Below are 111,503 nucleotides of genomic sequence, written 5' to 3' on the forward strand. Positions count from 1 at the left end.
GAGCCTCGGCGGAACGGGACAACGCGAAGTGGGTACGAAACGAGGCGCCCGCCGCCGTGGTTGGCGGCGGGCGAGCATCGAGGGGCATGTCGCAAGTATGCGACGCGGGTAAATCGACGACGGGGTGAATCGCCGGCACAGGCCCCGAGCGCCGGGTGGCTTCCAGACAGCCGGACGGGCGGGCATGCCGCAGGCTGTCCGAAAACCGATTTAGCATATGCCAACCAACTGTAATAAATCTGACCCGCCCTGCAGGACCCGCCGATACATGTATATCTGTCTACACGTATCAAGACACCTGTCGAGAATCGATGGACTGCGTGGCAGAAGTCTCCGTGTCCGTCCCCAATTTGGCTCGCGTCGCTCCGCAGGCAACCCCACGATAGCGACGTGAACGCCGGCGTCACGAGCGTACAGTCCGGCGAGTCGTCGGTGCTGGCCGTGGTGCCGGACTAGTCACCGCTTCACCGACACCACGTCGAATCCCGCGCCGGTTCGCTCGACGTAGAGGAGCACGTCGTCGTCGGTCCCCACGTCGGCCAGTTCGGGCGCACAGCCCATCATCCCCACTTCGTTGAATCCACAGGTGCCACAGACGGCGTCGTCGAGCGACGGTCGGTACCCGGCGTCGCGTTCGGTCGCCGGGAGATAGCCGGCGTCGTCGACGCTCGCCCCGCAGACCGAACACGTGAGACTCGTCGGCATCGGATCGAGTCGCATACCGTCACTCCTCGGGCGCGCCCCGGAGCTGTCGCAGCACCTCGTCGACGACTTCGTGGTCGGCGGCGACGATGTATCGGCGGCCGGCGACGAGCGTCGTCGAGTGCTGGACCGCCACGTCGCCGCTGGTCTGGGAGATGACGAGCGAGCCCTCGGGAAGCACGTCCGCGACGACTTCCCCGGCCGCAGGGGCGTCGTAGTCGACGCGCACGTCGAAGAGTTCGAGGTCGCCGGTCACGCCTTCGAGCGTCCGGATGTCGCTCCCGGCGAGGGCGTTGACCGCCGCCTTGATACTCGCCCGCTCGGGGAAGTACACCCGGTCGACGAACTCGGTGTACTCGTCGCCGTCTTCGACTTGGATGCGCGCGACGGTTTCGATGTCGGGGTAGAGCTGTTTGGCCGCCATGCAGATGGCGAGGTTGGTCGACTGGTCGCCGGTCAGCGCGCCGATCACGTCCGTCTCGTCGGTGATGGCCCGTTCGAGCATCGACGGGCGCGTGGCGTCACCTTCCAGATACGTGACGCGGTCGTCCACGTCCGCGGCGTCGATACGGCTCCCGTCCCGCTCGATGATCGTCACGCCGGTACCGCGGTTGACGAAGTCCTCCGCGACCCGTCGTCCCACACGGCCACCGCCAGCGATCACGATGTGATCCCGTTCAGCCATACGTCACGCTACCACACAGCATACGTTAAGTCTGGGGACCGCGGGAAATGTGGCCAGTCGGTCGTACGGATCGTCGACATGGGAACAGCGATCCACTGGAATCGGCCGATAACGGCCCGTATCAGGCCGTCTGCCGCCCCACGACCGTCTCCATATCGAGTTCGTAGAGCGTGAACGCCACGTCTTCGACGGATTCGTCGAACAGGCGGAAGGGCGGGAACCACTCGTTGAGCGTCGCCTCGTCGACAGCCCCCGCCCACTCCGTGACGGGACCGCGGACGTGGATGCTCCACGACTCGTCGGCGGCGACGGCGAAACAGACGAACGTGGCCGTGTCGGTCGTGTCGAGGTAGTGCTGTTTCTCCGAGTCGTCAGCGTGGGTGCTCACGCGCAGGAGGAATCGGTCGCCGTCGTAGTGGTAACTCAGCGGCACCGCGTAGGCGTCGTCACCGTCCGCGAGGGCGAGGACGCCGTGGTTGCCGCGGCGCAAGTAGTCGTCGACCGTGTCGGCATCCATCCCCACCGTGGTGACGTACTCGACGTGTTCCATGGGGGCAGTACGCCGGGGGACGGGATATATCGTCGTGTCCCCGATCAGTCGGCGTCGATGCAGACGGAGTCGTCGAACGCGTCGGTCGACACCGGCGTCCGACCGCGGAGACGGCAGAGTCGGTCACGCACGTCCACCGACTCGCTGCCGATGACGGCGAAGCCGGCGAAGATGGTCACGAAGCCGCCGACGGCGAGGGTCGAGATGATCTCGCCGAGGAGCGCCCAGCCGCCGAGCGCAGCGACGACAGGCACGGCGTAGAACACCAGGTTCGCTCGGATGGCGCCCGCCTGATCGAGGAGGCCGAAATAGGCGATGTAGGCGACGGCGCCAGCGAGCAGGCCGACGTAGGCCAGCGCGGCGACGGCCTCGGGGTGCCAGACGATGGCGCCCGGCGACTCACCGGCCGCCACGCTGAGGGCGTGCGAGAGAAGTGCCGCGAAGGGGAGCCCCCACGCGGTGCGGGCGGTGCTCGACAGGGAGCCGCCGGCCCAACGGATGAGGACGCTCCCGAACGCGCCGACGACGGCGCCAGCGAGCAGGAGCGCCTTGCCGACGCCCAACTCGAACAGCATCGCGGGGTCGGGATTGACCACGAGCGCGACGCCGACGAAGCCCAGCATCATCCCCGCGACTCCGCGGCGCGAGAGGCGCTCGTCGGCCAGCACGAGCGCCGCGAAGATGGGCGTCAGGATCGGGTTGAGGCTGAAGACGATGGCGGCGACGGCGCTGGTGGTGTACTCCTGTCCCACGAACAGGAGCGCGTTCGTCGCGCCGATGGCGAGGACGCCGGTGGCGAGAATCCCGGCCGCGTCCCGCCACGTCCGGGGAAAGAGTTCGCCACGTGGCGTCGTCACCGCCGCGTAGGTGAGCAGGGCGACGGCTGCAACGTCGAATCGCAGCGCGACGAACAGGAGGGGTGGGAAGTACGCGAGGCCGGCTTTCGCCGCGACGAACGTGCCGCCGAAGAGGATGCCCGCAACCGCGAAGGCGATCAGCGAGCGGCGATCCGCCGCCGTCACTCGAACGCCTCGCCGACGATCCGTTCGCGTTCCGTTCCGAGAGCCGAAATTCGTAGATAGTGAGTCATCGAATAGGGGTAGGTTCCGGAGCCGTTTAGTTTAATTCGTAAAATTTTGCGCGCCAAGAAACGCGTGCGATCCGGGTCGTGGTGTTCGCGGCGTGCAACGATTTCACGGTGCGAAAGTGGTTTCCCGCGTCGGGGAGCAGAGGGCGTATGGAGTCCGCACTGGCGGAGATCGAATTCCTCGCGCTCTCTCCGAACCGGGTGGCGGTGCTTCGGTGTCTGGCCGAGGACCGACACACGCGCACCGACCTCGCGGTCGTGACCGGCGCCTCGCAGGCGACGCTCGGCCGTATCCTGCGCGACTTCGAGGAGCGGTCGTGGATCGAGCGGATCGACGGCGCGTACGTCGCCACGGCGACGGGCGAACTCGTCGCGGACGGTTTTCTCGACCTGCTGGATATCGTGGAGACGGAGGGAGACCTCCGCCCCATCGTCGAGTACCTCCCGACCGACGCCCTGGATTTCGACCTTCGGCGATTCGACGACGCGACCATCACCGTCCCGAGTGGCACGAAGCCGAACGCCCCCGTCGGACGCGTCCTCGACCTCCTCCGCGAGGCGTCGTCGGTCCGAGCGTTCTCGCACGCGTTCAACGAGGATAGCCTCGGCGTCGTCGAAGAGCGCGTGGCCGCCGGCGAACTGACGTTCGAGGGCGTGTTCTCCCGGCACGCCATCGACGCAGTAGCCGACGACGATCGGTTACGGCGACGGCTCGAATCCCTCCTCGACGCCCCCGCAGCGAGCATTCGGGTCCGCGAGGCGGAGATTCCGCTGGCGGTGACCGTCGCCGACGAGGCCGTCCACCTCCTGCTTCGCGACGCGAACGGAGTGTTGCAGGCCTCCGTCGACACCGACGATCCGGTGGTTCGCGACTGGGCCCACGACGAGTTCGAAGCGTACTGGGAGGCGGCCGAACCGCTCGATCACGACGATATCGGCGCGTGAGGAGAGACGGAAGGGCCGCGAACGCACACACCCTACGCCGATCAGGACCGGGAGCGTCGATAGTTTACCAGACGGCCGCCACAGGTCGGGCAGGTCATCCGAAACGGCCCCGCTTCGAGCTCCCGGTCACAGCCCGGGCAGACGTAGCGTGCCATAGCGTCTGCATCCACGTCGCGACCCTAATTAAATATTTTCGTGGCTTGGCTTTTCGAATGTGGTTTTTTGTCCCATATTATGCACTAAACAGATATTCTCGTTCGGCGCATCGGAGGGAAAATACTTAGCACGAGCCCATCGGAGTATCGGCCATGCCCCAGTTGCGGTCCTGTTACTTCTGTGGCGCCGTCGGTGACTCGCTCAGGGAGTACGAGGTCGTGCCGGAACGGCTGGTATCGCCCAGCGGGACACGCTCGGCGGTGCTATGTTCGACCTGCCACGAGAAACTCCGGCGTGTGCTCGAACCGCTCGTCGAGGCCGCCGAGTCCTCGTCGGGGAAGTCGGGACGTGGTATCTCCTCGATCGGTGAGGTGACGTTCGAGTCGGCCGAGACGGCGGACACCGACGGCGCGGCGGACGGGAAGGACGACGCCGACGAGACGACGCCGGATATCGAGGTGACGAACCGCGACACGGCGGCGGACGAGGAGTCGACCGGTGCGGACACCGACGGCGACGACGCGGACGGGGCGGACACCGACGAAGATGTGCCCGACGGCTACTACAAGGTCCTCCGACTGCTACAGAACCGCGAGTTCCCGATGGAGCGGACCGATCTGACCGCCCTCGTGACCGGAGCCTACGACGTCTCCGAACCCCAGTGCGAGCGTATTCTGGAGGTGGCCATCGACCGCGGCGTACTGGTCGAGGACGGCTCGACGCTCGATATTGGCCGCAACTGACCGGCCGGAGACACGAACAATTATGGATGATAATCGATAACGTTCGAGCCGGTGGTAGCGAATGAGCCTCATGGACAAGGTGAAGGAACTCCTATCTCCGGACGAGGAAGAGACGGTCCTGTACGACTACGAGTGCAAGGATTGTGAGAAAACCATCACGTCCAGCGACCCGCCAGAGGAGGCGACGTGCCGGAACTGTGGGTCGTCGAACCTGAAAGAGGTCGGGAAGATGTACGCGGGCGGCGGCGGCGGCGGCGGCGCAGGCTAATCGGAGCCGCGGCGGTCGACGCCCTCGCCCCGAACATCGTTTTTAGAGGAGTCGGCCAGTGCTGGCGACGTGTGCAGTGTAATATCCGACGAGGAACACAGCCGTCGCAAGCGACGTGATCGCCGCGGATTCGACGTGCATCCCGTAGATACCGACGGGCGGCCCGGTGATCATGAGTGCCACGCCGCACAGGAACGCGACCCGCGGCCGCCCCGCGGGTGGCATCGACAACTCCCGGCTCTCGCTCCCCGGATCGACGAATCGACCGGTGACGAGATAGTGGGCGACGAGGTAACACCCCCACGTCGGGAGTCCCGAGACGAACACGGTCCAGACGGAGGCGCCCTGCGCCGCCTGCAGGACGGCGTATCCGAACCCTAGCGACATACCGAGTGTCGCCAGCACCACTCCCGCGAACCGGATCACACCGAGTCGCGATATCGGGTTAGAGCCACGCATCGTTCAGTCCGACGTGCCCAATCACGTAGCCACCACTCATCGCGACACCCGCCACGGCCATCCGCCAGATGTCGAGCGTCCCGACCGTCTGTGCACCGATCACGCCACCGACGGTCGCAATTCCGATACCCAGATTCAGCAGCCCGTACTTCGTGATCGCGCCCGTCGCAGTCGTGCGGTCGAGGCGGTCGCGAACGGCGGAAACGCCACCCTCCCGGAGCCCGAGTTGGATCGAACGGTATCCCAATCCGAACAGCAGGAACCCGACGTACGCGCGGAGGAAGTCGCCGTCGAACGCCGACACCGCCGCGAGCGACCCGCCGTAGACGACGACCGAACTCCCACCGAGCAGCCACAGCCACTCCCGGAGCGCCGTGCGCAAGCGATTGGACGGAGACACGAGATCCGCCACGCCGATCACCGCAGCCCCCGATAGATGTCAGCTAGCCGTTCGAGCGTCGCGTCGATCGACAGCGTCTCGCGGTGGGCCAGACAGCCGGCTTCGAGGTCGCTCCGGTCGTCGAGTGCGTCGGCCAGCCGGTCGGCCATCGCGTCCGGATTCCCCGGTTCGAACAGGTAGCCTGTCGTCCCGTCGTCGATGGTCGACCGGAGGGCGCCGGCGTCCGCACCGACCACGGGCGTCCCGCAGGCGATTGCCTCCAGGCCGACGAGCCCCTCCGTCTCGACCGGGCTGGGGAAACCGAACACGTCGAGTGCGGTGTAAAACGCCGGGAGTTCCTCGCGGTCCAGAAACCCGACGAAGCGAACGTCGACGTCCCGCCGGCGCGCGAGCCGTCGAAGGTCGTCCGTCGCAGGACCGTCGCCGCCGAGGACGACGGTAACGTCCCTGTCGAGACGGTCGGCCGCCCGAACCAGATCCTCGATTCGCTTCTCGAAGCCGTGCCGGCCCGTGTATCCCACCAGCGTCCCGTCGAGCCCGTATCGGTCGCGAAACGCTGTGCCGTCTGCCGGCTGGAACTCTCGAAGATTGATCCCGTTGGAGAGCGTCCGGACGGGGACCTCGCCGTCGAGGCGCGTTTCGAGTTCGCGCGTCGTCTCGGCGGACGGTGCGAGTACGAGATCCGCCGCCTCGAGCACGCGACGTTCGTACGTCGAGAGGCCGGAGGCGAACAGCGACGCCCCCACGTCGGTCGGCACCACGTACTCGGCGTACTCCGCCATCGGCGTGTGATACGAGACGACGAACGGGAGGTCGTGCGTCCGGGCGAGCACCCAGCCGGCGGCTCCGACCGAAAACACGCTGTGGGCGTGGACGATGTCGGCGTCCCGAACTGCGGAGGGAATCCACGGCAGGGCGGCGCGATAGCCCGGATAGAAGGGGAACGGTGCGCTGGAGATCGGATACTCGTGGTCGCGTGGTCGGTGGTCGCTGTCGGGGTACACGACGTTCATCAGCCCGTACGACTGATTCCAGCGCTCGGCCCACTCCGCGATGGTGTACGTGACGCCGTTGACCGTCGGGAGATACGTATCGGTGAACGCGGCGACTTCGAGTCCGTCGGTCACACAGGGGTGGTGAATCGGTGGCTAAATATAACGACCGGTCGTACGCTCGTCCCGCGAAATGGACGCGACACGGGTCGGGTGGGTCGTCGTCGGGAGCGCGATCCTCTGTGCCGGGATGACGCTCGTCGGCGTGAACGCGTTCGCCGGGCGACTCTGGCTGGTGGTCGTCGGCTTCGCCCTGTTCGTCGGTGGCTACCGGACGATGCAGTACGGCGTCCACGGCTGGCCCTCGCTCGACGGCCTCGGCGCGACGAACGCCTCCACCGCCGGATCGCTGGCTCGTGGCACCGGACTCGCGCTCTCGGTCGTCCTCTGTGCGTACGGCTTCGTCCTCATGGGCGAGGCCGTTCGCGCATCGGCGTGGCAGCCGACGCTGTTCTCCGGCGCGTCCGTCGTGGTCGGATACGTGATCGGACACATTGCCGCCAACGGCGAGGTGTTGTGAGTGATCGGGCGTCGACGACTCCAGTTGTACGGCGGCTTGCTCGTTGCGATCATCACGCTCGCGCTCGCCGTCGACTCGGCGGTGCGTGACGGCTACCTCGAGGTGTTCGGCTGGGTCGTGGCGTCGTGGGGGAGCTATCTCGTCGCCCACCACGGCGCAACGGGGCGATTCGTCGACGAACCGGGAACGGGAGACGCACCGGCGGTTCCCCAGTCGTTGCCGCGTCGGGCGATCCTCGTCGCCGCGATTCTGGGGATGGTGGTCGCCTTCCCGCTCGGAATCTTCGCGCTCGCCAACGACTCGTTCGGCGTCCTCCTGACCGCCGCGACCCTCTTCGTCGGCGCGTACGTCGCGGGCCATCACCTGCTGACCGGACAGCCACTATAGATAGGTACGTGGACACTAGTGTTTTACACGAGTGGCTATCAGTGTAGCTGACGATGGGCACCGGATCGCCTGACGACGCACCCACTGTCGACTGGTATCCGACGGATCCAGACCCCGAGCAGCGTCCGTTCAACGCCTTCGTCCGCGGCAACGACCTCGCGACCCGCGCCGAACGGCCGTTTTCGTCCCTGAGCTTTCACCAGTTCTGCGCGGTGTCGCCACGAGAGACCTTCTACACGCAGGAGCGACAGGGGGGATCGGTTCGAATCATGCCGGCTATCGTCCGCCCGGCCCTTCGCTACTGGCCACTGACGATATTCGTCATGACGGTGCTCTATCTCCTCGCCCCCCTCGTCGAACCGGGTCTCGAACCGGTCTGGGCGTTCTTCCCACCTCTCACCGTCGACAACCTCGTGTGGGTCGCTGGCGTGATCGTCGTGTGGACGACGCTGTTCGCCATCATCAGTCAGGTCGGCATCGTAACCCGGTATTCGCAACTGGCCAAACCCGCGTTCGTCTACGGCCTCCTCGGCATCCTACTCGCCGGGACCGTGTTTTCGGTCTTTCTCGTCTGGAACAGCGACACGCCAGCGACTCTCCCTCGAAACGTCGTCTTCGGTTCGGGCTTTCTCTTCGCCGCCTACGTCTCGGGGATGATCGCGTACGACCTGTTGATCCGGACGGAGAACATGCTCGAAAACTTCGGGAAGAAGAACATCGTCGAGAACGAAAGGCAGTACGAGGACGTCTTTCTGTCGGACTTCACGAAGAAACTGGAGGCGTCGGTGTTCGACGTGCCGCTCGCACTCGTCTTCGGCGTCACATTCACCAGTCAGCTCGTGGGGTTCTGGCTGCTGCAAAACGGGCCACACCAGCTCGATTCGTCCATCGCGCTGGCCTGTAACGCCTTCTTCGACGCCATTCTGATGACGGCAATCTTTCAGTTCTTGATCTTCATTCGACAGCTGAACCTGCTGCTGGACGACAAGTACGAACGCGACGGGGAAGCGGTGGTGCTCCAGTTCCAGCCGTTCCACCCGGACGGCCGCGGCGGGTTCCGAGACATCGGCCGGGCGGCGATGCAGGTGAACGTCCTCGTCATCGTCGCCGGGCTGTACTACGTCTACCGGCTGTACGTGCAGGGGCTTCGCGCCCTCCCCGCGGGTGGATTCGACGCCCTCCAGAACATGCAGGCCGTCATCTGGCTGATCGACTTCGGCGGCCCCATCGTGCTGTACGCCGTCGTCTCGGCGGTCTGGCTCTACTACACCTTCTGGACGACACACCTCAAAATGGCCCGGGACAAGGAGCGGATGATCCTGCGACGACAGGCGTCGTACCGCAGCGACACTGACGACGAGACCGAACCCATCGGCAGCGTGAACGACAGGGCCGGCTACGAGGAACTGCTCACGTCGCCCGTGTGGCCGCTCGACAGCCGACAGCTCCAGACCGTCGTGCTGTCGAACATCATCCCACTGTTTCTCACGCTGTCGAGTATTCCCATCTGACCGCTCGCCGTCACGCCGACCAGTCCATCGCCCCGATCGAGAGGTGAGTCACGGGGAGTGCCGACGGGGTGTCGGGGGCCAGAACCCCCGACGCGAGCGCCGTCAGGAACGACCGATCCGGCGGCGAGTCCACGACGGCATCCAGCGAGGTGTCGAGCTGCCGGCGCACGCGTGACGGCGAGGAAGCATCCGACGCCAGCGCCGTTTCGAGGCGCCGACAGAGCGCGAGGCCCGTCGCCAGCAGCGTTCGCGCCCGGTCGACCGGCGCGTCGACGGCAGTCGTCGAGAGATACTGCGCGGCCGCCGTGTCCGCGACGGTGATGGTGTCGTCTAGCCACGCCTCGATCCGTGCCGTCGTCGGTTCGGCGCCGACGCTCGACTCGGCGTCGAGGCGTCGATAGAGGTCGACCTCCTCGTCGGCGATGTCGTGGAACACGTCGCCGACGACGACGGCGTCGGCACCCGCCGCTCGCACCGCGCGGGCGTGTTCGCGGGTTCGCAGCCCGCCGCCGTACCAGAGCCGTGCCCAGTTGAGTGCGGGCGCCACCGCCTCGATCACGTCGGTCGCCGCCTCGCCGCCGTACGTGCCCGAGTACTCGACGTAGATGATCTCGCTCCGCAGGTGGCAGTCGGCGGTGACGGCGCGCTGCCGGGCCGCCGTGGGCGAGAGCACGTCCGCGTCGGTCACGCCTGCTTCCCGCGCCGCCGCACTGTCGGGGTTCTGGATGATGTACGCCTCGAACAGGGCGCGGTTCAGGACCTGTGCGGACAGGACTGGCGTCACGTACGGTCGGATCACGTCGCTCAGCCACGACGGTAGGTGGTCGTCGAGTTGCGTCGCGATCAGGTCCTCACGAAGTCCCTCGATCGCCTCCCCGAGCGTGCCCACGAGCGCCTCGGAGGTTCCGTTCAGCACCTCGGGCACGGCGAGAAAGGCCGACTCGGACAGCGTCGTGTCGGTGACGTGCCTCGGCGCGCTCGGTTCGTGGATCGCGGGCACCGACGCGAACTCGAGGAGGTCGAACGTCTCCTCCGTGGTGGTCGCGGTGACGCCGGTCGACCCGCCGACCGAGACGGCGTCGGTGTGGGCGAGATACGCGGGATACAGGATCGGGAGCCGTTTCGCCGGTTCGGGGTCGAGTTTCGTGACGTGCGTCCACGAACGGGGAACTGGGTTCGCGTCGAACACGCCCGCCTGCTCCACGCTGCTCGTGACGCCCTCGGCAATCGAATGAATCCACTGCGACACCGACCGCTCGACCATGCTCGGGGCGAGGAGGGGACGGCGCTTCTATCCACCGATCCGGGTCGTCGGCCGGCCGGTCGGCCGTGACACGCGTGGGCGGCGAATCGACGCCCCCGCGGGCAGTCGTGACCAGCCCCAACCAGAAGGTTTGAATAGTTCTGTAGCGGGCATGTGTCTACATCGGCCGCGTCGACGACGGGCCGAACGACACACGGAGCCGACACGACCATGGCAGGGAGCACGACGAACGGCGTCTGGCGGCGCGTGGCGGAGAGCATCGCCCAACGGGATGCGCTCCCGACGCCGGTACGGGCCATTCTGGGGTATTACGCGGACAGCGGACAACTGTCGGTGAGCGCCTTGCGGCTCCAGCGCACCACCGACCGGTTCATGACACGGGCCGTCGAGGACCTGTTCGACCCGGTCGAGGCGGCCATCGCCCGGGACGTGGACGCGGCCCCCGACACCGTCGAGTTCGAGTACGATACGAAGCTCACCCTCCCGGCAGAACTCACGCTCGGCCAGGTGTACTACCGAGCGCGACGGGAGACGCCGGACGGGTTCGACCCCGTGAACCGCGAACTCACGTCGTTGCGCGCCCGCCTCGGCGGCGCGGACGAGGACCGACTGGCGCGACTGCTCGACGCACACGCCGACCGCCTCGACACCATCGAGCGGGCGGAGCGGATGACCGAACTGGTCACGGCCGCCCTCGTCGACGGGGATATGCGCGACGCCCTCAACGACGCGGAGTACGAGGACTTCCACGTCGACTTCCCCGTCGCCTCGGACAAACTGCACCGGGAGATTGCGTCGTGTGCACAGGAGGCGTTGCAGCGACTCGTCGACGAGCGATTCGAGGCGTTCCCGCCCGCGGTGCGCGACGCCTACGACGAGGCGGTGGATATCTCGGAGCGGCATCAGGCACGGGACGACCGCTTCCGGACGCTGGCGCGTCGGGCGCGGGACGGAGACGACGACGCCGTCGTGGCCATCGAATCGGAGTACAAGTTCGCCGACTTCGACACGCCGCCGCCGGTGTTCGACGACGACGACCTCGAACTGCCGTATCTCAAGACCCAGTATCGTCGCGTCGGCGTCATCTATCGAGGGATGATCGAGATGTACCGGGCGGCGGACATCGACATCGACAGGGCGTTCGAGAAGTCGATCATCTTCGCCATCATCGGCGCGCAGGTGTGGCTCGACGACGTGGACGACTACGAGGCCGACTACGCCGAAGATCAGCTCACGCCGGTCACGGCCGAGTACCTGCTGGCGTCGGACGACGAGACGGCGTATCGACGCGTCGTCGACATTTCGCGGACGTATCTCGACGCCGCGAAAGCGCACGCGGAGGCGTCGAACTCCCCGCTCGCGGGGATCGGAAGCGACTACATCTATCGCTCCGGCGATCCGTCGGTGTTGCCGCGGTAGCCACGGTCGCGCCGCTGGCGCGAGCGGCGTCACACGGCACGCCACCGATGAGTTAGCTTTTCGGTCGTGGACCGTTCAGACACCCCTATGCAGGTCCACACGGTCGGTGAGGGGACTCCCGAGGTTGCGGTCGTCGGTGCGGTCCACGGGGACGAACCCTGTGGCGCTCGCGCCATCGAGCGCTTTCTCGATTCCGACCCCGAGGTCGACCGCCCGGCGAAGCTGATCATCGCGAACGAACGCGCCCTCGATCAGGGCGTCCGGTACGTCGAGACGGATCTGAACCGCGCGCTCCCCGGCGACCCCGAGAGCGACCTGTACGAGGAACGTCTCGCGTACGACCTCATGCAGGAAGTGCGGGACTGCGTCTCCCTCGGCATCCACTCGACGGTGTCGTATCAGGACGCCTTCGCCAACGTGGCGTATCTGAACGAGCGGAAACGCGACATCGTCGCCCACCTCCCCGTCACCGGCGTCGTCGACTTCACCGTCGTCGCCGACGGGCGATCGGTCGAACTGCCGGGTTTCGTCGACATCGAGGCCGGGTATCAGGGTTCGGCCGAGGCCGTCGACAACGCCTACGACTGCCTCCGTGCCTTCCTCCAGACGACGGGCGTCCTGCCCGGCGACCCGCCGGCACCCGATCCGGGATTCTACGAGGTGACCGAACCCATCTACAAGGACCCCGGCAAGGAGTACGAGTTCCTCGGCGAGAACTTCGAACGCGTCGACGCCGGCGAGCAGTTCGCCACCGTCGACGGCGCTCCCTTGACCGCGGACGAGCCGTTCTGGCCCATCCTCATGTCCAGCGACGGTCACGACGTGTTGCTCGGCTACCGATCCAACTATCACGGGCCCCTCTCGTCGCTCTCGCTGTCGGCCGTCGACGCCGACGCGGACGCCGCCAACGCCGACGCCACCGACGACCCCGTCGCCGAAGACTAGTCCTCGATAATCGTCAGGTACGACGGCGGCACCCGGTCCACCGTGTACGTCTCGTTGCCGCGTTTCGTAATTCGATACTCCCCCAGCAGTGCCGCCGCATCGACTTCGAACACGACGGGGTCGGCCGCGTGTCGCCGCCCGACGGCGTGGGCATCTTCGACAGAGGCCGAGAGATGCACCTGCTGGCGGCTCATCGGCTTCAACCCTTCCGACCGGATGGCGTCGACGTTGTCCGGCGTGGTGCCGTGATACAACTCGTCCGGCACCGGCGCGTCCGTAGGTTCGAGGTCGACGGCGACGGAGTGGCCGTAGGCGGCGCGGACGCGGTCGGTGTCGGCGTCGCTATCACCGGCCTCCGGCCGGTTTCCGGAGGAACGTCGTTCCTCGCTATCACGCTCGAACCGCCCTTTCGGATCGGTAGCGACGACGCCCGCGACCGCCGCCTCGTCGGCCCACGGATACCGATCCGTCGCCACCGTGACGAGGTCGGCCCACGCCACCCAGCCCCGGTCGTCGAGCGAGAGGCCCACGTCGTCGGGGAAGTGCCGGAGCGCGCCGCTGAGAAATTTGGAGAGGCGGGTGCGACGGTCCGCCGAGAGTACCGTCTCGCCGGTGGCGCCACAGACCGGACACGTGCCATCCGTGTAGCCGTGGTCCGGACAGCGTCGAACGGGGTCGGTCACGGGCCAGCGTAGGCGGCCCGCCGGAAAAAGCCTAGAGGAAGCCTTCGATGTGGTCCGCGACTTCCTCGGGGGTGTCGCCGACGGGGACGCCCGCGTTGTTGAGCGCCTCGATCTTGCTTTCGGCCGTCCCGGTGCCGCTCCCGGAGACGATGGCGCCAGCGTGGCCCATGCGCTTGCCCGGCGGGGCCGTCCGCCCGGCGATGAACGCGGCGACCGGCGTGTCCATCTCGGTCGCGATGAACTCCGCGGCCTCCTCCTCGTCCTCGCCGCCGATTTCACCACACATGGCGACGGCTTCGGTCTCCTCGTCCGCCTCGAAGAGTTCGAGGGCGTCGATGAAGGAGGTGCCGATGATCGGGTCGCCGCCGATGCCGATGGCCGTCGTCTGCCCAATGCCCCGCTGGGTCAGGTTGTCGACCACCTGATACGTGAGGGTACCCGACCGGGAGACGAGGCCCACGTTGCCGTCCGCGAAGATGTTGCCCGGCAGGATGCCGAGTTTCGCCTCGCCGGGCGTGATGACGCCGGGGCAGTTCGGGCCGACGAGGTAGGTGTCCGTCTCCGAGAGCCGGCGGTTCACCTTCGCCATGTCCTGTGTCGGAATCCCTTCGGTGATGGCGACCACGAGGTCGAGCGACGTGTCGAGCGCCTCGAACAGGGCGTCCGCGGCGAAGGCGGGCGGCACGAAGACGACGGAGGCGTCCGCGTCCTCGCGGCGCACCGCCTCGTGGACCGTGTCGTAGACGGGGACACCGTGGACCTCCTGTCCTCCCTTGCCCGGCACCGCGCCGGCGACGACGTTCGTCCCGTACTCGATCATCTGCTCGGCGTGGAAGTTGCCCTCGCCGCCGGTGATGCCCTGCACGACGACGCGGGTGTCGTCGTCGACGAGGACACTCATCGGCCCACCTCCTCGGCGTTCTGCACCGCACGCTGCACGGCATCTTCGAGTGTCCGTTCGACCTGCACCAGTTCCGTGTTCAGGATCTCCATACCCTCCTCGGCGTTGGTGCCGGCGAGGCGGACGACCACGGGTTTCGGAATCTCGTCGAACTGCGAGAGGGCGTCGTTGATCCCCTGTGCCACCTCGTCGCCACGGGTGATGCCGCCGAAGATGTTGAACACGACGGAGTCGACGTTCGGGTCGGAGAAGACCATATCGAGAGCGTTGGCGACGCGTTCGGCCTTGGCGCCGCCGCCGATGTCGAGGAAGTTGGCTGGCTCGCCGCCGTAGTAGTCGACGAGGTCGAGCGTCGTCATCACGAGACCCGCGCCGTTGCCGATGATGCCGACGTTGCCCGAGAGGCGGACGTAGTCGAAGCCGTACTCGCCGGCTTTGCGCTCCAGTTCGTCCGTGTAGGACTCCTCCTCCATCTCCGCCAGATCGGGATGCCGGAAGAGCGCGTCGTCGTCGACGTTCATCACGGCGTCGGCGGCGACCACCTCGCCCCCATCGGTCACCATCAGGGGGTTGATCTCCGTCTCGCTGGCGTCGTTCGCCTCCCAGAGATCGTACAGCGTCTCCAGCACGCTCGAGACGGCCCGGGATACGTCGCGGGGGACGCCTGCCTCGTACACCGCCTTCCGCGCCTGGAAGGAGTGGAGGCCGAAGGCGGGGTCGACGTGTTCGCGCGCGATAGCCTCGGGGTTCGTCTCCGCGACTTCCTCGATGTCGACGCCGCCCTCGGAGGAGACCATCACGACGGGTTCGCCCTCGCCGCGGTCCAGCGTCACGCCGAGATAGAGTTCGTCGGTGAAGTCGACGGCCGACTCGACGAGGACGCGGTCGACGTGGTACCCCTTGAGATCCATACCCAGAATGCGCTCGGCGGCCTCGCGGAGTTCGGCCTCGTCGCTCGCGATCTCGATGCCACCGGCCTTGCCGCGCCCGCCGACGTGGACCTGCGCCTTGACCGCGACGGGGTAGCCCATGTCGGTGCCGGCGTCGACCGCTTCGTCGACGCTCGTCGCGAGCCGGGAGTCGGGAGTCGGAATCCCGGCCTCGGCGAAGACACCCTTCGCCTGATACTCGTGGAGTTTCATCGATGAATCGGGCAACAGTTGCGTCGAACGGGAGTTAGTAGTATCGGTCGGGGAGGCCCGCGCCGACCGGAAGATGCGGCAGGGATCAAAAATCCATCCCCGAACATTGGTCCCACTTTTTTGTAACTCGCGACCCCTTTACCGGGACTGTGGTACCAGTTCCCACTATGACCGGGTCACCACCACCAGCCGACCGACCGATCGTCGAGCCATGAGACGGAACACGGTCGTCATCGTCGCGCTCGTCGTCACGGTGTTGCTGCCGATGTGGTACGTCGCGCTCCACGGCGAACCACCGTCGGAGGAAGTCGCCATCGACGAGAGCGTCACGGAACTTCGGCCGCTTCAGGGCTTCGTCGACACGCCGAACAAACTCTCGCCGAGTCAAGTTGGCGTCATCGTCTGGGTCGCGTTGTTCGGTCTCGTCGGCGTCCTGACCGCAGTGCATCGATTCATGAACGAGGCCGTGCGACCACCGGACGACGCCTCGCCCGCCGTCTCCGCAGACGGCGGGACGAGCGCCGTCTCACTTCCGTGGCTACAGACGGACCGCCGCTGGATCGTCGAGTACCACGACGCCTCCGACGCCATCGAGGGGCTGGTCGCCATGGGTGGGTTGACCGTCCTCGCCATCGTCTTCGCCGCCCTGTTCACCGGCGAGTACCTGACGCTGGGGCGGACGCAGTACTTCGGCATCTACGCCACTGGGATGTTCGTCTCGCTGGCCCTCTCGACCGTCGCCTACTACGCGTGGTTCATGCCGCACATCGAAGTCGCGGAGCAGCGGGGGCACGAACCATGACGGGTGAGGACTGCGAGGACTGTCCCTGCGGGGGCGACGGCGGGCCGGTCCAGCCGAGCATCTACACCGACCGCCGGGCGCGCATGGAAGTTCAGCGCCGGGACATCGCGAAACTCCTCGCGACGGTCGGTGGCCTGACGGCCATCGCGAGCCTCACCGCCCCGCTCGCGGGGCTGACACAGGTATTCGAGCGAGGGTACAACGGGCCCGTCTACTCCGACGGCGTCCACCTCGTCGACGGCGAGGGCGAGCGTATCAGCGAGGACCGCCTCGCCGAGGGCGAGCAACTGACCGTCTTCCCCGAACCCCGGCCGGGCATCGAGGACGCGCCGACCCTGCTCGTGCGCTTCCCCGAGAGCGCGTACGGCGGGGGGACGAACATGGCCTACACCGTCAGCGGGTACGCCGCCTACTCGAAGGTGTGTACGCACGCGGGCTGTATGGTCTCGGACCGCGAGGGATCGACGCTCGTCTGCCCGTGTCACTTCGGGAAGTTCGACCCCACGGCGGGCGCGGCCGTCGTTGGCGGGCCGCCGGGGCGACCCTTGCCCCAGCTCCCGATCACCCTGACCAGCGACGGCTTCCTCGTCGCAACGGGTGACTTCGAGGCCGCCGTCGGGCCGGGAGGTGGCGAGTAGGATGAGCCGATCCCAGCGCCTCTACGACTGGTTCGACAGCCGCCTCGACGTGGAGCAGGCACAGGGCTTCCTCGGCAAGGCCTTCCCCGCCGAGGACTCCTTCCTCCTCGGAGAAGTCGCCCTGTTCTGTTTCCTCTTTCTCGTCCTCTCGGGCGTCTTCCTCGGGTTCTTCTACGAACCCTCCATCTCCGACGTGGAGTACGAGGGGAGCGTCGCGGAGTTCCAGGGCGAGGAGATGCCGGAGGCGTTCGTCTCCGTCCTCCACATCACCTACACCGTCCCCTTCGGGATGTTCATCCGCCGCCTCCACCACTGGGCGGCCCACCTCTTCGTCGCCTCCATCGGCTTGCACATGTTACGGGTGTTCTTCACGGGGGCGTACCGCAATCCCCGCGAGCCGAACTGGGTGGTCGGCACCGCGCTGGCCGTGTTGGCGATGGGTGCCGCGTACACCGGCTACGCGCTCCCGTTCGACGAGTTCGCGGCGACGGCGACGAGCATCGGCTACAACCTCACCGTCTCGGTGCCGCTCGTCGGCGACTTCTTCGGCGAAATCGTCTTCGGCGGGCAGTTCCCGACGAGCGCGACCATCCCCCGACTCTACTTCCTGCACGTCCTGATCATCCCCGCCGCTATCGCCGTCGGGCTGGCGGTTCACATGGCGATCCTGATCCGGCAGAAACACACCGAGGCGCCGCGGGACGACGACGTTGAGGTGGGCGGACGGACGGTCGACCGCGACGACGACAGCGTGATCGTCGGCCTCCCGGCCGTGCCGAACCAGACGGCCGTGAGCGCCGTGGTCTTCTTCCTGACCGCGGCGACGCTGTCGATGCTGGCCGGCTTCCTGCCCGTCCACAACGTCGCGGAGTACGGGCCGAACGACCCCGCATCGACGCCCAATCTCATCATGCCCGACTGGTTCCTGATGTGGGTGTACGGCTTCCTGAAGCTCCTGCCGAAGTGGTTCTCCTTCTCGGTGGGATCGATCCACGTCAGCACGGAGTTCATCGGCGGCATCGTCCTCCCCGGACTCGTCTTCGCCGCCGTCCTCGCGTGGCCCTTTATCGACCGGACGGAGGCGATTCACTTCACGGCCGATCCGCTCTCGCGCCCGCGGCAGACCGCCGTCGGCGTCGCCGCCGTCGCGTTCATCATGATCGCCTCCATCGCGGGGATGAACAACATCCTCGCGGCGCAGGTGCTGGGAACGACGACGGACGTGGTAAACCCCATCCTGACCGCAGCGTTGCTGGGCGTGCCGCCGCTGTTCGCCGCGATCACGTATTTCCTGTTACGTGACGGCGCGTCGGAGGGATCGGACGAGGGCGCGACGCCCGCGGCCGGTGGGGGAGGTGGGGCCGATGACTGACACGAACGGCTCCACGCTCACCGCTCGGCAGTACAGCCTGCTAGACACGACGAGCAAACTGGTCGGTCTCGGCCTCGTGGCCGCCGGCCTCGAGGCCGGCGGTGCGACGCCGGCCGGCTTCGCACTCGCCGTCGCCGGCGCTATCTGTGCGACCGCGACGGTGTTCATCTCCCATGAGTGATCACAACGAACTGACGGACGGCGGTATCGGCAGACGCGACTTCGTGAAGGGCCTCGGCGTCGCCTCCCTACTCGGCGCGACGGGGCTCTCCTTCGCGGACAACGGCATGACGGGTCTGCAACCCGTCGACGACCCCATCGGCAACTACCCCTACCGCGAGTGGGAGGACCTCTACCGCGACGAGTGGGACTGGGACTCCATCTCCCGCTCCACGCATAGCGTCAACTGCACCGGGTCGTGTTCGTGGAACGTCTTCGTCAAGGACGGGCAGGTCTGGCGCGAGGAACAGGCAGGGGACTACCCCACCTTCGACGACTCGCTGCCCGACCCCAATCCGCGCGGCTGTCAGAAGGGGGCCTGCTACACCGACTACGTCAACGCCGATCAGCGCGTGCTCCACCCCCTGCGGCGCACCGGCGAACGCGGGTCGGGCCAGTGGGAGCGCATCAGTTGGGACGAGGCGCTGACCGAAATCGCGGACCACGTCATCGACGAGGTGCAGGCGGGGCGCTACGACGCCATCTCCGGGTTCACCCCGATTCCCGCCATGAGCCCTGTCTCCTTCGCCTCGGGCAGTCGACTCGTCAACCTCCTCGGCGGCGTCTCCCACAGCTTCTACGACTGGTACTCCGACCTCCCGCCCGGGCAACCGATCACGTGGGGCAGCCAGACCGACAACGCCGAGTCCGCGGACTGGCACAACGCGGATTACATCATCGCGTGGGGGTCGAACATCAACGTCACGCGCATCCCCGACGCGAAATACTTCCTCGACGCGGGCTACGAGGGGGCGAAGCGCGTCGGCATCTTCACCGACTACTCCCAGACGGCCATTCACACCGACGAGTGGCTGGCACCCAACGGCGGCACGGACACCGCCCTCGCCCTCGGCATGGCCCAGACTATCGTCGACGAGGGCCTGTACGACGAGGCGCACCTCAAAGAGCAGACTGATATGCCGCTCCTCGTCCGCGAGGACACGGGCAAGTTCCTCCGCGCGAGCGAGGTTGGGCTGGCACCGGACGCCGACGAGCCCGAGAAGGTGTTCGTGATGGTCGACGCCGACGGGAACCTGCGCGCCGCCCCCGGCTCCCTCGGTGACCGCGACGGTCAGCACGACGCCTCCGCGAGCATCCAACTCGACTTCGATCCGCAGTTGGCGGTCGAGCGCTCCGTCGACGCCGAGGGCGGCACCGTCGAGGTGCGTTCCGTCTGGGCGAACCTGCAGGACGAACTGTCCCAGTACACGCCCGAGTTCGTCCACGAGGAGACGGGCGTCGGCGAGAACACCTACCAGCGCATCGCTCGCGAGTTCGCCGAGGCCGACGCCGCCAAGATCATCCACGGCAAGGGCGTCAACGACTGGTACCACAACGACCTGGGCAACCGCGCCATCCAACTGCTCGTGACGCTGACCGGGAACCTCGGTGACCCCGGCACCGGCGTCGACCACTACGTCGGTCAGGAGAAAATCTGGACGTTCCACGGCTGGCAGGTCCTCTCCTTCCCCACCGGGAGCGTCCGCGGCGTGCCGACGACGCTGTGGACGTACTTCCACGCCGGCATCCTGAACAACACCGACCCCGACACCGCGGCGAAGATTCGGGAGTCCATCGAGAAGGGCTGGATGCCCGTCTACCCCAGCGAACGCGAGGACGGCTTCCGACCCGACCCCTCGACCATGTTCGTCTGGCGTGGCAACTACTTCAATCAGGCCAAGGGCAACGTCGCCGTCGAGGAACAGCTCTGGCCGAAACTCGACCTCGTGGTCGACATCAACTTCCGGATGGACTCGACGGCGCTGTACTCCGACATCGTCCTCCCGGCGGCCAGCCACTACGAGAAGTACGACCTCTCGGAGACGGACATGCACACGTACGTCCACCCGTTCACGCCCGCGGTAGAGCCGCTGGGCGAGGCGAAGACGGACTGGGCCATCTTCCGCGACCTCGCCGAGAAGATTCAGGAGCGAGCGCGGGAACGTGGGGTCCAGCCGGTCCAAGACCGCAAGTTCGACCGCACCATCGATCTCACGACCATCTACGACGACTTCGTCCGCGACTGGGAGACTGGCGAGGAGGGGGCGCTGGCCGAGGACCGCGCCGCCGCCGAGTTCATCCTCGAACACTCCGAGGAGTCCAACCCGAGCGACAGCGACGAGCGGATCACGTTCGAGGACACGGTGGAGCAACCCCAGCGACTCCTCGAAGCGGGCGACCACTGGACCTCCGAGATAAAGGACGGCGAGGCGTACGTCCCGTGGCAGAACTACGTCCACGACAAGGAGCCGTGGCCCACCTTCACCGGCCGCCAGCAGTACTACATCGACCACGACTGGTTCCTCGAACTCGGAGAGGAACTGCCGACCCACAAGGAAGGCCCGGCGTCGACGGGTGGGTCCTACCCGCTCTCGTACAACACGCCGCACGGCCGGTGGTCGATCCACTCGACGTGGCGTGACGACCCGAAGATGCTCCGTCTCCAGCGGGGCGAACCCGTCGTCTACCTCAACCCGGCGGACGCGGAGGAACGCGGCATCGAGGACGGCGACACCGTCGAGGTGTACAACGACCTCGCGAGCATCGAGGTCCAGGCGAAAATTTACCCGTCGGGCGAACCGGGGACGCTCCGGCAGTTCTTCGCGTGGGAGAAGTTCCAGTACCCCGACCGCGACAACTTCAACTCGCTCGTGCCGATGTACATGAAGCCGACGCAGTTGGTGCAGTATCCCGAGGACACGGGCGAGCATCTCCACTTCTTCCCGAACTACTGGGGGCCGACCGGCGTGAACAGTGACGTGAACGTGGACGTGCGGCCCGCAGGAGGCGATTCCGAATGAGTACCAACGAGGATACGAACATCAACGTCGCGGACGGGATCGATCACCAGGTGGCGATGGTGATGGACCTCAACAAGTGCATCGGCTGTCAGACGTGTACCATCGCGTGCAAGAACCTCTGGACGGAGGGCGGCGGCACCGAGTACATGTACTGGAACAACGTCGAAACCAAGCCCGGCGAGGGCTACCCCCGTGGCTGGGAGGAGTCCGGTGGCGGGTGGCAAGGCGAACAGGGTGAGGCCCACACCGACCGCCAACCCGGCGACATCCCGTCGCAGGAGGACTACGGCCGTCCGTGGGAGTTCAACCACTCCGAAATCATGTACGAGGGGAGCGACGAACCTCTCCGGCCGCGCGAAGGGGCGGAGTGGGGTCCCAACTGGGACGAGGATCAGGGTGCTGGCGAGTACCCCAACAGCTACTACTTCTACCTCCCGCGCATCTGCAACCACTGCACGCACCCCTCCTGCGTCGAGGCGTGCCCCCGACAGGCGCTCTACAAGCGCGAGGAGGACGGCATCGTCCTCGTCGATCAGGAGCGGTGTCGCGGCTACCGCTACTGCGTCGAGGGGTGTCCGTACAAGAAGGTGTACTACAACACCGTCTCGAAGAAGTCGGAGAAGTGCATCTTCTGTTACCCGCGACTGGAGGGCGAGGGGCCGGACGGGCAGACGTACGCGCCCGCTTGCGCGGAGGAGTGTCCGCCCCAGTTGCGTCTGGTGGGCTTCCTCGACGACGAGGACGGCCCCATCTACAAACTGGTCGAGGAGTACGAGGTGGCCCTCCCCCTCCATCCCGAGTTCCGCACTCAACCCAACGTCTACTACATCCCGCCGTACGCACCGGGCCAGCACACGGAGGACGGCGAGTCGGTGGACGTGGATCGCATCCCGCGGGAGTACCTGCGGGAACTGTTCGGCGACGGCGTCGACGAGGCGCTCAACACTATCGAACGGGAGCGCCAGCGCGCACGGCAAGGGGCGGAGAGCGAACTGATGGAACTGCTCCAGCACAAGAACCCGGCGAAGCAGTACCGGCTGGGAGTGTTCAACGACGATGACTGACGACCGAAAGCGCGCGCTGGTGACGGCGCTCGTCGTCGGCGCACTGGTGGTCTGTTCGGCGGTGGCGCTCGCGTCGCCGCTGGTGGACGCTCGCCCGGCCCACGAGATTCCGGTCACGGAGCAACCGGAGGCGGATCTCTCCGACCCGACGGCCGACGGGTGGTCGTCGGTGCCCGCGGCGGACGTGGCGCTGTCGAGCGCGCCGAGTAGCGTGCCCGACGCCGCCGACACGTCGATCGAACAGGTCCACGTGCAGGCCGTCCGGAGCGACGGGCAGTTCTACGTCCGCCTGCAGTGGGAAGACGGGACGCAGAACGTGAGCGCCGAGTCACCACGGCAGTTCGTCGACGCCGCCGCCGTCCAGTTCCCGGCCGACACGAGTTCGCGCCCGCCCATCGCCATGGGCGGCCGGGACAACCAGGTGAACGTCTGGTACTGGAGCGGCAACGGCGGCACCCAGGAACTGCTCGCCGGCGGCGCGGGGTCGACGACGGCCTTCCCCAGTCCGTCGGTCGCCGCGAACGCGACCTACGAGGACGGAACGTGGACGGTGGTCTACACGCGCGATATCGCCTCGTCGGGTGCTAACCGGACCGACCTCGGCTCGGTCGACACGCTCGACGTTGCCTTCGCGGTGTGGAACGGCGGCAACGGCGAGCGTGCGGGCCGGAAGGCGGTCAGCGAGTGGCACTACTTCCTCACTGGCACCGGTCCGCAGGGACCGCCCTACCAGACGCTCCTGTGGACGATCGCTGGCGTCGCCATCGTGGCCGTCGTCGCCGTGACGGCGTTCGGTGTTCTCCGGGCGCGCGGTAGTGGCGGTAGCGAGGGAGGTGGGTCCTGATGGCGACGGCCGACGACGCCCTCGGTGACGATATCGACCTCGACGCCGCCGCCCGCGGGACGGTGTTCGCGACGCTCGCGGGGGCGTTCCGCCACCCGACCCGCGAGTTCCACGCTCTCACCGCGGACGGCGATCTGGCGGCGGATCTGGCGCAGTGTCTCGACCGCACGAGCCTCGACGTGTCGGTGCCCACGTTGCGGACCGACGACGACTACGAGACGCTGGCGGCCCGGTACAACGACCTGTTCGAACTCGGGTACAGCGAGTACGCCGACCGGACGGACGGGTCGCTGGAGGCGTCGGGACCGCCGGTCCCGCTGTACGAGTCGAAGTACCGCCCCGACCAGTCGTGGAACGACGTGAACCTCGATCTGGCGCGGGCGTACGACTACTACGGCCTCGAAATCGACGCCGACACCCGCGACAACCACGACGCCCTCCGGTACGAACTGGAGTTCGCGGGGTATCTGGCGCGTCGGGAGGCGGCCGTCGAAGGGACGGCCGCAGCCGCCCGCCTCGACTTCCACGACCGCCACCTCGGCCACGCGGCAGTTGGCGTCTCCGACCGCCTCGCCGACGAACCCGGCACCGACATCTACGGCGACCTCGGTACCCTGCTCGAAGCGTTCGTCCGCGCGGACCGCAACGACCTCGCGGCACGGCTGGAGGGGGACGGATGACGGCGACGCGCGTCGGACGGCGCTGGGCGGCGCCGCTCCCCGCGAACCGCCGGCACGCCGTCGTCGGCGTCGCGGCGGTGGCCGTCGTCGTTCGGACGCTGGCGACGACGGCCGTCAACGCGCCGGTCGGCCCCTCGGGCGTCAGTGCGGCGCTGTTCGGCCTCACGACGGCCGTCGCGGCGCTCGGTGCCGTGGGGCTGGCGCTCACGGCCGACGATCCCGTCGCGGGCGTTGGTCTCCTCTTCGTCGGTGTGTTCGGCCTGCTGTCGCTCGTGACCGGCGCCGTCGCCCTGCCCGCCGCCGTCGCCGTCGTCGGGGGAACGGCCGCCGTCGCCCTCGTCCATCGGGAGTCACTCCCGCCCGTCTCGGCCGCCGCCGTCGGCGTCCTCCTGGTCGCACTCGCGGTGGGACTGGCGAGTGGCGTCGGCGACGCGGTAGCGCTCCGTCCGACGGCGTCGACGCTGGCGCTCGTCGGCATCGCCGTCACACCCGTCTTCGCGGCGACGACGGGGCGAGCCGCCCTCGCGGGTGGCCTCGCGTTCGGCGCCGTCGTCGCCGTCGGCCTCGCGCGGCCGTTCGTCACCGGCGCGGTGACGCTCGTCGGCGGCGGCGTCGTCGGGACGTCGCTCCCCGTGGTCGCCCTCGCGGCGGCGGGGGTGGTGACGACCGCCAGCGCCGCCCGTCGGCGCGGCGAGTGGCTCCTCCTCGGGGGCGTGGCGCTCCTCGCGTTCGCGGGCGTGCCCGCCACGCTCGGTCGGGCCGTCCCCTTCGGCCTCGGGGCTGCGGCGCTGACCCTGTGGGAGGTGGAGCGATGACCTGCCACGACGACGACGAGGAGTTCCAGAAGCATCTGGAGGAGGAGCCAGACCCGCAACTCGACCCCGCCAAGAGTCCGGGCATCGGGAGCGACATCGAGGCGCTGGAGGACATCGAAGTGAGCCGTGAGGACGTGACCATCGGCGAGGCGACGCCGGCGGAACTCGCGGCGGCGGACACCGAACCCGTCGCCGGCGACGGCGCGACATCGCTGCTCGCGGACCTCGACGCGGACGACTCCGTGGACCGGCGACGAGCGGCGCTGGCGCTGAAAGACGAGGCGACGACCGACGCGGTCGTGACGGGTCTCGCGCAGGCGGCGACGCGGGACGACGACGCCGACGTGCGGCAGTTCGCCGTGGAGGCGTTGACGGCGCACGGGGGGGAGCGGGCGGCTGCCGTCGCCGTCGCACTCCTCGACGACCCGGACCCGTGGGTACGAGCGGAGGCGGTCGTCGCCCTCGACAACGTGGACCGCGCGGCCCACGAGGACGAGATCGCGGCCGCCGTCGACGACGACCACCACGCCGTGCGCCGGAATGCCGCCATCTCGCTGTTCAAGTTGCGGGGCGAAGCGATGGAGAACCGCCTGCTCTCCCTCTCGCGCGACGACAGCGAACGCGTCCGGGAGTGGGCGGCCCACATGCTCGGCGGCGTCGACTCCGACGCGGCCCGCGACCGCCTGCGCGACCTGACCGACGACCCCGCGACGGTAGTGCGACAGACCGCCGAGCGCGCACTGGAGGCGGAGCCCGACCGGTTCCGCCGGCAGTTCGGCGCGCTGGAGAACGACGCTCGCCTGCTTCCCGGCGAGGACCGACTCAACCGCATGCCCGATCTATGACGGACACCGACGACACGACCACGACGGCGGCACAGCCCGACGACGCGACGCTCGAAGACCGCGTGGAGGCGGCGCTCCGGTCGGTCCGCGATCCGGCAGCCGACCTCTCCGTCTTCGAGGCGGGGTTCGTCGAGAACGTCGAGGTGAGTGAGGGCGACGTACGCCTCGAAGTCGACCTGCACGCCCTCGACGACGACACGGGACAGGGTGTGATCGACGCCATGTTGCGCGCCGTCGACGACGTGGACGGCGTGGGCGGTGTCCACGTCGAACGCGCGTCACCGTCGGCCGAGGGGCGGTCGAGCGTCGCGGCGTTCGATCACGTCGTCGCCGTCGCCAGCGCGAAAGGCGGCGTCGGCAAGTCCACCGTGGCGGCCCACCTCGCCTGCGCGTTCGCCGCCGAGCGTGACGTGGCGCTGTTCGACGCGGACATCCACGGCCCGAACGTGCCGGCGCTCGTCGACGCGGCGGGACCGATCCACGCCACCGACGAGGGCGACCCGATGCCCGTCCGCCGCCGTGGGATGGACGTGATGAGCGTCGGTCTGATGGAGGACGGCGCGCCCCTCGCGTGGCGTGGGGCGATGGCCCACGACGCGCTCTCCGACCTCTTCGAGAACACCGCGTGGGAGAACGACGACGTACTGGTGATCGACCTGCCGCCCGGCACGGGTGACGTGGTGCTCACCACCTTGCAGGATGTCCACGTCGACGGCGTCGTCGTCGTCACGACGCCCTTCCACGCCGCCGTCAGCGACACCGGGCGCACCGTCGAACTGTTCCGCGACAACGACGTGCCGGTCCTCGGTGCCGTCGTCAACATGGCCGAGTACGTCTGTGACTGCTGTGGCGAGCCGAACGAGTTGTTCGACGAGTCGGTCGACGATCTGGACGCGCCGGTGCTCGCGGAACTGCCGTTCACGCGGGAGTTGCAGGGGACGCCCGAACCGGGCGACGTACCCGACGCGGTCGCGGATCTGGGGGAGCGAACGCTCGACGCCCTCGACACCGCGGACGAAGTGGACGTGCCGGACGACGCCGTCGATATTCGTGACCTGCCGCCCGAGGAGCGGAAGGGGCGGGTCCGCGAACGGTTCGAATCGCTCGATCCGGGGGAGCGGTTCGTCCTCGTCAGCGACCGCGATCCGACACCAGTCGGGGGGTTCCTGAGCCGTCTCGCGGGGGCGCCACGCGAGGCGTTCGACATCGAGGTGCGGCGGGCGACGCCGTCCGACTGGGTGCTGGAGACGGTCAAGGTGGCGTGACGGCGACGCTGACGCCGACGAGCGCGTGGATCGCGACTCGGCGCCCACGTCGGTCGTTTAAGAGGTTCCCGGCCCACCACGCAGCCGTGCAGTTCGACGACTTCGACCACGACGCGCATCTGCGGCGGGCGTTCGACCTCGCTCGCGAGGCCGCGGCCCGTGGCGACGAGCCGTTCGGCAGCGTACTCGTCCACGACGACGAGGTCGTGATGGCCGACTCGAATCGGATCGTCACGGCGGACGACATCCGGCACCATCCCGAACTCCATCTCGCGTACCGCGCGTGCCGGGAGTTCGACCCCGACGAACGGGCGGAGATGGTCATGTACACCAGCACCGAACCGTGCCCGATGTGCGCCGGCGGGATGGTCAGGGCCGGCTTCGACCGCGTCGTCTACAGCGTCGGAAGCGACGAGGTCGCCGCGTTCACCGGCGACGAACCGTCGGTCCGCTCGGCCGAGATTCTGACCGGCGTCACCGATGTCGTCGGTCCCGTCCTGAACGACGAGGGGCGGCGGGTCCACGAGGTATTCGACTGGTAGCCGGTTGTGGTGAATCGTTCGCTGACGACGGCAACTCTCGACGCCGTCCCTGTGGGACCACCCGCCACCGAGGCGAGACGGAGTGGCTTTATTCGGCCGCTCGTCGTACACCGGCCCATGCGCGCAGTTCGCTATCACGAACACGGTGGGAGTGCAGTACTGCAAGTCGACGATGTCGACCGGCCGGAGCCGGCCGACGACGAAGTGCTGGTCGAGGTGGCAGCCGCAGGCATCAACCCCGTGGACACCTACTTCCGCGAGGGAGCGTACCAGCCGTTCACGCTCCCGATGGTCCCCGGCGTCGACGCCGCGGGCGAGGCCGTCGAGGTCGGATCGGCCGTCGAGGGGATCGGCGAGGGCGACGCCGTGATCGCCACCGGCCTGAGCAAGGACCACTACGGCGCCTGCGCGGAGTACGTGGCCGTGCCGAGCGACCGCATCGCTCGCCTGCCTGCAGGCGTCGACCTCGTGGCCGCCGGTGGCGCGGGTGTCGCCGCGGTCACGTCGTGGCGGGCGCTGATCGACCACGCCGGGCTGGAACCCGCGGAGACGGCGCTGATCCACGGCGGAAGCGGCGGCGTGGGCCACGCGGCCGTCCAACTGGCGGCCGCGACCGGTGCGCGGGTCGTCACCACCGCCGCCAGCGAGTACCACGACCGCCTCGACGACCTCGGCGCCGACGCCGTCCTCGACTACGGCCGCGACGACCTCCGGGACGCGGTGGTCGAGGCGAGTTCGGGTGGCCCGGACGTGATCCTCGATCACCGCCTCGACGACTACCTGCAGTTCGACGCCGACGTGGCCGCCCACGACGGCCGGATCGTCGGCATCGGCGAGAACGACCCCGCCATCGGCTTCACGAACGACGGCGTCGCGCGGGGGAAGGATCTCACCTACCAGTTCATGAGTATGTTCAACACGCCGGAGCTGAGCGAGCCGCTGGGGCGGGTCGCGCACCTCATGGGGACGGGTGACCTCGACATCGAGGTGGCGCAGACGTACGATCTGGACGAGGTGGCCGACGCGCACGACGACGTGATGGCCGACAGCTTCCTCGGAAAATTGGTCGTCGTTCCCTAAGCCTCGCCGTAGACGGGGACGGCGGCGCCGCTCGTCACGCCGGCAGCGTCGGAACAGAGAAAGAGGACGACTGCAGCGATGTCGGCGGGGTCGACCCACGCGTCATCGGGGTCCATCATCTCGCGGTTCATCGGCGTGTCGATGACGCTCGGCATGACGGCGTTGGCACGGACCGTCCCCAGATTTTCCTCGGCAATCGTCTCGGTCAGGAGGCGGACGCCCGCCTTGCTCGCCCGGTAGATGCCGTCGCCTTCGCCGCCTTCGAGCGACGAGCGTGACGACACGGAGACGATGGCGCCCTCCGTCTCCTGAAGGTGCGGGAGCGCGTGCTTCGAGGCCAGAAACATCGTCTTCAGGTTCACGTCGAAGAGGGTATCGAACAGGTCGGCGTCCGTCTCGTGGATGGGGTCGCCGCCGCGCCACGTGCCCGCGATGTTGGCCAGATAATCGATCCGGCCGTGGTCGTCGACGACGGCCTCGACGACCCGCTGCACGTCGCGCTCGTCGGTGAAGTCACCCTCGTAATAGTCGATCGTCTCGGGGTCGACGAGCGACGACTCGTCGTCCGGTGGGACGATGTCGGTGCCACAGACCGTCGCGCCCGCCGCGTCGAAGGCGTCCGCGACGGCGCTGCCGAGCGCCCCGCAGGCGCCGGTCACGAGCGCCACCTCGCCGGCGCAGTCGAACGTCGTGTCCATACGTCCACCGAACGGTCGGAACCCGAATAAGCGTACGCCTCGCGAGGCCCCAACGTGACTAACGCACCCGCTAACGACTGTGCGCCGACAGTTGTTTTACCGTGGATTCCGAATATTCGAACGTGTGAACCCGGACTATCCGTCTGACGAACGAGAGCAGTCCGGGAGCGAGACCATCCAAACTGTCGACACGCTCCGGGGAGAACTGGAGCGCAACGACCTCGCGCGACATCTCGCGCTGTTCTATCGGTCGCCACAGAATCAGCTAGAAGTCGCGGCCACGTTCGTCAAGCAGGGTCTCCGGAGCGGTAATCGCTGTCTCTACTTCGTGGATACCAACACGCGGTCCACGATAGAGCGTGCATTTCGGCGGGTCGACATCGACGTCGAGCGCAGAGTGGCCGACGGCGACCTGCTGATAGAGAATGCGCAGGACGCATACCGCGAAGCGAACTTCGATCCGGACGAACTGATATCGTTGCTCGCGGACGCGTGTCACGGGAGCGTCACCGACGAGTACGACGGGCTCTGGGTGGCGGGCGAACTCTCGTGGTGTTTCCACACCAACCTGAGCTACGACCACGTGATCGGCTTCGAGGCGGACTTCGACGCGGCGTGTCCCGACCTCCCCGTCACGGCGCTGTGCCAGTACGACCTGAACCAGTTCAACGACGAGTCGGTCGCCAAGGCGCTGTGGACCCACGAACAGATCGTCTACCGCTACCGGCTCTGTGAGAACCCGTACTACATCGCCCCGGACGAGTACCGATCGGACGGGAGCGGGCTGTTGAACGGCCAACTGATGCTGGAGCAGATGTACGACCTAGCCCACGCACGGAGCCAGGTGACGCGGCGCGAACAGCGACTCTCGGTCGTCAACCGAATCCTGCGTCACGACATCCGAAACGATCTGAACGTCGTCCGTGGGATACTGAACCTCTTTGCCGAACGGACGGACCTCGACGACACGTCCGAAGACCGGCTCGATACGGCGATTCGCCACGTCGACGGCATCTTCGACGTCGCCGACAAGGCCCGGTACGTCGAGCGGACGATCAGCCGGTCGACGGTGGAACGCGGCACGCTCGCCCCGTTCATCGAACGTGCGCTGGATCGGGTGACGACGACCCATCCGGACGCGACCGTCTCCGTGGAGGGGATCCACGACGTCGAAGTGGTCACGGATGCCAACCTCGGCGTCGCGCTCGCCGAACTCCTCGAATACGCGATCGACGCCCAGGACGCCGACGAGCCACGCGTCGAACTGACGGTTTCGGATCGCCCCCCCGAACGGGTGCAGATCGAGGTGCAGTACCCCGGGCAGCCGATCCCACGGACCGACCAACAGGTGCTGAACGAGGGGATCGAGACGCCCCTGAACCACTGCCGCGGCCTCGGCCTGTGGCTGGCCAAGTGGGTCGTGGAGAACGCACACGGCACCCTCGACTTTCCGGAGACGGACGAGCCACGGATTCGGATCGAACTGTATCGGTGTCTCGCCTGACGGTGTGCCCCACGACGCCGATTCACACACCAGTGAGCGGATCGTGAGCCTTTTTTCCGGGCTGGGGATAGCCGGCCTATGGCACAAAAACAACGAGAGACGTGGACGACGCGTGTCGGCTTCATCCTCGCGGCCGTCGGGAGCGCCGTCGGCCTCGGCAACGTCTGGCAGTTCCCCTTCCAGACGGGAGCGAACGGCGGTGCGGCGTTCATCGTCGTCTATCTCCTCGCCGTCTTCCTGATCGGCTTCCCCGCGATGCTCGCGGAGTTCGTGATCGGTCGTCGGGCGGAGCGCAATCCGATAGACGCCTTCGCTCGCCTCGGTCACCGGAACTGGAAAGTCGTGGGCGCCCTCGGGACGCTCGCGGCGTTCTGGATCCTCTCCTTTTACAGCGTCGTCGGCGGCTGGGTGATTCGCTACGTGATCGGCAGCGCCCGCGGCGCCTACTTCAGCGGATCGGAAGCGTACTTCGGCACCATCTCCGCCGGCCCCGAAGCGGTCGCGTTCCACGCCGTCTTCATGGCGCTGACCGTCGGCGTCGTCGCCTTCGGCGTGACCGACGGCATCGAGCGGTCGACGAAACTGATGGTGCCGAGCATCGTCGTCCTGCTCGGCGGCCTGGCCGTCTGGGCAGGGACGCTGGAGGGCGGCGCCGCCGGCTACGCCTACTACCTCTCGCCCGAAGTCGACGTGTTGCTCGCCAACCTCGGGTCGATTCTGCCCGCCGCCGTGGGACAGGCCTTCTTCACCCTCTCGCTCGGCATGGGCGCGATGATCACCTACGCCTCCTACCTCGGCCGCGACGACTCGCTCCCGGCCGACGGCGCGACCATCGTGATCCTCAACACGTTCGTCGGCCTGCTGGCGGGGCTGGTGGTCTTCCCCATCCTCTTCTCGCTGGGCGTGGAACCCGGAAGTGGCGGCCTCGGCGCCGCGTTCATCACGCTCGCCGGCGCGTTCGCACAGTTGCCCGCGGGGCGACTCCTCGGCATCGTCTTCTTCGTCGTCCTCCTCCTCGCGGCGCTCTCCTCCGCGATCAGCCTGCTCGAAGTGGTCACGTCGTATCTCGTCGACAACACCGAACGCTCGCGCCGGTCACTCGCCGTCGCCCTCGGCCTCGCCATCTTCCTCCTCGGCGTGCCGAGTGCGTTCGGCCTGTCGATTCTCGGCTGGTACAACGCCATCGCGTACAACCTCCTGCTGCCGCTCTCCGTGCTCTGTCTCCTCCTGTTCGTCGGGTGGGTCGACGCCGGCGACGGGGTCGCCGAACTCCGGCGCGGCACCGGCCTGAGCGAGTCCGGTGCGGCCGCGTGGCTCTGGTTCGTCCGGACGGTCGTTCCGCTGGGCGTCCTGTTGACGCTGCTGCTCGGCCTCCAGTCACTCGCCGTCCGGGCCGGCCTGCTCTCGCAGGCCATCGTGTAGCCTCCCCGAAAGACTGCGCGCGACTCGAAACCCACTTGACGCGCGTTCGCTGACCGGGAGATAATGACACGAGAGACGTGGGCGACGCGCACGGGCTTCATCCTCGCGGCCGCCGGGAGCGCCGTCGGGTTGGGGAACATCTGGCGGTTCCCGTGGATGACCGCGCAGAACGGCGGCAGCGCCTTTCTGGCCGTCTATCTGCTCGTCGTCTTCGGGGTCGGGGTCCCCGGCCTCCTCGGCGAGTTCGTGATCGGGCGGCGGGCGCGGCGCAACCCCATGGGCGCGCTCCGCGACCTCTCCGGGTCGCGGCGGTGGGCCGCCGTCGGCGCCGTCTCCGCCGTCACCGGCGTCGCCCTCCTCTCCTTCTACAGCGTCGTCGGCGGGTGGATTCTGCGCTACCTGCTCGTCTCGATGACCGGCCCCCTCACCGGCGGCGCGGCCTACCTCTCCACGCCGGGTGCCTACTTCGAGACCATCTCCTTCGGCTTCGAGGCCGCGGCCTTCCACCTCCTGTTTCTCGCCATCACCGGCGGCATCGTCCTCGGCGGCGTCCGCCGCGGCATCGAACTCGGGACGAAAGTGATGGTGCCTGCCGTCCTCGTCCTCCTCGTCGGGATGGCGGCGTGGGTCGTCACACAACCGGGCGCTGGCGCCGGGTATCAGTTCTTCCTCGGGTTCGACCTCACGACCCTGCGGGAGAACTTCTTCTCGATTCTCGGCCCGGCCGCCGGGCAAGCCCTGTTCACCCTCTCCGTCGGCGCCGGGACGATGGTTACCTACGCCTCCTATCTCGGTGAAGACCGGTCGCTCCCGTTCGACGGATCGGTCATCGCCCTGCTGAACACCGGCGTCGGCGTCCTCGCGGGCCTCGTGGTCTTCCCCCTCCTCTTCTCGCAGGGCGTCGATCCGGGGACGGGCGGGCCGGGCGCACTCTTCGTCGGCATCGCGGGCGCGTTCGCCGCCCTGCCCGGTGGCGGCCTCCTCGCCATCGTCTTCTTCGGCGTCGTCACCCTCGCCGCCCTGTCGAGTTCGATCAGTATGCTGGAGATTCCGGTCGCCGTCCTCGTCGACGAGGGCGGGTGGTCGCGGCGGGCGGCGGTGGGCGTCCTCCTCGCGCTCGTCGCCGTCACTGGCACTGTGACCGCACTCCGTCCGGCCCTGTTCGACTTCGTCGCTGGCACCCTCGTCGACCTGCTGCTCACCGGCGGCCTCCTCGCCTTCCTCCTCTTTGCCGGGTGGGTGCTGGGCCGCGACGCGGTGGCCGAGTACGTCTCGGGCGCCGGGCCAGTCGCGCGGCAACTGGCGACGCCGTGGCTGTTCGCCGTCGGTATCGTCATTCCCGTCTTCCTCGTGTTCACGCTCCTGACGACGGCGGGCATCGACGCCCGCGTGGGGTTCTGGCCGACCGTTGGCGTCGCCGTCGCGGCCGTCGCCGTCGTCCTCGTGGGACTGCGGCGGCAGGCGACGGTGTAGCCACGGGCGGCGGAATCCTTTTGCCGGTCCTCGAACCTTGTTATGGGACGATGATAGGTGGTCGGCCATGACCATGGAGGACCGAATCGAGGAGCTCCGCGAGAAGCGGGAGCGGGCCCTCCTCGGTGGCGGTGAGGACCGGATCGAGTCCCAGCACTCGAAGGGGAAGATGACCGCCCGCGAGCGCATCGACTACTTCCTCGACGACGGGACCTTCCGCGAGTTCGACCAGTTCCGGACTCACCGGACGAGCAAGTTCGGGATGGAGGAGCGAAAGCTCCCCGGCGACGGCGTAGTGACGGGGTACGGTGAGGTAAACGGCCGAAAAACGTTCGTCTTCGCCCACGACTTCACCGTCTTCGGCGGCTCGCTCGGCGAAGTCATGGCCGAGAAAATCTGCAAGGTGATGGACAAGGCGATGGACGTGGGCGCGCCCATCGTCGGCCTCAACGACTCGGCGGGCGCCCGCATCCAGGAGGGGGTGCGGAGCCTCGCGGGCTTCACCGACATCTTCCACCGCAACGAACAGGCCAGCGGCGTCGTCCCGCAGATTTCGAGCATCATGGGGCCTTGCGCCGGCGGCGCCGTCTACTCCCCCGCCATCACCGACTTCATCTTCATGGTGGAGGACACCAGCCACATGTTCATCACCGGCCCGGACGTGATCAAGACCGTCACGGGCGAGGAGGTGAGTTTCGAGGAACTCGGCGGCGCGACCACCCACGCCTCGCGGACGGGCGTCGCCCACCGCGCCTTCCCGGACGAGGAGACGGCACTCGACAACATCCGTCGCCTGCTCTCCTATCTCCCACAGAACAACGTGGAAGACCCGCCGCGAGTCGATCCGTGGGACGACCCGGAGCGCTCGGCGGACGAACTGAAGACGGTCGTTCCCGACCAGCCCCAGAAACCCTACGACATGATCGACGTGATCGGAGGGACCGTCGACGAGGGCTCGTTCTTCGAGGTTCACGACAGCTGGGCGAAAAACGTCGTCGTCGGCTTCGGTCGACTCGACGGCCACGCCGTCGGCATCGTCGCCAATCAGCCCCGGTCGAACGCCGGCACGCTGACCGTCGACGCGAGCATGAAGGCCTCGCGGTTCGTCCGCTTCTGTGACGCGTTCAACCTCCCCATCGTCACGTTCGTCGACGTACCCGGCTACATGCCGGGGACCGATCAAGAGCATCGAGGGATCATCCGCCACGGGGCGAAGTTGCTGTACGCCTACTCGGAGGCGACCGTCCCCCTCCTGACGGTCATCACGCGAAAGGCGTACGGCGGCGCGTACTGCGTCATGGCGTCGAAACATCTCGGCGCCGACGTGAACTACGCGTGGCCGACCGCCGAACTCGCCGTCATGGGTCCGGAGGGCGCCGTGAACGTCCTCTACAGCGACGAACTCGAGGCGGCCGACGACCCGGACGCTCGCCGGGCCGACCTGGTCGAGGAGTATCGCGAGGAGTTCGCCAACCCGTACACCGCCGCCGACCGCGGCTTCATCGACGACGTGATCGAACCGCAGGACACCCGGATGCGTCTCGTCGACGACCTCCACATGCTCAAGACCAAACGCCGGAGCAACCCGGACAAGAAACACGGAAACATCCCGATATGAACCTCGACATCCCAGACGACGCCGACGACGCGGAGGCGGCGGCCATCGCCGCCGCGGTGGGGGCACACGTCCACGACGGCTACCTCGCGGCCGCGGCCGCCGCCGCGGGCGGCGAGACGGAGACCTGGACGGGCGACGGCAAACGCTGGACGTTCGCCGGCCGGATCGAGGGGCTACAGGGACGGACGGACCGCGTCCCCGAGACGGCACCGACCGACGCCTGGACGGCGTCGGGACGCACGGACCGCTTCTGATACGGGGCGTCTCGGGCGGGTCCGTGGCATCCAGTAGGCATATACGTACACCGTCCATAATTCGGGCTCGTGAGTGGAGAACACGGAGGGTCCGACGAGACGACCGTCGGTCACTCCGTCGGGACTGATCTCACCGACCTCCTCGACGACCGGACCGGCCACGCGGGGTTGACCGGTCGACTGGAGGCCGTCGTCGATGGTATCGCCCCCGTGTGGCGTCGACGGATCGGTGGGGGCACCGTCGTCGGCATCGGTACCCTCCTGATTGGAGTTCCACTCTACCACTTCGCACGACACGGCGTCACGGTCGACGCCATCGTCGGGGACGCACTGCCGTTGTTCTTCGGGGTGATTCTGGTCGCCACCGGCGTCTGGCTCGGCTGGATGAGCGACGACGACGTGGCGCCGCTCGTGACGGCGTTCTGGGTCACGGTCGGCTTCGGCGTCACCGGCGTCGTCACGCTGTACTTCTTCACGCTCCACGTCGCCCACGGCCACATCGTCGAGTCACCGTGGTTCCTCGTCTACGACGTGAGCGCCACGGGGGCGGTCGGCGGCCTCCTCATCAGCCGGTACGACGTGCGCTCGCGGCACCGACATCGACGCCTGAGCCAGCGGGAACGCCAGCTCCGCGCCGTGTTCGAGGGGACGCTCGACGCCCTCGTCATCACCGACGACGAGGGGCGGTACGTCGCCGCGAATCCCGCGGCGGCCGACCTGTTCGGCCTCCCGCGCTCGGAACTGGTGGGCAAACACATCGTGAACTTCGCGAGTGGGTCGGAAGATTTCGAGGCACAGTGGGAGACGTTTCGGGCCGAGGGGGAAGCGCGCGGCGAGTTCGAACTCGTTCGGCCGGACGGCGAGACCCGGATGGTCGCCTTCGCCGCCACCGCGAACGTCCTTCCCGGCCGTCACCTATCGGCGCTGCGGGACGTGACCGAGCAGATCGAACACGAGCAAGAACTCGGACAGGAACGCGCCCGCGTCGAGTTCCTCAATCGCCTCCTCAGACACAACGTCCTCAACGGGATGAATCTCGTGCTAGCGAAACTCGACGCGCTCGAACCCGCGCTCCCGGACGATCAGCGCGACAGCCTCGACGTGGCCCGCCACCGGAGCGAGGAGATCGTCGACCTCATCCAGACCGCCCGGCGTCTCGCGACCGACGTGGCAGCCGAGGCGGACGGACGGGCGATTCGCGTGTGTGACCCGCTGACCGACGCCATCGAGTCGGTGCGGGGGGCGTATCCCGATCCGACCATCGAGTGTGATCTCCCCGCGGACGAGGTGTGGGTCCACGCCGACGGCATGCTGGAGACGGTGTTCGATCACCTCCTGACGAACGCCGTCGAACACAACGACGCCGACGTGTCCGTCTCCGTCGGCGTCACGGTCGATCCCGAGACGGTCACCGTCACCGTGGCCGACGACGGTGAGGGAATGCCGCCCGAACGACTCGCCCAACTGTTCGACGACGAGGAGTTCACCCACACCCGCGACTGGGGCGGCTTCGGGCTCTCTATCGTCCAAGCGCTCGTTCAGGAGTACGACGGCGACGTGTGGGCCGACGCCAACGAGCCGAGCGGCACCGTCTTCCACGTCGAACTCCAGCGGACCGAGTCACCGGACGGCGCGTGATAGTGTCTGTTGTGAGTCGCCACTGGCCGGCGTGATACGGTTTACTGTAAGTCATTACCGGGAGTTCGCCGAGACGGTCTCGGCGAACTCCCGGGAAACAGTTACAATAATCCGTATGAGTAACCACCGAGAACGAACGACCGATCAGGCGTTGGCGGCCGCGCTCGCCTTCTTGCGCGTGATGTAGCCCGCGATGCGGTTGCGGACGCCCTTCGACTCCACGTTGGTCAGTTTCGAGACGCTATCCTTGTTGGTCTCGAAGTCGGTGTTGAACGCCTGCGGATATCGCTCCAGCAGAATCCTGCCGAGCTGTTTGACGTATTTGGGTTTGATGGCCATGTTCGTACGTTCGGCTGCTAGGCCACTAAAACGATTCGTTCCGTCGCTCCCGCCACCCGGTCAGCTCGTCGATGCGTGCGAACGCCTCGCGCTCCGCCGGACCGCCACACCGCTCGACCGTGTCGGCGAAGTACGCGAGGCGGTCGAGCAGGGCCGCCGTGTCGAACGCGGGCACGTCCAGCCGCGAGGCCGCCACCGTCGCGTCGATTACGGCGTAGAAACCGCGGTTGATGGTCGGCACCGTTCGCTCGCGCACCGTCGCGGCGCGGGGGTGGAGCGCCCAGCGCACCCACTCGGTCCCCTCGTCCTCACCCTCCTCGATCCGTCGGGTGTCGACCTCGACCCACGCGGCCGCGCCGTCGCGGACCGGTTCGTCAGTTTCGATCACGTCGAGCGCCGCGTCGACGAACTCGCGGGGATCGGCCGTGAACTGGATCACGCCCGCGCCGCGCCGCTCGAAGTTGCCGCGGGTTCGGGTCTTGCCCCACGTCACCGCGGTCACCGGGCCGCCGTCGTCGGGGGCGTGGAGACCGAGCGCCGCCTGATTCCAGCGGTCGTTCGGTCCGAGCGTCGCCACGACGGATTCGGTGACGCCGCGGAGAGTGACTGGCCAGTCCGCGGTGTCGTCGTCGGTCCGGTCCTCGCTCACAGCCGCACCCCCCGTTCGAGCGCGACAAAGGCCGTCGCGGCGGTGAGGTCGGCGGTCGTCCCCGGATTGATCCCCTCGTCGAGGAATCGCTCGGCCAGCGCCTCGGCGGCGTCGAGGTCGTCTCGCACCGCGGCGGCCTCGCGGCTCACTTCCTTCGCCCGCTCCTGTCCGTGTTCGACGGCGACGAGCGTGTCCGGACGCTCCGCGAGCAAGTCGAGGAAGGCCCGTGCGAGACGGTCGGTGAGCGGGTCGTCGTCGACGACGACCCGGTCGGCGGCCGCGAACGTCCGCTCGAAGCCCGAGATCCACTCGGCGGCGTTGCCGTCGCGGTCGGCGCTCATCGCCATCACGTCCGCGAGCGTCAGGCCGCGGTCCCGGAGCGCCGGCACGGCGTCGGCGCCGCGGCGCACGTCGAGAGCCGAGGCGTCCGCCGGCGGGTCGCCGACCGCCACGTCGACGTGTTCGAACGCCCGGTAGAAGGCCGCGGCGTCGTCGACGGTCGTCGCCTCGACGACGGCGGTCAGGCCCTCGGGCGAGAGGTGGTCGGTCGACGCGGCGCGAACGAGGGGGACGAGCAGGAGCAGACAGCCGAACTGCGTGTTGCCGCCGGACTGCTGGCTCATGCCGCGGACGGCGCGGTCGAAGGCGTCGCCGATGGACGGGGGGTCGTCACCCTCGACGCGTTCGGCCAGTTCCAGCCCCGGCCGCGATCCGACCGCACCGGTCAGGAAGTGTTCGAATCGCAGGTCGGCGTGGTCACGGTGCCGGTCGACGTTGCCCGGTTTCGGCGTACTCGCCACCTCCAGCAAGAGGGCGAGTTCGGCGTGGTCGGCGGGCGACATCTCGGGCCGTGGATGGTTCGAAGCCCGTCGCTCCTCGTCAGTCATCCCGGCACCTCTCCGTCGATGTCGACCCGTTCGCCGTCGCCGCGGCGACGCTCCCAGTCCGCCACCGCCCGGGCGACTCGCCGAAGAACGTCGGGGTCGTCGCTCGGGCGCCCGACGCTGACGCCGTCGGCGCCGTAGGCGAGGTACTCCCACGCCGTCGCCCGATCGCGGACGCCGTTGTTGGCGAGACAGAACAGGTCGGGCGCGGCGGCGACCACGTCCGCGACGACCGGTTCCGAATCCATGGCGTCGACGTGGATAGCGTCGGCGCCGGCGTCCGCGATGGCGCGGGCCGTCGCCGGGAGATCCACGCCCTCGACTTCGGCGCGCACCTTCACGCTCACCGTCGCGCCCGCATCGTGGGCGGCGGCGACGTAGTCGACGAGGCGGTCGGTGTCGCGGAGCAGCGTCTCGCCACACCCGACGGCGCAGAGTTCGTCCTGTCGGCAGTGGGCGTTGATCTCCAGTACCGCCCCGTGGTCGGCACAGACGGCTGCAGCCTCCCGAATGGGGTCGCGGGTCGCGCTCCGCACGTTCATCCCGGCGCTGATCGGCGCGTCGTCGAGGGCGGCGAGTTGCGCGTCGACGAACGCCAGCGGATCGGTGGGCAGGAACTCATCGCGGCCGCGGGCGACGAGGTCACGCGCCGCCGCGCGGGCGTCGGCGTCGAGGGCGATGCCGCCGAGGAGGGCGAGGTCGGCGTGTGCGGCGCCGGCCCGCGCCCAGTCGGCGTCGGACGCCCCGCTGAGACTGGCGAGCGCGAGCATCAGGCCACCTCCGCTAACGCTGCCGCCACGGCGTCGACGACACGGCGGGCGTCGGCGGCGTCGTCGATCCGCGTGTCGGTGCGGACGACCGGTCGGTCGAGGTCGGTGCCGTCCGCGTCGTCGAGGACGAACGCGTCGACGAAGGGGTAGGCGTCCGCGACGCCGGCGGTCGAGGGATCGAGGCCGACGCCGCGCATGAGGTCGGCCGCGGGGCCGGAGAAGACCTCGTCTTCGACGAACGGCGAGACGGCGACCACGGGTGTCTCGGTGAGAGCGTCGTCGACGCCCGGGAGCGCGCGGATGGGGCCGACGCTCGTGACCGGGTTCGAGGGGCCGATCACCACGGGCGCGTCGAGGGCGTCGCGGACGGCCGGCGTGGGGTCGGCGGCGTGCGAACCCCGGAACTCCACGTCCTCGACGGCGGGGTCGGCGCGGCGGGCGACCCAGTACTCCTGAAAGTGCATCGCGCCCTCGTCGGTGTGGACGATGGTGGCGACGGGGTCGTCGCTCATGGGGAGGAGCGTCACGTCGAGGTCGAACGCGTCCGCGAGGGTGCGGGTCGCCTCGGTCAACGTCCGCCCTTCGTCGAGGAGGCTCGTTCGCGTGACGTGGACGGCGCGGTCGCGGTCGCCGATCTCCATGAACTCCGCGACGCCGGAGAAGCGGCGCCAGCGCGCGATACGTCGGCCGGCCGTCTGTCGGTCGGGTGGGAGATAGCGCGGACCGCCGGAGAGGTCGGCCGCCTCGGCCAGTCGGCCGAGTTCGTCGTGGGTCGCGGTCGTGTCGCCGTCGATCCCCCACCACGTCTCGCGGTCGAGGATACTACCCCCGGCGAAGAGGACGGTGTCGAGGTCGGGACAGACGAGGAGGCCACCGAGTTCCACGTCGTCGCCGGTGTTGGCAACGACCGTGACCTCGGCGGGATCGAAGGCGGCGTCGACCCCGTCGAGGAGTTTCGGCGTCCCCGTTCCGCCGGCGAGGAACGTAACCATGGCCAGCGTAGCACGCCGCCGGATTTGTGCCTTTGGGAGTTACAGTGCGTCTGTAAGTCGTCGCACAGCACGTCGTGCGCAGTGTGGTGATCGGCTGTGCAACCAGTTCCACACGCGACTGTAGGCACTGCACCTATACGCCCGCCGGTCGAAGCGGGAGTATGAGTCGAATCGACGTGCTCCGAGACGACGTGTCGCTCGACGAACCGACGCTGGTCGAGGGATTACCGGGCGTCGGCCTCGTCGGGAAACTCGCGACGGACCACCTCACCGAGGAGTTCGGGATGGTCCACTACGCCAACGTCCACTGCGAGGGGCTCCCACCGGTGGCGACCTACGAGGGTGGGGAACACGACCTGACGACGCCGGTTCGACTGTACGCCGACTCGGATCGGGACTTGCTCGCCCTCCGGAGCGACGTGCCGGTGGCGCCGTCAGCGGCGCTGGAGTTCGCGGAGTGTCTATCGGCCTGGGCCACGAATATGGACGTAACGCCCATCTACCTCAGCGGGATCGGCCGCGAACGCGAGGAGGGATCGACGCCGGCGCTGTACGGCGTCGGCACCGGCGGTGCGAGCGACGACCTCGACGCCGTAGGGATCGACCCGCCGGAGGAATCGGGGCTGGTATCGGGACCGACGGGCGCGCTGTTGAGTCACGCGGTGCAGAACGACCGCACCGCGACCTGTCTGATCGTCGAGGCCAGTCAGCGGTTCCCAGATCCGCAGGCTGCGGCACATCTCCTCGAAGACGGCGTGGGTGTCCTGCTCGACGCCGAGATTCCGGTCGCGGAACTCACGGAGCGTGCCGAGGAGATTCGGCAGGCAAAGCGGCGTTTCGCCCAACAGATGCAGCAAGTCGACGAGTCGAGTTCGCAGGCGCGACCGCTCGGGATGTACCAGTGACCGTGTTCTGCAAGCCTTAAGCAACCCGAGGCGTTTCACTCGATTATGCACGAGGATGCGGCCGATGGGACGGGGGCGGACGCCGCCCCCGAGGGTGACGAACCGGACACGGACGCCGCTCCCGCGGACGAAGACGCGGCGGGTGAGGCGACCGACCTCGCCGACCGAGTCGCGGCGTACGACGACGAACTCGGCGCGGCGGTCGGGAACCTCGAAGAACGGGTCGAAGAACTCGAAGCCGAACTGGCCGAGAAGCGGGAGCGCACGGACGACCTCGAATCCCGACTGAAGCGCAAGCAGGCCGACTTCCAGAACTACAAGAAACGCGCCAAGAAGCGTCAGGAGGAGATCAAAGAGCGAGCGACCGAGGACTTCGTCACTCGCCTGGTGCCGGTGCGTGACGATCTCGTCCGCGCCCTCGATCAGGACGAGGACGTGGACATCCGCGACGGCGTCGAGTCGACGCTGGAATCGTTCGACCGCGTCCTCGACGAGGAGAACGTGACGCCCATCGAACCGTCGCCCGGCGACGAGGTCGACCCCACCCGTCACCAGGTGATGATGCGCGTCGAGAGCGACCAGTCCGAGGGGACGGTCGTCGACGTGTACCGCCCCGGCTACGAGATGGCGGAGAAGGTGATTCAGGAGGCGCAAGTGACGGTCAGCGACGGAGAGTGAGCGGAGTCGTCGGAAGTCATCACGGAGTCTCCCTAGAGTGGAGCGGCGGCGAATTGCAGTTCTATATAAACGTGTCCGGTGTGAGCCGTTCACACGATTCGTAATCGGGGGACTGCGACGAGGTAGTTGCCGCCGCCACCTCACCCCGTCTAGTAACCTTTAACCGACCAAAACCGGTAATCAGGGACAAGATGGCGAGCAACAAGATTCTGGGCATCGACCTCGGGACCACGAACAGCGCGTTCGCGGTGATGGAGGGCGGCGACCCGGAGATCATCGTGAACGGCGAGGGCGACCGAACGACGCCCTCGGTCGTTGCGTTCACCGACGACGGCGAACGCCTCGTCGGCAAGCCGGCGAAGAATCAGGCCGTCCAGAATCCCGAGCGCACGATCCAGTCGATCAAGCGCCACATGGGAGAGGAGGATTACACCGTCGAAATCGACGACGACGAGTACACGCCGGAGCAGATTTCGGCGATGGTACTCCAGAAGATCAAGCGGGACGCGGAGGAGTACCTCGGTGACGAGGTGGAGAAGGCCGTCATCACGGTGCCGGCGTACTTCAACGACCGCCAGCGACAGGCGACGAAAGACGCCGGCGAGATCGCGGGCTTCGAGGTCGAACGCATCGTCAACGAACCGACGGCGGCGTCGATGGCGTACGGCCTCGACGACGAGTCCGACCAGACCGTCCTCGTGTACGACCTCGGGGGCGGCACCTTCGACGTGTCCGTCCTCGATCTCGGGGGCGGCGTCTACGAAGTCGTCGCCACGAACGGGGACAACGACCTCGGCGGCGACGACTGGGACCAGGCGATCATCGACCACCTCGCCGAGGAGTTCGAGTCGGACCACGGCGTCGACCTCCGCGAGGACCGACAGGCGCTCCAGCGGCTGAAAGACGCCGCCGAGGAGGCCAAGGTCGAACTCTCCTCGCGCAAGGAGACGGACATCAACCTGCCCTTTATCACCGCGACCGACAGCGGCCCGATCCACCTCGAAACGTCGCTCACCCGCGCGAAGTTCGAGTCGCTGACGAGCGACCTCATCGAACGCACCGTCGCGCCGACCGAGCAGGCCCTCGAAGACGCCGGGTACGGCAAGAGCGACATCGACGAAGTGATCCTCGTCGGCGGGTCGACCCGGATGCCGCAGGTACAGGAGAAAGTCGAGGAACTCGTCGGTCAGGAGCCGAAGAAGAACGTCAACCCGGACGAGGCGGTCGCGCTGGGTGCGGCCATCCAGGGCGGCGTCCTCGGCGGCGAGGTCGACGACATCGTCCTGCTGGACGTGACGCCGCTCTCGCTGGGGATCGAGGTCAAGGGCGGCCTGTTCGAGCGCCTGATCGAGAAGAACACCACTATTCCAACCGAGGAGTCGAAGATCTTCACCACCGCGGCGGACAACCAGACCTCGGTGCAGGTCCGCGTCTTCCAGGGTGAACGCGAAATCGCCGAGGAGAACGAACTGCTCGGCGAGTTCCAGCTGACGGGCATCCCGCCCGCACCCGCCGGCACGCCCCAGATCGAGGTCGGCTTCAACATCGACGAGAACGGCATCGTCAACGTCGAAGCCGAGGACAAAGGTTCAGGAAATGCCGAATCCATCACCATCGAGGGCGGCGCCGGCCTCTCCGACGAGGAGATCGATCGGATGCAGGAGGAAGCCGAGGAACACGCAGAAGAGGATCAGCAGCGCCGCGAGCGCATCGAGGCGCGCAACGAGGCCGAGAGCGCGATCCAGCGCGCCGAGACCCTGCTGGAGGAGAACGAGGAGAACGTCGACGACGACTTGCAGGAGTCCATCGAGGACGCCATCGCGGAGGTCGAGGAGACGCTCGGCGACGACGACGCGACGACCGAGGATCTGCAGGAAGCCACCGAGGCTCTGTCGGAAGAACTCCAGGAGATCGGCAAGCAGATGTACCAGCAGCAGGCCCAGGCCGGTGCAGGCGGTGCCGGTGCGGACGCCGGTCCCGGCGGCATGGGCGGCATGGGTGGCGCTGGTCCCGGCGGTGCCGGCCCCGGCGGAGCGGCCGGCGACGGCGACGAGTACGTCGACGCCGACTTCGAGGAGAAAGACGACGAGGACGACGCCTAACGCCTGAGCCGCGTTTTTCAAATAGGTAGCTTCAGTACACCACACAAATGACAGAGGACTTCTACGACGTGCTCGGGGTGTCGCGGGACGCCGACGAGGACGAGATCAAGCGGGCGTACCGAACGAAGGCATCAGAGTACCACCCCGACGTGAGCGACGACCCCGACGCCGAGGAGAAGTTCAAGAAGGTCAAGAAGGCGAAGGAGGTCCTCACCGACGAGGAGAAGCGGCAGGCGTACGACCAGATGGGACACGAGCGGTTCGAACAGGCCGAGAAGCGTGGCGGCTTCGACGGCGGCGCCGGCGCGCAGGGGAACCCCTTCGGCGGCGGCGGTGCCGGCGGCTTCGGCGACATCTTCGAGCAGTTCTTCGGCGGCGGTGGCGGCCGCGGCGGGAACCGCCCGCGACAGGGGCAGGACCTCCGCACGTCGCTCCAGTTGGATCTGGAAGAAGCGTTCGAGGGCGTCGAACGCGAGTTCACCGTCACCCGCCCCACACGATGTTCGGACTGCGACGGGGCGGGCCACCCGCCGGACGCCGACGAGCGGACGTGTCCCAACTGTGAGGGCCGGGGACAGACCACGCAGGTCCAGCAGACGCCGTTCGGGCGGATGCAACAGACTTCCACCTGCCGCCAGTGTGAGGGCGAGGGCACCCTCTACAGCGAGACGTGTTCGACCTGTGGCGGCGACGGGCAGGTGCGCCGGGAGGCGACGCTCTCGGTCGATATCCCGGCGGGTATCCGCGACGGCCAGACGCTCCGGATGGAGGGCGAGGGGGCGCCCGGCCCGAACCGCGGGCCGAACGGCGACCTCCTGATCGAGATGTCGGTCGCGGACCACCCCGACTTCGACCGCGACGGCGACGACCTGCATTATCAGCATCCCATCTCCTTCCCGCAGGCGACGTTCGGCGACACGGTGGAGATTCCGACCCTCGACGGGACGGTCGAGATGGACGTGCCCGCGGGCACCCAGAGCGGCGAGACGTTCCGCCTGCAGGGCAAGGGGATGCCCCGCCTCCGCCGGCGCGGTCGAGGCGACCTCTTCGTGCAGGTGCAGGTCGTGACGCCTGAGAATCTGAACAACGAGCAGCGGGAAGCGCTGGAGCAATTCGCCGAAGCCGGTGGCGAGGAAGTCGACGTGAACGAGGGCTTCTTCGAGCGGATCAAGAGCAGTTTCTAGATGGACACGCTCGCCGACCTCGTCGCTCGTGAGCGTCGGAGCGACGACGTGGCGCTCCGCGTCGACGCCCGCGACCGCGAGTACAGCTACCGCGATTTCTGCACGACCGCGTGGAAGGCCGGACACGCACTCAGTCACCTCGGCGTGCACGCGGGATCGGCGGTGGCGCTCGCCCCCGAGCCGGCACCACAGCCACTCCTGACGCTCTTCGGGGCCGCGTGTCTCGGGGCGCGCGTGACGTTCGAGACGACGGCCGATGCGCGGGCCGTCGTCGTGCCGGCGGAACGGGTGGGGGATATCGAGGACCGGCCGAGTCGAAAGGTCGTCGTCTACGGGGACGCACCGACCGATCCGAGCGTCGCTCACTGGGAGCGAACGGTCTGGAGCGAGAACCCCGTGATGCCGCCCGGCGACCACGCTGCCGACGAGACGGTGCTGGTGGGCAGAGACTGGTCGTTCACGCACGGCGAGGTACTGACGGCGGCCGAAGCAGTCGTCGACGCGGCGGGCCTCGATTCGGCGTCGACGGTTGCGCTCCGGGCACCGCTCACCGATCCGCGAGCGGTCGTCGCTGGCGTAATCGCGCCGCTCGTCGCTGGCGGGGCGGTGGTGGTGCCGACCGGCGAGGCCACGACGGCGGACGTGAGCGTTGTCGCGAACGGGGCCGACGGCGACGGAGCCGACGATGGCGCGACGTATCACGTCGCCAACGTACCGCTCTGAACGCGAATCGCGATAGCGCCGGTCGATGTGTCCGACTAGCATAGGTTTATTGACTATAATCGTGAGGTACGTGAACGCATGACAGCAAGACAGCGCGTGCAGTCGTTCGGCCGGACGATGGCGGACTGGTCGGAGAAGTGGATTCCGAGTCCGTTCCTGTTCGCGGTGATCCTGACGATCATCGCGTACATCGCAGCAATCGCGTTCACGCCGGACGGGCCGTATCAGAACATCCAGAACTGGTACGACGGCTTCTGGACGCTCCTGACCTTCGCGATGCAGATGGTGCTGATCCTGGTCACGGGCTACGCCGTCGCCGACTCCGACTTCGTGAGTAGCTACCTGAACAGGCTGGCGTCGATTCCGGACACCAACACGCAGGCGGCGGCACTCGTGGGCGCCATCGCGCTGATCTTTGGCTACCTCCACTGGGGGATCGGCCTCATCGTCGGCGCCATCTTCGCCATCTTCGTGGCGCGAGCGGGCCACGAACGCGGGAAGACGTTCCACTACCCCATCCTGTGTGCGGCGGGCTACACGAGCCAGACCATCTGGCACGTCGGCCCCTCGACCAGTGCAGGGCTGCTGTCGGCGACGGAAGACCACCCCTTCCAGGACATCATCGGCATCGTCCCGCTGAACGAGAGCGTGTTCACCATCTACGCGTTCGGCATCGCCATCCTCGTGTTCCTGACGGTCGTTCCGGTACTCGCCTTCCTCGCACCCGACGAGGAGGACGCGACGGGAATCGACGAGTACGCACCGAGCCTGCTCAAGGGTGACCCGGAGGAAGCCGTCTCGGACGGCGGGACGGTCCAGACCGACGTAGAGGTGTCCCGGTCGCCCGCCGACCGCATCAACGACAGCATGGCCATCGCCTACCTGATCGGCATTGGGATGATGGTGTACGTGGTCAACTACTTCATCAACGCCGGCGGCATCGGCGAGGCGTTGGACCTGAACGTGTTCAACTTCACGTTCATCGCGCTCGGTCTGTTCCTCCACAAGACGCCCGCGGCGTACATGGAGACGATTCGCGACGCCACTGAAGGGGCGGCGGGCATCATCCTGCAGTTCCCCTTCTACGCCGGCATCCTCGGCATCATCAGCAACTCCGGGCTCTCGGATCTGATCGCGGAAGGCCTGCTCGCGGTGGCGACGCCCGAGACGTTCCCGGTCATCGCGTGGCTCCTCGGCGGCTTCATGAACCTGTTCGTCCCGAGCGGTGGCGGTGAGTGGGGCATCATCGGCGGCGTCGTCGGGAGCGCGGCGGTCGAACTCGGCGTCCCGCCGGGCAAGGCCATCGTCGCCTACGGCGTCGGCGACATGTGGACGAACATGTTCCAGCCGTTCTGGGCCATCCCCCTGTTGGGGCTGACGAAGGTTCGCGCCCGCGACATCCTCGGTTACACCATCATCGTCATGCTGGCGCTGTTCCCGGTGTTCGCCCTCGGTCTGTACTTCCTGCCGTACTGAGGGCGTCGCCGGCCGATTTTTGCAGAGGTGGGCGTTTCCACGTGACGGGAACGACCGGCGGGTATTTGGGATGATCCCGCATCAGTTAGACTGACAACACGTCGACTCACGGCGAGTCGACGAACGACCCAACAGGATACACCAATGGATATCGCAGATATCGTCTCGGAGGATTTCGTCGAGTTCGCGCCCGACGCGCGCGTATCGAAACTGGCCGGTGCGTTCGGCGACTCGGACGTGAAAGGCGTCGTCGTCCGGGGCGACGACTTCGAGGGTGTCGTCACGCGACGGCAACTCGCCACGTCACATCACCAGCCGAACGAGAAAGCCGGGTCGGTAGTCTGGCACGTCCCCCGCCTCGACTCGAACGCGGACGTTCGCGAAGTCGCACAGTTGATGATCGACAGCGATTCGAAACTGCTGCCCGTCTTCGAGGGGGAGTCGCTGATCGGCGCCGTCACCGCGGACGACGTGCTCCGAGCGGTCAAGCCGTTCCTGGACGCGGTGACCGTGGCCGACGCGTACACGGCCGACATCGTCACGCTCGACCCGGGCACGACGGTCGGCGAAGCCCTCCACGCCTTCCGGGAGCACCGCATCACGCATCTCCCAGTCGTAGAGGAGGAATCGGCCGTCGGCATCCTGAGTCTCTACGACGTGACCGCACTCACAGTCCGCTCGATGTCGGGGAGTCAGGGTGGTGACGCGAGCGGCACGGACGCGTTCGGTGGCGGCATCTCGGAGAGTTCCGGCCGGGCACGCGGCGGCGGCTACGGCGCCCGGGAAGGGGAACTCGAACGGATTCTCGACCTGCCGGTGCGTGACGTAATGGCGTCGCCAGTCCGGACTATCGACCCCGACGCAACGCTCGACGTGGCCGTCGAGGAGATGTTCGAGGTCGGCGGCTCGGCGCTGCTCGTCACGGAAGACGACCAGCCGGCCGGCATCGTCACGAAGACGGACGTTCTCGACTCGCTGACGTGGGAAGCCGGCGGCAACCGGAGCGTCCAGCTCTACGGGGCCGACCTGCTGGACGACGTGAGCTACGACGCGGTGGTCGCGATGATCGACAAATTCGACGACCGGGGCCACGACATAATCGACGCGAAGATCCACCTCCACGAACACAAGGAGACGCTGCGGGGAACGCCGCTCCTGCTCGCGCGCATCCGCCTCCACACGGATCGCGGCCAGTTCATCGCCTCCGGCGAGGGCTACGGCGCGCAACACGCGATCAACGAGGCACGGGACGTGCTCGAACGGCGGATTCGCGACGAAAAGACCCGCGGCAAGAGCAAGAAGCACCCGGACGCCGCGTTCTGGGAGAGGCGGTTCGGCTGGCTGCTCGAGGAGTGAGCAGCCCCAGCAAATCCTTTTAGTGCCCCGTTCACTACGTCGGGGCATGTACGTCCGGGATGCCAAGAACCGAGACGAGGTCTGGTTGCTCGATCACATCGAGGAGATGGCCCTGGACGACGCCGCCTTCCGATCACGGGACTACGTCATCGCCGTCGACGAGGAGACGAACGAGCGGGCAGGGTTCGGCCGCATCCGCATCCACAAGACCGACGACGGCGACATCTGTGAACTCACGGGCGTCGGCGTGTTGCCCGCGTGGCGCGGACAGGGGGTCGGCGCGCACGTCGTCGAACGCCTGATCGAAACGGCGACGGCCGAGGGGTTCGAGACGGTGTACTCGTTGACCGACGAGCCGGGCTATCTGACCCAGTTCGGGTTCGATCCGGTCGAATCGAGCGACTTGCCGCCGAAGATGCAGGAGCGGCTGGCGACCAAGCAGGAGACGATCCAACCCGACTCCGTCGCGACGAGCATCGCCGTCGACGACTTCACGATGCCCGCTCGCCTGCGCGAGGCGTTCAAGGACGCGAGCCCGCACGACCCGACCGACGAGTCGGCCGTCGAAGACGCCGAGGACTTCGGTATCGACCCCGACAGCGCGACCTACAAGTACGACACCGGGCGCTAACGCCGAAACGAGGGCGTTCGACGCGCCCTCACGTCCGGTCGTCGAGGAAGTCGGTACTGAACGCGAGCCACGCGAGGACCGTACAGAAGAGGATGGGTGGCAGGATGGCGAAGGCCCAGAGCGGTTCGATCCCCCAGAAGAGGAGGAGGAGTACGTCGGCGAGGCCGAGCAACAGGAACGGCGTCACCGCGAGCAGCGCACGTCGCCGGTTGGGGCTCGACTCCTCCGCCTGCGAGAGTGCCATACACGGAGTCGGTGCTCGGCGACCAAAAGTTCCTCGGGTGCGGTGACGGGATATATGACGCGTGGCGGCGTACGCTCTCGCCGTGACCGACGACCTCATCGACGCCGCGCGGGAGGCACTCGACGCGGCCTACGTCCCCTACTCCGAGTATACGGTCGGTGCGGCGCTCCGTACCGCCGACGGCACCGTGTTCACGGGGTGTAACATCGAGAACGCCAACTTCAGCAACAGCCTCCACGCGGAGGAAGTCGCCATCGCCGAGGCGATCAAGAACGGCCACCGCGAGTTCGACCGCCTCGCCGTCACCTCGGGTGCCCGCGACGGCGTCACGCCCTGCGGGATGTGCCGACAGACGCTCGCGGAGTTCTGTGACGACGACTTACCCGTGATCTGTGACGAAGGCGGGGAATCGACGACCGAGTACACACTCGGTGAACTCCTGCCGGAAACCATCGGACCGGAGACATTGGAATCAGCCAAACGTTCTGGGAAAGGTTGATTTAGACATCAAACATTCAATTAGATCCCGAATGAGATTGTGTACCATGGACAATAGGGCCATTTAGCACAACATATCGTCAGAAGATTTTAGTAGGAAGACGTGTAATCCAGTAAACGAGATGGCACACCTCATCGAGCCCACGACCGACACGGCGACGCCCGCCGCTTGCCCGTCCTGCGAGAGCGATATCCTGAACGTCCACGGTATCCACACCTGTTCGACGTGTAGCTGGGTCACGCCGGAGTACCAGTAACACAGTAGCGTTCGAACGTTACTGTGGCTATTTCACGGTCCCCGCTGTACGGTGGTCCATGACCGACGACGCGGACGACCGCCAGTACCACCTCGACGTCGCGCCCGGCGACGTGGCCGACACCGTCTTACTTCCCGGCGACCCGGACCGCGTCGACGTGGTGACCGACCACTGGGACGACGCCGAGACGGTCGCCGAACACCGCGAGTACCGCACGTCGACCGGCATCTACGACGGCGCGCCGCTGTCGGTCACGTCGACCGGCATCGGGAGTCCGTCGGCGGCCATCGCCGTCGAAGAACTCGCTCGCGTCGGCGCGGAGACGTTCATCCGAGTCGGCTCCTGTGGTGCGCTCCAGCCGGAGATGGACGTGGGCGATCTCGTCATCACGACCGGCGCGGTCCGAGGCGAGGGGACGAGCGAGGAGTACGTCCGGGAGGACTACCCCGCTGTCGCCGACCACGCCGTCGTCTCGGCGCTGGTCGCGGCCGCCGAACGTCTCGGCTACGACTACCACTGCGGCGTGACGATGAGCACCGACAGTTTCTACGCGGGACAGGCCCGCGAGGGGTTCGAGGGGTTCGAGGCCGCGGGCACCGAGACGCTGCTCGACGACCTCCGCGCGGCGAACGTCAAGAACGTCGAGATGGAGGCGAGCGCCATCCTCACGCTGGCGAACGTCTACGGCCTCCGGGCCGGTGCCGTCTGCACCGTCTTCGCCAACCGTTCGACGGGCGAGTTCCGCACCGAAGGGGAGGGCCGAGCCGCCGAAGTCGGGAGTCTCGCCGCCGCGCTCCTTCACGAGATGGACGAAAAGTGTGCGGACGCCGGCGCCGACGCGTGGCACGCCGACCTCTCGCTCTAGAAATCGACGGTCGTCGACATCAAATTCGACAAACGGCCGATACAGGCGCTCTCGCAGGCGTTTCAACACCCCTATAACTGCCCCCGGACGACAGGGACGTATGACTGCTCAGGTCGTCGTTCTCGGGTCCGGGTACGCGGGCGCGGGCGCCGTAAAACGGTTCGAAGACGTGAACGACGGGACTGCCGAGCTGACGTGGATCTCCGAACACGACTACCATCTCGTCCTCCACGAGTCACACCGTGTCATCCGGGACACGAGTGTCGCCTCCAAGGTCACCATCCCCGTCGACGAGATCAAGTCCCCGGAGACGACGTTCCGGCAGGATCGTGTCACCGACATCGACGTCGACGAGCGGACCGTCCACTGCGAGGACGGCGAGCCGGTCGACTACGACTATCTTCTGGTCGCGCTGGGGAGCCGCACCGCCTTCTACGGGATCGAGGGGCTGAAGGAGTACGCCCACACCCTCAAGAGCCTCGACGACGCGCGCGAGATGCACGAGGACGTGGCCGCCGCGGGGAGCGACGCCACTCGCTCCGACCCCGCACAGGTCGTCGTCGGCGGCGCCGGCCTCTCCGGTATCCAGTCTGCGGGCGAAGTCGCCGCCTATCGCGACGAACACCGCGCACCCATCGACGTGACGCTCGTCGAGGGCCTCGACGAGGTGTTCCCCGGGAACGACCCCGAACTGCAGGGGGCGCTCCGCAAGCGACTCGAAGAGGCCGGCGTCGACATCATGTGCGGCGAGTTCGTCTCGAAAGTCGACGAGGACACCATCTACGTCGGCGGCGGCGAGGACGAGGACCCGACGGAACTCGACTACGACGTCTTCCTCTGGACCGGCGGGATCACGGGACAGGAAGAACTCGAAGACGCCAGCGTCGACAAGGACGACCGGAGTAACCGGGTGTACGCCGACCGCGACTTCCGCACGAGCGACGAGCGCGTGTTCGCCATCGGTGACACCGCGCTGATCGAACAGGGGCCGGAGGAGTTCGCGCCGCCCACCGCACAGGCCGCGTGGCAGGCCGCCGAAGTCGCCGGCGAGAACCTCGTCCGGGCTGCGAAGGGGCAGTCGCTCCGAACGTGGACCTACGACGACAAGGGGACGCTCGTCTCCATCGGTGACGAGGCGGTCGCCCACGGTGTCGACGTACTGCCGTTCAACACGTTCGGCGGTCTCGGCGCCGAGACGCTCAAGAAGTTCGTCGCCGCGCGCTGGATCGCGGACGTTTCCTCTATCGGCCGGGCGATCGACGCCTGGTCGGACATGTAATCAGCGAGCGAACCACGCCGCGAGCGCCGCGCTCGACACCATTTCGACGACGCCGAACGCGACCGCCGGGAGGGACGACACTGTCGGCAGGCCAGCGGCGATCACGAGTGCCGCCGCGACGGCGAAATCCCGCATGCCGACCGAGAGTACCGACGCGATACGCGCCCGTCTGGACGCCCGACTCCCGACGAGATAGCCGACACCGTAGCCGGCGCCGTTCAGGGCGATGGCACCTATCACCACGCCGACCAACAGCGACATGTTCGAGCGGACGACGCCAGCGTTGGCGGCCGTCACACCGCCGATGATGAGCACGACCATCACGGCCGACACCGCCGGATAGTAGTCGTCGTAGCGGCCGACGCGGGACGGACGCCACGTCCGCAGACCCACCGCGACGACCATCGGCACGACGACGGCCACGAGCAACTGTTCGACGAGTGGGAACACCGGCACGGCGACGCCGCCGCCGAGAATCGTGACGACCACGGGGACGAAGCCGACACTCCCGAGACCGACGAGAACGAGTACCGTCGTCGCCAGTGCCGTGTCGCCGTCGGCGAGGTCGGTCATCACCGGCGTCACGAGTTCTGGCGTCACCGCTCCCAGCACGACGAAGCCGACGGTAAGGGCTGGCGACAGCCCGAGTCCCCGGGCCACGCCGGCGGCCAGCAACGGCATCGTCGCGTGGCCGACGAGAACGAGGCCGAGCGTTCGGCGGTCGACGCGCCGGAACTGCCCGACCGAAAGCGTCAGCGAGATGCTCCCGATCATCACCGCGAGCACGAGCGTCGAGGCCCGCGTCACGACGGCGATTCGTGGGACGGTGATTCCGATAGCGACCGAGAGAACGACCCAGAGGAGGAGGTAGTCCTCGACGAGGGTGGTCAGTCGCATAGGTGACGGCACGAATGGGTCGGGGTGTGACGATTCGGAGAGAGTGCTGTAGAGGAGGGGGCGAACCGATCAGATGGGGTGAGAGGCTGGATCGGGACGCTCAGTGATTTGGCTCCTCCGCCGGCGCGCGCATGTCGTCGATGCGAAGGATGAGGATGTTGTCGGTGTCGTCCTTGCCGTCGACCGTCCCGTCGATGACGAGTTTCGAGAGGGGCGTGGGACCGACGCGTACCTTGTCACCCTCGTGGAACTCTCGAACCGATCCCTGCACGTGAATCTCGGCGCGACACAGATCGGGGTGGTGGACCGAGGAGAGATCGATTTCGCCGACGTTCGCGGTGTCGACGGGTTCGCCGTTGTGGAGGAGGGGGACGGCGGCGGGTTCGTCCATCTGATCCACGTCGAGTGCTTCGTAGGCGTTCGCCGTCGGCTTGTAGCCACCTTTCGGCCCGGGTACCCCCTCGACGAGTTGAAGGGCTTTCAGACTCTGCATCTGGTTACGGATCGTCCCCGGGTTCCGGTCGACTTCCTCGGCGATGTCCTCCCCTTTGACCGCGTCTTCGGTTTCACGGTGGAGGTTGATGAGGGCCGTGAGGATCGTCTTCTGACTCGACGTTAGTTCGATTGATGACATACTACATGGTTGGTCACTCGCATTATTAAATTCGATGGATGTACGGATCGGTGCTGGATTTCGCTCGGGCCATGGACGAGAAAACGATACGGCTTTGCATCTGTCTGGAGTGTGACGAGCCATGAGAGGCAAGCGTGTCCTCGTCACGGGCGGTGCGGGGTTCATCGGATCGAATCTGGCGAATCACCTGGCCGCCGACAACGAGGTAATCGCCCTCGACGACTGCCACCTCGGAACCCCCGAGAACCTGGACGGCGTCGACGCCGACGGGAACGCCAGCGGCCCGATCGAGTTCGTCGACGGGAGCGTCCTCGACGACGACCTGCCGACCGACGTGGACGTCGTCTTTCACCTCGCCGCCTACTCCTCCTACACGATGGTCGAGGAGAACAAACGCGAGGCCACGCGCGTCAACGTCGAGGGGTTCGTCAACGCGGTCGAACAGGCCCGCGAAGACGGCTGTGACACCGTCGTCTACGCCACCACCTCCTCCATCTACGGCTCCCGAACCGAGCCGTCACCCGAGGATATGGACGTCGAGGCGCGCACCTGCTACGAGGCGTCGAAACTCGCCCGCGAACAGTACGGCGAGTACTTCGGCAACCACTACGACATGACCCTCGCCGGCCTGCGTTTCTTCTCGGTCTATCAGGGCTACGGCGGCGCCGAGGAACACAAAGGCGAGTACGCCAACACCGTCGCGCAGTTCGCCGACGATATCGCGAACGGCGAGGCGCCCGTCCTCTTCGGTGACGGCACGCAGACACGCGATTTCACCCACGTCGACGACGTGGTGCGAGCCATCGAACTCGCCGCCGACCACGAGTTACACGGCATCTACAACGTCGGCACCGGCGAGAGCTACGACTTCAACACGATGGTCGAGATGATCAACGACGAACTCGGGACGGACATCCAGCCGGAGTATATCGAGAACCCGCTGCCCGTCTACGTCCACGACACGATGGCCGACGCGTCGAAGCTCCGCGAGGCGACGGGGTGGGAACCGGAGGTTAGTTTCGAGGAGGGCGTCGCGCGGGTGTGTGCGCCGTATCGAGAGAGCCCGAACGCGACGCCAGACGAGTAGCGGAGGGCGTCGCGCCCCTTTTCTCCACACCCGCACAACGTTCCGTATGAGCGACACGATCCGCATCCTCGGCGCTCCCACCGACTACGGCGCGAGCCGCCGCGGCGTCGACATGGGCCCCTCGGCCATCCGCTACGCCGGCCTCGCGGCCACGCTGTCCACCCTCGGCGTCGACCCGCTGGACGCGGGCGACCTCTCGGTCCCACCGGTCGAGGCCGACGACCCCGGCCGCGCCGACGCGAAGTATCTCCCCGCCATCGAGTCCGTCTGCACCGAACTGGCCGACCGGGTGGCCGACGCCCTCGCTGACGGCGACCGACCGCTGGTGCTCGGTGGCGACCACTCCGTCGCCATCGGGAGCGTCGTCGGCTCAACCCGTGACGCCGACATCGGCGTCCTCTGGTTCGACGCCCACGGCGACCTGAACACGCCGGCGACGACGCCGAGCGGCAACGTTCACGGCATGGCTCTGGCCGCGCTCCTCGGTCACGGGGAGTTCGCGTCGATGTCGTGGACGGGAACGGGAATCGATCCCGAGAACGTCGCCCTCGTCGGCGTCCGCGACCTCGACCCCGGCGAGCGCGAGGCGATCCGCGACCACGGCATCACCACCTTCTCAATCTCCGAAATCGACCGCCGGGGCGTCACGAGCGTCGTCGAGGACGCCCTCGACGTTGTGACCGGTCGCGACGGCGTCCACGTCAGCCTCGATCTGGACTGGATCGACCCGACCGAGGCACCGGGCGTCGGGACACCCGTCCGCGGCGGCGTCACCTACCGCGAGGCGCACGCGGCGCTCGAACGGGTGGCCGACGAGGCGACAGTGCGGTCGCTCGAACTGGTGGAAGTGAACCCCATTCTCGACGACCACAACCGAACGGCGGAGTTGGCGATCGAACTCGCCGCGAGCGCGCTGGGAAAACAGATCCTGTAGGTCAGGCGTCGGCGGAGTCGGCGGCGTCTGCGTCCGCCTCGTCCGCGCCGTCACCCCGGTCCGCCGGGATCACGGCCACGGACGCCACCGAGTCGCCGGCGTCCAGATCCATCACGATGACACCCATCGTGTTGCGCCCGACCGTCGAGATTTCCTCGACGGGCGTCCGCATGATCTGGCCGTCCTCGCTCATGACGACGAGGTGGTCACCGGGGGCGACGGCGTCGATGGCACACGCCGGCCCGTTGCGCTCGTTCGTCTTGATGTCGATCAGCCCCTTGCCGTACCGGGACTGCTGGCGGTAGGCGTCGATCGCCGTCCGCTTGCCGTAGCCGTTGTCGGTGACGGTGAGCACCCAGCTGTGGTCGTCGGAGTCGACACCCGCGAGGCCGACGACGTGATCCTCGCCTTCCAGCTTGATCCCGCCGACGCCACGGGCGTTCCGGCCCATGGGCCGCACCTCGGACTCGTCGAAGCGGATGCTCATGCCGCCGGCGGTGGCGACGATCAGATCGCGGTCGCCGTCGGTCAGCTCCACGTCGACGAGGGCGTCGCCCTCCGCCAGCCGGATGGCACGAATCCCGGTCGAGAGGATGTTGCCGAACTCCTCGACCGCCGTCCGCTTCACCCGGCCCTTCCGGGTCGCCATCGTGAGGTAGCGACCGGCACCCTCCTCCAGGTTCTCGCAGTCGACGACGGACTCGATCTCCTCGCCGTCGTCGAGATCCAGCAGGTTCACCGCCGACTTGCCGCGGGCCGTGCGGCTCATCTCAGGCACCTGATACGTCTTCAGCTTGTACACCTGCCCGTGGTTGGTGAAACAGAGCAGGTAGTCGTGGGTGTTGGCGAGGAAGACGGAGGAGACCCGGTCGCCCTCCTTGAGATCGGCGCCGATGATCCCCTTCCCGCCGCGGTTCTGGGCGCGGAACGCCGACAGCGACATCCGCTTGATGTAGTCGTCCTCGCTGACGACGACGAGGGTGTCCTCCTGCGGGATGAGGTCCTCGTCGGTCACCTCGCCCGTGTCCTCGATGATCCGGGTGCGGCGCTCGTCGGCGTACTCGTCTTTGATCTCGCGGAGTTCGTCTTTGATGACGCCGAGCAGTTCCGACTCGTCTTCCAGAATCTCGGTCAGGCGTTCGATCCGTTCCTGCACCGACTCGTACTCGTCCTCGATTTCCGCGGCCTCCATCGAGGTGAGGCTGCCGAGTTGCATCGCGACGATGTGTTCGACCTGATCCGTGGAGAAGTCGAATTCGGCCTGTAGCGCCGCCTTGGCGGCGTCGCGGTCCTTAGCGTCCTGGATGAGTTCGACCACCTGATCGGCGTTCTCCAGCGCCGTGAGGCGACCTTCCAGAATGTGGGCGCGGTCCTCGGCCTCGTCGAGTTCGAACTGGCTCCGGCGTCGGACGACTTCGCGGCGGTGGTCGAGGTAGACCGAAAGCGTCTCCTTGAGATCCAGCACTTTGGGCTGACCGTCGACCAGCGCGAGGTTGATGACGCCGAACGTCGTCTCCAGATGCGATTCCAGCAACTGGTTCTCGACCACCTCGGGGTTCGCACCCCGCTTGAGTTCGATGACGATGCGGATGCCGTCGCGGTCGGACTCGTCGCGCAGGTCACGCACGCCGTCGAGTTTGCCGTCGTTCACGTCGTCGGCGATGCGCTCGATCAGGCGGGCCTTGTTCGCCTGATACGGGAGTTCGGTGACGACGATGCGGTCCTCGGTTACCTCCATCTCGGCGCGGACGCGCAGGCGGCCACGCCCCGTCTTGTACGCCTTGTAGATGGCGTTGCGGCCGACGATGTTTGCGCCGGTCGGGAAGTCGGGTGCGACGACGTGGTCCATCAGGTCCTCGATGGCGCAGTCGGGGTTGTCGATGAGATGGATCGTCGCGTCGATCACCTCACCGAGGTTGTGCGGCGGAACGTTCGTCGACATCCCGACGGCGATACCCGAGGAGCCGTTGACGAGGAGATTCGGGAACGCCGCCGGCAACACGTCGGGTTCCTCTTTGCGGCCGTCGTAGTTGGGCGAGAAGTCGACGGTGTCTTTCTCGATATCGGCCAGCAGTTCCTCGGCGATGGGCGCCATCCGCGCTTCGGTGTACCGCATGGCCGCCGGCGGGTCGCCGTCGATGGAGCCGAAGTTCCCCTGCCCGTCCACGAGGGGTGCGCGCATCGAGAAGTCCTGTGCCATCCGCGCGAGGGCGTCGTAGATGGCGGAGTCGCCGTGCGGGTGGAAGTCACCCATCGTCTCTCCGACCACGGAGGAAGACTTCCGATGGGAGGCACGGGAGGTGACACCCGCCTCGTGCATAGCGTAGAGGATGCGGCGGTGGACGGGTTTGAGGCCGTCGCGGGCGTCGGGGAGGGCACGACCCGCGATGACCGACATCGCGTAGTCGATGTACGACTGCTCCATCTCCTGTTCGATGCGGGCGGTGTCGATGCGCCGCGCGGGCACGTCGTCGGGTTGGTCGGGCGCGTCCGAACTCATATGTCCACCCACTCCGCGTCGCCAGCGTGCTCTTTGATGAACTGCTTTCGCGGTTCGACTGCGTCACCCATCAGGATGGAGAACATCCGGTCGGCGGCCGCGGCGTCCTCGACCGTGATCCGCTTCAGGATTCGGTTCTCGGGGTTCATCGTCGTCTCCCAGAGCTGATCGGGGTTCATCTCTCCGAGACCCTTGAACCGCTGGACCTGATCGGGGTTCCCGTTACATTTCTCCTCGACGATCCGATCCCGCTCTTCCTCGCTCATGGCGTCGTACGTCTCGCCACGGTAGCGGACGCGGTAGAGCGGCGGTTGAGCCGCGTAGACGTACCCGCGTTCCAGCAGTGGCTTCATGTGCCGGTAGAGGAGCGTCAGGAGGAGTGTGCGGATGTGGGCGCCGTCCACGTCCGCGTCGGTCATCAGGATGATGCGCTGATAGCGGGCGTCCTCGATGTCGAACTCCTCGCCGATGCCCGTGCCGATGGCGGTGATGAGCGCGCGAATCTCGTTGTTCTCCAGAATCCGGTCGAGACGGTGTTTCTCGACGTTCAGGATCTTCCCCTTCAGCGGGAGGATTGCCTGAAATTCGCGGTCACGGCCCTGTTTGGCGCTGCCGCCGGCCGAGTCGCCCTCGACGACGAACAGTTCGGACTTGCTGGGATCTTTCGACTGGCAGTCGGCGAGTTTGCCGGGGAGCGCGGTCGATTCCAGCGCACTCTTGCGGCGGGTGAGTTCCTCCGCCTTCTTGGCCGCCTGTCGGGCTTTCGCGGCCTCGACGGCCTTGCCGACGATAGCCTGCGCCGTGCCGGGATTCTCCTCGAAGAAGGTGCCGAGCTCTTGGTGGACGGCGCTCTCGACGATGCCTCGGACCTCGCTGTTGCCGAGTTTGGTCTTGGTCTGTCCCTCGAACTGCGGGTCCGGGTGTTTCACGGAGATGACGGCCGTCAGCCCCTCGCGCACGTCCTCGCCTTTGAGGGTCCCATCGAGGTCACCGAGCAGGCCGTTGTCGGTCGCGTAGTCGTTGACGACGCGCGTGAGCGCCGTCTTGAAGCCCGTGAGGTGGGTGCCGCCCTCGCGCGTGTTGATGTTGTTGGCGAAGGCGTGGATCGAGCCCTGTAGTTCGTCGGTGGCCTGCATCGCCACCTCGACAGCGATGTCGTCCTCCTCGTCCTCGAAGTAGATCACGTCGTCGTGGAGGGCGGTCTTGGTCTCGTTGAGGTACTCCACGAACTCCCGAATGCCGCCCTCGTAGCGGAAGGAGACGGCCTCGCCGTCGCGTTCGTCGGTGAGGCCGATTTCGACGCCGGAGTTGAGGAAGGCGAGTTCGCGCAGGCGCGTCGACAGCGTGTCGAAGGAGAAGTTTGTGTGTTCGAAGATGTCGCCGTCGGGCCAGAAGCGGACGGTCGTCCCCGTGTCCTCGTCGGGGTCGAGGTCGCGGACGCGTTCGAAGCCGTCCGCGAGGGGTTCGCCGCCCTCGAACTCGTGGTGCCAGACCGCACCGTCGCGTTTGATCTCCACCGTCAGCCGTTGGGAGAGCGCGTTGACGACGCTGACGCCGACGCCGTGGAGCCCCCCCGACACCTGGTAGGACTTGTTGTCGAACTTCCCCCCGGCGTGGAGGACGGTCATGATGACCTCGACCGCCGGCCGGTCGTACTGCTCGTGTGTGTCGACGGGAATGCCACGGCCGTTGTCCGTGACGCTCACCGAACCGTCGTCGTGGACGGTTACCTGGATGGCGTCACAGTAGCCTGCCAGCGCCTCGTCGATGGCGTTGTCGACGACCTCGTAGACCAGATGATGTAGACCACGCGTGTCGGTCGACCCGATGTACATCGCCGGACGCTTCCGGACTGCCTGGAGCCCCTCCAGTACCTGTATCTGCCCGGCTCCGTACTCTTGTTCGTCAGCCATAGAACCTACTCGCCGTAGACGACCACGCCCCTTAAACACTCGCACGCGTGCGCGCGACGAAAGATACTATTTTCTCAGCGAGAAAATCCGCTCGGTATTCCACAAGCCGAATTCGTGATTCGTCGCCGCCCGGGACGACAGGTGTCGTGAGCGAGCGTGTGACGCGGACTGCGCCCGCTCGTGCGCGCTCGCGCTCCGATCTTCACTTTCACCACGCTGGCGGTGGCCTTTTAAACGTCCTGACGGTACACCACCCACGGATGACATCGTTCCAGTCGACGCTCGGCGAGGAAGGGGGGATCGCCGAGGAGCTGGCCGAGAACCAGCGGGCCATCTCCATCGCCGAGTTCTTCGAGAAGAACAAACACATGCTCGGCTTCGACTCCGGAGCCCGAGGGCTCGTGACCGCCGTCAAGGAAGCGGTCGACAACGCCCTCGACGCCACGGAGGAAGCCGGCATCGCACCCGACATCTACGTCGAAATCGCGGAGGCGGGCGACTACTACAAACTCGTCGTCGAGGACAACGGACCGGGCATCACGAAAGAGCAAATTCCTCGTGTGTTCGGAAAATTGCTGTACGGTTCCCGGTTTCATGCACGGGAACAGTCGCTGACACCCGATCAGCGACTCCTCGTCCGCCGCGGCGGCGACGTGGAAGTCGTTCCCATTGGTGTCCTCTGTGACGCCTATCTCCCAGCCGACGGCGAGGGAACTGCCCCGATCCCCGACGATATCGAGGCACCGTCCTTCGACCGTGAAACGCACGAGATGACCTGGGAGCCGGTGACGCACGCGATTCGTCACGAGACGGCGGAGCAAACGTACGAAATCACCACCGAGAAGGGTCGGACAGTCGAAGTGACGGGCAACCACAGCGTCTTCGGCGTCACGAAAGACGGTGAGACGACGGAAGTTCGAGCGGGGGAACTCGAACCCGGCGATGCGATCCTGACGCCGCGTCGACTCCCCAGTTCCGACGGAACGGTCGAGTCGGTGAATCTCCTCGAACACATCACGGTCGATCAACTCGACGGTCGGCGGGTCTACGTCTACGGCTTCGACGAGGAGACGCTGGCGGAGATTCGAACCGGCGAGACGATCAGAAAGAAGCCGAATCCGGACAGCGACCGTGAACGGTACTACTACCGATACGACGGCGTCGATATCCTGCGCGACAGTCTGGAGCAAAACTACGTGGAGAAGGGGTATCTGCCGGCGGAGACGGTACTCGAACTCGGCTGGGAGGAGAAAGCGGCCGACTGCGAGTTCAAGACCTACCAGGTAGGTGGCGACGAGACGACGGTACCGGTTTCGATTCCAGTCGACGACGCGTTCGTCAAGTTACTCGCGTACTACGTCTCGGAAGGGCACACCGACGATCGACAGATCGGACTCACCTTCGGGAGCCACGAGGCAGAGCTGATCGAATCGACCGAACGGGCAGTGGCCGGGATCACCGGATCGACGACGACGGTCGAGCGCAACCGGAATTCGACGCGGGTGAAGGCGTTCGGGTCGCCGCTGGCGATGTTTCTCGAATCGGCCTGCGGCGACGCCGCGACGAACAAGCGGATTCCGGGCTTCGTCTTCGAGATGGCTCCCGAGTACCGACGGCGGTTCGTCGCCGCCCTCTACGAGGGTGACGGGTCGGATTCCCACCCCAGCAACGAACTCTCGCACACGACGACGAGCGAAACGCTCGCTCGACAGCTCTCGGTACTCTGGAACATGCAGGGGGTGCTAGCGAGTACGGAGGTTCACGAGAACGCGAGCGGCTACGCCGACGATCCGTCGCCGACCTACCGGACGAAGGTGTACAGTGACGACGCGACGGTGAGCGACGTATTCGAGGCGACGACCGATCCCGGCGAACAGGGATACAAACGGATTCCCGTCTCGCTCCTCGACGACGTTCGGGTCGAGGACGTTCCCCACGAGACGGTTCCCGACACGATACCGGGGCTGTTGATGGGTGCCGGCGTCGGCTCGAAAGTCGAACACGCCGAAGTGTACCGGTCGCTTATCGAACGTTCCCTCGCGGGCGAACACGTCGAAGAGCCACGCTACGTCCACAGCCTCGTGGAGAATGGACTCCTCGACGACGACCATCAGCCGACTGAACTCCTGGAAGAACTCTGGGAAACCTTGACGAACCTCCATGGACTCACCGACAGCGACATGTGCCTCCTGCCGGTGAAATCGGTCGAAGAAACCGAACCACCTGAATACGTTTACGACATCTCGGTTCCCGGCGCGACCGGGCGAGACGAGAACTTCGTCGTCGTCAACGAGGGCGCACTGAGCGTGAAGAACAGCCGCGGCCAGCAGGGGATCGGAATTTCTGCCGCCGTCCTCTACTCCCAGCTCACCTCCGGCAAACCCGCCAAGATCACCAGCCGTACCCAGGGGAGCGCCGACGCCGAGTACTTCGAACTGATCGTCGACACCGACGACAACGAACCCGAGATCAGGGAGGATCGAACCACGTCGTGGGACCGTCCCCACGGCACCCGGATCGAACTGGAGATGGAGGCGAACATGCGGGCGCGCAACCAACTCCACGACTACATCAAGCACACGGCGGTCGTCAACCCACACGCCAGAGTGGAGCTTCGGGAACCGGGACTCGACGAGCCGCTGAAATTCGAGCGCGGCACCGATCAGTTGCCCGCCGAGACGGAGGAGATCCGCCCCCACCCCCACGGCGTCGAACTGGGCACGCTCCTGAAGATGCTCGACGCGACGGAGTCGTACTCCGTCTCGGGGTTCCTCCAGAGCGAGTTCACGCGTGTCGGCGGCAAGACGGCGACGAAGGTGTGTGATCGCTTCCGCGACAACCACTTCGGGCGGGAGATGGCGTGGACGACGCCGAACCCGCACGACGAGGCCGACGTCGAGGACGCGACCATCGACGCCGTCGCCAACAAGAGCGCCGACGCGACCGAGTGGTTCGGCGAGAAGGTAGCCGAGACGGTGGGCGACCGCGAGCGGATCGCCCACCACGAACTCGTCGGAATCGTCGAGAATCTCGCGGACGCGGCCGAAGACGAGTTCGGGGAGACGTTCGGCTCGACGGTCCGGGAGAACGCCGTCGACGCGGCGTGGGCGGAACTCACCCGCCCCGACCTGCTGACGGCGTCGCTCTACGAGCGGATCGACGCCGCAACCAGCACTCGGAAGGACGACGCGGCGGTGCAGGGGCTGGCCGAGCGCCTCGCGGACAAGTTCGCGGAGGCCGACGACCCGCGACACCGAGCCACCCGGGGTGAACTCGTCGCCTACGTCGACCGGTCCGCGGACCGTGTCGAGGAGGCCGAGGACGCCACGTTCGGTGAGACGGCCCGCGAGAACGTCGTCGACGCCATCTGGACCCACATGCGGACGGTCCCGGACGACCTGCCGAAAGTGAAGTCGATTGCCGACGACCGCGACACCGCCTCCGAACTCCTCGAGGCGATGCGCGAGACGGACATCCTCGCGCCGCCGACGGACTGTCTCTCACCGATTACGGACGAACTCGTCGAAGCGGGGCTCCGCAAGGAGTTCGACGCCGACTTCTACGCGGCGTCGACCCGCGACGCCGAAGTCCACGGCGGCGACCCCTTCATCGTCGAGGCGGGTATCGCCTACGGTGGTGATCTGGAGCACGAGGGGTCGGTCGACGTGATGCGCTTCGCCAATCGCGTCCCCCTCGTCTACCAGCGCGGGGCGTGTGCCATCACCGACGTGGTGAAGACGATTGGCTGGCGCAACTACGGGCTAGATCAGCCGGGAGGAAGCGGCCTCCCTTCCGGCCCTGCGGTCATCATGGTCCACGTCGCCTCCACAAACGTCCCCTTCACCAGCGAGTCGAAGGACGCCGTGGCGAACGTGCCCGAAATCGAAGACGAAATCGAACTCGCCATCCGCGAGGCGGCACGGGAGCTGAAATCCTACCTCAACCGCCGGCGGTCGCTGGAGAAACGCCGGAAGAAACAGGACGTACTCGGGCGCATCCTGCCCGAGATGGCCGACAAACTCGCTGCGGTGACCGGCCGCGAACGGCCCAACATCGACGGCGCGCTCGGACGCATCATGAATAACGTGATCGTCGAGCGCGCGGTAGACGACGGGACGGTCACGCTCGCGATCCGAAACCACTCCGATCGAAAGGAGACGCTGGACGTGACCGACATCGTCACCGCGGAGCCGACGGCGGTGAGCGACGGCGCGTCGGTCGTCGACCTGGAGGGCGAGTGGTTCGTACAGTGGTCCCCGTCGGTGTCGGCGGGCGAGACGGCGACGCTCACCTACGAGGTGGGTGACGACGCGACCTTCGATATCGACATCGAGGGCGTCGAGAGCGAGAAACTCACGGTGAATACATGAGCACGCAAGACGAACGCGCCAGAGAGCAGTTGATCGACCTCGCGGCGGAGTTCTACGACCAGTTCGCCCGCGGCGAAGTGCCGGAGATGACCCTCCCGACGCGGACGAAGAGTAACATCGAGTACGACGAGGAGAGCGGCGTGTGGGTGTACGGCGACCGCACCTCCACCCGCTCGGCCAACTCGGTTCGGGGCGCCCGCAAGTTGCTGAAAGCGACCTACACCATCGACTTCCTCGCACGCCAGTTGGAGGAAGGTCGGTCGTCGACGCTGCGTGAACTCTACTACCTCTCGGAGTCGTGGGACGCCGACGAGGCGGCCTTCTCCGATCAGGACGAGTCGAATCAGTTGATCGAGGACCTCGAAATCGTCTCGGAGGTGACCCGCGAGGACTTCCACATGCGCCCGGAGGAGTCGGGCGCGACGCTGATGGGTCCCCTCGAACTCCGCGAACAGACCCGGCGCGGCGAGCGCGAAATCCACTGTCAGGAGGACGTGGGCGAGGGAGGGTACCAGATCCCGAACAACCCCGACACCATCGACTTTCTCGACCACGACATCGACTTCATCCTCTGTGTCGAGACGGGTGGGATGCGGGACCGCCTCGTCGAGAACGGCTTCGACACGGACTACAACGCCCTCATCGTCCACCTCAAGGGTCAGCCGGCGCGAGCGACCCGTCGGATCACCAAGCGCCTGCACGACGAACTCGACCTGCCCGTCGTGGTCTTCACTGACGGCGACCCGTGGTCGTATCGAATCTACGGCTCCGTCGCTTACGGGTCGATCAAGAGCGCGCACCTCTCGGAGTATCTCGCCACGCCCGAAGCGCGGTTCGTGGGCATCCAGCCCGCAGACATCGTGGAGTACGACCTGCCGACCGACCCGCTCGCGGATTCGGACGTAAATGCACTGGAGTCGGAACTCGAAGACCCGCGGTTCATGACCGACTACTGGGAGGAACAGATCGAACTCCAGCTCGACATCGGCAAGAAGGCCGAACAGCAGGCGCTCGCCTCCCGCGGCCTCGACTTCGTCACCGACGAGTATCTCCCGACGCGACTGACTGAAATGGGCGTGTTGTAGTCTCGATCACACTTATCTACCCCGAAGACACATCGGGTGTATGGCGTTCGAATTCGACATCGAGCGGCTCCGACATCTGCCCGAAACGCCGCTTCGCGCGCTCAAGCGGTCGTTCTGGTGGCTCCGCAAGACGTTCTTCTCGAAGCCGAAACCCGATAATCCGGCCGTCGTCGTCGCGATGGACGAACCGGAAGTCGATGCATTTCTCGGCGAACACTTCTTCGAACCCGGCTGGGAGATGTCGTACCACTACCGGAATGAAATCGTGAACGTGCGACGGGCCCAGTACGTCCGCGACCACCCGACGGGGATGAAGTGGTGGCAGACCCACATCCGCGGCTACGCTCATCCGGACGGCATCGAACTCGCGGCTCACTTCGAACCCGAACCCGCCGAACATCCGGACGCACACGTCGACGGCAACCACATCGACGTGCCGCGGGGGAACGCGACGCTGGTCGGGATACTGGTGGAAGAAGGGGTGGCGTTCGAGCGAATCGGCGACTGGAGCGACGCGGACGAGACGACCGACCGGGTGACCACCAGCGTCGACGCCTGATCGATTTCACTCCCACCCTTCGTCGAGGACGACGGGAACCCCGCAAGCGGCCACGTCGGCCGCGAACGCCCGCGAATCCGCCGCGAGGAACGATTGGGTGTCGTAGTGGATCGGGCAGACCAGATCGGGGTCCAGCGTCTCGGCGAGGTCGGCGGCCTCGTGGCGGTCCATGCAGACCGATCCCGAGATGTTGGCCAGCAAGAGGGAGACGTCGAGGTCGGCGTGGAAGGGGAGGACGTCCGAGTCGCCGGGCCAGAACACCGGGATGTCACCGAGTTCGAACCGATAGCCGACGCCGAACCCCTCCGGGTGGACGACGGAGCCGTCCGGCCTCGTGTGTGGCCCCTCCGGGTCGTTGTAGGCGGGGAGGCTTCGGATCGGGACGCCTGCGGCCTCGACGCTCTCGCGTTCGCCGATCCGAATCAGGTCGTACCCCTCCCGCTCCGCGAGCGATTCGGGCGACGGCGGCCGGCCCGCGCGCTCGGCGTCGACACCCTCGTAGACGACCAGCGTAGCGCCCGGCGCGGCGACACGTCGTATCCCGTCGGGGTCGTAGTGGTGGTCGTGGGTGACGAGGACGAGGTCACCGTCGCGGGCGTCGTAGGCAGGGCCGGCAGGGTGGCGGGTGTCGACACCGTCGGGCGCCCGCCACTCGCCCGTGAGCACGCCGTAGCGGCCCGGATCGGTGTAGACGACCGTCTCGTCGTCGATGCGGGCAGTCGCGTATCCGAGCCAGCGGACGGTAAGGGTGTCGTGGCGGATGGTCATGTGTCGATGAACGGGTCGCGCGTACAAATGTGCGGCGTGCAGAATCGAGCGAAAAGAGACGCTTCGGAACTGGCGTATACCAGCCAGTTATTCGAGGTTCACGTCGACGTAGGTGCTCGCGTCGTCGAAGCCGTCCGGCCCGAAGCAGAACTCGGGCGTGAAGTTGACGACGACGTTGCCGCTCCCGCTCGGCGGGGTCTCGCTCGCGTAGCCCGCCTTGCCACCCACGGCGAAGCTGGTACCGAGCAGACTGCGATCGATTTCGATGGTGTACCGACCGTTACCCTCGGCCGTGCCGTCGATACCGCTCGGGAGGCCAGGCGAGGACCCTGTCGCGACCGGCGACTCGTACGAGAAGCCGCTCCCGGCCGTGTAGAGCACCTGGAAGTCGCCAGCGTCGTCGGCAGCGTCGTCGTCGTTCGTGTTGAACGCCAATCCGAAGTTGTCGGGGTACTGCCCGCCGACGAGTTCCTTCGCCAGATCGATCTCGATTTCGACCGGATCGCTGAACAGGTCGATACTGAGGACCTGTTCGCTCCCGAGACCACCGTACGGGAGGCTGATCGGGCTACCGAAGTTGCAGTTCTGCGAGTCGCTCCCGCTGAACGCTCGTTCGGTCGTGATGGTCATCGCTCGGTTGCCGCTGCCGTCGTTGTGTCGGCACTGCTCCGTATAGAAGCCCAGATCGAACGTCACGGAGTCGGACTGCACCTGATTCCCGTGGTCGATGGGGAGCCACCAGACCACGCTCACCTGGTGGACCGCCGAGCCGGTCTCCGGACTGCCAGCGAAACAGTTGCGGCCCGTGCCGCCACCCTGTTCTGCGGGCGTGTCGCCCTCGAGGGCGATGCCGGTCCCGCTGTTGACCATCTCCAGGAACTCGCGGAGGCTCTGCTGGTTCGTCGGCTGGAAGCCCGAGTCGGTGTCCTCGAAGGCCGACGTGTCGCCGTTGATCGGCCCGACGCCGTAGGCGACCTGAATCTCGTCGAGGAGTTCGACCGTTCCCGCTTCCTCGTCGGGGTCGTCACCTTCGGGTTCGGTCACGCCGTTCTCGCTGGCGCTCTCGAGTCCCCCGGTGAGCCAGACGTAGCCGGGGTTGTCACAGAGTTCGAACGCGAACTGCGCCCCCCCGAAGTCGCCGGGCTTCACGTCGCCGATATCGATGATGACCGGGCCGTCCGCGTCGCTCTCGGTGCCACAGAGTCCCTCCGCCGCGGCCGCCACGCCGCCGTTGACGCGGTTATACGGGTTGCCGTCCGCGTCCGTCGAGATGGCGTCGAAGAAGTTGGCGTAGTTGTCGCCGTCGATATCGATGGCGATGTCCTGTGCGTCGGACTGTTCATCGCCTGCGGGCAGGCGAATGTCCGTCGACGCGGCGTCGGCGGCCATGCCCGCATACGCCGCTTCGTCGCTACTCCAGTCGGAGTAGTACTCCGTCGCGGCCACCTTCATGTCCAGCGTCCCCGCGGTAAGCTGGTTGTTCTCGAACGTTTCCTGATCGCTGAAGTACGCACTCGTCCCGAGGCCTGCGCCCGCGGAGGCGACGCCGATACTGCCGAGGGCAGCGAGCGCCTTCCGACGGGAGAGGTTGAATGTCTCGTCTGTCATCGTTGTGTTCCCCCTCGCGGGGAGACCCACCGACGGAGTCGAACCGCCGTTGGCGAAATCCGGTGTCGCCGAACACCCTGTGGGACGCGGACGACCACTCGCCGCCGCATCGAATATCCACGACGACACCCGGTTAGCTATTGAGCGCTTAATAGCGCTAAGGCGGCGATTAGCGTGACTAACCCGCAATTAATAGTTAGCAGAGTGATGTATGTCCGAGCCTGTAACCCGATCCTCGGGTCATTACCGGGTGACAAGGAGCCGATTACCGAGGCGAGGATCGACCTGTCGAAAGCGTTATTAATTCAATAGTACCGTGCCGGAGGCGGTCGCGTCGTGATCCCCTCGATAGCGCCCACCCTCTCGTCGCTATTCGTGCTCATCGACGAGACGCTCGATCCGAGACAGCGAATCGGCCTCGCTCGGCGTCTTGTCCTCCCGAACGGCGACGAACCGCGGGAATCGGAGCGCGTGCCCCGAGCCGTAGGTGGACGACGCCTGAATCTCCTCGTACCCCACCTCGAAGACGACTTCCGGCTCGATATCGACTTCGGTGCCCTCCTGGTTCCGGATCAGCGGTTCGAGGCGGTCGCTCAACTCGGCCAGTCGCTCGTCGGTGATGCCCGTCGCCACCTTGCCGATGGTCGCGAACTCGTCCTCGTCCCGCGCCGACAACAGAAACGTACCGAGGTGGTTCGCCCGGCGCCCCTCACCCCACTCCGCACCCGTGACGACCAGGTCCAGCGTCTCCACGTCCGGCTTGCGTTTCAGCCAGTTCTGCCCACGCTTGCCCGGCGTGTACGCCGACTCGGGATTCTTGAGCATGATCCCCTCGTGGCCCGCGTCGAGGGCCGTCGCCTCGTGGTCGGCGATGGTCTCCACGTCCTCGGCGACCGTGAGCGGCGAGAGTCCGTCCGACAACACCGACGACAGCCGCTCCCGCCGGTCGAGAAGCGGCGCATCGAGCAGATCCGTCCCGTCGACGTGAAGGCAGTCGAACGCTCGGAACTCGACGGTCACCTCCTCGCGCATCCGCGCCACGTCGTGTTTCCGGCGGAATCGCCGGAGTACCTCCTGAAAGGGGAGCGGATCGCCCGCGTCGTCGACGGCGATGGCTTCACCGTCGAGGATGACGGGCACGTCGAGGTCGGCCACGAACTCGACGATCTCCGGCAGGGCGTCGGTCACGTCCTCCAGATTCCGGGAGAACACGCGGGTCTCGTCAGCCGGGTCGTGGTGGATCTGCACCCGTGCGCCGTCGAATTTGGTCTCGACGGCGACCGACTCCCACGCTTCGACGGCGTCGGCGGCCGTCCCGGTCTGGGCGAGCATCGCTTGCACCGGTCGGCCAACGGCGAGTTCGGCCGCCGCCAGCCCCGCTTCCCCCTCGTCGCAGGCGCGGACGGCCATCGATCCGTAATCGTTGGTGACCTGTAGGGCGCGTTCGACGTCGTCGGCCGGCACGTCGAACGCCTCGGCAATCGCGTCGCGGACGGTGCCCTCGCCGACCCCGATCCGCATCTCCGAGAGGACGAGTCGGGCGAGATAGCGCGCCGCGACCGGATCGGTCCGGTTGAACAGGCCGAAGAGCACGTCGACCTTGTGGTCGCGACTCCCTGCCCCCTCGGCGGCGGCGAGGTCCCGCAGGCGGTCGTCCACCTCGGCGACGGTCAGCGGATCGGGCTCGGCGGCGCCGAACGCGGCCAGGCCCTGTTGGCCGCCGAGATCCAGCGACTCGGCGACTGCACCGATCTCGCCAGCGTCGGCCAGCGTCGCCGCCACGTCGTCGGCGGTGACGTTCGGCCCGGCGGCGCGGGCGAGCGCCTCGTGACAGAGGTTCGGTCCGACGTCGAGGGTCGTCGAGTCCCACGCGGGGAAGACCCGCCCGAGCAACAGTCGGGCGACCACGGGAAGGTCGGCGCCAGCGTCGACGAATAGGTCCGCGACCAGCGATGTGATCGCGAGGTCGGCAGATTCGGCCTCGATGGCGTCGACGCGGTCGGCGAAGTCGGCGAAATCCATCGGTCCGGGCTCCGTCCGCGTGGCGGTTAAGCGCGACGGGTTCGGCGCGGAGGCATCGGATTCAAGACGCTGTATCGTGCAGGGAGGGGTATGAACAGCGACCTGGCGGCGCAGGTCCGAGCAGTGCTCGACGTCGACGTCTCGGAGTTCCGGGCGCAGGCGCAGGCAGACGCCGAGGTGGTCAAAAGCGAACTCAAGGACGGCACCTTCGACAACCACCGCTCGATCATCGGGCTGGAGTACGAGTTCTACGCCGTCGCGGACGGCCGGTGGCGCCAGGAGCGCGAGGACGCGGAGACGGGCGCGGAACTCGTCCGCGTTCCCCGTCGGCTCCTCGAACTCATCCGCTTCGAGAAGGAACTCGGCCTCCACAACGCCGAACTGACGACGAGCCCCCAGCCACTGAACGCCGAAGGCCTCCGGGCGCAGTCGGCTGGCGTTCGCTCGCACCTCCTCTCTGCGCTCCAGACGACGCGCATCGAGGGGATGCGCCTCGTCAGCGACGGCATCTGGACCATCCCGCCGTCGGGCGAGACGGCCCGTGACTACCTGACCGACAGCATCTCCGACGGCGGCGTCCGCATCGCGACGAACATGACCGACGCGGTCCGGTATCACGCGATGGCCAACGGGCCGAACACGCCGACGCCGTTTACCGTCGACGCGCCACACGTCACCCTCGAAGCCGACACCGTGATGCCGGAGAGCCTCATCACGTCGATCCAACCACATTATCAGGTGCCCCACGCCTCCGACCTGCCGACCTACCACAACTACGCCCTGCGGGTCGCCGGACCCCTCCTCGCCCTCGGCGGCAACTCCCCCTTCTTCCCGCCGGACCTCTACGACGACGGCGTCGCTCCGGAGACGGTCGTCGCCGACGCGCGCGCCGAGAACCGCATCTTCGTCTTCGAATCCGTCCTGAACAGCGAGAACGCCCAGAAGGTTCGGTTCCCGGAGGATCTGGACACCGTCGAGGAAGCCGTCGACCGCGTCGCCAACGACCCGACGGTCGTTCCCATGCCCGTCGAGGGTGGCGACCGCTTCGACGACAAGTTCGCCACGCTCCGGCGCAAACACGGCACGTTCTGGCGGTGGGTGCGGCCGGTGTTCGACGGCGCCGACCGCTCCTCCGCCAACGCTCGCATCGAGTTCCGCCCCATCGCCGCGCAACCGACCGTCCGCGACTCCATGTCGTTCATGGCGACGTTCGCCGGGTTGATGGAGAGCCTGCCACGGAACGAACACCCGGTGATCGACCAGGACTGGAGCGTCGCCCGGGAGAACTTCTACGCCGCCGCTCGTGAGGGGTTCACGAGCGATCAGCGCTGGATCACCAACAGTGGGGAGGAAACGACCGACACGGAGATGATCTACGACGACATCTTCTCACACGCCGTCGAAGGCCTGCGGAACGCCGGCTGTACCGAGTCGGACGCGGTGTCGTACGTCGCGCCGCTCCGGGCGCGCGTCGAATCGGGCATCACGCCCGCCCGGTGGAAGCGCGACCGCGTACGTGACCGGGTGGAGAACGGTGAGCCGCTCGGAAAGGCCATTCCTGCGATGCAGCGCGCCTACGTGGACGAACAGACGGAGACGCTCCTCGACGGGGCGTTCACCGACTGGTGGTCGCAGTAGGGTCTAGATCAGCGACTCGAAGTCCTTGTGCTTCGAGATGTCGACGCCCTCGTCGGTGACGACGGCGACGTTGATCCCGTTGCCGGACGCCAGGTCGCGTTCGACGGCGCTCTGGATGGCCTGCGCCGCGACGCCCCGCGCCTCGTCGATCGAGAGGTCGTCCTCGTACTCCTGTTCGAGAACACCGAGAGCGTACTGGCTCCCGGAGCCGGAGACGGCGTAGTCCTCTTCCATCATGCCGCCGAGGGGGTCGAGACTGTAGACGTGCGCGCCGTCCTCGTCGACGCCGCCGAGGAGCGGCGAAACGATGAAGAAGGCCCCGGAGCGGAGGAAGTTGCTCGTGAGCGTCGACAGCGCTTCCATACTCATCTCCTTGCCCCGACGGGTCTCGTAGAGGCTGGTCTCGGAGCGAAGCGAGCGGATGAGCGACTGGGCGGCCGACACCGATCCCGCGATAGTGAGGGCGGCGTTCGGGTGGATCTGTTCGACCTTCTGGACGTCCTTGCTGGAGACCATCCGGCCGGCGCTCGCGCGCATGTCGGTGGCCATGACGACGCCGTTCTCGGTCGAGAGGCCGACGGTCGTCGTGCCCGTTTTCATCTCCTTGTCCTCGCTACCCGCGGCAGCGAGGCGCTCGTCGGTGTCCGTGAATTCGCCGATCTCCGGCCCGAACACCGGGCGGTCCTGCCCGTCGAGACGGTCCTGCGTCCGTGAAAAGTCCTGATTCGTCGGGGTACGCATCACCTGCCCTTGCGGGGGCGCGCTGATAAATGCAACCCTTCGGTATCGAGCTACCGACGCATGCGGTCGTAGGCCCGCCCCGTCGCCGCCACGAGGTCACCGAGCGGAATGGTGACGCCGAGTCGACGGGCGAGTAACGCCAGCGGCATCAACGCGATGCCGACGGCGAGGGTGATCTGATATGCCGCGAACGCGCCAGCGCGATACAGTGGTTCCAACATCTGCGTAGCCGTGGTCGAGCGACCGGAGTATATAAGCTTTCCTGCTCGCGTCACGCGTCTATCCCGCTCACGTCTCTCGATTACGTCGAACGACGAGAATCCACGGCGGCACACGCGGCCGTCGCCCGCTCAACCGCGATACTGAGAGTGCGGTATCGCCGTCTGACGCATAAGTTATGCGTGTGATCGAGACGGCGTACGCGCCAGACGGCGTGGGAAACCCTGATACGTCGGGTCGGCGTAGGGGCGTCCATGTCGAACTGGACCGACAGGATCGTCGGCGACCGGATGGCCGTCGACCGGGAGTTCAACGATCGGGTCCGCAACTCGGAGTTCTCGAATCAGGAGTGGGGGTTGATCATGACCGCCGTCGACTTCGAAATCGAAGACGCGGACGACCCCGAACGGGCGCGGATCGTTCCCGACACGGAGAGCCTGCCCCAGATGATGCCCGAACTGGAGAAGGTACAACAGGGGATGCCCGGCGGACCGGGCGGCCAGAGTCAGCAGGACAGCGGCACCGGCGTCTTCGACGCCATCCGCGGTGCCCTCGGAATGGGTGGCGACGACGAGGCCGACAGACTCGAAGCGGCCGAACGACTCGTCGGCGAGTACGCCGACGCGCTCCAAGCGCGCCTAGAGGAGAAGGGGAAGTGGGACGATATCCGCGAGCGGTACGCCGACGAGTAGCTACACTTCGTCGCCGCTGTGGAACAGCGTCAGTTCCTCCGCCTCGTAGATGTTGATGAGTTCGGTGACGAGCTCGTCGTACTCCTCGTCGTCCTGTCGCAGGCTGTCGAGGCGGGCGACCGTCTCGTCGTCGAGGTGGATCTGCGGCATGGTCGGAAGAAGACGCTACGCCCTTTTAAGATAGGCGGTCGACGACCGCGTCCGCAACCTCGTCGGTCGTCGCATTCCCGCCGAGGTCGGGCGTTCGCGGCCCCTCGGCCAGCGTCGTCTCGACGGCCGTCCGGACGGCCGCCGCCTCGTCGTCGTAGTCGAGGAAGTCGAGTAACATCGCGGCCGAGAAGATGGTCGCCGCCGGATTGGCGACGCCCTCGCCCGCGATGTCGGGCGCACAGCCGTGGACGGGTTCGAAGATGCCCCGCTCCGAGCCGACGTTCGCGCTCGGCAGGAGGCCGAGACCGCCGACCAGCCCCGCGGCCAGATCGGAGAGCACGTCACCCGCGAGATTGGGACAGACGATCACGTCGTACTGAGTAGGGTCCATGGCGAGATGGGTCGCCATCGCGTCCATGTACGCGTCGTCGGCGTCGACGCCGCGTTCGCTCGCCACCTCCCGAATCGTGTCGACGAACAGCCCGTCGGTTACGCGCATCACGTTGTTCTTGTGCGCGATGGTGAAGCCGTCGTGGCCGTTCGAGTCGGCGTAGTCGCAGGCGAACTCCGCGAGGCGGCGGGAGGCCGACTGCGTGACCAGCCGCGTCAGCGTCGACACGTCCTCGGTCAGGCGGTCCTCCATCCCCGCGTAGACGCCCTCCGTGTTCTCCCGGAGGATGACCAGATCCGTCTCCGGCTGGACGGCGTCGACGCCGGGGTAGGTCCGCGCCGGGCGGATGTTGACGAAGGAGTCAACCGCGTCCCGGAGCGGGAGGATCACGTCCGCCGAGGTTTCGCCGGTCGCACCGAACAGCGTCGCGTCGGCGTTCGTGACCGCCTCCAGCGTCTCCGCGGGCAGGGGTTCGCCCGTCCGCTCCGCGACCGCGTCGCCCGCCTCGACGTGGTCGTACTCGAACTCGACCACCGCATCGAGGACGCGTAGCGTCGCCGGGACGACTTCGTGGCCGATGCCGTCGCCGGGGATGACGGCGATGCGCTCGGTCATCGGTCGACGTACGGCAGGTCCGCCGCCGTCTCGTCGATAGCGTCCATGTTGGACCGGAGCAGGGCGACCGTGTCCCAGATGCCCTGCACCAGCGCCCCGCGCATCGCCTCGTCGATGTCCACGTCGACGGTCTTGCCGTCGTAAGTGACCGTCTCGTCGACCACGTCGAGTTCGATGCCCACCTCGGGGGCCTCCTCGATGAACGACTGGAGTTCCTCGACCGTCTCGGCGTCCGTCGTCGCCGCCGGGATGCCCAGCGACTTGCAGTTGTCCGCGAAGATTTCCGCGAACGACTCGCCGACGATTGCCTCGACACCCCAGCGAGCCAGCGCCCGCGGCGCGTGCTCACGCGAGGAGCCACAGCCGAAGTTGTCGTTGACGACGAGCACGTTCGCCCCCTTGTACTCGTTGAAGGGGTGGTCGTTGAGGGTCCCGTCGTCGTCGCGGCGGGCGTCGTAGAAGGCGTACTGATCCATCCCCTCCCACGTCGTCGTCTTGAGGAAGCGGGCGGGGATGATCTGGTCCGTGTCGATGTCGTCGCCACGGACGGGGACGCCGGTACCGGCGACACGGCGGACCTTCATCTCCTCGACGCCGACGCCGTCTTCCCGAGGGCTCTCCGACCCCTCGCCGCTCATGCGTCCACCTCCAGATTCCGCACGTCGGTTACCTCGCCCTCGACGGCGGCCGCAGCGACCATCGCCGGACTCATCAACACGGTCCGGCCGCCCTTGCTCCCCTGTCGACCCACGTAGTTGCGGTTCGACGAGGACGCACACCGCTCGTCGCCCTCCAGGGAGTCGTCGTTCATGGCCAGACACATCGAACAGCCGGCCTCGCGCCAGTCGAAGCCCGCCTCGCGGAAGATGTCGTCGACGCCCTCCGCTTCGAGCTTCGATTTCACCGTCTGCGAGCCGGGCACCGCGAGTGCGCGCACGTCCGGGTGGACCTCTCGACCCTCCAGCACCGCGGCGGCCTCGCGGAAGTCGCTCACGCGGCCGTTCGTACACGTGCCGAGGAAGGCCACGTCGATGTCGTAGCCGGCCATCGGCTCGCCGGGCGTGACGCCCGTGTGCTCCTGAGCGGTCCGGGCGGCCTCGCGTTCGCCTTCGGGGAGGTCCTCGGGAGCCGGGACTGGTTCCGAGATGCCGACGGCCTGTCCGGGGTTCGTCCCCCAGGTGACCATCGGTTCCAGATCCCCGGCGTCGAGGTGGACCACGTCGTCGTACTCGGCGTCGGAGTCGCTCTTGATCGACTCCCAGTATTCCTTGCGCTCCTCGAAGGCCTCGCCCTCGGGGGCGAACTCGCGGCCGCGCAGGAACTCGTAGGTCGTCTCGTCGGGGTTGATGTAGCCCGCGCGAGCGCCGCCCTCGATGGACATGTTACAGACCGCGAGCCGTTCCTCCATCGAGAGGTCGTGGACCGCCTCACCGCCGTACTCGTAGACGTAGCCGACGCCGCCGTCGACGCCGAGTTCGGCGATGATCTTCAGGATCAGGTCCTTCGAGTGGACGCCCTCGCCGAGCCGACCGTCGACCTCGATCCGACGGACCTCGGCCTTGTCGGCGGCGACACACTGCGAGGCCAGCACGTCCCGCACCTGACTCGTCCCGATGCCGAACGCAATGGAGCCGAAGGCGCCGTGGGTGGCGGTGTGGGAGTCGCCACAGACGATCGTCATCCCCGGCTGGGTCAGACCCAACTCGGGCGCGACGACGTGCGTGATACCCTGCTTGTCCGAATCCAGCCCGTAGAACTGGATGCCAGTCTCCGAGGTGTTGCGCTCCAGCGCCGTGAGCATCCCCTCGGCCGACTCGTCGGCCAGCGGGCGCTCCCGACCCTCTGGGCGCGTGGGGACGATGTGGTCCACCGTCGCCACGTTGCGCTCGGGATAGGGCACCTCGATGCCCCGCTCCCGCAACTCGGAGAACGGCTGCGGACTCGTCACCTCGTGGATCAGGTGCAGGCCGATGAACAGCTGGTCCTGCCCGTTCGGCAGGTCGGCCACCTTGTGCCGGTCCCACACCTTGTCGTAGAGCGTGCCCTCACTCATCGTCGTCACGTACCTCGTCCGTCTCGCCACGCGCCCAGACGTCGTTCGCCCCGTCGCCGTCCGTCGGCGTGTGGGACACGTCGCGCATGCGGGCTGTCTCGGGGTCGGTCTCGGCGTCCGAGTCGTCGCCGGCGCCGTCGGCTCGCAGCCCGTCAGCCTGCCGACCGCGTCGGTACGCGCCCGCGACGGCGTCCTGCGTCGGGTGGGTGTGATCGACCGCGGCCATCCGGTCAGTCATCGGCCGGGGCCTCTGCCTCCTCCTCCTCCTCGGCCTCCTCGGCCCAGGAGAACAGCGCGCGCAGCCGAGCGCCAACCTCCTCGATGTCGTGGTTCCGGTCGGCCGCGTGGAGCTGCGTGTAGGAGGGGCGACCCGCCTGGTTCTCGAGGATCCACTCACGAGCGAACTCGCCGTTCTGGACCTGTTCGAGCGCTTCGTCCATGTTCTCGCGGACGCCTTCGCCGACGATCTCCGGCCCCACGGCGAGGCCGCCGTACTCGGCGGTGTCGGAGACCGAGTTCCACATCTCGGCCATCCCGCCCTCGTACATCAGGTCGACGATCAGCTTCATCTCGTTGAGACACTCGAAGTACGCCATCTCGGGGCTGTAGCCCGCGTCGACCAGCGTCTCGTAGCCCTTCTTGATGAGCGACGTGATGCCGCCACAGAGGACCGCCTGCTCGCCGAACAGGTCCGTCTCGACTTCCTCCTGGAACGTCGTCTCGACGACGCCCGCGCGGGTGCAGCCGATGGCCTGCGCGTACGCCAGCGCTTCCTCCTTCGCCCCGTCCGTCGTATTCTGGTAGACGGCGAGGAGCGCGGGCGTGCCGGTATCCTCGACGTAGTTGCGCCGGAGGAGGTGACCCGGGGTCTTGGGCGCGATCATCGTCACGTCCACGTCCTCGGGGGGCTGGATCTGGTTGTAGTGGATGTTGAACCCGTGGGCGAACTGGAGGGTGTCGCCGGCTTCCAGTCCGTCGCTGATGGCCTCGAACACCGCCGGCTGGACGGTGTCGGGGACGAGCATCGAGACGATGTCCGCCTCCGCGGCGGCGTCGTCCGGGGTCGCGACGCGCAGGCCGTCGTTCTCGGCCTGCGTCCACGAGTCGGAGTCCTTCCGGAGGCCGACGACCACGTCGACCCCGCTGTCGTCGAGGTTCTGGGCGTGGGCGTGGCCCTGACTGCCGTAGCCGAGGACGGCTACGGTCTTGTTGGCGATTGCGTCACTGTTCGCGTCGTTGTCGTAGTACACTGGGACGGTGAATTCGGTTTCGCTCATGGTTATGTCGTCTTGTGTGTGCCGCGTTCGAGCGCCGCCGTGCCGGTCCGGACGATCTCGTGGATACCGAACCGGCCGAACGTCTCGACCGCCGCGTCGATTTTCTGCTCGCTACCCGTGATCTCGACCGTCACCGACTCCTGAGAGACGTCGACGGTCTTGCCGTCGTACATCTCCGCCACGGCCCCGACCTGATCGGGGGCGGAGCCGTCCACCTTGATCAGCGCGAGTTCGCGCCGGATGGCGCTAGCTTCGAGCTCCGTGACGGCGATGACCGGGACGAGCTTCTGCAGTTGTTTCTTCGCCTGTTCGATGCCCGGTTCGGGCTCCTCGATTTCGAGCGTGATCCGCGCTCTATCCGGATCGGTGGTCGGCCCCACGGTGAGGCTTTCGATATTGAACTGCCGCCGCCGGAAGAGCCCGGAGATGTTCGCCAGCACACCGGGTTCGTGTTTCACGAGCGCCGAGAGGACGGCCCGACGAGCGTCGGGCTCCGCCTCGACCTCGGGGTCGATCCGAATCCCCTGCGAGTTGCGTCGGCCCTCGGGAGTCGGTCGCTCCTCCGGCTCGGGGCCTTCGAGTCCGCCGCTCATAGCTGATCCTCCGAGAGTGCGAACTTGTCGTTTGCGCCGCCGCTCGGCACCATCGGGTAGACGTTCTCTGCGGGGTCGATGTGGAAGTCGATCACCGACGGCCCGTCGTAGGCGAGTGCCTCCTCGATGGCGTCGGCCACCTCGTCGTAGTCGTCGACGCGCCAGCCGCGGGCGCCGAACGCCTCCGCGAGTTTGTCGAACTCCGGAATCCAGCTGTAGCCGGCGGCCATGTGTCGCCCCTCGAAGAAGGCGTCCTGCCACTGACGGACCATCCCGATGTACTCGTTGTTCAGGATGGCGACGGTGATGTCGAGGTTCTCGCGAACCGCGACGGAGAGTTCCTCGACCGTCATCAGGAAGGAGCCGTCACCGTCGATGCAGACGACTTCCTCGTCGCCGTCGGCCGCCAGCCGTGCGCCGATGGCCGCGGGCAGGCCGTAGCCCATCGTCCCGAGGCCGTGGGAGGAGATCCACTTGCGCGGGTCGCGGAACGTCCAGTACTGGGACGCCCACATCTGGTGCTGGCCGACACCCGAGGTGACGATGGCCTCGTCGCTCGTGGCCTCGTCCAGCGCCTCGACGACGAACTGCGGTTTGAGCGGTTCGTCGTCCGGCGCCGCGTAATCCATCGGATACTCCGCTTTCCACGTCTGGCACTGCTCGCGCCACTCGTCGGCGTCAGGTGCCTCGCTCACTGCGTCGTGAAGCTGTTCGACGACACGTCCCGCGTCGCCGATCAGCGGGTAGTCGGCGTGGATGTTCTTGCTGATCTCCGCGGGGTCGATGTCGACGTGGATGACCTCCGCGCTCGGCGCGAACGTCTCGATACCGCCCGTCAGGCGGTCGTCGAACCGGGTACCCACGGCGATCAGCAGGTCCGTGTGGTTGATCGCCATGTTGGCGTAGCCGGTGCCGTGCATGCCCGCCCACGACAGACAGAGGTCGTGGTCCTCGGGCATGGTGCCGATGCCGGGCATCGTCGTCACGACCGGAATGTCGTATTCGATGGCGAACTCGCGGGCCACGTCCGACGCGTTCGCCTTCACGACGCCGCCGCCGAACAGGAGCAGCGGTTTCTCGGCCGACTCGATGGCACGGGCCGCCTCCGCGACGGCCGCCTCGTCGGCTTCGTCCTGTGGCGTGTACGTCTCCGGCGTCTGGGGCATGCCGGGTTCGCGATCCGTCTCGCCGTTCGTGACGTCTTTGGGCAGGTCGACCAGCGTGGGCCCCGGTCGCCCGCTACTCGCGAGGGCGACCGCCTCGCCGACGGTGTCGCCGACGGTGTCGGGGTCGCTCGCGAAGTAGTTGTTCTTCGTGATGGGCGCGGTGATGCCCGTGGTGTCGGTCTCCTGGAAGGCGTCGCTACCGACCATGTGCTGGGGCACCTGTCCGGTCAGCGCCACCACGGCGTCCGAGTCCATGTTGGCGTCGGCGAGTCCGGTCACGAGGTTGGTCGCGCCGGGGCCCGACGTGGCCAGGCAGACGCCCGGCTGGCCGGACACCACGTTGTACGCGTCGGCGGCGTGGGCCGCCCCCTGCTCGTGGGCCATCATGACGTGGCGGAGATCAGAGTCCCAGAGCGCGTCGTAGACCGGCATGATCGCGCCGCCCTGCACGCCGAACATCACTTCGATGCCGGCGTTTTCGAGGGCGCGGACGGTCGACGTCGCGCCGTCGGTGACCGTCGTCGGCGTCGGCTCGGGCTCCGTCTCCCCGCCCGTATCGGTCGCCTCCTCCGTCTCGGGTGGTTGGGTCGTTCGTTCGCTCATGCTCGTCTGTACGTCGGTGACTGTCGATGTGGATGGTTCATGGTCGTGTGGCCGTCTGGCTATGTACGGTACGGTCGGGGCCGAGGAATGGAGTGTGAGGGGCTATACAGCCCCTACAATTGGGTCGATCGGACCGCCGGCTCCGCGTCCGCGCCGGCGACTCCGACGATCGACGCTCGCGGGCGTGCCGCGAGCGGGATCGAACCCTCGCATCGTACCCGTTGAGTGCCTCTCCGGCCGTATAACTGTTTCCGTCGCAGTCCGGTAGATGGGCCACCCGCCGCTCCACGGGAGGAGCGGCCGGGGGCGATCCCATTACGCGCGGACCTCCTCCTCGCGAGTGACGTTCTCCTCGCGGGCGAAGCGCCGCAGGTCGGCCATCGTCACGCGCTGTTTGTCCGCGCCGTAATCCTTGACCAGTCGCGTGACGGCCCGGACTTCGGAGTCGGTCGGCTCGTAGCCGATTTCTTCGAGGCGCTTGCGGACCGAGTGAGTCCCCGTATGCTTGCCGAGGACGAACTCGCGGGTCGCCCCCACCATCTCCGGCGTCATCACGCCCGGTTCGAACGTGGACGAGTTCTCGATGACGCCCGCGGCGTGGATGCCGCTCTCGTGGGAGAAGGCGTTGCGCCCCACGACCGGCTTGTTCGGCGGGTTGGGGATGTCGCTGTAGTCCTCAACCATCCGGGACAGCTCCGTGATCCGGGTCGTGTCGATTCCGGTGTCCACGTCGTACAGCGCCTCGGAGGCCATGACGACCTCCTCGAAGGCGGCGTTGCCGGCGCGTTCACCGATGCCGTTGACCGACACCTGCGCCTGTGCGGCGCCCGCCTCGAAGCCGGCGATGGCGTTGGCCGTCGCCAGCCCGAAGTCGTCGTGGGCGTGCACGTCGACGCGTGCGTCGGTGTTTTCGCGGACCATCTGGACCAGATCCATGAACCGCGTGGGCGTCGCCACCCCGCAGGTGTCCGGAATGTTGATCCAGTCGGCTCCCACCTCGCTGACCGCCTCCACCACCTCGACGAGGAAGTCGTCGTCGGTGCGGGTGGCGTCCATCGGCGAGAACATACACTCCACGCCGGCCTCCTTCACGCGTTCGACCGCCTGAACCGCGCGGTTGACCGCCTCCTCGCGCGAGGCGTGCATGGAGTCCTGCAACTGTACGTCGCTCGTACTCACGAAGACGTGGACCAGTTCCACGCCCGAGTCGAGCGCCGCCTCCACGTCCTTGTCGACGACGCGGGCGAGGCCACACACCGTCGTGTTGGTCGCGTTCGAGATGTCTCGAACGGCCTCGAACTCCGCGTCGGAGTTGACCGGGAACCCCGCCTCGATGACGTGGGTGCCCATCTCGTCAAGGACTGCGGCGATGTCTCGCTTCTCGTCGTAACTGAACGACGTGCGTGGCGACTGCTCGCCGTCTCGGAGCGTCGTGTCGAAAATTCGTACACCGTCTATTTCACCAGTGCGGGCCAACGTGCCCTGGAAGAACTCGATCCGCCGGGGTATCCGACGAATCCTCCATGTCGTTAGACATTGTATCCTATCAGAGGATAGCCTTCGTATATAAACCTGTCCCTGTCGATCCCGGAGTCAGCGACCTGACGCGTTCTCACCGCCCCCGACGGCGTCCGGGATTTTTCCGGTATCGGGTGGTGGAGACGTGTCACCGAATCGCCAGAGGGACGGGGCGAATCGGCCTACTCGCCACCCTCACCGAACACGTTCGGGCGAACCCTTCCGACCGACGGGCGCCGATCCATACCTATGCCGATCACCGACTTCGACGCCGAACGCGCCTACGACGACGAGCAGTTCGCCGCCCACAAAGTGTTCAAGACCGACAACCTGCAGGTCGTCTGTGGCTACTTCGACCCCGGGCAGTTCATCCCGGTCCACGCGCCGGACAGCGACCTCGTCGTCGCCGTTCAGTCCGGCACCGGTGTCGTCCGCGAGGGCGAGACGGACCACCGCGTCGAGCCGGGCGACGTGGTGACCGTCGCCGCCGGTACGGATCGGGGCGTGAAAGCCGACGACGACTCCCAGCTCGAAGCCCTCCTCGTGACCGCGCCGCCGCCGAGCGAGGCGGAACACGAGCCGGTTCGGGTGGGGCTCAGGCGCGGCGAGTTCGACCCCAGTTAGTGGTCGGACCGAACGGCTAGCGCGAACGCACCACGCTCGGAGAGTTACCCCGCGGCGGTGGTGTTGTCGGCGCTCAGTTCCCGGGCGCGATCAACCCACTCGTGCTCCGGAAACGGGGCCGGCTTCACCGCGTACGTGTAGTGATACCGTTCGTCCGCGTCGACGGTGATATTGAACGCGTAAACGACGCCGTCCTCGGCGCCGAGCCGGAGCGTCCCGTCGACGATCGGTGGCGCGCGGGTATCCGCGCGGCTACCGGTCGCTCGGTAGGTGATGACGGGGACGCCGTGATGTGTCGTCGTGTCGGTGGCTTCCCACGTGTACGCTTCGAGCAGGTCGGGATGACGCCCGATGTTGGTCGGCGCGACGCTTCCGTAGTGCCGGTCGTACCGATAGTACGCGTCGGTGGCCTCGTGGTAGACGAAGCTGTCGTCCGATTCGAATCGCTCGCGCTCGTGTTCGGGCACACTCGCAGCTGGCTGGACGAACGCGTACGTCGACCCGTTTATGTAGACGGTGGCGTCGTTCCAGCGCTCGCCGATGATTGCTCCCGTGGTGGAGTCGATGGAGTAGTTCCCTTCCACGAGCCGACGCTCGGCCGGCGCCGTATAGACGATGGCGTACGACGCCCAGTGGGCTCGGGGGCTGTACTCGACACGTTCGTTGTCGGCGTCGAGCGCCGAGAAGTCGATGTGGTTCGGTCCAGCACCCTCGGGATATGCTCGGTCGGCAGTCGGAGTGGGTGTCCCGTCGGATGGAGCCACCGGACCCATACAGCCGGCCAGGACGACTACCATCGCCAAGAGAACGCTCGCGGGGCGCCGTGTCATCGGTCTATCGGAATAGCTCGAACAGGAGGGACGTAATGGTCCTGATAGGTCAAAGAGTGATCGTGGGGTTCCGGAACGTCACGGACGGGCGTCCGATCACCCACTGACGGATCCGACGGCACCGATGGTGACCACCGCGAACGCCCCGATTCGTCGGCGTCTCCGGACACCACCGGACCGACGCGCCCGAACGCTTTTCTCCCGGCCGAGCGACCCTACGGACATGAGCGAGTTCGACCTCGACCTCCGGAACGCGGAGGAACAACTGGAGGGGGGCGAGGACGGCGGGTCGGAGGTGGTCCTCGGGATCCTCGACGGCAGCACCGACCCCGACGAGTGGATCGGCGCCGTCGAGGACGGCAAGATCCTCGTGTTGAACGTCGAGGGCGACCTGAACCGCCTCGCGGCCGGGTTCGCCCGTGAGATTCGCGACGCCGGCGGCACCCTCATGCGCTTCCGGGGCTTCCTCGTCGTGACGCCGCCCGGCGTCGGCATCGACACCGACCGCCTTTCCTAACCGCGGAACGTCACCCAGTGGCCGTCGCCGTCGCGCACCCGGACGCCGTCGGCGACCGACTCGCGTGCCGTCGTCCACGCCGCAATCGCGTCGGCGGCCGCCGCCGGATCCCCCGTTTCGAATCCCAGATCGACGTGGACGCCGCCGCGAGCGTCCGCGAGGCCGAGTTGTGGCTCCCAGAGTTCCAGATCCATCGGTCCCCGAAGCCTGACGCGTCGCCGTGACTCCCCACGATCGACCGGTTCGAACCCCAGCGCCGTGTACGTCGCCTCGGCGGTATCGAGGTCCCTGACTTCGAGGACAACCTCGAAGATGCCGGTCGGGGTGTCGGCGTCGCCGCGTCCGTTCCCCTCCTCGCCGCCGATTTCGACGCAGTTGCCGTCGGGGTCGTAGACGTACAGCGACCGGTAGCCGCCGAAGTCGACTTCCTCGGGGTCGAGGGCGGCGAGTCGCTCCCGCCACGCCGCCAGCGTCCCCGGCGCGGCCGAGAAGGCGAAATGCGTGTGCAGGCCACCCCGAGGGACGCCGGTCGGCCGCCTGAGGACGAGATCCGTCTCACCGACCGGGAACCGGAGTTCGGTGGCCGTCTCGCTGGCGGCCTGCAGGCCGAAGCGGTCGACGTAGAACGATCGCGCGGCGTCGAGATCCTTGATCTCGAGGGCCAGGTGGGCGAGCCGAGTGAGCACGGTCGACGTAGGGGCCGAACCGGGTTAATCCTCCCCAATCGAGGGTTTATGCGCGTCCCGTCCCCACACGTCGGTATGCCTCTGAAGGGCGGTCGCGCGGAGCTGCGTGAGATCGACCGCTGGGACGGCGGCCTCGGCTGGATCGCCTATCCCGACGAACGGATGCAACGGGCGAGTCACGCCCTCGACACCGACGACGGCGTGTGGGTGATCGACCCAGTGGACGCGCCGGCCGTCGACGACTTGCTCGCCGACCTGGGCGAGGTGACCGGCGTCGCACTCTGTCTCGACCGCCACAAACGCGACGCCGCGGCCGTCGCTCGCCGTCACGACGTGCCCGTCTCCATCCCCGAGTGGATGGACGGCGTCGCGTCGAAACTCGACGCGCCGGTCGAACGGTTCGGCCACGAACTCGGCGATTCGGGCTACCGCGTCCGGCGCGTCCGCGACGCCTCGCTCCCGCCGTGGCAGGAGGCCGCGCTCTACGGCCCCGACGACACCCTCCTCGTCGCCGAGGCGGTGGGGACGGCCTCGTTCTTCCGTGCCGGCGACGAACGTCTCGGCGTCCACCCCATGCTCCGACCCATTCCGCCGCGGGACGCTCTCGGCGACCTCACTCCCGAGCGCATTCTCGTCGGGCACGGAGAAGGCGTCTTCGACGATGCGACCGCGGCGCTCCGGGATGCCCTCTCTGGCGCACGCCGACGCATCCCGGCTGCGTACGCGAAGATGATCCGCGAGATGGTGTGACGTGAGTGGGAGGAACGAAAACGGGGACACACCCGTCTACGCGACCCGCGGCCTGATCGACCTGCTCCTCGAACGGGCAGCGGCGACCGAACCCGCGCAGATGAACGTCGTCCTCGACGCGACGCCCGCCGGCGACTTCGAGACCGACCTCGGCGTCGACCCGTCGACGCCCGTCCTGAGCCACGTCTACTTCCCGACGGCGGGCCGGGCCGTCAGCGACGTGTTCGGTGTCGACCTCGGAACGCCCGCCGGCCGGGGACGCGCCCGCTTTCTCACCCACCCGCAGGGCCCCGCGGAACTCACCCGCCGCGACGACCTCGCGGGCGTCGTGTTGCTCGCAGTTCCGCCGTGGGAGCGAATCACCGCCTTCGACCGCCGGGGGCGCGAACTGTCGCTGACGATTCTGGACGCCGAACCGCCGGCGGAGTCGTTACCCGAGTGAGCGGCCGAACGGCTTTGAGTCCGCGGCTCCTCGGGGGAGCCGTGCCACCGACCGAGCCACGCCGACTCGCTGGCGACGACCCGGCCGCGACCCTCCGGGACGAGGCGCTCGAACGGCTCGCTGCGTGCCGCGAGGCCGGTGTCGATCCGTGTCTCGCCACCCTCCTCGTGAGCGACGCCGAGGGAGCGACGGCGTTCATGGACCGCAAACACGACCGCTGTGCCGAGGTAGGAATCGACACCCGCCGGATCGACCTGCCGGCCGACGCGCCTGCCGAGCGAGTCTACCGAGCGGTGGAGGATCTGGCCGCCGATCCCGACGTGACCGCGCTGTTCGTACAGGTGCCGCTCCCGACCCACGTCGACGAGGGGGCAGTTAGGGAGCGCGTTCCCCCCGAGAAGGACGTTGACTGTTTCGCGCCCGCGAACGTCGGACGGTTCGTGGCCGGTGATCCCCGCGTCTCCCCCGTCACCACGCTGGCCGTCGACCAGTTGCTATCGGCACACGGCGTCGAGGTGGCGGGCCAGGACGCCGTCGTCGTCGGGCGCACGCCGACGATTGGCTCGCCGCTCGCGCACCTGCTCTGCCGGCGTGACGCGACGGTGACGGTCTGTCACTCGAAGACCCGCGAACTGGGTGCGAAGACGCGGACCGCGGACCTCCTCGTCACCGCGGCGGGGGCGCCCGGCCTCGTCGACGGGTCGATGGTCTCCGAGGGCGTCGTGGTGGTCGACGTGAGCGCCACGCGGGTGGAGCGGGACGGTGAGACGGCAGTCGTGGGCGACGTGGACGCCGCGAGCGTCGGGGCAAAGGCGGCCGCGATGACTCCCGTTCCCGGTGGCGTCGGGCCGATGACGATGGCGGCGTTGCTGTACAACGTTGCGACGGTGAGTCTGCCGTCCTCGGCGGCGACGGGTTAGTCGAGGTAGCCGAGGTCGGCCAACTGGTCGGTGATCTCCTCGAACTCGGCCTCGGTCAACTCGCCCCGGCGCTGGTACTGGATGACGATGCTCCGGAGCAGGAACCGGACGAGGTCGCTCGTGCTGGAGAAACTGGTGCCTTCGATAGTCTCCTCGACGCGGTCGCCGAGTTCCTTCGGAATCGAGACCGTCGTGTACTCGGTCATGGTGGACGGAAGGTGGGCCGGCGGGATATGCGTAGCGTTCGACGGAGCGGAGCGGATGGCGGTCGTTTTTAGTGGCTCGGTGACAACGCCCGGTAATGGCAGCTAGGCCGCCACAGCAGGATACGTCGTCGCCGGACGCGGTCGAATTCGGTATCGCCGCACTCGTCGGATACCTCGACCACGCGGATCTCGAGTATCCGGCGACCCGCGACGAAATCGTCCGGGCGCTGGGTGATCCCGAGATTCCCTACGACGGCTCCGGGAACGCCGTCGCCCTGTCGGAGGCCATGGACGCACTCCCCAAACGCACGTTCGAATCCGAGTCCGAACTGCTCGACCTGCTCCATCCGGTGTTCGAGGAGTACCGTGTCTCGACGGGTGGCAGCATCTTCGGCCGCATCCGTTCGATCCTTCCCTTCTAGTCTTTCGACACCGCACGTGGCGGCTCGTCGAGCGTCACGTCGAGGCGCTCGGCGACGAACTCCTTGACGACCGTCTCCTCCGCCCGATGGAGCGTGACGCTCGTCGTCGACTTCGCGAGCCCCACCTCCTCGGCCAGTTCCGTCAGCGTACACTCCCGTGGCGTGTCGTAGTAGCCCATCTCGACGGCGGTCACGAGCAGGTCGCGCTGCTGGTCGGTCAGCAGGTCCGGCGTGTCGGTGGCGTCGTACACCCGATTGAGCGTGTAGGACATCCCGAACGTCTCTAGCTGGCGCCCGAACTCCGAGAGCCGGTCCCGCGACGCCGTGAGTTCGATGACGGCCTGCCCGTCCCGGATGGTCAGCGGGAGCTCGATGGGCGCACCCGACTGCTGAATCGACAGCAACAGCAGGGGCTCGGTCGTCTCGAACTGGACGATGGCGGTGTCCTCGGAGCGCTGCATCAACTGGACGGAGGAGATTCCCGGGCGGTCCTCGATGGCGTCCAGAACGGCCGGCATCGACTCGCTCTCGATTTCGAGCAGGCCGAACCCGGCGTCACCGGAGGGAACCGCCGACAACACCCGGAACGTCGTCGCCGGAAATTCCCGTGACACCTCCCCGATCCAGATGGCCTCCGGCAGGTCGATGGTGAGTTTGGCGTAGGGCATGGCCCTTCACGTCGTGAGAGACAGCCCACCCCTACAGGACTTTACCCGAACATCTTCGTTTCGACCCCCGTGAACGTCCCGCACGATCCGATACGAGACGAATATGTTCGGACCAACGTCCAACGGGATCGGGTGTGGAGAATCAGATGTCATGCAAGTACGCAGACGGACACTCGCGAAACTGCTGCTCGTCGTCTTCGTCGGCAACCTCGTGGTGATGGGTGCCGGGGCGTGGTACTCGTACCAGCAGGCCCCACCCATCCCGCAGGAGTTCGTCGGCCCCGACGGCGAGACGGTCGTCACGGGCGAACAGATACGCGAAGGGAAGACCGTATTTCAGTCGGACGCCCTGATGAACCACGGCTCCATTCTCGGTAACGGGGCGTACTTCGGGAGCGACTACACCGCCGATGCCTTGGATCGGAAGGTACAGTATATGCAGTCGTACTACGCCGAGGAACGGTACGGTGAGGCCTATAGCGACCTCTCCGGGGCCGAACAGGCCGCGGTCGACAGCCTCGTCGAGGAGGACCTCGCCTCCACCGACACGACGGAGCCGGTCGAGTATTCGGCGGCCGAAGTGTACGCCCACCAGCAGGTGCGTGCGGACTACGTCGAGCGCTACCACGAGGGCAGTCTCGAACACGGCCTCCCCGAGGGCACTATCGAGTCCGCTGACGACGCGCGTCGGTTCGCGGACTTCGCCCTCTGGACCGCGTGGTTCTCCCACACCGAACGCCCGGGTACGGACCACACCTACACGAACGACTGGCCCTACGCGCCCCTCGCCGGTAACGAACCCACCGCGGGCACGATGACCTGGAGCGTCATCGCCATGGTGTTGCTCGTCGCCGGCGCGGGCATCGGCGTCTGGCTCTACAAGTCGGTCGAGTTGCCGGAACCGGAGACGAAGGGCGTCTCGATTCCTCACCCCGACGACATCGACCTCCTCCCGAGTCAGCGCGCGGCGACGCGGTTCATCCCGATCGGTGCCGCGCTCTTTCTCGGGCAGGTCATGCTGGGCGGACTTCTGGCCCACTACTACATCGAGCGCGACGGCTTCTTCGGCCTCGGTGAACTCCTCGGTGTCGACGTGGTGGGCATCCTCCCGTTCGCGCTGGCGAAGACCTACCACATCGACCTCGGCGTCGTCTGGATCGCGGCGCTGTGGCTCGGCGCCGGCCTGTTCCTCCCACCGCTGCTGACGGGGACCGAACCTTCGAATCAGAAGCGGTACGTCCACGCCCTGATCGGCGCCCTGCTGGTCGTGGTCGTCGGCGGCTTCGCGGGCATCTGGCTCGGAGCCAACGGCTACATCGACGGGGCACTCTGGTGGATCATCGGCAACGAGGGGCTGGAGTACCTGGAAGTCGGTCGCCTCTGGCAGTTCGGCCTGCTCGCCGGCTTCGTCTTCTGGGCGTTCCTCGTCGCTCGCGGGTTCAAGCCCTTGCTGGACCGGGAGGAACCCTTCGGCCTCGCGCACATGATCCTCTACGCCGGTGGCTCCATCGCCCTCCTCTTTACCGCCGGTATGTTCTACACCCCCCAGACCAACATCGTCGTCACCGAGTTCTGGCGGTGGTGGGTCGTCCACATGTGGGTCGAGGGCGCCTTCGAGTTCTTCATCGTCGCCATCGTCGGCATCACGCTGGTGTCGATGAACCTCCTCAAACGGCGCTCCGCCGAGAAGGCGGTCATGTTCCAGGCGCTGTTCGTGATGGGCTCGGGCGTCATCGGCGTCTCCCACCACTACTGGTGGATCGGCCAGCCCGACGTGTGGATTCCGTTCGGCTCGGTCTTCTCGACGCTCGAGCTCATCCCCCTCGTCCTGATCCTCTTCGAGGCGCTCAACGAGTACCGCGCGCTCGTCACCGCCGGCGAGTCCTTCCCCTACTCCCTGCCGTTCGCGTTCATCATCGCGTCCGGGTTCTGGAACTTCGTCGGCGCGGGCGTCCTCGGCTTCTTCATCAACCTCCCGATCATCAACTACTACGAACACGGCACGTACCTGACCGTCGGCCACGCCCACGCGGCCATGTTCGGCGCCTTTGGCTTCCTCGCGCTCGGCATGGTCACCTACATGCTCCGCATCGCGGTCGATCCGGGCCAGTGGAATCCCCGGCGCCTGAAGTGGTCGTTCTGGCTCTGGAACGTCGGCCTCGCGGTGATGGTGTTCGGCTCCGTCCTGCCCGTAGGCTTCCTGCAACTCGAAACCGCATTCACCGTAAACTACGACGCCGCGCGCAGTCTGGCGTTCTACAACCGTGACCTGATCCAACTGCTGTTCTGGGCGCGGCTCCCGGGTGACACCATGCTCATCCTGGGGACGGTCGTCTTCGCCTACGACACGGTGAAACAGCGGTTCGCGCTCCGGGAGACCTCGGCCCCGTCGAGCATCCCCGGATCGAGCATCATCTCCAGCCGCGTCCTCCCCGAGGACGACTGAGGAGGCGACGACGGTCACTCCGTCGTCTCTGTCGTCTCGCACGGGTCGGGACCGGCCGTGTACCAGATCGAGAGCTCGGGCGGCCGACTCTCGTCGCCGATTTCGATCTGGAGTCCCAGACAGTCGGCCTCGTACTCGGCGAAGTCGAACCGGTCGGCTGCCGAGAGCGACTGGCCGTCCAGTCGAGTGAGCAGCCGATTCGGCTCGACCCCTGCCGGATCCCCCTCGAACACCGCCGTTCCCAGCACGTCACCCTCGGCGGCGGGGACGCGTTTCGAGGTCCAGTAGGCAGGCTCGTCACCCTCCAAGAGCAGGACGTGGACGACGTGCGACTGCGTGTCGTAGTTCGTGACGCCGAGCTGGCCGAGCTGCGGCGAGTCCCCGAGACCGACGCCGGCACACCCGGCGAGGCTGCTCGCGACGGCGACACCCGCGCCGTACAGGAACGCGCGACGAGAGGGGACCATACGCAAAAAATGTTGGATAGTTGGAAATATCTGTCGGCGCGACCCCGTCAGTCGCGCGCCGCGGGTCGCCGTCACACGGCCACCCGGAAACGAACCGTTGACGTGGTGGCGTTCCCGACCACCGAGCGTGTTCGGATCGACGCTCGACGCCGTCCGGGGATTCCGCCGCCCCGTCTACGCCGTCGCCGGCGGCCGCCTCATCAACGTCTTCGGCGCCGGTCTCGTCTACCCCTTCGCCAGCATCCACTTCCACCTGCAGATCGGACTGGCGCTCTCGGTCGTCGGCCTCGGCTTGCTGGCCAACAACGTCGCCACGGCGACGGGCACGGCCGTCGGCGGCTACCTCGCGGACCGCTACGGCCGCCGGCCGGTGATGGTCGGGAGCATGGTGCTGTCGGCGTTCACGTTGGCCGCCTACGCCCTCGTCACCACTGGCGCGGGCTTTATCGCCGTCGCGACCGCCGCCGGCCTGACGACCGGGCTGTACGCCCCGGCGAGTCAGGCGATGATCGCCGACCTGACCGATCCCGCGGAGCGCGAACGCGGCTACGGCCTCCTGAAAGTCGCTAGCAACGTCGGCTTCGGCTCCGGGTTCGTCGTCGGCGGCGTCCTCTACGAGTTCGCTAACACCGCCGTCTTCGTCGCCGACGGTCTCACCTCCGCCGTCGTCGCCGTCGTCCTCGTCGTCGCGCTCCCCCGGGTCCACGAGGGACGACCTGCGGCCACCCTCTCCGAGAGCGTCGGCGACTGGGGGCGGGCCATCTCTCGGCACCGCCTCGTCGCTCTCGCCCTCCTCAACGTCGGCTTCGCCGTCATGTACGCCCAGATGCAGGCGACGGTTCCCGTCGTCGCCAGCGAGACGCTGGGGCTGGATTCGGCCCAGATCGGGACGCTCTACGTGCTGAATCCGCTCGTCCTCGTCGTCTTCCAGATGCCCGTCCTCGGGATGATAGGGGACTGGCGGCGCACCCGCGGCCTGATCGCCTCCACGGCGTTCTGGGGCGTGAGCTTTCTCGCCGTCGTGCTGGTCGACTTCGTCCCCACCCTCCTCGGCGTGGGGCTGATCGGCGCCTTCCTCGTCCTGCGGACGGTGGGCGAAGTCCTCCACTCGCCGCTGGTCACGTCGCTCGCCAGCGACCTGGGCCACGCCGACGAACGCGGTTCGCGGCTCTCGCTGATCGAAATCGCCAAGCGACTCGGGATGGGCCTCGGCGCCGCCATCGGCGGTGCCTTCTTCGACTTCGGGTACGCGGACCTGCTCTGGCCGACGCTACTCGTCGGCTGTGTCGGTCTCGCGGTCGGCCTGCTAGCGCTCGAACGCCGGGTGTCACCCGCCGAGAACGGTGTGACGGGCTAGGCCAACCGCTCGCGCACCGCCGTCCGGTCGACCGTCCCCGAGTCAGTGCGGGGAATCTCGTCCGCGAAGCCGACCGTCCGCGGCACCTTGTACCCCGCGAGGCGTTCCCGGCAGTGGTCGTCGAGCGCCGATTCGAGTGCCGACGCCGAGCGTGCATCCTCCCGTGGCACGACCAGCGCGGCCACGCGCTCGCCCCACTCCTCGTCCGGCAGACCGACGACGGCCGTGTCGGCCACATCCGGATGGTCGCGGAGGGCGGCCGCGACTTCCGCGGGCGCGACGTTCTCACCGCCCGTGACGATCAGGTCGTCGGTGCGGCCGACGACCCAGAACAGCCCCCCTTCGTCGCGGTAGCCCACGTCGCCAGTGCGGAGGCCGTCGTCACCGAAGGCCTCGGCCGTCCGGTCGGCGTCGAGGTAGCCCGGCGACACCGTCGGCCCCGACACGACGAGTTCGCCCGTCTCGCCCGGCGGTCGCTCGTCGCCGTCGCCGTCGCGGACGGTGAGGTCGGTCCAGAACAGCGGCCGACCAACCGTCCCCGGATTCGTGCGCGCTTCCTCGGGCGTCGCCGTCGCGATTTGCGAGGCCGCTTCCGTCATGCCGTAGGTCGGGAAGACGGGCACCGAGCGCTCGGCACAGCGGTCGAGGAGAGCCTCGGTGGCGGGCGCTCCGCCGAGGAGGACCGTGCGGAGCGAGGGGGCGAGCGATCCGTCCGTCACATCCAGAATGCGGCCCAGTTGGGTCGGCACGAGCGAGGTGGCCGTCACGTCGTAGCGCTCCAGATCCGCGGCCACCGCGTCGGCGTCGAACGACTCCCGGAGGACGACCGTCATCCCGTAGAGCGGCATCCGGAAGACGGGGGTGAAGCCGCCGACGTGGTGGAGGGGGAGGGTGACGTGCCACGTTTCGCGGCGGTCGAACCCGAGGCGGAAGACGGAGGCGACGGCGCTCGCGAGGAGGTTTCGGAGCGTGAGACGGACGCCTTTCGGCGCGCCCGTCGTGCCCGAGGTGAAGGGCACGAGTACCGTCGCGTCCAGCGGCCAGTCGTGAGGGACGACGGCCTCCGGCATCTGGGCGTCGAGGGCGACGGCGCGGTCCGTCGTAGGATCGTCGACGGACGTGACGGGAACGGCGGCGTCACCGTCCGACGCGGCGTCGACGGCCGCGACGGCGTCGGCCTCCGTCGACGCGTCACAGACGATCGTCGTCACGTCCGCCCGGTCCAGTCGCGTGGCGAGTTCCGGCGGCGCGAGTGTCGGCCCCAGCGGAACGAGGACGGCACCGAGCCGAATCGCGGCGTGAATCACCCGGACTGCGGCCGGGCGGGTCGGGAGACAGACGCCGAGACGGTCGCCGGGGCGGACGCCGAGCGCCGAGAGGCGGCCGGCGACCCGTTCAATCGCTGCGTCGAGGTCGGCCACCGACCACCGCTCCTCGCGGTCGGCGTCGATCAGCGCCGTCTCGTCGGGCGTCACGCCCGCCCGGTAGGTGAACGGGTCGTACATCAGTGTTCGACGAATTCGACGAGGACGCCACCGGTCGATTTGGGGTGGAGGAAGGCCACCTCGTGTCCCCACGCGCCCGGTCGGGGCGTCTCGTCGACGAGGGCGACCCCGTGTTCCCGTGCCGTGTCGAGAGCGGCCGCCACGTCGGGCGTTTCGAGGGCGACGTGGTGGATGCCCGGCCCCTCGCGGTCGAGATACCGAGGGATCGCCCCCTCGCCCTCGTCGTCGAGCGGTTCGAGCAGTTCGAGATAGCCGTTGCCCAGATCGAGAAAGGTCACGTCGAGGCCGTCGAACGTCTCCCGGTGGGCGACCGGCGCGTCGAACAGCGTGCCGAACAGGTCGGCCAGCGTGTCGGCGTCGCGCGTGGCGATGCCGACGTGGTCGAAGCGCATGGCGCCCACTCGGGGATGCGCGGACAAATAGATGGCCGCCTACGACTCGTCGGCGTCGTCGTCTTCGTCCTCGTCGACCGCGAACGGCGAGTCGTCACGGTGGACGTACTCGATCCGACGCGCCTCGTCGGCGACTTCGCCCAGATAGTCCAGCGCGACGAAGTCGATACCGCCCTCGTGGTGGAGCTTGAACCGGTCGTCGATGAAGCCGAGGTACTCGGTCTCCCGCCCGATCGGCTCGATTTCGAGTACCCAGTCGGGACCGTGCTTGTTCAGCCAGTTCGCCAACTGGCCGCCCGTGATCGTCTCCGGCTCCAACTCCTCAGCTGAAGGTTCGCTCTCGCTCATCACCCGGAGAATGGACGGGGGTGACTAAACGTTGTTCCTCGCCTCGGCTCGAGTCACGCCGGGTCGAACAGCGTCTCCCCCTCGACCATGTGCGCCTCGACGGCGTCGAGGTCGAGCGTCAGACCGAGCCCCGGTTTCTCGGGGACGGACATGCGTCCGCCCTCGATCAGGTCGTCCTCCTCGACCAGATCCTCCCACCAGCCGAGCTGGTAGCTGTGGAACTCGACGGCGAGGGCGTTGGGGATGGTCGCCGCGACCTGTGCGCTCGCCATCGTCCCGACGGGCGAGGAGACGTTGTGCATCGCGATGGGGATGTAGTAGAGGTCGGCGTGGTTGGCGATCTTCTGCGTCTCGCGCATCCCACCGACCTTCGGCAGGTCGGGCGCGAGAATGTCGACTGCCTGCTCCTCGATGAGGCGGCGCTGGCCGTGGGTTCGGTAGACGTTCTCGCCGACGGTGACCGGCGTTGTCGACGACTGCGTGACCTCGCGCTGTACGTCGTGGTTCTCCGGCGGGACGGGGTCCTCGATCCACCACACGTCGTAGTCTTCCACCGCTGCGAGGAGCTGTTTCGCGCTCCCGGCGCTGTACGACCAGTGGCAGTCGAAGGCCACGTCGGCGCGGTCGCCGACCGTCTCGCAGACCTGCCGGACGATCTCGGCCTTGTGCTCGATCTCGGGGCCGCGCATGTGGCGGTTGGCACGGTCGACCTCGTGGCCCGAGGGCACGTCGAGGTCGAACTTCAGCGCGTCGTAGCCGAGGTCGGAGACGACGCGTTCGGCCTCCTCGGCGTTCGACGCCGGTTCGGACTCGTCGCCCGCGTGGCAGTCGCAGTACACCCGCACGTCGTCGCGGTACTTCCCGCCGAGGAGTTGGTACGCGGGCAGGTCGAGGAGCTTGCCGGCCACGTCGTGCAACGCGATTTCGATGCCCGAGATGGCCGAGATCACCTTGCCCGAAATCGACCCTTCGCCGGACATCTTCTGGATCAGATGTTCGTACAGGCGGTCGATGTCGAGGGGGTTCTCGCCGACGAGGAAGGGTGCCATCCGGTCGACGATGGCGGTGTCGCCGCCGCCCCAGTAGGCCTCGCCGTCGCCGACGACGCCGGCGTCGGTGTAGACGCGAACGAGCACCCAGGGGTAGTTGCCGTCGACCATCGTGGTCTGTACGTCGGTAATCTCGACATCGCGGGGACCGCGGTCGGCCGAGAGGCCCATCGTCTCGGCCGAGAGATCCCGCATCGTGTACTCCGCGTTGGGATCGTGGAGGGTTCGGTAGTTGGGCATACCTGTAGGCGCACGGCCCGACACCATCATAGTTGGCATCGTCGGGGCGGGGAGCAGTCGGTCCACTTTCCGCCTACCTTCAAGGGAACCGCCCCCGTCGGGACGGACGATGTACGAGACGATCCTCGTCCCGACGGACGGGAGTCCCGGGGCCGAGGCCGCGGCCGCCCACGCCGTCGCCCTCGCGAAGGCACACGGCGCGACCGTCCACGCACTCTACGTGGTCGACGTGCGCATGAGCCCCATCAGCGCCGACATGGACCACGACGAGGTCGTGGCACTGGTCGAGGAGTCGGACCGGAACCCGACGGCGGCGGTGCTCGACCGCGCCGAGGCGGCGGACGTGCCGGCGGTCGAGGCCATCCGCCTCGGCGTTCCCCACCGGTGTATCCGGGAGTACGCCGAGGCGGAAGGCGTCGACCTCGTCGTGATGGGCACCCACGGCCGGACCGGCATCCAGCACGCGCTGATCGGCAGCGTCACCGAACGGGTCGTTCGAACCCTCGACGTGCCCGTTCTGACGATCCATCCCGAACGCGGGGACTAGCTATTTCCATCGTGGCCGCGTTTGGGGAGGTACGGAGACGCCCACGCCCATGACCCACACGCTCGAAATCAGCGACGAACTCAAAGAACGGCTGGACAAACACCTCGAAGAGGACGAGACCCACGAAGAGTTCATCGAAGAACTGGTCTCGATGTACGAGACGGAAGGCACGTTCCTGCAGGAAGGCTACTCCGAGTAATCGGCTTCCGCTGCCGAGCTACTCCCCGCGCGCCTCGTCCCACCCGCCGGCGTCGACCAGCTGGAAGAGCTTACCCCAGTTCTCGTCGTCTTCGTCTTCCGGAAGCTGATCGCGCAGTTGCTGGAAATCGGAGGCTGGCACCTGCGAGTGCATCAGGTCGACGACGACCTGTGCGTGGTACGCGGCGTCGGCGGCGTCGGCGTTCTCGATGTCGCTGACGCGGGCAACGAACTCCCGCCAGTCGAAGCGCTGGCCGTGTTCGTGGACGGCACCGGTCAGGTACCAGCGAATCTCCATCGGGAGCGAGGCGGCGAGGTCCTCGGCGGCGCCGGCCGGAATGCGTTGTCCGAGCGTCGACAGCGTCGCGCGGATGGCGCGAACCGTCTCGCCGGTGCCGGGGAGTTCGAGGCGATGCTGGATCGTACCGGTGAACTCGTCGAAGTCCATGGGTAGAAATGTCGGCGAATATTCATCAATGTCGGCGGGGATTCCTACGGCGTGAGAACGAGGGGTTGCGCCGGGCCGACACGCGTTCAGTAGGGTGGCGACTCGGCGCCGATGACGCCGGCGAGGTTCCCCAGTTCCGCGGTCAGGAGGACGATCAGGTCGTCGAGGGTCACGATGCCGACGAGTTCGCCGTCGTCAGTGACCGGCATCCGCCGAACTTCGTGGTCACACATCGTGGTACAGAGGTCGAACACGCCGGTATCGTCGTCGACCGTCACCGGGTCGGGCGTCATCGCCGACTCCGCGGTCAGCGTCGACGGGTCCTCCCCGCCGGCCGCGACGCGAACGGCGATGTCCCGGTCGGTCACGAGGCCGACCGGCGTGCCGTCCGCGACGACGACGACGCTCCCGACGTTCTCGTCTCGCATCACGGCCGCCACCTTGTCGACGGGCGTTTCCGGGGCTGTCGTTACGACGTCCGTCCGCATCAGGTCGTCGAGGGACATGGTGATCTCACCACTCGAAAGTTGTTGTCTTATTGATAATATTGTGAGGATGATTCTCACCCGCCGAGAACGGACGACGCCGCTCAGGTCCGCTCGTGGTCGTCGAGCGTGAGCACCGGGCGGTCGCTGAGGCGGACGACCCGTTCGGTAACGCTACCGAGGAGGTAGCGGTCGAACCCGGTCCGGCCGTGGGTCCCCATCACGACGAGATCGACGTCCTCCGACTCGGCGTAGTCCACGATGGCGCGGTACGGGGACCCGCTCAGGACCGACGCCTGCACGCTCGATACGTCCTCGGCACGGTCGATGACCGATTCCAGCGCGTGCTGACCGGCCTGCTGGAGTTCCTCGATGAGGGCGCCCGACTCGTCGACCGGGAGGACGCCGAGGTCGACGACGTGGACGACGTGGAGCGACGCGCCGGTCGCTTCCGCGAGGGCGACGGCGTGGGCGGCCGCGGCCTCCGAACAGTCGCTCCCGTCGGTCGGGACGAGGATCGTCTCCAGATCCTCGTCGACGACCGTCTCCTCGTGGACGGTAACGACCGGGACCGGCGACTCCCGGAGCGTCCGCTCCGCGACGCTGCCGAGGATATAGCGGCCGAGGCCGGTCCGACCGTGGGTTCCCATGACGATACAGTCGACGCCGTGGTCGTCGGCGTAGTCGAGGATCGCACGATAAACTGGCCCGTCGGCATCGACGACGGCCGTCGTGGCGGCGACATCGGCGGTCGCCGCCTGTTCCGCGACTGCCGTCGTCGCTATCTCCCCACCCTCGTCGGCTTCGTCCTCCCGGACGTACAGCGCGTGTACGTCGGCGCCGAACCGATCGGCGAGGGCGATGGCCTGCGTGGCCGCGACCCCTGCTACCCCGCTTCCGTCGGTCGGCACAAGTATCGTGTCGTACATCGGACTCATGTGTTAGAAATTCGAACCGTGGGGGAATAAAGACGCGTCGTCGCTCCCACGGGTCGGGAGGCCCGTTTGTCGGGCGCACCACAATCTATAAGAGCCGACAGTAGGTATAATGTAATGAAAGACCATGAACAAAGGAGAGGGGACGGGCTGCCCGCTGTGTGCCCGGGCAGTCGAGGGACGCACCGAACTCCGGATTCACCTGATGGTCGAACACCGGAAGAGTACGGTTATCGACGAGTACGTCGAGCGATTGGGGCAGCAGGTCGTGGCGCCCTAACGGCCGGGCTGATACTCACCGAACTCGTCGCGAAGCACGTTCGCGATCTCGCCGACGGTGGCGTACGTTTTGACGGCGTCGACGATGGGAGGAAGCAAGTTATCGTCACCACGGGCCGTTTCACGGAGAGCGGCGAGCGCGGCGTCGACCGCCTCGTCGTCGCGTTCGGCACGAACGGTTTCGAGGTGGTCGATCTGTCGGCGTTCGTCTTCCTCGGTCACTTCCTCCAGATCGACTTCGGGGTCCTCGTCGACCCGGTACTCGTTGACGCCGACGATGATCCGTTCACCCTCCTCGATCTCCTGCTGGCGGTCGAAAGCCACGTCCTGAATCTGGCCCTGCACCCACTGGGATTTCACCGCGTCGAGCATCCCGCCACGCTGGTCGATCTCCTCCAAGATCCCGAACGCCTCCTGCTCTAGCTCGTCGGTCAGCGACTCGACGTAGTAACTCCCAGCTAGCGGGTCGATGGTGTCGGCCGCGCCTGATTCGTGGGCGAGGATCTGTTGGGTGCGGAGCGCGGTGCGGACGCTCTGCTCGGTCGGCAGGGAGAGCGCTTCGTCCTTGCCGTTGGTGTGGAGGCTCTGGGTGCCGCCCAACACGGCGGCGAGCGCCTGATACGCCACCCGGACGACGTTGTTCTCGATCTGCTGAGCGGTGAGCGTCGAGCCGCCGGTCTGGGCGTGGAACTTGAGCTGTTTGGATTTGGGGTTCTCGGCGCCGAACCGTTCTTCCATGATCTGCGCCCACATCCGCCGGGCGGCGCGGAACTTCGCCACCTCCTCGAAGATGTTGTTGTGAGCGTTGAAGAAAAAGGAGAGCTGCGGGGCGAACTCGTCCACGTCGAGGCCGGCGTCGAGGGCGGCGTTCACGTACTCGATACCGTCCCCCAGGGTGAAGGCGATTTCCTGGGCCGCCGTGGAGCCGGCCTCGCGGATGTGGTAGCCCGAGATGGAGATGGTGTTGAACTTCGGCGTCTCCGCGGCGCAGAACTCGAAGATGTCCGTGATCAGGCGCATGGAGGGCTCGGGCGGGTAGATGTAGAGGTTGCGCGCGATGTACTCCTTCATGATGTCGTTCTGGATGGTACCCCGGAGTTCGGACCGGGGAACGCCCTGCTGATCGCCGATGGCGACGTACATCGCGAGCAGAATGGCCGCGGGGGCGTTGATCGTCATGCTGGTCGACACCTCGTCCAGCGGGATGCCGTCGAACACCGTCTCCATGTCCCGGAGGGAGTCGATGGCGACGCCCGACTTCCCGACTTCGCCCGCGGCCATCGTCGCGTCGGAGTCGTAGCCCATCTGCGTCGGCAGGTCGAACGCCATCGACAGGCCGGTCTGCCCCTCGTCGAGCAGGTAGTTGAAGCGCTCGTTGGTCTCCGCGGCCGTCCCCATGCCCGCGTACTGGCGCATCGTCCACAGGCGGCCACGGTGCATCGTCGAGTAGACGCCCCGAGTGTACGGCTCCTCACCCGGGAAGCCGATATCCTCGCGGTAGTCCAGGTCGGTCACGTCGGCGGGGGTGTAGAGCGGATCGACCGCCTGCCCTCCGGTGTCGGTGGTGAACGTGTCCTTTCGTTCCCCGAACCGATCCACGGTCGGCCCGTACGTCTCGGCCTCCCACTCGGCCTTGGCCTCGCGGATCGCGTCGAGGTCGTCGGGGTCGAACATAGACGGTCGGAGGAGCGCCGCAGACTTAAGTGTTCGAACCTGCCGTACGCGTCCGATTCCCGGGTCTCGGGAACCAGCGAAGACGGTATCGTCTCGGACGACCATTCTCTAACTGAGGTGAGCACGATGACTATCATATCCACACTCTCCACCCTACTCGCACAGTGGCAGCCCGGCCCTCACGGCCCCCACGGTCCCGGACCGCACGGCCCCCACTGGGGCGGGGGCGGTCACCACTGGGGTGCCGGCCCCGGTCCCGGAACCGGCATGGGCGGCGTCGGCTTCGGTCTCGGCATGGGTGGCTGGTGGCTCGTGCTTCTGCTCGCGCTCCTCGCTCTCGGCATCGTCGCCGCGGCGCTCTACCTGAGAGCCCACGAGGGCGAGGGCGGCGAGGACGGGGCACTGACCGTCCTCCGCGAACGGTACGCCGCCGGCGACCTCGACGAGGAGGAGTTCGAGCGCCGTCGGGAGCGCCTGACCGGTGGGACGGGCTGAAGCCGAACGCTCACCGTTCTCTCGTTTGATAATCGCAACCTGCTCTCTTTATACCAGTCGTCAAATCGGGCCATATGTCGAGCCATAGGAGACGAGGGTGTTGTTCGGAACCCACAGTGGGGGGACGTGTATGAAATTCCTGCCGTCGTTCGTTCGTGATAGTTATCTGAAACAGTTCGCGGCTATCGTCGCAATCGTGTTGGTCGTCGTGGCCGGCGCCGGGTTCTTCTTCCAAGGCGAGGTGACCGAAGAACTCCGCCACGAGCGACAGAACGAACTGCGGACGATTGCCGAACTGGAGGCCGACGCAGTCAGCGATTGGCTGAACCGCAACAGCGAGAAGACGCGCTTGCTCTCCGAGTTCGGAGCGGTGCGCTCCGGCGACCGGGAGCGCATCGATTCGACGCTCGACCACGAACTCGAACAGTTCGAGTCGACGCGAGCGATTCACTACGTCGACCTCGACTCCCGACAGATCGTCGAGAGCACCAGCGACGACCGCGTGGGGACGACGGTGCCCGAAGTGACGTGGGCGCACGGATCGTTCCGGATGGACGATCCCTCGGCCGTCGCGATCACCGAGGGGTACCGACAGGACGGCACCGAAGTGATCGCGTTCCTCAGCCGGATCGAGGGAACGGATCGGGCGATCATGCTGACTGCGAACGCCCGGGAGCGCGCCGACAAGTTCCGAACCCCGACCGAGTCGAGTTTCACACAGGTGGTCGACAGTCACGGCGTCGTCGAGTTCGCCCAGAACGAGGAGGCGGCGCTCGAACCGTATCAGCACGGTGACGGACACATCCAGAAGGCGCAGAACGGCGAGACGGGCGTGATGGATATGCCCGGAAAGGATCTTGTCGTCGGCTACGCACCGGTCGAGGGCGCCGACTGGGTCGTCGTCACGCACCTGCCGCGGTCGGAGGCGTACGCGCTGGCCGGCATCGTCACGCGCGATTTCCTGTCGCTCATCGGCATCTCGCTCGCCGGCTTCCTCCTGATCGGCCTGACGCTCGGCCGCGATACGGTGACCGTGCTGGATCGCCTCACCGAGGACGCACAGTCCATCGCACAGGGGAACCTCGACGTCGAAGTCGAATCGTCCGACCGCGAGGACGAGATCGGTGAGATGACGGCCGCGTTCGCCGAGATGCAGGACTACCTCTCGACGGTCGCGGCGCAGGCCGAAGCGGTCGCGGAGCAACGGTTCGACGCACCGGTACTCGATCAGGAGGTGCCGGGCGCGTTTGGCGAAACCATCGACCGCATGAGCGACGACGTGGAGCGCGCACAACGCGAGGCCAAGGAGGCAAAGCAGAACGCCGAAGCGGCACGCCGAGAGGTCGAAGACCTGAACGACGATCTGGAGGCCACGGCCGAAACGTTCGGTGAGACGATGGCGGCGGCCGCCGACGGCGACCTGACCCAGCGGATGGACACGGACAGTCGGAGTGCGGCGATGGAGACCATCGCCGAGTCGTTCAACGACATGATGGCGGAGATGGAGGGGACCCTGAGCCGGATTCGGTCGTTCGCCGACGAGGTGGCGACCGCGAGCCAGCAGGTGACCGCGAGCACCGAGGAAGTTCGGAGCGCGAGCGCCGAGGTCAGCGAGTCGATTCAGGAGGTGTCGGCAGGGGCCGAACGACAGGACGAACGGCTCACGGAGATTTCGGGCGAGATGCAGAGCCTCTCGGGCGCTATCGAGGAAGTGGCGTCGTCGGCCGACGAAGTGGCGTCGACCGCCGACCGTGCCGCCGAGATCAGCGAGTCCGGGAGCGACGCGGCCGCGGATGCTATCGACGAACTGGCGCAGATCGAAGCCCGTACCGACGAAACGGTCGACGAGGTCGTGTCGCTGGCCGAGGAGATCGACGAGATCAGCGAGATCGTCGAGTTGATCGCGGATATCGCCGAGCAGACCAACATGCTGGCGCTGAACGCCTCCATCGAGGCCGCCCGCGCCGACGTGGACGGCGACGGCTTCGCCGTCGTCGCGGACGAGATCAAGTCACTCGCCAGCGAAGCCGCCGACGCCACCGAACGGATCGACCGCCGGATCGCGGACGTGCAGGCGTCCGCGAACGGGGCCGTCGACGACATGCAGGCGATGGGCGAGGGCGTCGAACACGGCGCCGAAACCATCGACGAGGCGCTCACCTCCCTCGACGAGGTGGCCGACCACGTCGAGGATCTTCACACGGGTGTGCGTGAGATCAGCGAGGCGACGGACGATCAGGCCGCCTCGACCGGCGACGTGGTCTCGATGCTCGACGAAGTCGAACGCGTCGCCGACCGGTCGAGCGCGGAGGCGGCGAACGTCTCCGCCGCCGCGGAGGAACAGACATCGACGCTCGCGGACGTTTCCCAGAGCGCACAGGCGCTCACGGAACAAGCCGACTCGCTTCAGGAACTACTCGATCAGTTCACGGCCGACGCCCGGACGGTCTCGACGGACGCGACTGGAGCGACCGACGCACGCGCGTCGACGGACGGCGGCCTCGACGGCTGAACGCGGCGGCCACCCGCTGTTCTCACCGCGAGTGATACGATTGAAGGGCATGCCCCCCCGAACACGGGTAGGATGTACATCGCAGACGAGACGTGGCCCGAACTGGGCGACTACTTTTCCGACGAATCGCTGGCGCTCGTGCCTCTCGGCTCCACCGAACAGCACGGCCCTCACCTCCCACTCGCGACCGACCACCTGATCGCCGAAGCGTTCGCCCGCGAGGCCGCGGAGCGAACCGGCTACCTCTGTACCCCGACGATCAACGTCGGCGTCAGCCCCCACCACCGGCAGTTCAACGGAACGATGTGGGTCGACGCCCCGCAGTTCCGCGACTACGTCGAGTCGTTCACCCGCAACCTCACCTACCACGGCATCGACCGCGTCATCTACGTCAACGCCCACGGCGGGAACATAGAGCATCTGCGCGAGGTGGGCCGTCGCCTCCGCGACGACGAAGAACTCTACGCCATCGAGTGGATGTGGAACGACAGCATCCCCGAACTCGTCGACGACCTGTTCGCCCAGAACGGCCCCCACGGCGGGCCGAAAGAGACGGCCATGATCCAGCACCTCCACCCGCACCTCGTCCGCGACGACCAACTGGCGGCCGCCCGCGACGGCGGCGTCCCCGACGTGGAAGCTGCGGAGACGATCAAATACGGCTCGCGCACCTTCTACGACGCCGCCGACAACACGGAAAACGGCGTCCTCGGCGACCAGACGGACGCCACCGCGGAGAAGGGCGCCCGGATGTTCGAGGAAGCGACCGACCAGCTCTGCCAGCTCTGTGAGTGGCTGGCCGACCAGCGGTTCGAGAATCTGATGCCGAAACCGCACGTGTAGCGGTCACCGGCGCAGCGAACGCTGCACCGCCGTGTGCGATACGGCTATATGTCAATGAATACTACAGTCGGGCAGTGTCGATCCTGACCACGCTCCGTCGCCTGCCCGACAGACGCCCGCGACTCTCGCTGGTTCTCGCCGTCATCGCGGTGGAACTCGTCGGCGCGTCGGGCGCCGTCTTCACCGCCCGCGGCCTCACCCCGTGGTACGGCACGCTCCAGCGACCGGCGCTCGCGCCGCCGAACTGGGTGTTCGGGCCGGTCTGGACGGTGCTGTTCGCGCTCATGGGTATCGCGGTGTGGCTGGTCTGGCGGCGACTGCACGGGTCGGCGGCCGACCGCCGCGCCCGGGTCGCACTCGCCGTCTTCGCGATCCACTTCGTCGCCAACCTCGCGTGGTCGGCCGCCTTCTTCGGCCTCCAGTCGGTCGACCTTGGCCTGGCCGTGATCCTCGTCCTCCTGGCGTTGATCCTGCTCACGATCCGAGCGTTCGCCTGGGTCGACCGCCGGGCGGCGCTCTTGCTGGTGCCGTACCTCCTCTGGGTGTGTTTCGCGGCCTACCTCAACTACCGGTTCTGGGTGTTGAACTGAACGGTCGGCCGTACGTCGATAGTACGACCGCACGACGCCGCCCCTTCGCCATCCTTTTGGCCTCGCACCCCCACCCACGAGCTATGTTTGGTGGCGGCGGCATGAACCCGCGAAAGATGAAACAGATGATGAAACAGATGGGCATCGACGTGACCGAACTCGATGCCGAGGAGGTCGTCATCCGGACGGCCGACGAGGAACTCGTCTTCTCCGACGTGCAAGTGACGCGCATGGACGCGCAGGGTCAGGAGACGTACCAGGTCGTCGGCGAGCCCGAGGTTCGGGAGGCCGGTGAGGCAGCTGGCGCCGTCGAATCGGCTGACGAGGCCGACGAGGCCGACGAGAGTGGCGACGACGACGCCATCCCCGAGGACGACGTGGAACTCGTCGCGACCCGTGCTGGCGCGAGCAAGTCGGACGCGCGCGAGGCCCTCGAAGCCGAGGACGGCGACCTGGCGGCGGCCATCGCCCGACTGGAGTGACGCCGACGTTCCTGCTGGTCCACGGCGACCGGGAGTATCTCCGGGCGCCCGGCGAGGAACTCCAGACCGACCTCGGCGTGTTGACGGTCCCCGACGACGCCGAACCCGGCGACCGACTGGAGACGCATCTGGGCGACGAGTTCGTCGTCCGCGACCCACGCGGCCCAGACCTGTTCGACCACTTCGAACGGACGGGCGCGCCGATGATGCCTCGAGATATCGGACTCGTCGTCGGCTTCACCGGCGCGGCGGCGGGTGACCGCGTCCTCGATGCGGGGACCGGCACCGGCGTCCTCGCGGCCTACCTCGGTCGCCTCGACGCAGACGTGGTGACCTACGAGCGCGACGCGGAGTTCGCCGAGGTGGCCCGGGAGAACATGCGGCTCGCGGGCGTCGCGGAGACGGTGGACGTGCGGACGGGCGACGTACTGGAGTCGATGGGGACACTCGTCGACGGGCCGGGGTTCGACATCCTCACCCTCGATACGGAGGACGCGCCAGCCGTGGTCCGCCGAGCGCCCGACCTCCTCGTGAGCGGCGGCTTCGTCGTCGTCTACTCGCCGTTCGTCGAGGGGTCGCGCGCGGCCGTCGAGGCCGCCGCGGACGCGGGGCTGACCGACGTGACGACTCACGAGACGATTCAGCGGCGGATGAAATTCGACGACCGAGGGTCGCGCCCCGACACCCGGGGCGTCGGCCACACGGGGTATCTCACCGTCGCGCGGTGGGAGTAGGCGCCGTCGGCGTCGCTCCCACGCACCGGGAGCCCGACCGACTGTATAAGTGCGTGGCTTCCGAATCGACATTCATGAGTCGGGAGCGCGGCGCGGACATCGACGACGTGCGGACGTGGCCCGAACTGGCGGTCGGTCTCTACGAACGCCTCACGGGTCGTGGCGCCGAAATCACCTACGAGTTCGACGACCTGGAGATACGGGTGCCGGACCGGATGGGACCGGACGCCGACCACGCCCGCTGGCGACTCGACGGCACGGTTCGCATCAGGACCCGCGAACGCGTCGGCGACGGCGACGACGAGTGACTGACCTCGACCGGGCGCTGGATATCGACGCCGATCTGACTCTCACCGTCGACGAGGCGACAGTATCGATCCGGGGGTACGGCGACCTCGTCGTCGTCGCCGCGCCGTCGCTCGCGGTGTTGCGGACGCTGATCGACGGCGGCCCGCCCCTCCCCGACCGGTCGCATCTCGTCGCAGGCCTGCGCGACGCGGACGTGACCCTCGACGTGCGGGTGCGCGGCCGGAGCGTCGCGCGGGCGGGGCCCGGATACGACCCCGGACCACTCTCCCGCGCCCTCGGCGTCGCCCCTGCCCGTATCAGCCTCGGCGGCCTCCTTCTCGCGGCGCTGACCGAGTGGCGGGCGTGATCACGCAATTCCGCGGAGCAACGCGAACAGGTCCGACCGGAACGCCGACGGATCGAGGCAGTCGCGGAGCGCGTCGGCCGTCTCGTCGTCGGTCGCGTCGACGACGCCGGTCGGGTAGGCGCCGCCGGCCAGCCGAAACGCCCGATCCGGCGCCCACACCGCGAGCCAGCCGTCGACCGAGAGCGTGACGCTGTCCACGGGACAGCGAGAGTCGTAGCCGAACAGGCGGGCCTCGTGGTCGCCGATCCGGAGCATGCGGCGCTCGACGCGGTCGACGGCGTCGAATCCGCGGTCGCCAAGGCGGTTGGCGAAGCCGCGACTCGCCTGCGCGGCGACGAGGCCCCGGAGCGCGCCAGTCACCGGCGGCTGGGGCGTGAGTTCGAGTCGGGCGGCGAGGAAGAACCGCCAGCTTCGGTCGACGCCGGCCCGTTCGCGGATGCGCGCTCGGAGGTAGTCGTCCTCGTAGCGCAGGAGTCGTGCGGTGACGGTGACGCCGGCAGCCGAGAAGAGCGTCTCCGTCGTGTCGTCGGCGCGGCGCCAGTCCGTGAGCAGGTCGTCGGGGACCGACGGCGGGTCGACCATCTCGCCTACACTGACTCGGCGGCGGCTAAATATGTTGGTCCGACAGCGAGGGACCGGCGACGCGTCGGGGAATAGGAGTTATCGGCGCCGTTGAAATACTCAGTTACTGGTCGGGTGGTGAATACAGAGCGCGTATTCATCACGGGCAGAGCCGAAAGCGGAGTCGGCTCACCCCATCCGGCTAGCCACGTGCAACTCCCGATCAGTTCAATCGAGTGTAACGTTGAGTCCAGTCTCGTGTTCGACGTTGTCAGTGACCGGACACCGCTCTTTGACGGCCGAAAGCCAAGCGTCGAGGTCAGCGTCGCCCTCCGTCTCAACCGAGAGGGATACGTCTAGTCCTTGCAGACCGGGACGGTCCTCGGAGTCCTTGCCCAGATACATCGCGTAGTTCACGTCACCCTCGACCGTTGCCTCGAGTGACACGATGTCGATATCCATGTCGCGGGCGACCATCGTCCCGGTCGAGTTGAGACAGCCCAGAACGGATCCGAGGAGATACTCGACGGGATTCACGTCGTGTCCGACGACGAACTCCCCGTCTTCAGTCGTCACTCGGGTCCGGTGCGGACTGACACGCGAAGCACTGACTTCGTAGTGTGTTAGTTTGGAATTACCCATACGAGTGTTTCGCTGCTGAATGCAGTATAGTTTGGGACCGACCGGTCCCCCTTCGAGCAAACCGCTGCGGGAACACCTGCCGCAAGAGCTGCGTGAATCCACTGGCTTCGGCGTGCCGAGACCATCGGCGGCGTCCACCTGCTCATCGCCGACTCCGCTTTTATAACTGTCAGACCAGTACCACCGAAGTCGAACAGTTGCGAGCGATGTTGCGGCATACATAGCGCATATTCAGCACGCCTCCCGGCTGGTCGGTCGTGTGTAATTCATTCATTGGTAACACCACCGCAGCGTGAAAATGCTACCAGTTCACACGTCTGGGCGTCCTCTGTGAGTATGGAGAGCCAGCACATGAATCAATCACGTACCGAAGCAGACGAGCCCTCGAAGACAACCGCTGAAGAGGACGTCCGAGCTGCATCTGACCAGTTCTACAGTGCACTAGAAGAGATGATGAACGGGGATGCCGGTCCCATGGCGGAGATCTGGTCACACGAGGGCGACGTGACGGCCACGACCGAACTCGGTGGACGGGAGGAGGGCTGGGACGCCATCAGTGGGTCTATGGAGGGAGTCGCGGCAGCGTGTACGGATGGCACGGCCACCCGCACGGACCAGCTCATCCGCGTCACCGGTGACCTTGCATACGAACTCTGCACCGAGTCGCTGTCGGCGACCTTAGCGGGTGAACCGATCACCTGGGAGCACCGGGCGACGAACATCTATCGGAAGGAGGACGGCAAGTGGAAGATCGTCCACCAGCACGCCGACCGCAACCCCGAACTCGCCGAGAAAGTGGCAGACATGGATGCCTGAGCGACCGACGAACGTGCGGCGTCCAGATTCGACGGCGAGTCCACCCTCAAAAAATAGCATGTCCGACCACCCAAAAATCTCCAATGGCACGTAAAATTAGATTCGGTGACATTTCGACCTTGCTCGGAGACGTCAAATACCCCCTCGAACGAACTGCTGCAGCAGAAGAGTTCGCGGATGTCACGCTGGTGTTAGCCGATGGCGAGGCAGACCTCGGCAACCTAATTTCGGAGACCACCAATGAGACGTTCGACTCCGCTGCTGATATTGAGACGGCACTCCACAACGTGCTTCCACGCAGGGCTGTCGGTGAACCCTACCAATCAGACGGAGACGCATAACACGGGACCAGACAGCGACCACACCGCCAGCGACGCGCGACTCTGCTGAATCCACGCTCTGTATCGGTCACGCCGATACTGACAGTTGCCCGGTAGCTCGAGAAGGTGCTGCGAGATACACCGCGCGTATTCAGCAGAAGGAGAGTCCTACTGAATACGCGGACCGAGGGTTCATGTGCTAACGAGTACCAAAGTAGTTTGATGGACTCCCTGGCGCTCGTCCGGGCCACCCGCCGAGAGGAGGTCCACGAGGAGTTCGAACGGCGGATGACCGACCAAGCCGCGCGGCTGCGCGAAGCATTCGCTGACGGGCGGTTCGACGGAGGGTACACCCTCGGGCTCGAGTTGGAGGGCATCGCTGTCGACGGTGAGGAACGAATAGCCGCGGTTCCCGAACCCGCGTTCGGCACGGTCTGTGAACGCGAACTCGGCCGGCACAACGCCGAGTTGAACACGCCAGCGACGGAGTTCACTCCAGAGGGTATCGACGAGCAAGTCGCCGCCATCACCGAGCGGATCGACCGTGTGAACCGGGCGTTCAGGGACGCGGGTCGTCGGTTCGTCACCGACGGGATGTGGACGATTCCGCCACGAGGTGGCTCGCTCGCGTACCTGACCGCGGTGGACCGCGACGACGACGTTGTGATCCCGCCGAACATGGCACCGGAGCCACGGTACTACGCCCTCAACGCCGACATCATGGCCCACGGACCGGTCGAACTCGACGTGTTCGGCTGTCGACGCACGTTCCCCACTATCCTGGTCGAATCCCTGGCCACGTCGATGCAGATACACCTCCAGATGCCAACCTGCGAATTTCCGAACTACTTCAACGTCGCGCTCCGGACCCTCGGGCCGGTCCTCGCGCTGTCGACGAACGCCCCCTTCCTGCCACCGGATCTCTACGATGTGGATGATCCCGAGGTGGTGCTCGATGGTCCCGTCGAACACCGACTCCCCGTATTCGAAGCGATGAACGTGGGCGATCCGGGGAAGGTCCGGTTCCCACGGGATATCGAATCTCCCGTCGACGTCGTCGAGCGAGTGGTCGACGACCGCCGGTGTGCGCCGTACCTCCGCGAGTGGACCACGGACGCCCCTCGAGAGGGATTCGTCGACGAGTTCTGGGAGTTCTTGCA

General features: G+C 67.1%; 118 protein-coding genes and 1 pseudogene (1 of these 119 cut by a window edge). 68 read left to right on the forward strand and 51 right to left on the reverse strand.

Annotation, left to right across the window (positions count from 1 at the left end; all coding sequences use genetic code 11):
* Positions 1-456 precede the first annotated feature (456 nt).
* The 4 genes from DU502_RS10515 to DU502_RS10530 form a co-directional block, all read right to left on the reverse strand.
* Positions 457-720 (reverse strand): hypothetical protein, encoded by a 264-nt coding sequence (locus DU502_RS10515; protein WP_121919318.1) that lies wholly within the window; start codon positions 718-720, stop codon positions 457-459.
* A gap of 4 nt (positions 721-724) precedes the next feature.
* Positions 725-1,387, reverse strand: a complete 663-nt coding sequence (locus DU502_RS10520; protein ID WP_121919319.1) for a potassium channel family protein — start codon at positions 1,385-1,387, stop codon at positions 725-727.
* 121 nt (positions 1,388-1,508) lie between these two features.
* Positions 1,509-1,937, reverse strand: coding sequence for a pyridoxamine 5'-phosphate oxidase family protein (locus DU502_RS10525; RefSeq protein WP_121919320.1), 429 nt, complete (start codon positions 1,935-1,937; stop codon positions 1,509-1,511).
* 44 nt (positions 1,938-1,981) lie between these two features.
* Complete coding sequence (locus DU502_RS10530; RefSeq protein ID WP_241966763.1) at positions 1,982-2,959, reverse strand: DMT family transporter; 978 nt, start codon at positions 2,957-2,959, stop codon at positions 1,982-1,984.
* 215 nt (positions 2,960-3,174) lie between these two features.
* Here DU502_RS10530 and DU502_RS10535 point away from each other — a divergent pair, with 215 nt between their 5' ends.
* The 3 genes from DU502_RS10535 to DU502_RS10545 all read left to right on the forward strand — a co-directional run bounded on the left by DU502_RS10535 (position 3,175) and on the right by DU502_RS10545 (position 5,136).
* The gene (locus DU502_RS10535; protein WP_121919321.1) at positions 3,175-3,969 is read left to right on the forward strand and encodes a helix-turn-helix transcriptional regulator; all 795 of its coding nucleotides are present in this window, start codon (positions 3,175-3,177) and stop codon (positions 3,967-3,969) included.
* Positions 3,970-4,277: 308 nt separating this feature from the next.
* A complete protein-coding gene (locus DU502_RS10540; RefSeq protein WP_121919322.1) occupies positions 4,278-4,868 on the forward strand; it encodes a hypothetical protein in 591 nt (196 codons plus the stop codon).
* Between the two features lie 61 nt (positions 4,869-4,929).
* Positions 4,930-5,136, forward strand: coding sequence for an FmdB family zinc ribbon protein (locus tag DU502_RS10545; protein WP_124897057.1), 207 nt, complete (start codon positions 4,930-4,932; stop codon positions 5,134-5,136).
* A 42-nt stretch (positions 5,137-5,178) separates the two neighbouring features.
* Here DU502_RS10545 and DU502_RS10550 read toward each other — a convergent pair whose 3' ends face one another.
* From DU502_RS10550 to DU502_RS10560, 3 genes are read right to left on the reverse strand one after another with little or no spacing between them, the layout of a single operon-like run.
* Complete coding sequence (locus DU502_RS10550) at positions 5,179-5,523, reverse strand: hypothetical protein (protein WP_124897058.1); 345 nt, start codon at positions 5,521-5,523, stop codon at positions 5,179-5,181.
* 58 nt (positions 5,524-5,581) lie between these two features.
* A complete protein-coding gene (locus DU502_RS10555; protein ID WP_124897059.1) occupies positions 5,582-5,995 on the reverse strand; it encodes a hypothetical protein in 414 nt (137 codons plus the stop codon).
* A gap of 17 nt (positions 5,996-6,012) precedes the next feature.
* Entirely contained in the window at positions 6,013-7,122 is a 1,110-nt protein-coding gene (locus DU502_RS10560) for a glycosyltransferase (protein WP_121919326.1), read from the reverse strand.
* Between the two features lie 58 nt (positions 7,123-7,180).
* Between DU502_RS10560 and DU502_RS10565 the strand changes: the two genes are divergently transcribed.
* The 3 genes from DU502_RS10565 to DU502_RS10575 are packed head-to-tail and all read left to right on the forward strand — an operon-like array spanning position 7,181 to position 9,465.
* Complete coding sequence (locus tag DU502_RS10565; protein WP_121919327.1) at positions 7,181-7,567, forward strand: hypothetical protein; 387 nt, start codon at positions 7,181-7,183, stop codon at positions 7,565-7,567.
* On the forward strand, positions 7,568-7,954 hold the full coding sequence (locus DU502_RS10570; RefSeq protein ID WP_121919328.1) for a hypothetical protein: 387 nt from the start codon (positions 7,568-7,570) through the stop codon (positions 7,952-7,954).
* 53 nt (positions 7,955-8,007) lie between these two features.
* Positions 8,008-9,465, forward strand: a complete 1,458-nt coding sequence (locus DU502_RS10575) for a hypothetical protein (RefSeq protein WP_121919329.1) — start codon at positions 8,008-8,010, stop codon at positions 9,463-9,465.
* A gap of 10 nt (positions 9,466-9,475) precedes the next feature.
* Here DU502_RS10575 and DU502_RS10580 read toward each other — a convergent pair whose 3' ends face one another.
* Positions 9,476-10,729 carry a geranylgeranylglyceryl/heptaprenylglyceryl phosphate synthase gene (locus DU502_RS10580; protein WP_121919330.1) on the reverse strand — a complete coding sequence of 418 codons (1,254 nt, stop codon included), beginning with the start codon at positions 10,727-10,729 and terminating at the stop codon, positions 9,476-9,478.
* A gap of 210 nt (positions 10,730-10,939) precedes the next feature.
* Here DU502_RS10580 and DU502_RS10585 point away from each other — a divergent pair, with 210 nt between their 5' ends.
* Together DU502_RS10585 and DU502_RS10590 are read left to right on the forward strand one after the other, a co-directional pair.
* Positions 10,940-12,148 (forward strand): hypothetical protein, encoded by a 1,209-nt coding sequence (locus DU502_RS10585; protein WP_199722655.1) that lies wholly within the window; start codon positions 10,940-10,942, stop codon positions 12,146-12,148.
* 87 nt (positions 12,149-12,235) lie between these two features.
* Positions 12,236-13,093: a M14 family metallopeptidase gene (locus tag DU502_RS10590; RefSeq protein WP_121919331.1), complete on the forward strand. Its 858-nt coding sequence runs from the start codon at positions 12,236-12,238 to the stop codon at positions 13,091-13,093.
* On the opposite strand, the gene DU502_RS10595 is transcribed toward DU502_RS10590, so the two are convergent.
* From DU502_RS10595 to sucC, 3 genes are read right to left on the reverse strand one after another with little or no spacing between them, the layout of a single operon-like run.
* Positions 13,090-13,776, reverse strand: coding sequence for an RNA 2'-phosphotransferase (locus tag DU502_RS10595; RefSeq protein WP_121919332.1), 687 nt, complete (start codon positions 13,774-13,776; stop codon positions 13,090-13,092). The genes DU502_RS10590 and DU502_RS10595 overlap by 4 nt on opposite strands.
* A 31-nt stretch (positions 13,777-13,807) precedes the next feature.
* On the reverse strand, positions 13,808-14,677 hold the full coding sequence (sucD, locus tag DU502_RS10600) for a succinate--CoA ligase subunit alpha (RefSeq protein ID WP_121919333.1): 870 nt from the start codon (positions 14,675-14,677) through the stop codon (positions 13,808-13,810).
* Positions 14,674-15,819 carry an ADP-forming succinate--CoA ligase subunit beta gene (sucC, locus tag DU502_RS10605; RefSeq protein ID WP_121919334.1) on the reverse strand — a complete coding sequence of 382 codons (1,146 nt, stop codon included), beginning with the start codon at positions 15,817-15,819 and terminating at the stop codon, positions 14,674-14,676. The genes sucD and sucC overlap by 4 nt, the downstream gene beginning before the upstream one ends.
* A 211-nt stretch (positions 15,820-16,030) precedes the next feature.
* Here sucC and DU502_RS10610 point away from each other — a divergent pair, with 211 nt between their 5' ends.
* From DU502_RS10610 to DU502_RS10670, 13 genes are all read left to right on the forward strand, one after another.
* Positions 16,031-16,621, forward strand: a complete 591-nt coding sequence (locus tag DU502_RS10610; RefSeq protein WP_121919335.1) for a hypothetical protein — start codon at positions 16,031-16,033, stop codon at positions 16,619-16,621.
* Positions 16,618-17,259, forward strand: a complete 642-nt coding sequence (locus DU502_RS10615; protein WP_121919336.1) for a QcrA and Rieske domain-containing protein — start codon at positions 16,618-16,620, stop codon at positions 17,257-17,259. Before DU502_RS10610 ends, DU502_RS10615 begins: the two co-directional genes overlap by 4 nt.
* 1 nt (position 17,260) lies before the next feature.
* Complete coding sequence (locus DU502_RS10620) at positions 17,261-18,631, forward strand: cytochrome b (RefSeq protein WP_121919337.1); 1,371 nt, start codon at positions 17,261-17,263, stop codon at positions 18,629-18,631.
* The gene (locus tag DU502_RS10625; protein ID WP_121919338.1) at positions 18,624-18,812 is read left to right on the forward strand and encodes a hypothetical protein; all 189 of its coding nucleotides are present in this window, start codon (positions 18,624-18,626) and stop codon (positions 18,810-18,812) included. The genes DU502_RS10620 and DU502_RS10625 overlap by 8 nt, the downstream gene beginning before the upstream one ends.
* Complete coding sequence (locus tag DU502_RS10630; RefSeq protein WP_121919339.1) at positions 18,805-21,651, forward strand: nitrate reductase subunit alpha; 2,847 nt, start codon at positions 18,805-18,807, stop codon at positions 21,649-21,651. The genes DU502_RS10625 and DU502_RS10630 overlap by 8 nt, the downstream gene beginning before the upstream one ends.
* Positions 21,648-22,715 (forward strand): nitrate reductase subunit beta, encoded by a 1,068-nt coding sequence (narH, locus tag DU502_RS10635; RefSeq protein WP_121919340.1) that lies wholly within the window; start codon positions 21,648-21,650, stop codon positions 22,713-22,715. Before DU502_RS10630 ends, narH begins: the two co-directional genes overlap by 4 nt.
* Positions 22,708-23,559, forward strand: a complete 852-nt coding sequence (locus DU502_RS10640; protein ID WP_121919341.1) for an ethylbenzene dehydrogenase-related protein — start codon at positions 22,708-22,710, stop codon at positions 23,557-23,559. The genes narH and DU502_RS10640 overlap by 8 nt, the downstream gene beginning before the upstream one ends.
* Positions 23,559-24,239, forward strand: a complete 681-nt coding sequence (locus DU502_RS10645; protein WP_121919342.1) for a molecular chaperone TorD family protein — start codon at positions 23,559-23,561, stop codon at positions 24,237-24,239. Before DU502_RS10640 ends, DU502_RS10645 begins: the two co-directional genes overlap by 1 nt.
* Positions 24,236-25,054, forward strand: coding sequence for a phosphate ABC transporter permease (locus DU502_RS10650; protein WP_121919343.1), 819 nt, complete (start codon positions 24,236-24,238; stop codon positions 25,052-25,054). The genes DU502_RS10645 and DU502_RS10650 overlap by 4 nt, the downstream gene beginning before the upstream one ends.
* Complete coding sequence (locus tag DU502_RS10655) at positions 25,051-25,899, forward strand: HEAT repeat domain-containing protein (RefSeq protein WP_121919487.1); 849 nt, start codon at positions 25,051-25,053, stop codon at positions 25,897-25,899. Before DU502_RS10650 ends, DU502_RS10655 begins: the two co-directional genes overlap by 4 nt.
* A complete protein-coding gene (locus DU502_RS10660) occupies positions 25,896-27,164 on the forward strand; it encodes a P-loop NTPase (RefSeq protein WP_121919344.1) in 1,269 nt (422 codons plus the stop codon). The genes DU502_RS10655 and DU502_RS10660 overlap by 4 nt, the downstream gene beginning before the upstream one ends.
* Positions 27,165-27,250: 86 nt before the next feature.
* A complete protein-coding gene (locus DU502_RS10665) occupies positions 27,251-27,706 on the forward strand; it encodes a nucleoside deaminase (RefSeq protein WP_121919345.1) in 456 nt (151 codons plus the stop codon).
* A gap of 117 nt (positions 27,707-27,823) precedes the next feature.
* On the forward strand, positions 27,824-28,786 hold the full coding sequence (locus DU502_RS10670; protein ID WP_121919346.1) for an NADPH:quinone reductase: 963 nt from the start codon (positions 27,824-27,826) through the stop codon (positions 28,784-28,786).
* Here the strand turns inward: DU502_RS10670 and DU502_RS10675 are convergent.
* Positions 28,783-29,484 carry an SDR family oxidoreductase gene (locus tag DU502_RS10675; RefSeq protein ID WP_121919347.1) on the reverse strand — a complete coding sequence of 234 codons (702 nt, stop codon included), beginning with the start codon at positions 29,482-29,484 and terminating at the stop codon, positions 28,783-28,785. The two genes, DU502_RS10670 and DU502_RS10675, sit on opposite strands and share 4 nt — an antisense overlap.
* 124 nt (positions 29,485-29,608) lie before the next feature.
* Here DU502_RS10675 and DU502_RS10680 point away from each other — a divergent pair, with 124 nt between their 5' ends.
* The 6 genes and pseudogenes from DU502_RS10680 (at position 29,609) to DU502_RS10705 (ending at position 37,393) form a co-directional block, all read left to right on the forward strand.
* Entirely contained in the window at positions 29,609-30,988 is a 1,380-nt protein-coding gene (locus DU502_RS10680) for an MEDS domain-containing protein (protein WP_158601133.1), read from the forward strand.
* 78 nt (positions 30,989-31,066) lie between these two features.
* Complete coding sequence (locus DU502_RS10685) at positions 31,067-32,410, forward strand: sodium-dependent transporter (protein ID WP_121919349.1); 1,344 nt, start codon at positions 31,067-31,069, stop codon at positions 32,408-32,410.
* A 63-nt stretch (positions 32,411-32,473) separates the two neighbouring features.
* Positions 32,474-33,883, forward strand: a complete 1,410-nt coding sequence (locus DU502_RS10690; RefSeq protein WP_121919350.1) for a sodium-dependent transporter — start codon at positions 32,474-32,476, stop codon at positions 33,881-33,883.
* 73 nt (positions 33,884-33,956) lie between these two features.
* Positions 33,957-35,501 (forward strand): acyl-CoA carboxylase subunit beta, encoded by a 1,545-nt coding sequence (locus DU502_RS10695; RefSeq protein WP_121919488.1) that lies wholly within the window; start codon positions 33,957-33,959, stop codon positions 35,499-35,501.
* A gap of 2 nt (positions 35,502-35,503) precedes the next feature.
* Positions 35,504-35,755: pseudogene (locus tag DU502_RS10700) on the forward strand (hypothetical protein); the annotation flags it as partial.
* Positions 35,756-35,824: 69 nt separating this feature from the next.
* A complete protein-coding gene (locus DU502_RS10705) occupies positions 35,825-37,393 on the forward strand; it encodes an ATP-binding protein (RefSeq protein WP_121919351.1) in 1,569 nt (522 codons plus the stop codon).
* A 144-nt stretch (positions 37,394-37,537) separates the two neighbouring features.
* Here DU502_RS10705 and DU502_RS10710 read toward each other — a convergent pair whose 3' ends face one another.
* From DU502_RS10710 to cofD, 5 genes are read right to left on the reverse strand one after another with little or no spacing between them, the layout of a single operon-like run.
* Positions 37,538-37,732 carry a 30S ribosomal protein S17e gene (locus tag DU502_RS10710; RefSeq protein ID WP_121919352.1) on the reverse strand — a complete coding sequence of 65 codons (195 nt, stop codon included), beginning with the start codon at positions 37,730-37,732 and terminating at the stop codon, positions 37,538-37,540.
* Between the two features lie 25 nt (positions 37,733-37,757).
* Positions 37,758-38,381, reverse strand: a complete 624-nt coding sequence (locus tag DU502_RS10715) for a DUF447 domain-containing protein (protein WP_121919353.1) — start codon at positions 38,379-38,381, stop codon at positions 37,758-37,760.
* On the reverse strand, positions 38,378-39,268 hold the full coding sequence (locus DU502_RS10720; RefSeq protein ID WP_241966764.1) for a triphosphoribosyl-dephospho-CoA synthase: 891 nt from the start codon (positions 39,266-39,268) through the stop codon (positions 38,378-38,380). The genes DU502_RS10715 and DU502_RS10720 overlap by 4 nt, the downstream gene beginning before the upstream one ends.
* Positions 39,265-40,035 (reverse strand): tRNA-dihydrouridine synthase, encoded by a 771-nt coding sequence (locus DU502_RS10725; RefSeq protein WP_121919354.1) that lies wholly within the window; start codon positions 40,033-40,035, stop codon positions 39,265-39,267. Before DU502_RS10725 ends, DU502_RS10720 begins: the two co-directional genes overlap by 4 nt.
* Positions 40,035-41,027 (reverse strand): 2-phospho-L-lactate transferase, encoded by a 993-nt coding sequence (cofD, locus tag DU502_RS10730; RefSeq protein WP_121919355.1) that lies wholly within the window; start codon positions 41,025-41,027, stop codon positions 40,035-40,037. Before cofD ends, DU502_RS10725 begins: the two co-directional genes overlap by 1 nt.
* Positions 41,028-41,188: 161 nt before the next feature.
* On the opposite strand from cofD, the gene DU502_RS10735 reads away from it, so the two are divergent.
* The 8 genes from DU502_RS10735 to DU502_RS10770 all read left to right on the forward strand — a co-directional run bounded on the left by DU502_RS10735 (position 41,189) and on the right by DU502_RS10770 (position 50,082).
* Positions 41,189-41,932 (forward strand): proteasome assembly chaperone family protein, encoded by a 744-nt coding sequence (locus tag DU502_RS10735; protein ID WP_121919356.1) that lies wholly within the window; start codon positions 41,189-41,191, stop codon positions 41,930-41,932.
* Positions 41,933-41,977: 45 nt separating this feature from the next.
* Complete coding sequence (locus DU502_RS10740; RefSeq protein ID WP_121919357.1) at positions 41,978-42,610, forward strand: nucleotide exchange factor GrpE; 633 nt, start codon at positions 41,978-41,980, stop codon at positions 42,608-42,610.
* Positions 42,611-42,801: 191 nt separating this feature from the next.
* Positions 42,802-44,712, forward strand: coding sequence for a molecular chaperone DnaK (dnaK, locus tag DU502_RS10745; RefSeq protein WP_121919358.1), 1,911 nt, complete (start codon positions 42,802-42,804; stop codon positions 44,710-44,712).
* Between the two features lie 47 nt (positions 44,713-44,759).
* Complete coding sequence (gene dnaJ, locus DU502_RS10750; RefSeq protein ID WP_121919359.1) at positions 44,760-45,896, forward strand: molecular chaperone DnaJ; 1,137 nt, start codon at positions 44,760-44,762, stop codon at positions 45,894-45,896.
* Positions 45,897-46,619 (forward strand): AMP-binding protein, encoded by a 723-nt coding sequence (locus DU502_RS10755; RefSeq protein WP_121919360.1) that lies wholly within the window; start codon positions 45,897-45,899, stop codon positions 46,617-46,619.
* Between the two features lie 78 nt (positions 46,620-46,697).
* Positions 46,698-48,095 (forward strand): short-chain fatty acid transporter, encoded by a 1,398-nt coding sequence (locus tag DU502_RS10760; RefSeq protein WP_199722656.1) that lies wholly within the window; start codon positions 46,698-46,700, stop codon positions 48,093-48,095.
* A gap of 144 nt (positions 48,096-48,239) precedes the next feature.
* Complete coding sequence (locus DU502_RS10765; RefSeq protein WP_121919362.1) at positions 48,240-49,451, forward strand: CBS domain-containing protein; 1,212 nt, start codon at positions 48,240-48,242, stop codon at positions 49,449-49,451.
* Between the two features lie 46 nt (positions 49,452-49,497).
* On the forward strand, positions 49,498-50,082 hold the full coding sequence (locus tag DU502_RS10770; protein ID WP_121919363.1) for a GNAT family N-acetyltransferase: 585 nt from the start codon (positions 49,498-49,500) through the stop codon (positions 50,080-50,082).
* Positions 50,083-50,110: 28 nt separating this feature from the next.
* On the opposite strand, the gene DU502_RS10775 is transcribed toward DU502_RS10770, so the two are convergent.
* The gene (locus tag DU502_RS10775; RefSeq protein ID WP_121919364.1) at positions 50,111-50,326 is read right to left on the reverse strand and encodes a hypothetical protein; all 216 of its coding nucleotides are present in this window, start codon (positions 50,324-50,326) and stop codon (positions 50,111-50,113) included.
* A gap of 82 nt (positions 50,327-50,408) precedes the next feature.
* Here DU502_RS10775 and cdd point away from each other — a divergent pair, with 82 nt between their 5' ends.
* The 4 genes from cdd (at position 50,409) to DU502_RS10790 (ending at position 53,225) form a co-directional block, all read left to right on the forward strand.
* Positions 50,409-50,825: a cytidine deaminase gene (cdd, locus tag DU502_RS10780; protein WP_121919490.1), complete on the forward strand. Its 417-nt coding sequence runs from the start codon at positions 50,409-50,411 to the stop codon at positions 50,823-50,825.
* A 121-nt stretch (positions 50,826-50,946) separates the two neighbouring features.
* A complete protein-coding gene (locus DU502_RS18860; protein ID WP_277872136.1) occupies positions 50,947-51,081 on the forward strand; it encodes a hypothetical protein in 135 nt (44 codons plus the stop codon).
* A 58-nt stretch (positions 51,082-51,139) separates the two neighbouring features.
* Entirely contained in the window at positions 51,140-51,946 is an 807-nt protein-coding gene (locus DU502_RS10785; RefSeq protein WP_121919365.1) for a nucleoside phosphorylase, read from the forward strand.
* A 100-nt stretch (positions 51,947-52,046) separates the two neighbouring features.
* Complete coding sequence (locus DU502_RS10790) at positions 52,047-53,225, forward strand: NAD(P)/FAD-dependent oxidoreductase (RefSeq protein WP_121919366.1); 1,179 nt, start codon at positions 52,047-52,049, stop codon at positions 53,223-53,225.
* Here the strand turns inward: DU502_RS10790 and DU502_RS10795 are convergent, their stop codons facing one another.
* Positions 53,226-54,122 (reverse strand): bile acid:sodium symporter family protein, encoded by an 897-nt coding sequence (locus DU502_RS10795; RefSeq protein ID WP_121919367.1) that lies wholly within the window; start codon positions 54,120-54,122, stop codon positions 53,226-53,228.
* A 100-nt stretch (positions 54,123-54,222) separates the two neighbouring features.
* Positions 54,223-54,756, reverse strand: a complete 534-nt coding sequence (locus DU502_RS10800; protein ID WP_121919368.1) for an Rrf2 family transcriptional regulator — start codon at positions 54,754-54,756, stop codon at positions 54,223-54,225.
* 121 nt (positions 54,757-54,877) lie between these two features.
* Between DU502_RS10800 and DU502_RS10805 the strand changes: the two genes are divergently transcribed.
* Both DU502_RS10805 and rocF read left to right on the forward strand, forming a co-directional pair.
* A complete protein-coding gene (locus DU502_RS10805; protein WP_121919369.1) occupies positions 54,878-55,843 on the forward strand; it encodes an NAD-dependent epimerase/dehydratase family protein in 966 nt (321 codons plus the stop codon).
* A gap of 46 nt (positions 55,844-55,889) precedes the next feature.
* Entirely contained in the window at positions 55,890-56,777 is an 888-nt protein-coding gene (gene rocF / locus DU502_RS10810) for an arginase (protein ID WP_121919370.1), read from the forward strand.
* A gap of 1 nt (position 56,778) precedes the next feature.
* Here rocF and gyrA read toward each other — a convergent pair whose 3' ends face one another.
* Positions 56,779-59,277, reverse strand: coding sequence for a DNA gyrase subunit A (gene gyrA / locus DU502_RS10815; RefSeq protein ID WP_121919371.1), 2,499 nt, complete (start codon positions 59,275-59,277; stop codon positions 56,779-56,781).
* Positions 59,274-61,190: a DNA topoisomerase (ATP-hydrolyzing) subunit B gene (gene gyrB / locus DU502_RS10820; protein ID WP_121919372.1), complete on the reverse strand. Its 1,917-nt coding sequence runs from the start codon at positions 61,188-61,190 to the stop codon at positions 59,274-59,276. Before gyrB ends, gyrA begins: the two co-directional genes overlap by 4 nt.
* A gap of 260 nt (positions 61,191-61,450) precedes the next feature.
* On the opposite strand from gyrB, the gene DU502_RS10825 reads away from it, so the two are divergent.
* Genes DU502_RS10825 through DU502_RS10835 form a run of 3 tightly spaced genes read left to right on the forward strand, consistent with a single transcriptional unit; the run spans position 61,451 to position 67,204 of the window.
* Positions 61,451-65,560: a DNA topoisomerase VI subunit B gene (locus DU502_RS10825; protein ID WP_121919373.1), complete on the forward strand. Its 4,110-nt coding sequence runs from the start codon at positions 61,451-61,453 to the stop codon at positions 65,558-65,560.
* Positions 65,557-66,645 (forward strand): DNA topoisomerase IV subunit A, encoded by a 1,089-nt coding sequence (locus DU502_RS10830; protein ID WP_121919374.1) that lies wholly within the window; start codon positions 65,557-65,559, stop codon positions 66,643-66,645. Before DU502_RS10825 ends, DU502_RS10830 begins: the two co-directional genes overlap by 4 nt.
* A 40-nt stretch (positions 66,646-66,685) precedes the next feature.
* Entirely contained in the window at positions 66,686-67,204 is a 519-nt protein-coding gene (locus DU502_RS10835; protein WP_121919375.1) for a hypothetical protein, read from the forward strand.
* Between the two features lie 6 nt (positions 67,205-67,210).
* On the opposite strand, the gene DU502_RS10840 is transcribed toward DU502_RS10835, so the two are convergent.
* From DU502_RS10840 to ligA, 3 genes are all read right to left on the reverse strand, one after another.
* Complete coding sequence (locus tag DU502_RS10840) at positions 67,211-67,972, reverse strand: MBL fold metallo-hydrolase (protein WP_121919376.1); 762 nt, start codon at positions 67,970-67,972, stop codon at positions 67,211-67,213.
* A gap of 87 nt (positions 67,973-68,059) precedes the next feature.
* Positions 68,060-69,580, reverse strand: a complete 1,521-nt coding sequence (locus DU502_RS18555) for a SipW-dependent-type signal peptide-containing protein (protein WP_199722658.1) — start codon at positions 69,578-69,580, stop codon at positions 68,060-68,062.
* 369 nt (positions 69,581-69,949) lie between these two features.
* Positions 69,950-71,602: an ATP-dependent DNA ligase LigA gene (ligA, locus tag DU502_RS10850; RefSeq protein ID WP_121919377.1), complete on the reverse strand. Its 1,653-nt coding sequence runs from the start codon at positions 71,600-71,602 to the stop codon at positions 69,950-69,952.
* 90 nt (positions 71,603-71,692) lie between these two features.
* On the opposite strand from ligA, the gene DU502_RS10855 reads away from it, so the two are divergent.
* Positions 71,693-73,240 (forward strand): hypothetical protein, encoded by a 1,548-nt coding sequence (locus tag DU502_RS10855; protein ID WP_121919378.1) that lies wholly within the window; start codon positions 71,693-71,695, stop codon positions 73,238-73,240.
* 3 nt (positions 73,241-73,243) lie between these two features.
* Here DU502_RS10855 and psmB read toward each other — a convergent pair whose 3' ends face one another.
* Both psmB and DU502_RS18285 read right to left on the reverse strand, forming a co-directional pair.
* Positions 73,244-73,981: an archaeal proteasome endopeptidase complex subunit beta gene (gene psmB, locus DU502_RS10860; RefSeq protein WP_121919379.1), complete on the reverse strand. Its 738-nt coding sequence runs from the start codon at positions 73,979-73,981 to the stop codon at positions 73,244-73,246.
* Positions 73,982-74,031: 50 nt separating this feature from the next.
* Entirely contained in the window at positions 74,032-74,202 is a 171-nt protein-coding gene (locus tag DU502_RS18285; protein ID WP_166033665.1) for a hypothetical protein, read from the reverse strand.
* Positions 74,203-74,454: 252 nt separating this feature from the next.
* On the opposite strand from DU502_RS18285, the gene DU502_RS10865 reads away from it, so the two are divergent.
* Complete coding sequence (locus DU502_RS10865; protein ID WP_121919380.1) at positions 74,455-74,892, forward strand: DUF5799 family protein; 438 nt, start codon at positions 74,455-74,457, stop codon at positions 74,890-74,892.
* Here DU502_RS10865 and DU502_RS18290 read toward each other — a convergent pair whose 3' ends face one another.
* The 9 genes from DU502_RS18290 to DU502_RS10905 all read right to left on the reverse strand — a co-directional run bounded on the left by DU502_RS18290 (position 74,893) and on the right by DU502_RS10905 (position 83,282).
* On the reverse strand, positions 74,893-75,042 hold the full coding sequence (locus tag DU502_RS18290; RefSeq protein WP_166033667.1) for a DUF7557 family protein: 150 nt from the start codon (positions 75,040-75,042) through the stop codon (positions 74,893-74,895).
* A 25-nt stretch (positions 75,043-75,067) separates the two neighbouring features.
* Positions 75,068-76,048 (reverse strand): isocitrate/isopropylmalate dehydrogenase family protein, encoded by a 981-nt coding sequence (locus tag DU502_RS10870; protein ID WP_121919381.1) that lies wholly within the window; start codon positions 76,046-76,048, stop codon positions 75,068-75,070.
* Positions 76,045-76,686, reverse strand: coding sequence for a 3-isopropylmalate dehydratase small subunit (leuD, locus tag DU502_RS10875; RefSeq protein ID WP_121919382.1), 642 nt, complete (start codon positions 76,684-76,686; stop codon positions 76,045-76,047). The genes DU502_RS10870 and leuD overlap by 4 nt, the downstream gene beginning before the upstream one ends.
* Positions 76,683-78,101, reverse strand: a complete 1,419-nt coding sequence (gene leuC / locus DU502_RS10880; RefSeq protein WP_121919491.1) for a 3-isopropylmalate dehydratase large subunit — start codon at positions 78,099-78,101, stop codon at positions 76,683-76,685. The genes leuD and leuC overlap by 4 nt, the downstream gene beginning before the upstream one ends.
* On the reverse strand, positions 78,094-78,339 hold the full coding sequence (locus DU502_RS10885) for a hypothetical protein (RefSeq protein WP_121919383.1): 246 nt from the start codon (positions 78,337-78,339) through the stop codon (positions 78,094-78,096). The genes leuC and DU502_RS10885 overlap by 8 nt, the downstream gene beginning before the upstream one ends.
* Positions 78,332-79,378, reverse strand: a complete 1,047-nt coding sequence (ilvC, locus tag DU502_RS10890; RefSeq protein WP_121919384.1) for a ketol-acid reductoisomerase — start codon at positions 79,376-79,378, stop codon at positions 78,332-78,334. The genes DU502_RS10885 and ilvC overlap by 8 nt, the downstream gene beginning before the upstream one ends.
* A gap of 2 nt (positions 79,379-79,380) precedes the next feature.
* Entirely contained in the window at positions 79,381-79,971 is a 591-nt protein-coding gene (gene ilvN, locus DU502_RS10895; RefSeq protein WP_121919385.1) for an acetolactate synthase small subunit, read from the reverse strand.
* Positions 79,968-81,740 (reverse strand): biosynthetic-type acetolactate synthase large subunit, encoded by a 1,773-nt coding sequence (gene ilvB, locus DU502_RS10900; RefSeq protein ID WP_121919386.1) that lies wholly within the window; start codon positions 81,738-81,740, stop codon positions 79,968-79,970. The genes ilvN and ilvB overlap by 4 nt, the downstream gene beginning before the upstream one ends.
* A 315-nt stretch (positions 81,741-82,055) precedes the next feature.
* Positions 82,056-83,282 (reverse strand): LeuA family protein, encoded by a 1,227-nt coding sequence (locus DU502_RS10905; RefSeq protein ID WP_121919387.1) that lies wholly within the window; start codon positions 83,280-83,282, stop codon positions 82,056-82,058.
* A 225-nt stretch (positions 83,283-83,507) separates the two neighbouring features.
* Here DU502_RS10905 and DU502_RS10910 point away from each other — a divergent pair, with 225 nt between their 5' ends.
* Positions 83,508-83,882 carry a cupin domain-containing protein gene (locus tag DU502_RS10910; protein ID WP_121919388.1) on the forward strand — a complete coding sequence of 125 codons (375 nt, stop codon included), beginning with the start codon at positions 83,508-83,510 and terminating at the stop codon, positions 83,880-83,882.
* Between the two features lie 44 nt (positions 83,883-83,926).
* Here DU502_RS10910 and DU502_RS10915 read toward each other — a convergent pair whose 3' ends face one another.
* Complete coding sequence (locus DU502_RS10915; protein ID WP_208020318.1) at positions 83,927-84,679, reverse strand: hypothetical protein; 753 nt, start codon at positions 84,677-84,679, stop codon at positions 83,927-83,929.
* 256 nt (positions 84,680-84,935) lie between these two features.
* On the opposite strand from DU502_RS10915, the gene DU502_RS10920 reads away from it, so the two are divergent.
* Positions 84,936-85,229, forward strand: coding sequence for a DUF5779 family protein (locus tag DU502_RS10920; RefSeq protein WP_121919390.1), 294 nt, complete (start codon positions 84,936-84,938; stop codon positions 85,227-85,229).
* Here the strand turns inward: DU502_RS10920 and DU502_RS10925 are convergent.
* Positions 85,226-85,915, reverse strand: a complete 690-nt coding sequence (locus DU502_RS10925; protein ID WP_121919391.1) for a VOC family protein — start codon at positions 85,913-85,915, stop codon at positions 85,226-85,228. The two genes, DU502_RS10920 and DU502_RS10925, sit on opposite strands and share 4 nt — an antisense overlap.
* Positions 85,916-85,990: 75 nt before the next feature.
* Between DU502_RS10925 and DU502_RS10930 the strand changes: the two genes are divergently transcribed.
* From DU502_RS10930 to DU502_RS10940, 3 genes are read left to right on the forward strand one after another with little or no spacing between them, the layout of a single operon-like run.
* A complete protein-coding gene (locus tag DU502_RS10930) occupies positions 85,991-86,665 on the forward strand; it encodes a hypothetical protein (protein WP_121919392.1) in 675 nt (224 codons plus the stop codon).
* A 1-nt stretch (position 86,666) separates the two neighbouring features.
* Positions 86,667-87,107, forward strand: a complete 441-nt coding sequence (locus DU502_RS10935; protein WP_241966765.1) for a hypothetical protein — start codon at positions 86,667-86,669, stop codon at positions 87,105-87,107.
* Positions 87,108-87,148: 41 nt separating this feature from the next.
* Entirely contained in the window at positions 87,149-88,027 is an 879-nt protein-coding gene (locus DU502_RS10940) for a bifunctional 5,10-methylenetetrahydrofolate dehydrogenase/5,10-methenyltetrahydrofolate cyclohydrolase (protein ID WP_121919393.1), read from the forward strand.
* Here DU502_RS10940 and DU502_RS10945 read toward each other — a convergent pair.
* Positions 88,024-88,233 (reverse strand): ribbon-helix-helix domain-containing protein, encoded by a 210-nt coding sequence (locus DU502_RS10945; RefSeq protein WP_049936679.1) that lies wholly within the window; start codon positions 88,231-88,233, stop codon positions 88,024-88,026. The genes DU502_RS10940 and DU502_RS10945 overlap by 4 nt on opposite strands.
* A 95-nt stretch (positions 88,234-88,328) precedes the next feature.
* On the opposite strand from DU502_RS10945, the gene DU502_RS10950 reads away from it, so the two are divergent.
* A complete protein-coding gene (locus DU502_RS10950; protein ID WP_121919394.1) occupies positions 88,329-88,655 on the forward strand; it encodes a DUF5789 family protein in 327 nt (108 codons plus the stop codon).
* Here the strand turns inward: DU502_RS10950 and DU502_RS10955 are convergent.
* Positions 88,652-89,323: a helix-turn-helix domain-containing protein gene (locus tag DU502_RS10955; RefSeq protein WP_121919395.1), complete on the reverse strand. Its 672-nt coding sequence runs from the start codon at positions 89,321-89,323 to the stop codon at positions 88,652-88,654. The two genes, DU502_RS10950 and DU502_RS10955, sit on opposite strands and share 4 nt — an antisense overlap.
* Before the next feature lie 151 nt (positions 89,324-89,474).
* On the opposite strand from DU502_RS10955, the gene DU502_RS10960 reads away from it, so the two are divergent.
* On the forward strand, positions 89,475-91,769 hold the full coding sequence (locus DU502_RS10960) for a nitric-oxide reductase large subunit (RefSeq protein ID WP_121919396.1): 2,295 nt from the start codon (positions 89,475-89,477) through the stop codon (positions 91,767-91,769).
* 14 nt (positions 91,770-91,783) lie between these two features.
* Here the strand turns inward: DU502_RS10960 and DU502_RS10965 are convergent, their stop codons facing one another.
* A complete protein-coding gene (locus DU502_RS10965; RefSeq protein ID WP_121919397.1) occupies positions 91,784-92,236 on the reverse strand; it encodes a hypothetical protein in 453 nt (150 codons plus the stop codon).
* Between the two features lie 127 nt (positions 92,237-92,363).
* Between DU502_RS10965 and DU502_RS10970 the strand changes: the two genes are divergently transcribed.
* Entirely contained in the window at positions 92,364-93,593 is a 1,230-nt protein-coding gene (locus DU502_RS10970) for an MFS transporter (RefSeq protein WP_121919398.1), read from the forward strand.
* On the opposite strand, the gene menE is transcribed toward DU502_RS10970, so the two are convergent.
* The 4 genes from menE to DU502_RS10990 are packed head-to-tail and all read right to left on the reverse strand — an operon-like array spanning position 93,590 to position 97,127.
* Positions 93,590-95,098 (reverse strand): o-succinylbenzoate--CoA ligase, encoded by a 1,509-nt coding sequence (menE, locus tag DU502_RS10975; protein WP_121919399.1) that lies wholly within the window; start codon positions 95,096-95,098, stop codon positions 93,590-93,592. The genes DU502_RS10970 and menE overlap by 4 nt on opposite strands.
* Positions 95,098-95,490, reverse strand: coding sequence for a methylmalonyl-CoA epimerase (mce, locus tag DU502_RS10980; RefSeq protein WP_121919400.1), 393 nt, complete (start codon positions 95,488-95,490; stop codon positions 95,098-95,100). The genes menE and mce overlap by 1 nt, the downstream gene beginning before the upstream one ends.
* Before the next feature lie 39 nt (positions 95,491-95,529).
* On the reverse strand, positions 95,530-95,838 hold the full coding sequence (locus tag DU502_RS10985) for a hypothetical protein (protein WP_121919401.1): 309 nt from the start codon (positions 95,836-95,838) through the stop codon (positions 95,530-95,532).
* A gap of 53 nt (positions 95,839-95,891) precedes the next feature.
* Positions 95,892-97,127 carry a mandelate racemase/muconate lactonizing enzyme family protein gene (locus DU502_RS10990; protein WP_121919402.1) on the reverse strand — a complete coding sequence of 412 codons (1,236 nt, stop codon included), beginning with the start codon at positions 97,125-97,127 and terminating at the stop codon, positions 95,892-95,894.
* 109 nt (positions 97,128-97,236) lie between these two features.
* On the opposite strand from DU502_RS10990, the gene DU502_RS10995 reads away from it, so the two are divergent.
* Both DU502_RS10995 and DU502_RS18295 read left to right on the forward strand, forming a co-directional pair.
* Positions 97,237-97,674, forward strand: coding sequence for a universal stress protein (locus DU502_RS10995; protein ID WP_121919403.1), 438 nt, complete (start codon positions 97,237-97,239; stop codon positions 97,672-97,674).
* Between the two features lie 49 nt (positions 97,675-97,723).
* Positions 97,724-97,873, forward strand: coding sequence for a DUF7557 family protein (locus tag DU502_RS18295; RefSeq protein WP_166033669.1), 150 nt, complete (start codon positions 97,724-97,726; stop codon positions 97,871-97,873).
* Positions 97,874-97,891: 18 nt separating this feature from the next.
* Here DU502_RS18295 and DU502_RS11000 read toward each other — a convergent pair whose 3' ends face one another.
* From DU502_RS11000 to DU502_RS11010, 3 genes are all read right to left on the reverse strand, one after another.
* Positions 97,892-98,320, reverse strand: coding sequence for a DUF2267 domain-containing protein (locus tag DU502_RS11000; protein WP_121919404.1), 429 nt, complete (start codon positions 98,318-98,320; stop codon positions 97,892-97,894).
* Between the two features lie 86 nt (positions 98,321-98,406).
* Positions 98,407-98,826, reverse strand: coding sequence for a CBS domain-containing protein (locus DU502_RS11005; RefSeq protein ID WP_121919405.1), 420 nt, complete (start codon positions 98,824-98,826; stop codon positions 98,407-98,409).
* Positions 98,827-98,909: 83 nt separating this feature from the next.
* Positions 98,910-99,743 carry a universal stress protein gene (locus DU502_RS11010; RefSeq protein ID WP_241966766.1) on the reverse strand — a complete coding sequence of 278 codons (834 nt, stop codon included), beginning with the start codon at positions 99,741-99,743 and terminating at the stop codon, positions 98,910-98,912.
* A gap of 124 nt (positions 99,744-99,867) precedes the next feature.
* Here DU502_RS11010 and DU502_RS18300 point away from each other — a divergent pair, with 124 nt between their 5' ends.
* The gene (locus tag DU502_RS18300) at positions 99,868-100,020 is read left to right on the forward strand and encodes a hypothetical protein (RefSeq protein WP_158601134.1); all 153 of its coding nucleotides are present in this window, start codon (positions 99,868-99,870) and stop codon (positions 100,018-100,020) included.
* On the opposite strand, the gene DU502_RS11015 is transcribed toward DU502_RS18300, so the two are convergent.
* The gene (locus tag DU502_RS11015; RefSeq protein ID WP_121919406.1) at positions 100,017-101,693 is read right to left on the reverse strand and encodes an acyl-CoA mutase large subunit family protein; all 1,677 of its coding nucleotides are present in this window, start codon (positions 101,691-101,693) and stop codon (positions 100,017-100,019) included. The two genes, DU502_RS18300 and DU502_RS11015, sit on opposite strands and share 4 nt — an antisense overlap.
* A 126-nt stretch (positions 101,694-101,819) precedes the next feature.
* On the opposite strand from DU502_RS11015, the gene DU502_RS11020 reads away from it, so the two are divergent.
* The 8 genes from DU502_RS11020 (at position 101,820) to DU502_RS11055 (ending at position 108,004) form a co-directional block, all read left to right on the forward strand.
* Entirely contained in the window at positions 101,820-102,188 is a 369-nt protein-coding gene (locus tag DU502_RS11020) for an SHOCT domain-containing protein (RefSeq protein WP_121919407.1), read from the forward strand.
* A gap of 130 nt (positions 102,189-102,318) precedes the next feature.
* On the forward strand, positions 102,319-104,700 hold the full coding sequence (locus tag DU502_RS11025) for a methyl-accepting chemotaxis protein (protein ID WP_121919408.1): 2,382 nt from the start codon (positions 102,319-102,321) through the stop codon (positions 104,698-104,700).
* 72 nt (positions 104,701-104,772) lie between these two features.
* On the forward strand, positions 104,773-105,543 hold the full coding sequence (locus DU502_RS11030) for a creatininase family protein (protein WP_121919409.1): 771 nt from the start codon (positions 104,773-104,775) through the stop codon (positions 105,541-105,543).
* An 80-nt stretch (positions 105,544-105,623) separates the two neighbouring features.
* Entirely contained in the window at positions 105,624-106,133 is a 510-nt protein-coding gene (locus DU502_RS11035) for a TspO/MBR family protein (RefSeq protein WP_199722669.1), read from the forward strand.
* Between the two features lie 83 nt (positions 106,134-106,216).
* The gene (locus DU502_RS11040) at positions 106,217-106,615 is read left to right on the forward strand and encodes a nascent polypeptide-associated complex protein (protein WP_121919410.1); all 399 of its coding nucleotides are present in this window, start codon (positions 106,217-106,219) and stop codon (positions 106,613-106,615) included.
* Positions 106,612-107,349: a methyltransferase domain-containing protein gene (locus DU502_RS11045; protein ID WP_121919411.1), complete on the forward strand. Its 738-nt coding sequence runs from the start codon at positions 106,612-106,614 to the stop codon at positions 107,347-107,349. Before DU502_RS11040 ends, DU502_RS11045 begins: the two co-directional genes overlap by 4 nt.
* Positions 107,350-107,423: 74 nt before the next feature.
* The gene (locus DU502_RS11050; RefSeq protein ID WP_121919412.1) at positions 107,424-107,657 is read left to right on the forward strand and encodes a hypothetical protein; all 234 of its coding nucleotides are present in this window, start codon (positions 107,424-107,426) and stop codon (positions 107,655-107,657) included.
* Entirely contained in the window at positions 107,654-108,004 is a 351-nt protein-coding gene (locus DU502_RS11055; RefSeq protein WP_121919413.1) for a hypothetical protein, read from the forward strand. Before DU502_RS11050 ends, DU502_RS11055 begins: the two co-directional genes overlap by 4 nt.
* Here DU502_RS11055 and DU502_RS18305 read toward each other — a convergent pair whose 3' ends face one another.
* Together DU502_RS18305 and DU502_RS11065 are read right to left on the reverse strand one after the other, a co-directional pair.
* Complete coding sequence (locus DU502_RS18305; RefSeq protein WP_121919414.1) at positions 108,005-108,586, reverse strand: hypothetical protein; 582 nt, start codon at positions 108,584-108,586, stop codon at positions 108,005-108,007. It lies immediately after the preceding gene.
* 207 nt (positions 108,587-108,793) lie between these two features.
* Complete coding sequence (locus DU502_RS11065; protein ID WP_199722659.1) at positions 108,794-109,141, reverse strand: OsmC family protein; 348 nt, start codon at positions 109,139-109,141, stop codon at positions 108,794-108,796.
* A gap of 417 nt (positions 109,142-109,558) precedes the next feature.
* Here DU502_RS11065 and DU502_RS11070 point away from each other — a divergent pair, with 417 nt between their 5' ends.
* From DU502_RS11070 to DU502_RS11080, 3 genes are all read left to right on the forward strand, one after another.
* A complete protein-coding gene (locus tag DU502_RS11070; protein WP_121919494.1) occupies positions 109,559-110,023 on the forward strand; it encodes a YybH family protein in 465 nt (154 codons plus the stop codon).
* An 83-nt stretch (positions 110,024-110,106) separates the two neighbouring features.
* Positions 110,107-110,364, forward strand: coding sequence for a DUF5789 family protein (locus tag DU502_RS11075; RefSeq protein WP_121919416.1), 258 nt, complete (start codon positions 110,107-110,109; stop codon positions 110,362-110,364).
* 201 nt (positions 110,365-110,565) lie between these two features.
* Positions 110,566-111,503 carry the 5' portion of a glutamate--cysteine ligase family protein gene (locus DU502_RS11080; RefSeq protein ID WP_121919417.1) on the forward strand. It continues 538 nt past the right edge of the window, so 938 of the gene's 1,476 nt are visible here — the first part of the coding sequence; its start codon is at positions 110,566-110,568; the stop codon falls past the right edge of the window.

The organism is Haloplanus aerogenes, assembly GCF_003856835.1.
GTDB lineage: Archaea > Halobacteriota > Halobacteria > Halobacteriales > Haloferacaceae > Haloplanus > Haloplanus aerogenes.

Excerpts from the sequence above, each read along its gene's own strand:
- DU502_RS10515 (WP_121919318.1), bottom strand. The coding sequence starts at position 720 with ATGCGACTCGATCCGATGCCGACGAGTCTCACGTGTTCGGTCTGCGGG.
- DU502_RS10520 (WP_121919319.1), bottom strand. The coding sequence starts at position 1,387 with ATGGCTGAACGGGATCACATCGTGATCGCTGGCGGTGGCCGTGTGGGA.
- DU502_RS10525 (WP_121919320.1), bottom strand. The coding sequence starts at position 1,937 with ATGGAACACGTCGAGTACGTCACCACGGTGGGGATGGATGCCGACACG.
- DU502_RS10535 (WP_121919321.1), top strand. The coding sequence starts at position 3,175 with ATGGAGTCCGCACTGGCGGAGATCGAATTCCTCGCGCTCTCTCCGAAC.
- DU502_RS10540 (WP_121919322.1), top strand. The coding sequence starts at position 4,278 with ATGCCCCAGTTGCGGTCCTGTTACTTCTGTGGCGCCGTCGGTGACTCG.
- DU502_RS10545 (WP_124897057.1), top strand. The coding sequence starts at position 4,930 with ATGAGCCTCATGGACAAGGTGAAGGAACTCCTATCTCCGGACGAGGAA.
- DU502_RS10550 (WP_124897058.1), bottom strand. The coding sequence starts at position 5,523 with ATGTCGCTAGGGTTCGGATACGCCGTCCTGCAGGCGGCGCAGGGCGCC.
- DU502_RS10565 (WP_121919327.1), top strand. The coding sequence starts at position 7,181 with ATGGACGCGACACGGGTCGGGTGGGTCGTCGTCGGGAGCGCGATCCTC.
- DU502_RS10575 (WP_121919329.1), top strand. The coding sequence starts at position 8,008 with ATGGGCACCGGATCGCCTGACGACGCACCCACTGTCGACTGGTATCCG.
- DU502_RS10580 (WP_121919330.1), bottom strand. The coding sequence starts at position 10,729 with ATGGTCGAGCGGTCGGTGTCGCAGTGGATTCATTCGATTGCCGAGGGC.
- DU502_RS10585 (WP_199722655.1), top strand. The coding sequence starts at position 10,940 with ATGGCAGGGAGCACGACGAACGGCGTCTGGCGGCGCGTGGCGGAGAGC.
- DU502_RS10590 (WP_121919331.1), top strand. The coding sequence starts at position 12,236 with ATGCAGGTCCACACGGTCGGTGAGGGGACTCCCGAGGTTGCGGTCGTC.
- sucD (WP_121919333.1), bottom strand. The coding sequence starts at position 14,677 with ATGAGTGTCCTCGTCGACGACGACACCCGCGTCGTCGTGCAGGGCATC.
- sucC (WP_121919334.1), bottom strand. The coding sequence starts at position 15,819 with ATGAAACTCCACGAGTATCAGGCGAAGGGTGTCTTCGCCGAGGCCGGG.
- DU502_RS10610 (WP_121919335.1), top strand. The coding sequence starts at position 16,031 with ATGAGACGGAACACGGTCGTCATCGTCGCGCTCGTCGTCACGGTGTTG.
- DU502_RS10615 (WP_121919336.1), top strand. The coding sequence starts at position 16,618 with ATGACGGGTGAGGACTGCGAGGACTGTCCCTGCGGGGGCGACGGCGGG.
- DU502_RS10620 (WP_121919337.1), top strand. The coding sequence starts at position 17,261 with ATGAGCCGATCCCAGCGCCTCTACGACTGGTTCGACAGCCGCCTCGAC.
- DU502_RS10625 (WP_121919338.1), top strand. The coding sequence starts at position 18,624 with ATGACTGACACGAACGGCTCCACGCTCACCGCTCGGCAGTACAGCCTG.
- DU502_RS10630 (WP_121919339.1), top strand. The coding sequence starts at position 18,805 with ATGAGTGATCACAACGAACTGACGGACGGCGGTATCGGCAGACGCGAC.
- narH (WP_121919340.1), top strand. The coding sequence starts at position 21,648 with ATGAGTACCAACGAGGATACGAACATCAACGTCGCGGACGGGATCGAT.
- DU502_RS10640 (WP_121919341.1), top strand. The coding sequence starts at position 22,708 with ATGACTGACGACCGAAAGCGCGCGCTGGTGACGGCGCTCGTCGTCGGC.
- DU502_RS10645 (WP_121919342.1), top strand. The coding sequence starts at position 23,559 with ATGGCGACGGCCGACGACGCCCTCGGTGACGATATCGACCTCGACGCC.
- DU502_RS10650 (WP_121919343.1), top strand. The coding sequence starts at position 24,236 with ATGACGGCGACGCGCGTCGGACGGCGCTGGGCGGCGCCGCTCCCCGCG.
- DU502_RS10655 (WP_121919487.1), top strand. The coding sequence starts at position 25,051 with ATGACCTGCCACGACGACGACGAGGAGTTCCAGAAGCATCTGGAGGAG.
- DU502_RS10660 (WP_121919344.1), top strand. The coding sequence starts at position 25,896 with ATGACGGACACCGACGACACGACCACGACGGCGGCACAGCCCGACGAC.
- DU502_RS10670 (WP_121919346.1), top strand. The coding sequence starts at position 27,824 with ATGCGCGCAGTTCGCTATCACGAACACGGTGGGAGTGCAGTACTGCAA.
- DU502_RS10675 (WP_121919347.1), bottom strand. The coding sequence starts at position 29,484 with ATGGACACGACGTTCGACTGCGCCGGCGAGGTGGCGCTCGTGACCGGC.
- DU502_RS10685 (WP_121919349.1), top strand. The coding sequence starts at position 31,067 with ATGGCACAAAAACAACGAGAGACGTGGACGACGCGTGTCGGCTTCATC.
- DU502_RS10690 (WP_121919350.1), top strand. The coding sequence starts at position 32,474 with ATGACACGAGAGACGTGGGCGACGCGCACGGGCTTCATCCTCGCGGCC.
- DU502_RS10695 (WP_121919488.1), top strand. The coding sequence starts at position 33,957 with ATGGAGGACCGAATCGAGGAGCTCCGCGAGAAGCGGGAGCGGGCCCTC.
- DU502_RS10710 (WP_121919352.1), bottom strand. The coding sequence starts at position 37,732 with ATGGCCATCAAACCCAAATACGTCAAACAGCTCGGCAGGATTCTGCTG.
- DU502_RS10720 (WP_241966764.1), bottom strand. The coding sequence starts at position 39,268 with ATGACTGACGAGGAGCGACGGGCTTCGAACCATCCACGGCCCGAGATG.
- DU502_RS10725 (WP_121919354.1), bottom strand. The coding sequence starts at position 40,035 with ATGCTCGCGCTCGCCAGTCTCAGCGGGGCGTCCGACGCCGACTGGGCG.
- cofD (WP_121919355.1), bottom strand. The coding sequence starts at position 41,027 with ATGGTTACGTTCCTCGCCGGCGGAACGGGGACGCCGAAACTCCTCGAC.
- DU502_RS10735 (WP_121919356.1), top strand. The coding sequence starts at position 41,189 with ATGAGTCGAATCGACGTGCTCCGAGACGACGTGTCGCTCGACGAACCG.
- DU502_RS10740 (WP_121919357.1), top strand. The coding sequence starts at position 41,978 with ATGCACGAGGATGCGGCCGATGGGACGGGGGCGGACGCCGCCCCCGAG.
- dnaK (WP_121919358.1), top strand. The coding sequence starts at position 42,802 with ATGGCGAGCAACAAGATTCTGGGCATCGACCTCGGGACCACGAACAGC.
- dnaJ (WP_121919359.1), top strand. The coding sequence starts at position 44,760 with ATGACAGAGGACTTCTACGACGTGCTCGGGGTGTCGCGGGACGCCGAC.
- DU502_RS10755 (WP_121919360.1), top strand. The coding sequence starts at position 45,897 with ATGGACACGCTCGCCGACCTCGTCGCTCGTGAGCGTCGGAGCGACGAC.
- DU502_RS10760 (WP_199722656.1), top strand. The coding sequence starts at position 46,698 with ATGACAGCAAGACAGCGCGTGCAGTCGTTCGGCCGGACGATGGCGGAC.
- DU502_RS10765 (WP_121919362.1), top strand. The coding sequence starts at position 48,240 with ATGGATATCGCAGATATCGTCTCGGAGGATTTCGTCGAGTTCGCGCCC.
- DU502_RS10770 (WP_121919363.1), top strand. The coding sequence starts at position 49,498 with ATGTACGTCCGGGATGCCAAGAACCGAGACGAGGTCTGGTTGCTCGAT.
- DU502_RS10775 (WP_121919364.1), bottom strand. The coding sequence starts at position 50,326 with ATGGCACTCTCGCAGGCGGAGGAGTCGAGCCCCAACCGGCGACGTGCG.
- DU502_RS18860 (WP_277872136.1), top strand. The coding sequence starts at position 50,947 with ATGGCACACCTCATCGAGCCCACGACCGACACGGCGACGCCCGCCGCT.
- DU502_RS10785 (WP_121919365.1), top strand. The coding sequence starts at position 51,140 with ATGACCGACGACGCGGACGACCGCCAGTACCACCTCGACGTCGCGCCC.
- DU502_RS10790 (WP_121919366.1), top strand. The coding sequence starts at position 52,047 with ATGACTGCTCAGGTCGTCGTTCTCGGGTCCGGGTACGCGGGCGCGGGC.
- DU502_RS10795 (WP_121919367.1), bottom strand. The coding sequence starts at position 54,122 with ATGCGACTGACCACCCTCGTCGAGGACTACCTCCTCCTCTGGGTCGTT.
- DU502_RS10800 (WP_121919368.1), bottom strand. The coding sequence starts at position 54,756 with ATGTCATCAATCGAACTAACGTCGAGTCAGAAGACGATCCTCACGGCC.
- DU502_RS10805 (WP_121919369.1), top strand. The coding sequence starts at position 54,878 with ATGAGAGGCAAGCGTGTCCTCGTCACGGGCGGTGCGGGGTTCATCGGA.
- rocF (WP_121919370.1), top strand. The coding sequence starts at position 55,890 with ATGAGCGACACGATCCGCATCCTCGGCGCTCCCACCGACTACGGCGCG.
- gyrA (WP_121919371.1), bottom strand. The coding sequence starts at position 59,277 with ATGAGTTCGGACGCGCCCGACCAACCCGACGACGTGCCCGCGCGGCGC.
- gyrB (WP_121919372.1), bottom strand. The coding sequence starts at position 61,190 with ATGGCTGACGAACAAGAGTACGGAGCCGGGCAGATACAGGTACTGGAG.
- DU502_RS10825 (WP_121919373.1), top strand. The coding sequence starts at position 61,451 with ATGACATCGTTCCAGTCGACGCTCGGCGAGGAAGGGGGGATCGCCGAG.
- DU502_RS10830 (WP_121919374.1), top strand. The coding sequence starts at position 65,557 with ATGAGCACGCAAGACGAACGCGCCAGAGAGCAGTTGATCGACCTCGCG.
- DU502_RS10835 (WP_121919375.1), top strand. The coding sequence starts at position 66,686 with ATGGCGTTCGAATTCGACATCGAGCGGCTCCGACATCTGCCCGAAACG.
- DU502_RS10840 (WP_121919376.1), bottom strand. The coding sequence starts at position 67,972 with ATGACCATCCGCCACGACACCCTTACCGTCCGCTGGCTCGGATACGCG.
- DU502_RS18555 (WP_199722658.1), bottom strand. The coding sequence starts at position 69,580 with ATGACAGACGAGACATTCAACCTCTCCCGTCGGAAGGCGCTCGCTGCC.
- ligA (WP_121919377.1), bottom strand. The coding sequence starts at position 71,602 with ATGGATTTCGCCGACTTCGCCGACCGCGTCGACGCCATCGAGGCCGAA.
- DU502_RS10855 (WP_121919378.1), top strand. The coding sequence starts at position 71,693 with ATGAACAGCGACCTGGCGGCGCAGGTCCGAGCAGTGCTCGACGTCGAC.
- psmB (WP_121919379.1), bottom strand. The coding sequence starts at position 73,981 with ATGCGTACCCCGACGAATCAGGACTTTTCACGGACGCAGGACCGTCTC.
- DU502_RS18285 (WP_166033665.1), bottom strand. The coding sequence starts at position 74,202 with ATGTTGGAACCACTGTATCGCGCTGGCGCGTTCGCGGCATATCAGATC.
- DU502_RS10865 (WP_121919380.1), top strand. The coding sequence starts at position 74,455 with ATGTCGAACTGGACCGACAGGATCGTCGGCGACCGGATGGCCGTCGAC.
- DU502_RS18290 (WP_166033667.1), bottom strand. The coding sequence starts at position 75,042 with ATGCCGCAGATCCACCTCGACGACGAGACGGTCGCCCGCCTCGACAGC.
- DU502_RS10870 (WP_121919381.1), bottom strand. The coding sequence starts at position 76,048 with ATGACCGAGCGCATCGCCGTCATCCCCGGCGACGGCATCGGCCACGAA.
- leuD (WP_121919382.1), bottom strand. The coding sequence starts at position 76,686 with ATGAGCGGCGAGGGGTCGGAGAGCCCTCGGGAAGACGGCGTCGGCGTC.
- leuC (WP_121919491.1), bottom strand. The coding sequence starts at position 78,101 with ATGAGTGAGGGCACGCTCTACGACAAGGTGTGGGACCGGCACAAGGTG.
- DU502_RS10885 (WP_121919383.1), bottom strand. The coding sequence starts at position 78,339 with ATGACTGACCGGATGGCCGCGGTCGATCACACCCACCCGACGCAGGAC.
- ilvC (WP_121919384.1), bottom strand. The coding sequence starts at position 79,378 with ATGAGCGAAACCGAATTCACCGTCCCAGTGTACTACGACAACGACGCG.
- ilvN (WP_121919385.1), bottom strand. The coding sequence starts at position 79,971 with ATGAGCGGCGGACTCGAAGGCCCCGAGCCGGAGGAGCGACCGACTCCC.
- ilvB (WP_121919386.1), bottom strand. The coding sequence starts at position 81,740 with ATGAGCGAACGAACGACCCAACCACCCGAGACGGAGGAGGCGACCGAT.
- DU502_RS10910 (WP_121919388.1), top strand. The coding sequence starts at position 83,508 with ATGCCGATCACCGACTTCGACGCCGAACGCGCCTACGACGACGAGCAG.
- DU502_RS10915 (WP_208020318.1), bottom strand. The coding sequence starts at position 84,679 with ATGGTAGTCGTCCTGGCCGGCTGTATGGGTCCGGTGGCTCCATCCGAC.
- DU502_RS10920 (WP_121919390.1), top strand. The coding sequence starts at position 84,936 with ATGAGCGAGTTCGACCTCGACCTCCGGAACGCGGAGGAACAACTGGAG.
- DU502_RS10930 (WP_121919392.1), top strand. The coding sequence starts at position 85,991 with ATGCCTCTGAAGGGCGGTCGCGCGGAGCTGCGTGAGATCGACCGCTGG.
- DU502_RS10945 (WP_049936679.1), bottom strand. The coding sequence starts at position 88,233 with ATGACCGAGTACACGACGGTCTCGATTCCGAAGGAACTCGGCGACCGC.
- DU502_RS10950 (WP_121919394.1), top strand. The coding sequence starts at position 88,329 with ATGGCAGCTAGGCCGCCACAGCAGGATACGTCGTCGCCGGACGCGGTC.
- DU502_RS10955 (WP_121919395.1), bottom strand. The coding sequence starts at position 89,323 with ATGCCCTACGCCAAACTCACCATCGACCTGCCGGAGGCCATCTGGATC.
- DU502_RS10960 (WP_121919396.1), top strand. The coding sequence starts at position 89,475 with ATGCAAGTACGCAGACGGACACTCGCGAAACTGCTGCTCGTCGTCTTC.
- DU502_RS10965 (WP_121919397.1), bottom strand. The coding sequence starts at position 92,236 with ATGGTCCCCTCTCGTCGCGCGTTCCTGTACGGCGCGGGTGTCGCCGTC.
- menE (WP_121919399.1), bottom strand. The coding sequence starts at position 95,098 with ATGTACGACCCGTTCACCTACCGGGCGGGCGTGACGCCCGACGAGACG.
- mce (WP_121919400.1), bottom strand. The coding sequence starts at position 95,490 with ATGCGCTTCGACCACGTCGGCATCGCCACGCGCGACGCCGACACGCTG.
- DU502_RS10985 (WP_121919401.1), bottom strand. The coding sequence starts at position 95,838 with ATGAGCGAGAGCGAACCTTCAGCTGAGGAGTTGGAGCCGGAGACGATC.
- DU502_RS10990 (WP_121919402.1), bottom strand. The coding sequence starts at position 97,127 with ATGCCCAACTACCGAACCCTCCACGATCCCAACGCGGAGTACACGATG.
- DU502_RS10995 (WP_121919403.1), top strand. The coding sequence starts at position 97,237 with ATGTACGAGACGATCCTCGTCCCGACGGACGGGAGTCCCGGGGCCGAG.
- DU502_RS18295 (WP_166033669.1), top strand. The coding sequence starts at position 97,724 with ATGACCCACACGCTCGAAATCAGCGACGAACTCAAAGAACGGCTGGAC.
- DU502_RS11000 (WP_121919404.1), bottom strand. The coding sequence starts at position 98,320 with ATGGACTTCGACGAGTTCACCGGTACGATCCAGCATCGCCTCGAACTC.
- DU502_RS11005 (WP_121919405.1), bottom strand. The coding sequence starts at position 98,826 with ATGTCCCTCGACGACCTGATGCGGACGGACGTCGTAACGACAGCCCCG.
- DU502_RS11010 (WP_241966766.1), bottom strand. The coding sequence starts at position 99,743 with ATGAGTCCGATGTACGACACGATACTTGTGCCGACCGACGGAAGCGGG.
- DU502_RS18300 (WP_158601134.1), top strand. The coding sequence starts at position 99,868 with ATGAACAAAGGAGAGGGGACGGGCTGCCCGCTGTGTGCCCGGGCAGTC.
- DU502_RS11015 (WP_121919406.1), bottom strand. The coding sequence starts at position 101,693 with ATGTTCGACCCCGACGACCTCGACGCGATCCGCGAGGCCAAGGCCGAG.
- DU502_RS11020 (WP_121919407.1), top strand. The coding sequence starts at position 101,820 with ATGACTATCATATCCACACTCTCCACCCTACTCGCACAGTGGCAGCCC.
- DU502_RS11025 (WP_121919408.1), top strand. The coding sequence starts at position 102,319 with ATGAAATTCCTGCCGTCGTTCGTTCGTGATAGTTATCTGAAACAGTTC.
- DU502_RS11030 (WP_121919409.1), top strand. The coding sequence starts at position 104,773 with ATGTACATCGCAGACGAGACGTGGCCCGAACTGGGCGACTACTTTTCC.
- DU502_RS11040 (WP_121919410.1), top strand. The coding sequence starts at position 106,217 with ATGTTTGGTGGCGGCGGCATGAACCCGCGAAAGATGAAACAGATGATG.
- DU502_RS11050 (WP_121919412.1), top strand. The coding sequence starts at position 107,424 with ATGAGTCGGGAGCGCGGCGCGGACATCGACGACGTGCGGACGTGGCCC.
- DU502_RS18305 (WP_121919414.1), bottom strand. The coding sequence starts at position 108,586 with ATGGTCGACCCGCCGTCGGTCCCCGACGACCTGCTCACGGACTGGCGC.
- DU502_RS11070 (WP_121919494.1), top strand. The coding sequence starts at position 109,559 with ATGAATCAATCACGTACCGAAGCAGACGAGCCCTCGAAGACAACCGCT.
- DU502_RS11075 (WP_121919416.1), top strand. The coding sequence starts at position 110,107 with ATGGCACGTAAAATTAGATTCGGTGACATTTCGACCTTGCTCGGAGAC.